Origin of the sequence: Nesterenkonia sp. (assembly GCF_029265375.1) — a bacterium.
Classification (GTDB): domain Bacteria; phylum Actinomycetota; class Actinomycetes; order Actinomycetales; family Micrococcaceae; genus Nesterenkonia.
This window is the reverse complement of the sequence record NZ_JAJUJJ010000012.1, coordinates 1-87,072: the sequence shown is the minus strand read 5'-3', so window position 1 is coordinate 87,072 and position 87,072 is coordinate 1. Positions and strand designations below refer to the sequence as shown.

The 87,072-nt window shown below is 67.1% G+C and carries 73 protein-coding genes, 1 tRNA gene and 2 pseudogenes; 44 read left to right on the top strand and 32 right to left on the bottom strand.

The window, feature by feature from the left end; genetic code table 11:
* A partial coding sequence (locus Q1K09_RS06910; RefSeq protein ID WP_300344201.1) for a phosphotransferase occupies positions 1-866 on the bottom strand: 866 nt, incomplete at its 3' end.
* Positions 867-1,112: 246 nt separating this feature from the next.
* Here Q1K09_RS06910 and Q1K09_RS06905 point away from each other — a divergent pair.
* Positions 1,113-1,592, top strand: coding sequence for a GNAT family N-acetyltransferase (locus Q1K09_RS06905; protein ID WP_300344200.1), 480 nt, complete (start codon positions 1,113-1,115; stop codon positions 1,590-1,592).
* 80 nt (positions 1,593-1,672) lie between these two features.
* On the opposite strand, the gene Q1K09_RS06900 is transcribed toward Q1K09_RS06905, so the two are convergent.
* Positions 1,673-4,210 (bottom strand): FAD-dependent oxidoreductase, encoded by a 2,538-nt coding sequence (locus Q1K09_RS06900; RefSeq protein ID WP_300344199.1) that lies wholly within the window; start codon positions 4,208-4,210, stop codon positions 1,673-1,675.
* 135 nt (positions 4,211-4,345) lie between these two features.
* A complete protein-coding gene (locus Q1K09_RS06895) occupies positions 4,346-5,116 on the bottom strand; it encodes an IclR family transcriptional regulator (protein WP_300344198.1) in 771 nt (256 codons plus the stop codon).
* A 141-nt stretch (positions 5,117-5,257) separates the two neighbouring features.
* Here Q1K09_RS06895 and Q1K09_RS06890 point away from each other — a divergent pair, with 141 nt between their 5' ends.
* From Q1K09_RS06890 to purU, 4 genes are read left to right on the top strand one after another with little or no spacing between them, the layout of a single operon-like run.
* Positions 5,258-5,602, top strand: a complete 345-nt coding sequence (locus Q1K09_RS06890; protein ID WP_300344197.1) for a bifunctional 3-phenylpropionate/cinnamic acid dioxygenase ferredoxin subunit — start codon at positions 5,258-5,260, stop codon at positions 5,600-5,602.
* Entirely contained in the window at positions 5,599-6,876 is a 1,278-nt protein-coding gene (locus Q1K09_RS06885; RefSeq protein ID WP_300344196.1) for an FAD/NAD(P)-binding oxidoreductase, read from the top strand. Before Q1K09_RS06890 ends, Q1K09_RS06885 begins: the two co-directional genes overlap by 4 nt.
* 11 nt (positions 6,877-6,887) lie before the next feature.
* The gene (locus Q1K09_RS06880; RefSeq protein WP_300344195.1) at positions 6,888-8,087 is read left to right on the top strand and encodes an aromatic ring-hydroxylating dioxygenase subunit alpha; all 1,200 of its coding nucleotides are present in this window, start codon (positions 6,888-6,890) and stop codon (positions 8,085-8,087) included.
* 10 nt (positions 8,088-8,097) lie between these two features.
* A complete protein-coding gene (gene purU, locus Q1K09_RS06875) occupies positions 8,098-9,015 on the top strand; it encodes a formyltetrahydrofolate deformylase (protein ID WP_300344193.1) in 918 nt (305 codons plus the stop codon).
* A gap of 53 nt (positions 9,016-9,068) precedes the next feature.
* Here the strand turns inward: purU and Q1K09_RS06870 are convergent, their stop codons facing one another.
* The 6 genes from Q1K09_RS06870 to glyA are packed head-to-tail and all read right to left on the bottom strand — an operon-like array spanning position 9,069 to position 16,788.
* Positions 9,069-10,466, bottom strand: a complete 1,398-nt coding sequence (locus Q1K09_RS06870) for an L-serine ammonia-lyase (protein WP_300344192.1) — start codon at positions 10,464-10,466, stop codon at positions 9,069-9,071.
* A 4-nt stretch (positions 10,467-10,470) separates the two neighbouring features.
* Complete coding sequence (locus Q1K09_RS06865; protein ID WP_300344191.1) at positions 10,471-11,082, bottom strand: sarcosine oxidase subunit gamma family protein; 612 nt, start codon at positions 11,080-11,082, stop codon at positions 10,471-10,473.
* A complete protein-coding gene (locus Q1K09_RS06860; protein ID WP_300344189.1) occupies positions 11,075-13,996 on the bottom strand; it encodes a sarcosine oxidase subunit alpha family protein in 2,922 nt (973 codons plus the stop codon). The genes Q1K09_RS06865 and Q1K09_RS06860 overlap by 8 nt, the downstream gene beginning before the upstream one ends.
* The gene (locus Q1K09_RS06855) at positions 13,993-14,262 is read right to left on the bottom strand and encodes a sarcosine oxidase subunit delta (RefSeq protein WP_300344188.1); all 270 of its coding nucleotides are present in this window, start codon (positions 14,260-14,262) and stop codon (positions 13,993-13,995) included. Before Q1K09_RS06855 ends, Q1K09_RS06860 begins: the two co-directional genes overlap by 4 nt.
* A 16-nt stretch (positions 14,263-14,278) precedes the next feature.
* Entirely contained in the window at positions 14,279-15,496 is a 1,218-nt protein-coding gene (locus Q1K09_RS06850) for a sarcosine oxidase subunit beta family protein (RefSeq protein ID WP_300344187.1), read from the bottom strand.
* Complete coding sequence (gene glyA, locus Q1K09_RS06845; protein WP_300344186.1) at positions 15,496-16,788, bottom strand: serine hydroxymethyltransferase; 1,293 nt, start codon at positions 16,786-16,788, stop codon at positions 15,496-15,498. Before glyA ends, Q1K09_RS06850 begins: the two co-directional genes overlap by 1 nt.
* Positions 16,789-16,991: 203 nt before the next feature.
* Here glyA and Q1K09_RS06840 point away from each other — a divergent pair, with 203 nt between their 5' ends.
* Both Q1K09_RS06840 and Q1K09_RS06835 read left to right on the top strand, forming a co-directional pair.
* Complete coding sequence (locus Q1K09_RS06840) at positions 16,992-18,143, top strand: hypothetical protein (protein WP_300344185.1); 1,152 nt, start codon at positions 16,992-16,994, stop codon at positions 18,141-18,143.
* A gap of 71 nt (positions 18,144-18,214) precedes the next feature.
* Positions 18,215-18,886, top strand: coding sequence for a GntR family transcriptional regulator (locus Q1K09_RS06835; RefSeq protein WP_300344184.1), 672 nt, complete (start codon positions 18,215-18,217; stop codon positions 18,884-18,886).
* Between the two features lie 38 nt (positions 18,887-18,924).
* On the opposite strand, the gene Q1K09_RS06830 is transcribed toward Q1K09_RS06835, so the two are convergent.
* Together Q1K09_RS06830 and Q1K09_RS06825 are read right to left on the bottom strand one after the other, a co-directional pair.
* Entirely contained in the window at positions 18,925-19,560 is a 636-nt protein-coding gene (locus Q1K09_RS06830) for an MBL fold metallo-hydrolase (protein ID WP_300344183.1), read from the bottom strand.
* A 33-nt stretch (positions 19,561-19,593) separates the two neighbouring features.
* On the bottom strand, positions 19,594-20,691 hold the full coding sequence (locus Q1K09_RS06825) for an S-(hydroxymethyl)mycothiol dehydrogenase (protein WP_300344182.1): 1,098 nt from the start codon (positions 20,689-20,691) through the stop codon (positions 19,594-19,596).
* Positions 20,692-20,848: 157 nt separating this feature from the next.
* Here Q1K09_RS06825 and Q1K09_RS06820 point away from each other — a divergent pair, with 157 nt between their 5' ends.
* The 12 genes from Q1K09_RS06820 to Q1K09_RS06765 all read left to right on the top strand — a co-directional run bounded on the left by Q1K09_RS06820 (position 20,849) and on the right by Q1K09_RS06765 (position 30,945).
* Positions 20,849-21,127 carry a hypothetical protein gene (locus Q1K09_RS06820; protein ID WP_300344181.1) on the top strand — a complete coding sequence of 93 codons (279 nt, stop codon included), beginning with the start codon at positions 20,849-20,851 and terminating at the stop codon, positions 21,125-21,127.
* Positions 21,124-21,582, top strand: a complete 459-nt coding sequence (locus tag Q1K09_RS06815) for a MaoC family dehydratase N-terminal domain-containing protein (RefSeq protein WP_300344180.1) — start codon at positions 21,124-21,126, stop codon at positions 21,580-21,582. The genes Q1K09_RS06820 and Q1K09_RS06815 overlap by 4 nt, the downstream gene beginning before the upstream one ends.
* Positions 21,582-22,040: a MaoC family dehydratase gene (locus Q1K09_RS06810; protein ID WP_300344179.1), complete on the top strand. Its 459-nt coding sequence runs from the start codon at positions 21,582-21,584 to the stop codon at positions 22,038-22,040. Before Q1K09_RS06815 ends, Q1K09_RS06810 begins: the two co-directional genes overlap by 1 nt.
* Before the next feature lie 99 nt (positions 22,041-22,139).
* Positions 22,140-23,033, top strand: a complete 894-nt coding sequence (locus tag Q1K09_RS06805) for an ABC transporter substrate-binding protein (protein ID WP_300344178.1) — start codon at positions 22,140-22,142, stop codon at positions 23,031-23,033.
* Between the two features lie 11 nt (positions 23,034-23,044).
* Complete coding sequence (locus Q1K09_RS06800; RefSeq protein ID WP_300344177.1) at positions 23,045-23,857, top strand: amino acid ABC transporter permease; 813 nt, start codon at positions 23,045-23,047, stop codon at positions 23,855-23,857.
* A complete protein-coding gene (locus tag Q1K09_RS06795) occupies positions 23,854-24,612 on the top strand; it encodes an amino acid ABC transporter ATP-binding protein (RefSeq protein ID WP_300344176.1) in 759 nt (252 codons plus the stop codon). The genes Q1K09_RS06800 and Q1K09_RS06795 overlap by 4 nt, the downstream gene beginning before the upstream one ends.
* A 393-nt stretch (positions 24,613-25,005) precedes the next feature.
* Positions 25,006-25,899, top strand: a complete 894-nt coding sequence (locus tag Q1K09_RS06790; protein ID WP_300344175.1) for a MetQ/NlpA family ABC transporter substrate-binding protein — start codon at positions 25,006-25,008, stop codon at positions 25,897-25,899.
* 64 nt (positions 25,900-25,963) lie between these two features.
* Positions 25,964-27,028: a methionine ABC transporter ATP-binding protein gene (locus Q1K09_RS06785; protein ID WP_300344174.1), complete on the top strand. Its 1,065-nt coding sequence runs from the start codon at positions 25,964-25,966 to the stop codon at positions 27,026-27,028.
* A complete protein-coding gene (locus Q1K09_RS06780; protein ID WP_300344172.1) occupies positions 27,025-27,702 on the top strand; it encodes a methionine ABC transporter permease in 678 nt (225 codons plus the stop codon). The genes Q1K09_RS06785 and Q1K09_RS06780 overlap by 4 nt, the downstream gene beginning before the upstream one ends.
* A gap of 44 nt (positions 27,703-27,746) precedes the next feature.
* Entirely contained in the window at positions 27,747-28,895 is a 1,149-nt protein-coding gene (locus Q1K09_RS06775) for a UDP-N-acetylmuramate dehydrogenase (RefSeq protein WP_300344171.1), read from the top strand.
* A 107-nt stretch (positions 28,896-29,002) separates the two neighbouring features.
* Positions 29,003-29,827 (top strand): fumarylacetoacetate hydrolase family protein, encoded by an 825-nt coding sequence (locus tag Q1K09_RS06770; RefSeq protein WP_300344170.1) that lies wholly within the window; start codon positions 29,003-29,005, stop codon positions 29,825-29,827.
* A 440-nt stretch (positions 29,828-30,267) separates the two neighbouring features.
* On the top strand, positions 30,268-30,945 hold the full coding sequence (locus tag Q1K09_RS06765; RefSeq protein WP_300344169.1) for a hypothetical protein: 678 nt from the start codon (positions 30,268-30,270) through the stop codon (positions 30,943-30,945).
* 4 nt (positions 30,946-30,949) lie between these two features.
* Here the strand turns inward: Q1K09_RS06765 and Q1K09_RS06760 are convergent, their stop codons facing one another.
* From Q1K09_RS06760 to Q1K09_RS06725, 8 genes are all read right to left on the bottom strand, one after another.
* Positions 30,950-31,792: a sulfurtransferase gene (locus tag Q1K09_RS06760; RefSeq protein ID WP_300344168.1), complete on the bottom strand. Its 843-nt coding sequence runs from the start codon at positions 31,790-31,792 to the stop codon at positions 30,950-30,952.
* 33 nt (positions 31,793-31,825) lie between these two features.
* The gene (asd, locus tag Q1K09_RS06755) at positions 31,826-33,028 is read right to left on the bottom strand and encodes an aspartate-semialdehyde dehydrogenase (protein ID WP_300344167.1); all 1,203 of its coding nucleotides are present in this window, start codon (positions 33,026-33,028) and stop codon (positions 31,826-31,828) included.
* Positions 33,029-33,091: 63 nt separating this feature from the next.
* Positions 33,092-33,646, bottom strand: coding sequence for a dihydrofolate reductase (locus tag Q1K09_RS06750; protein ID WP_300344166.1), 555 nt, complete (start codon positions 33,644-33,646; stop codon positions 33,092-33,094).
* Between the two features lie 93 nt (positions 33,647-33,739).
* Positions 33,740-34,549, bottom strand: coding sequence for a thymidylate synthase (locus tag Q1K09_RS06745; RefSeq protein WP_300344165.1), 810 nt, complete (start codon positions 34,547-34,549; stop codon positions 33,740-33,742).
* 65 nt (positions 34,550-34,614) lie between these two features.
* On the bottom strand, positions 34,615-34,950 hold the full coding sequence (locus Q1K09_RS06740; protein ID WP_300344164.1) for a GNAT family N-acetyltransferase: 336 nt from the start codon (positions 34,948-34,950) through the stop codon (positions 34,615-34,617).
* Positions 34,951-35,007: 57 nt separating this feature from the next.
* Positions 35,008-36,024, bottom strand: a complete 1,017-nt coding sequence (locus Q1K09_RS06735) for an NUDIX hydrolase (protein ID WP_366909117.1) — start codon at positions 36,022-36,024, stop codon at positions 35,008-35,010.
* Between the two features lie 56 nt (positions 36,025-36,080).
* Positions 36,081-37,172: a mycothiol synthase gene (gene mshD / locus Q1K09_RS06730; protein ID WP_300344163.1), complete on the bottom strand. Its 1,092-nt coding sequence runs from the start codon at positions 37,170-37,172 to the stop codon at positions 36,081-36,083.
* Between the two features lie 188 nt (positions 37,173-37,360).
* Positions 37,361-38,068, bottom strand: coding sequence for a response regulator transcription factor (locus Q1K09_RS06725; RefSeq protein ID WP_300344205.1), 708 nt, complete (start codon positions 38,066-38,068; stop codon positions 37,361-37,363).
* Positions 38,069-38,152: 84 nt separating this feature from the next.
* Between Q1K09_RS06725 and Q1K09_RS06720 the strand changes: the two genes are divergently transcribed.
* The 3 genes from Q1K09_RS06720 to Q1K09_RS06710 are packed head-to-tail and all read left to right on the top strand — an operon-like array spanning position 38,153 to position 40,352.
* Entirely contained in the window at positions 38,153-38,995 is an 843-nt protein-coding gene (locus tag Q1K09_RS06720) for a hypothetical protein (RefSeq protein WP_300344161.1), read from the top strand.
* Between the two features lie 30 nt (positions 38,996-39,025).
* Complete coding sequence (locus Q1K09_RS06715; protein ID WP_300344160.1) at positions 39,026-39,148, top strand: hypothetical protein; 123 nt, start codon at positions 39,026-39,028, stop codon at positions 39,146-39,148.
* 13 nt (positions 39,149-39,161) lie between these two features.
* Positions 39,162-40,352: a glycine cleavage T C-terminal barrel domain-containing protein gene (locus tag Q1K09_RS06710; RefSeq protein ID WP_300344159.1), complete on the top strand. Its 1,191-nt coding sequence runs from the start codon at positions 39,162-39,164 to the stop codon at positions 40,350-40,352.
* Between the two features lie 34 nt (positions 40,353-40,386).
* Here Q1K09_RS06710 and Q1K09_RS06705 read toward each other — a convergent pair whose 3' ends face one another.
* The 6 genes and pseudogenes from Q1K09_RS06705 to fdhA form a co-directional block, all read right to left on the bottom strand.
* Positions 40,387-41,103: a GNAT family N-acetyltransferase gene (locus Q1K09_RS06705; RefSeq protein ID WP_300344158.1), complete on the bottom strand. Its 717-nt coding sequence runs from the start codon at positions 41,101-41,103 to the stop codon at positions 40,387-40,389.
* A gap of 25 nt (positions 41,104-41,128) precedes the next feature.
* The gene (locus tag Q1K09_RS06700; protein WP_300344157.1) at positions 41,129-42,160 is read right to left on the bottom strand and encodes a 6-phosphofructokinase; all 1,032 of its coding nucleotides are present in this window, start codon (positions 42,158-42,160) and stop codon (positions 41,129-41,131) included.
* A 115-nt stretch (positions 42,161-42,275) separates the two neighbouring features.
* A complete protein-coding gene (locus Q1K09_RS06695) occupies positions 42,276-43,487 on the bottom strand; it encodes a pyridoxal phosphate-dependent aminotransferase (protein ID WP_300344156.1) in 1,212 nt (403 codons plus the stop codon).
* 61 nt (positions 43,488-43,548) lie between these two features.
* Entirely contained in the window at positions 43,549-45,093 is a 1,545-nt protein-coding gene (gene glpK, locus Q1K09_RS06690; RefSeq protein WP_300344155.1) for a glycerol kinase GlpK, read from the bottom strand.
* Positions 45,094-45,114: 21 nt separating this feature from the next.
* Positions 45,115-45,849: pseudogene (locus Q1K09_RS06685) on the bottom strand (MIP/aquaporin family protein).
* Between the two features lie 38 nt (positions 45,850-45,887).
* Positions 45,888-47,104: pseudogene (gene fdhA, locus Q1K09_RS06680) on the bottom strand (formaldehyde dehydrogenase, glutathione-independent).
* A 262-nt stretch (positions 47,105-47,366) separates the two neighbouring features.
* Between fdhA and Q1K09_RS06675 the strand changes: the two are divergent.
* The 7 genes from Q1K09_RS06675 to Q1K09_RS06645 all read left to right on the top strand — a co-directional run bounded on the left by Q1K09_RS06675 (position 47,367) and on the right by Q1K09_RS06645 (position 53,266).
* A tRNA-Trp gene (locus Q1K09_RS06675) sits at positions 47,367-47,439 on the top strand.
* A gap of 115 nt (positions 47,440-47,554) precedes the next feature.
* The gene (gene secE / locus Q1K09_RS06670; RefSeq protein ID WP_300344154.1) at positions 47,555-47,818 is read left to right on the top strand and encodes a preprotein translocase subunit SecE; all 264 of its coding nucleotides are present in this window, start codon (positions 47,555-47,557) and stop codon (positions 47,816-47,818) included.
* A gap of 84 nt (positions 47,819-47,902) precedes the next feature.
* Positions 47,903-48,571: a transcription termination/antitermination protein NusG gene (locus Q1K09_RS06665; RefSeq protein WP_300344203.1), complete on the top strand. Its 669-nt coding sequence runs from the start codon at positions 47,903-47,905 to the stop codon at positions 48,569-48,571.
* A gap of 178 nt (positions 48,572-48,749) precedes the next feature.
* A complete protein-coding gene (rplK, locus tag Q1K09_RS06660) occupies positions 48,750-49,181 on the top strand; it encodes a 50S ribosomal protein L11 (protein WP_300344152.1) in 432 nt (143 codons plus the stop codon).
* A gap of 132 nt (positions 49,182-49,313) precedes the next feature.
* A complete protein-coding gene (gene rplA, locus Q1K09_RS06655) occupies positions 49,314-50,021 on the top strand; it encodes a 50S ribosomal protein L1 (protein WP_300344151.1) in 708 nt (235 codons plus the stop codon).
* Positions 50,022-50,351: 330 nt separating this feature from the next.
* A complete protein-coding gene (locus Q1K09_RS06650; RefSeq protein WP_300344150.1) occupies positions 50,352-52,124 on the top strand; it encodes a hypothetical protein in 1,773 nt (590 codons plus the stop codon).
* A 155-nt stretch (positions 52,125-52,279) separates the two neighbouring features.
* Complete coding sequence (locus tag Q1K09_RS06645; protein ID WP_300344148.1) at positions 52,280-53,266, top strand: hypothetical protein; 987 nt, start codon at positions 52,280-52,282, stop codon at positions 53,264-53,266.
* A 6-nt stretch (positions 53,267-53,272) separates the two neighbouring features.
* On the opposite strand, the gene Q1K09_RS06640 is transcribed toward Q1K09_RS06645, so the two are convergent.
* On the bottom strand, positions 53,273-55,081 hold the full coding sequence (locus Q1K09_RS06640; protein WP_300344147.1) for an alpha/beta fold hydrolase: 1,809 nt from the start codon (positions 55,079-55,081) through the stop codon (positions 53,273-53,275).
* Positions 55,082-55,528: 447 nt separating this feature from the next.
* On the opposite strand from Q1K09_RS06640, the gene rplJ reads away from it, so the two are divergent.
* Positions 55,529-56,050, top strand: a complete 522-nt coding sequence (gene rplJ / locus Q1K09_RS06635) for a 50S ribosomal protein L10 (protein WP_300344146.1) — start codon at positions 55,529-55,531, stop codon at positions 56,048-56,050.
* Between the two features lie 105 nt (positions 56,051-56,155).
* Positions 56,156-56,548, top strand: coding sequence for a 50S ribosomal protein L7/L12 (gene rplL / locus Q1K09_RS06630; protein WP_300344145.1), 393 nt, complete (start codon positions 56,156-56,158; stop codon positions 56,546-56,548).
* Positions 56,549-56,635: 87 nt separating this feature from the next.
* Here the strand turns inward: rplL and Q1K09_RS06625 are convergent, their stop codons facing one another.
* Complete coding sequence (locus Q1K09_RS06625; protein WP_300344144.1) at positions 56,636-57,067, bottom strand: hypothetical protein; 432 nt, start codon at positions 57,065-57,067, stop codon at positions 56,636-56,638.
* A complete protein-coding gene (locus Q1K09_RS06620; RefSeq protein ID WP_300344143.1) occupies positions 57,064-58,578 on the bottom strand; it encodes a PspC domain-containing protein in 1,515 nt (504 codons plus the stop codon). The genes Q1K09_RS06625 and Q1K09_RS06620 overlap by 4 nt, the downstream gene beginning before the upstream one ends.
* A gap of 208 nt (positions 58,579-58,786) precedes the next feature.
* Here Q1K09_RS06620 and Q1K09_RS06615 point away from each other — a divergent pair, with 208 nt between their 5' ends.
* A complete protein-coding gene (locus tag Q1K09_RS06615; RefSeq protein ID WP_300344142.1) occupies positions 58,787-60,124 on the top strand; it encodes a PspC domain-containing protein in 1,338 nt (445 codons plus the stop codon).
* A gap of 13 nt (positions 60,125-60,137) precedes the next feature.
* A complete protein-coding gene (locus Q1K09_RS06610; protein ID WP_300344141.1) occupies positions 60,138-60,815 on the top strand; it encodes a response regulator transcription factor in 678 nt (225 codons plus the stop codon).
* A gap of 61 nt (positions 60,816-60,876) precedes the next feature.
* Here Q1K09_RS06610 and Q1K09_RS06605 read toward each other — a convergent pair whose 3' ends face one another.
* A complete protein-coding gene (locus Q1K09_RS06605) occupies positions 60,877-61,932 on the bottom strand; it encodes a LacI family DNA-binding transcriptional regulator (RefSeq protein ID WP_300344139.1) in 1,056 nt (351 codons plus the stop codon).
* 215 nt (positions 61,933-62,147) lie between these two features.
* Here Q1K09_RS06605 and Q1K09_RS06600 point away from each other — a divergent pair, with 215 nt between their 5' ends.
* From Q1K09_RS06600 to Q1K09_RS06575, 6 genes are all read left to right on the top strand, one after another.
* Positions 62,148-62,873 (top strand): DUF4129 domain-containing protein, encoded by a 726-nt coding sequence (locus Q1K09_RS06600; protein WP_300344137.1) that lies wholly within the window; start codon positions 62,148-62,150, stop codon positions 62,871-62,873.
* On the top strand, positions 62,870-63,373 hold the full coding sequence (locus tag Q1K09_RS06595; protein ID WP_300344135.1) for a hypothetical protein: 504 nt from the start codon (positions 62,870-62,872) through the stop codon (positions 63,371-63,373). Before Q1K09_RS06600 ends, Q1K09_RS06595 begins: the two co-directional genes overlap by 4 nt.
* A gap of 23 nt (positions 63,374-63,396) precedes the next feature.
* Positions 63,397-64,362 carry a MoxR family ATPase gene (locus tag Q1K09_RS06590; RefSeq protein WP_300344202.1) on the top strand — a complete coding sequence of 322 codons (966 nt, stop codon included), beginning with the start codon at positions 63,397-63,399 and terminating at the stop codon, positions 64,360-64,362.
* An 8-nt stretch (positions 64,363-64,370) separates the two neighbouring features.
* The gene (locus Q1K09_RS06585) at positions 64,371-65,723 is read left to right on the top strand and encodes a DUF58 domain-containing protein (protein WP_300344133.1); all 1,353 of its coding nucleotides are present in this window, start codon (positions 64,371-64,373) and stop codon (positions 65,721-65,723) included.
* Positions 65,720-66,256, top strand: a complete 537-nt coding sequence (locus tag Q1K09_RS06580) for a hypothetical protein (protein WP_300344131.1) — start codon at positions 65,720-65,722, stop codon at positions 66,254-66,256. The genes Q1K09_RS06585 and Q1K09_RS06580 overlap by 4 nt, the downstream gene beginning before the upstream one ends.
* Before the next feature lie 173 nt (positions 66,257-66,429).
* Positions 66,430-68,181, top strand: coding sequence for an HAD-IA family hydrolase (locus Q1K09_RS06575; RefSeq protein WP_300344129.1), 1,752 nt, complete (start codon positions 66,430-66,432; stop codon positions 68,179-68,181).
* Between the two features lie 4 nt (positions 68,182-68,185).
* Here the strand turns inward: Q1K09_RS06575 and Q1K09_RS06570 are convergent, their stop codons facing one another.
* Genes Q1K09_RS06570 through Q1K09_RS06560 form a run of 3 tightly spaced genes read right to left on the bottom strand, consistent with a single transcriptional unit; the run spans position 68,186 to position 71,767 of the window.
* Positions 68,186-69,028, bottom strand: a complete 843-nt coding sequence (locus Q1K09_RS06570; RefSeq protein ID WP_300344127.1) for an energy-coupling factor transporter transmembrane protein EcfT — start codon at positions 69,026-69,028, stop codon at positions 68,186-68,188.
* A 1-nt stretch (position 69,029) separates the two neighbouring features.
* Positions 69,030-70,820, bottom strand: coding sequence for an ABC transporter ATP-binding protein (locus tag Q1K09_RS06565; RefSeq protein ID WP_300344126.1), 1,791 nt, complete (start codon positions 70,818-70,820; stop codon positions 69,030-69,032).
* Positions 70,820-71,767 (bottom strand): cell division protein FtsQ, encoded by a 948-nt coding sequence (locus Q1K09_RS06560; RefSeq protein ID WP_300344125.1) that lies wholly within the window; start codon positions 71,765-71,767, stop codon positions 70,820-70,822. The genes Q1K09_RS06565 and Q1K09_RS06560 overlap by 1 nt, the downstream gene beginning before the upstream one ends.
* A gap of 498 nt (positions 71,768-72,265) precedes the next feature.
* Between Q1K09_RS06560 and Q1K09_RS06555 the strand changes: the two genes are divergently transcribed.
* From Q1K09_RS06555 to Q1K09_RS06535, 5 genes are all read left to right on the top strand, one after another.
* Positions 72,266-75,787 (top strand): DNA-directed RNA polymerase subunit beta, encoded by a 3,522-nt coding sequence (locus Q1K09_RS06555; RefSeq protein WP_300344124.1) that lies wholly within the window; start codon positions 72,266-72,268, stop codon positions 75,785-75,787.
* A 62-nt stretch (positions 75,788-75,849) separates the two neighbouring features.
* The gene (gene rpoC, locus Q1K09_RS06550) at positions 75,850-79,836 is read left to right on the top strand and encodes a DNA-directed RNA polymerase subunit beta' (protein ID WP_300344123.1); all 3,987 of its coding nucleotides are present in this window, start codon (positions 75,850-75,852) and stop codon (positions 79,834-79,836) included.
* 190 nt (positions 79,837-80,026) lie between these two features.
* Positions 80,027-80,941: a DUF4349 domain-containing protein gene (locus Q1K09_RS06545; RefSeq protein ID WP_300344122.1), complete on the top strand. Its 915-nt coding sequence runs from the start codon at positions 80,027-80,029 to the stop codon at positions 80,939-80,941.
* A gap of 11 nt (positions 80,942-80,952) precedes the next feature.
* A complete protein-coding gene (locus Q1K09_RS06540; RefSeq protein ID WP_300344120.1) occupies positions 80,953-83,793 on the top strand; it encodes a helicase-related protein in 2,841 nt (946 codons plus the stop codon).
* Positions 83,793-87,072, top strand: a 3,280-nt coding sequence (locus Q1K09_RS06535) for a DNA methyltransferase (RefSeq protein WP_300344119.1), incomplete at its 3' end; no start/stop codon positions are given. The genes Q1K09_RS06540 and Q1K09_RS06535, both read left to right, overlap by 1 nt.

The following is an 87,072-nucleotide window of genomic DNA, read 5'->3' as shown; positions in this document are numbered from 1 at the left end:
GATAATGTGCTTCTTCCGAGGCGGGCCATGGTTGGGTTCGACCTCTCGTAATACCAGACCAGTCCCATGGCCTGCTGGAACGCCCACGCGGCACCGCGGTGCCACTCAACATCACTGCTCCGGAGTTCAGTTCTGACAACCTCTCGGCGCGTGCCATCGAAGAGGTGCCAGGCTGCGATGAGGTCCAATGCAGGGTCAGCGGGACCGTAGGTGCCACCGTCGATGACTCCAGCAAGTCGACCATCTGAAATCAGGATGTTCTGCGGGATCAGGTCGCCGTGATTCATCACGTCTTGATCGTCTCGGGGAAGCTGGCGGAACTGAGACCGTAGTTTCCGAAGAGACTCGGTGTCCAACAGCTCTGCGCTCTGATCGAAGCAGGTCTCCATCCACTCGTCGTGATCGGGCAGGTGCCCACCTCGGCCTTTCCCTGAGAAGGTCCTGCCGTATGTGTCTGCTCGCCGGAGCTCGCGGAGAAGTGCCGCGAGATCTTGAGCAGCGGCGTCGGAGGTTGACACCGATGCTGGCGCGGCGATATCGCCAGGAATCCAGGTGCAAACGATCCAAGGCAACGGATAACCGCGACCAGGCTCACCTAACGCTACGGGTTCGGGGCTGGGGTGGGTTATCGCAGCGGCCAATCTTTCAAGGGCCTCAGCCTCGTGTCGGAGAGTTTCAAGAATTCTGTCGGGGTCCCCGGAGTGTAGGGGAAACCGTGCAGCCAGCTGATCACCTATCGTGAAGATCGCATGGACTGTCCCGGTCTGGGGTAGGGCATTAAGAGAATGATGGGTCCAGTGCGGGAACTGGTCGCGAATCAGCTGGCTGACAGTTGCAGCTGTCACGTGCAACTGGTCTGCATGCACGTCTTCACTCTATAGCTCAGGCTGCACTGTGTAGTGAGATGACGTGGCAGCGCATGTGTGGGAGCTGACCACGTGGACTGCGAGAGCTCGGGTCTGCAGGCGAGGAGGAGGCTCCTCGGCCGCTTACAAGGCGCTGCGATTCGGATCGTGTATCGCAGCTTCGCGAAGAGTGGTTCGATTGATTCTCCTCGACGCCGCTGTGCTCATCGGAGTCCTCTGGTCTGAGGGCGGTGCCACAATGGAGGCATGATCAGCATTCGCCCTGCGCACTCACATGATGCCGAAGATATGGTCGAGGTGCTGAATGCGATCTACCGTGCTGGGCTGCGCTCAAGCCCTGCTGATACTGAGCTGGTGCGAGAGCGATACCTCGATACGCCTCACCTCATTGCCTGCACTGTCGCAGACCAGGAAAGCAGGGTAGTCGGTTTTCAGGCGCTCTTGCGGGCGTGGCTCCGCAACCCCTACGACGTCGCCGAGGGGTGGGGGATCATCGGCACACACATTCATCCCGAGGCAGGGCGGAGTGGGCTTGGGCGCCGCCTCTTCGCTGTGAGCTCGGAGGCAGCGAGGACTGCAGGCCTGCTGCACATAGATGCCACGATCGGAGCCGAGAACGCGCCAGCGTTGGCCTACTACTCGGCGATGGGCTTCACCCCGTACCGGCATGTCGGCGACGCCATCGGTCACCGCTTCGACGTCGCCGAAGATGCCAGCGGCGCATAGCCCTTCCGATGAGCGCTGCTTCACCCCTGCTGCTGATCAGAGATCTCCAGCCACAGTCGCTCTCGCTGCAAACGCTGCGATCAGCTGCGCATCCGCGAAGCTGAGGGATCGAACAGCGGTTCCTCGCTGACCCGGGCTCGGTAACGCTCGCCGAAGTATTCCACCTCCAGAGCAGTGCCGGTCTCCGCGAACTCAGAAGGCACCCAGGCGTAGGCGATGGATGCTCCGATGGTGTAGCCCTGGTCGGCACTGGTGACGTAGCCGATCGGCTCGGTCGCATTCGGGTCGTAGACGGGTTCGTGGCCCATCAGCACTCTGGACGGGTCCTCGAGCGTTAAACAGGTCAGTCGCCTGGTCGGAGTGTCTGCGCCGAGGGCGGAGAGCTTCTCGGCCGCCGGCCCCCGGACCGCGAATTCGAGACCTGCTTCGGCCGGGGTGTGCTCGCGTGTCATATCTGCTCCCCAGAGTCGGAATCCCTTTTCCAGCCGGAGGCTCTCGAACGCTCTGCGGCCCACCGGAAGGATCTGGTCCTCGCGGCCGGCGGCCATGAGCTCGTCCCAGAGGCAGCGGCCGAACTCCGCCGGCGCGTAGAGCTCCCAGCCCAGCTCGCCCACGTAGCTCAGTCGCAGCGCCAGCACCGGAACGCCTGCCACGGCGAGCCGCCGGCTGCGGTAGAACCGGAAGCTCTCATGGGAGATGTCCTCCTCCACCAGTCGGGAGAGCACGTCCCGGGCACGCGGGCCCCAGAGCCCCAGCCCGCAGGACCCGGACGAGACGTCGCTCAGATGCAGCGACACATTGTGTTCGCGCATCTTCTGCTGCAGCCAGGCGGCGTCCTGGTTGCCGTTGACCCCCAGGTGGTAGGTCTCCTCTCCGGTTCGTGCGATGGTCACGTCAGAGAGGATCCCGCCCTGCTCAGTGAGCATCAGCACATATGCGATGCTGCCGATGGTCTTTCCGACCGGCCGGCTGAGCGCCCCCTCCTCACTGAGCTGGTTGAGGAAATCAGTGGCCCCGGAGCCGGAAAGCTCCAGACGCGGCAGGGAGGACATATCCACCAGGCCGACCGATTCACGCAGACGCTGCGCCTCTACGGCGACGATCGGGTTCCAGTACTGTGCAGCCCACCGGTCACGGGCCGGCAGCGGTTCCTCGCCCAGCATCGGCACAGCCGGCGTTCCGTCAGGCAGGGCGGCATTCGAGTGATACCACAGAGGACGTTCCCAGCCGCTGGCCACACTGAAGGCAGCACCCAGGCCGCGCTGGCGCTCGTAGAACGGGGAAGTCCGCAGTCCGCGCATGCGCAGCGTGGTGGCCTTGGGATGGACGATGTCATAGACCTCGTCATAGGACTCCTCACCCTGCTCCCGCGACCACCGCTTGGAGACCAGCGCCGGATCGAAGCGGTTGAGGTCCAGGCCGTGGGTGTCGATCCCGGGATCGCCGCTGACCAGCCAATCCGCCATGATCTGACCGACTCCAGCCGACTGGGTGACCCACACGGCCTGAGCCATCCACAGGCCCTCTGTGGCTGGAACCGGGCCCAGGAGAGGGCCGCCGTCGGGAGTGAAGGAGAAGATGCCGTTGAAGCACGTCTCCTCGTCCAGCTCGGCCTGACGCAGTGCAGGAAGCAGCTTCTGGGTCTCCTCCCATGTGGATTGGAAGTCCTCCCGGGTGAACGGGTGCACCGAGGGCTCCACCCCGGTCCGCAGGGCCTCCTCAGGCTCGGCGATCTGATCGTGCTCGACCGGCAGGGGGCGGTGCTCATAGGCGCCTATGGCGATCCGATCGCCCCATTCGCGGAAGTACATGGCATGGTCCTGGTGGCGCAGCATGGGCTTGACCACCTCGGTCTTCGCATCGAGGGCGGTCAGCGCCGGAACGGGCCTGCTGAGTCCGAAGCCGTGCTCCACCGGCAGCATGGGGATCTCCATCCCCAGCAGGTCCCGGGCCATGCCTGGGCCCCACAGGCCTGCGCAGCAGACGACGACGTCGGCCGGGATCACCTCCGGCTCCTGATCGCTGCCGACGGCTGCCACTTCGACTCCGGTGACCTTTCCGTCCTTCCGGCGAATGGCAGTGACCTTGGTGCTGCCGAGGATGGTGGCCCCGCCTGCTTCAGCCCTGCGAGCCTGGAACTCGACGGCGCGCACTCCCTTGACCACAGCGTCGGTGGGAGTGTACAGCCCGCCCAGCACGGCGGAAGTGTCGAGGCCCGGCCACAGCCTGCCGACCTCCTCCGGGGAGATCAGCTCAGCGGGTACGCCCCAGGACTCCGCAAAGCCGAAGCGGCGGCGCAGCTCATTGAGCCGCTCCTCGGTGGTGGCGAGTTCGATGCCGCCCACCCGCTTCATCACCCAGTCGCCGTTGACCTGGGCGTCGTCGAGCTTGTTCAGAGTCCGCTGGGCAAGCTCGCACAGAGCCTTGCTCGGCGCGTTCTGGAAGACGAAGCCCGGAGCGTGCGAACTGGACCCGCCGGTGGCGTACAGCGGGCCCTGCTCGACGACGGTGACGTTCGTCCAGCCGCGCATCACAAGCTCATCCACCAGCGACGCGCCCACAACTCCCAAGCCGATGATGACCACTCGGGGACCGCGGGAAGGATCAAAGTGCGACATACGCCCTCCATGTGTTGCGATAGCAGCAACATAGGTTACTGAGTGCAACCACCATAGAAAGAAAACGAATACTTACACAAGAGGTAAAGACTGAAAAAATGCTGAGACGAGTCCCGCCGCGCTGCGGGGCGAGGCTCAGTCGCCGAAGTATCCGAGTCGTTCCTCCAAAGCGGACGCTTCCGCAGTGAGAATCTCAGCCAGCTCAGCGAAATGCGACTCAGGCAGCCGGAAGGACGGGGCGGTCACCGACAGGGCCGCCACCACACCGCCGTCGGCATCGCGCACCGGCACAGCCAGGGCATTGATGCCGCGCTCCCATTCGGCAACCGCCGAGGCCCACCCCCTGCGCCGGACGGCTTCCAGCTCTGTGCGCAGGACATCGGGGTCGGTGATGGTCATGCCGGTGAAGCTCTCCATGCCGCGGTCCACCAGACGGTCGAACTGGTCGTCCCCGGCATGGGCCAGCAATATTTTGCCGGTGGAGGTGGCATGCAGCGGTCCGCGCTGACCTACGTACTGCTTGGTCACGCCCACCATCTGATCACCCTGGGCCTGAGTGATGGTCACTGCGAACCCTTCGTCCAGGATGGCGGCGTTCACCGTCTCGTTGAGGCGGTCGGCCAAGTGATCGCAGCTCGACTGGGCATCTTTCGCGAAGTCGATCTGGTTCCGCACTGCGCTGGCCAGTCGCAGCAGGCCGAAGCCCAGCCGGTAGGAGCCTCTGCCGCTCTGCTCGACGAGGTCGTACGCCTCCAGCGTGGCCAGGACCCGCAGGACGGTGGAGCGGTGGACTTCCAGGCGGCGGGAGATCTCGCTCATGCTCACCGCAGGGTCCTCTCGGAGCAGCTCCAGAATCTGGATGGCGCGCTCCACGGACTGCACGGGGCTTGCTTTTGAGGAACTCATCGGTGTGAATCTCGTTTCTTACGTTGCGAACTCTTGACACGGCTCGAGACCCTACTGCGATACTTGTCACACTACGTGTTGCGTAGACAAGTTCACGTTGCGATACACGCAACATTAGTCTCCAGTTGGTGGTGAATGCAAGTGAGCTTCAGAGCATGTTCCCTACAGGACCTCACCCCGGGTGAGGGACTCCGCATCGATTCAGTCAGCCCGCCCATCGCTGTCTTCCTCACTGAGGAAGGCACTGTCCATGCCATAGATGACACCTGCACCCACCAGGACGCCTCCCTGGCCGCCGGGTGGGTGGAGGACTGCAGGGTGGAGTGCCCCCTGCACGAAAGCACCTTCTCCCTGACCACCGGCGAGGTGGATCAGCCCCCCGCGAAGAAGCGCGTCCGTGTCCACAGCGTCCAAGTCCAGGGCGACGACGTCATGGTCGAGCTCTCTCAGGAAGCGCCCAACCTGCCCCCAGGAGTGAAAGCATGATGTACGAACAGCGCAGCGGTGCGCCTCTGCCCCCTGAGGGCCACGTGCTCATCGTCGGCGCCGGCCTGGCCGGCTACCACACCGCCCGCGGAGTCCGGGCGAACGGGCACACCGGCCCGATCACCATATTCGGCGAGGAGAACCGGCCCGCCTATGACCGGCCCGCTCTGAGCAAGGCCTATCTGACCGGGGCGGCAGCGGAGGAGGATCTGCTGCTGGACGACCCCGAGGACCCGCTCGATGTCACCTGGGTCAGCGGAGTCGGCGTCGTGCGTCTCTCAGGCAGCGCAGACGGCACAGAGCCGCTGGGCGTCCACACCCACGACGGCGCCTTCCATCCCGGCGATGCCGTGGTGATCACCACCGGCGCCTATGCGATGAGCCTGCCGGCGGCCTCCTCCGAGGAAGGCCTCGGGGCGCGCCCGTACGTGCTGCGCAATATGGAGGACGCCCTGGCGCTGCGCGACACCACTCTTGAGGGCTTGGACGTTGCCGTGGTGGGCGGAGGATTCCTCGCCCTGGAGGCGGCGGCCACCTGCACCGAGCGCGGTGCCGGTTCGGTCACTGTGGCCGCGGGGGAGGAGCACCCGGGCGCTCGCAGACTCGGCAGGCCGGTGGGGGAGGCCATCCGGGCTGCCCATGAGGCCCATGGTGTCCGTTTCGCCTCTGCATCCCGGGCTCAGGCAGTGCGCAGCTGCCACCGCGGGCACGAAGTCATCCTCGCAGATGGTGAGACCATCACCGCCGACATCGTCATCTGCGCCATCGGCGCCCGACCGCGCACCGAATGGCTTCTGGGCTCTGAAGTCACACTCACCAGCGACACCGGCGCTGTGGCCTGCGACGACACCGGCGCCACTGCTGTCCCCGGGGTCTACGCCGCCGGGGACTGCGCCCAATGGGCCTCGCACTCCAGCGGACTGCGGCCGGTGGGGCACTGGCAGGAAGCCGTCGAGGAGGCCGCCGTCGTCGCCGCCGCACTGACGGGTGCTGATCCGGTTCCCCTGCAGGAGCCCTACTTCTGGTCGGATCAGTTCGACCTGCGCATCCAGGGCGCGGGCCGTATCCATCTGGCCAATGAGGTCACAGTGGCCGAGGGCTCCCCGGCGGAGGGCAATCTGCTGGTCCACTACGCCCGGGACGGCCAGAACGTCGGCATCCTGGGCATCAACCGACTCAAAGACGTCACCCGCTGGCGCAAGCAGCGCCGCATCCGCAGAACACCTGCTTCAGCCGCTGTGCACGCGGCCGAGAATGCACCCTTTTCCGCCTAAGGAGGACCGCCATGATCATCGACCATCTCGACGAACCGCTGCCGGGCTCGTCCCTGCTGCCGACACCCACCGGGGATGCCTACACCGACCCGGACATCTTCGAGAAGGAGCAGGCCGAGATCTTCGAGAAGATGTGGAACTGCGTCCTGCGCTCCGACTCCCTCCCCAGCCCCGGGCACTGGAAGACGGTCACCGTGGGACGGGAGGAGATCATTGTGGTGCGCAGCCGAAGAGAAGGCATCAAAGCCTATTTCAACGTCTGCGCACACCGCGGCATGCGCGTCTGCACCGCCGGGGAGGGGAAGAACAAGACGCTGCAGTGCGGCTACCATGCCTGGACCTACGCCCTGGAGGGTGACCTCGTGGCCGCCCCCAATCTGACCTCGATGCCGGACGTGGACCGGAAGCAGTACGGTCTGAAGCCGGTTCATGTGCGTGAATGGCTGGGCTATGTGTGGGTCTGCCTGGCCGAGGAGCCTCCGAACTTCGAGCGGGAGGTCCTCGGTGAGGTGCGCACCCGATTCGGCGAGGTCGAGTCCATCGACAACTACGGCATCGAACACCTCAGGCTCGGGGATACCAAGACCTACGATGTGGCAGCCAACTGGAAGCTGATCATCGAGAACTTCATGGAGTGCTACCACTGTGCGACGATCCACCCTGAGCTGACCGAGGTCATCCCCGAGTTCGCCGACGGTCTGGCCTCCCAGCGCAAGAACGGTGAGGTTCATGGCTCCAGCTTCGGCGAGGAGATTCAGGGGTTCACCGTGGACGGTTCGGCCTCCGGCGTCCACCAGCTGCCGGCGATCGCCCCTGACCAGGACCGGAAGTACTATGCGATCACCGTCAAGCCGCAGGTGTTCATCAACACTGTGCCGGACCACGTGATCATCCACCGCATGTTCCCGGTCTCTGAATCCCGAACGATCGTGGAGTGCGACTGGCTGTTCCTGCCGGAGGTGGTGGACAAGATCACCTCCGGTGAGCTGGATGTCTCCAAGTCTGTGGAGCTCTTCCACCGCGTGAATCTGCAGGACTTCAACGCCTGCGAACTGACCCAGCCGTCTATGAGGTCCAAGGCCTACAGCAGCGGCGGCGCCCTGGTGCCCAGCGAGCACCATATTCAGGAATTTCACGCCTGGTGGTACCGCACCTTAGGCTTCGAGCAGGTGGCAGCGGCCCAGCAGGAGACCGAGAAGGCCGCAGTTTAGGGGGGCATCTATGACAACAGCGACGCAGACTCAGACCACTGTGCGCACCTCCGCGCAGCCCCGCCGGGGGACCGCCGAGGGCCTCATCCTGACTCTCGACTGTCCCTCCACGCTGGGTATCGTCCATGCGGTCAGCGGGGTGCTGGTGGAGCACGGGTTCAACATCATGGAGCTCGACCAGTTCAACGACACCCGCTCGGAGCGGTTCTTCATGCGGGTCCACGCTGAGCCGGGCCGCCAGGAGTACTCCGCCCTGCCTCAGGTGCGCGAAGCCCTGGTCCCGGTGGCCGAGAGCTTCTCCATGCGTTGGAGTCTGAAATCGCCGGTGGAGCGGCTGCGGGTGCTGATCATGGTCTCGAAGACCGAGCACTGCCTCAACGATCTGCTCTTCCGCACCCGCAAGGGCGATCTGCCCATTGAGATCGTCGCTGTGGCCTCAAACCATCTGGACCACCAGCGGCTGGTGGAGTGGCACAGCATCCCCTTCTTCCACATCCCCATCACCAAGGAGACCAAACCGCAGGCGGAGGCCGAGCTGCTGGACCTGGTGGATCGACTGGACGTCGAGCTGGTGGTGCTGGCTCGGTATATGCAGGTCCTCAGCGACTCGCTGGCTGATCAGATGGCCGGCAGGATCATCAATATCCACCACTCATTCCTGCCCAGCTTCAAAGGGGCCCAGCCCTATCACCAGGCATTTGAGCGGGGAGTCAAGACTGTGGGAGCAACCGCCCACTACGTCAACAGCGAGCTGGACGAAGGCCCCATCATCGCCCAGCAGGTGATCGACGTCGACCACACCTACGGCCCGGAGGACCTGATTGCCGCTGGCCGCGACACGGAGGCCAAAGCGCTGTCCCAGGCCGTGCGCTGGCACGCCGAGGGCCGAGTCGTGCTCCACGGCAACAAGACGGTCGTGCTGCGCTGAGCGGCTGAACCGGTGTGCTGGGCTGAGCAGCTGAGCCTGCGGCAGCGCTCAGCTCAGCACTCGATGACGTTGACGGCCAGACCGCCGCGGGATGTTTCCTTGTACTTGGTCTTCATGTCATTGCCGGTGTCCCGCATGGTCTTGATCGCCTGATCCAGGGTGACCACATGGGTGCCGTCGCCGCGCATCGCCATCCGCGCGGCGTTGACAGCTTTCATGCTGGCCACCGCGTTTCGTTCGATGCAGGGGATCTGGACCAGTCCTCCCACCGGATCGCAGGTCAGCCCGAGATTATGCTCGATCCCGATCTCGGCGGCGTTCTCCACCTGCTCAGGTGTTCCGCCCAGCACCGCGCAGAGGCCGGCAGCGGCCATGGAGCAGGCCGACCCCACCTCTCCCTGGCAGCCCATCTCGGCCCCGGAGATCGAGGCGTTGACCTTGAACAGGATCCCTACCGCCGCGGAGGTGAGCAGAAAGTCCACCACGCCGTCGTCGTCCGCTCCCGGCACGAACCGGTCGTAGTAGTGCAGCACAGCAGGCACGATTCCTGCCGCTCCGTTGGTCGGCGCGGTGACGATCCGACCGCCTGAGGCATTCTCCTCATTGACCGCCAGGGCGAACAGATTGACCCACTCCATGGCGTGCAGCGGGTCCGGAGCGTCCTCGGAGGTCCGCGCCTGAGCCTCAGCCTCCAGGAGCTCATCACGCAGGGCGGGGGCGCGGCGCTTGACCTTCAGGCCGCCGGGCAGGATGGTCTCCCGCCGGGTGCAGCCATTCTCGACGCACTCGCGCATGACCTGCCAGATGTAGAGGAGTTCGCGGCGAACCTCCTCCTCGCTGCGCCAGGTCAGCTCATTGGCCAGCATGATCTGCGCAATGGAGGCCCCTTCGCGGCGGCAGTGCTGCAGCAGCTCCTCAGCAGTGGAGAAGGGGTAGGGCAGCCCCGGTGTGTCGTCGACCAGCGGGTCATCGGCCTCGGGCTCCCCCACGACGACGAATCCGCCGCCCACCGAGTAGTAGGTGCCCTCAGCGAGCACCTCTCCGGCGCCGTCGTAGGCGGTGAAGGTCATGCCGTTGGGATGGGCCGGCAGAGACTTTCGCCGGTGCAGCTTCACATCCTGGGAGCGGGAGAAGCTGATGGTCTGTTTGCCGGCGAAGAGCAGCTCTCCCTGCTCAGAGCACTGCTGGACCCGGTCGTCTGCAGTCTCAACGTCCAGGCTCTCGGGGTCCTCGCCCTGCAGTCCCAGAATGACTGCTTTGTCAGAGCCGTGGCCGACTCCGGTAGCGCCGAGGGAGCCGAAGAGCTCGGCCTTGACTCGGCTGATCTGGTCCAGCTGGTCGGCGTCGACCATCTGCTGGGCGAAGAGCCGCGCGGCTCGCATCGGCCCCACCGTATGGGAGGAGGAGGGGCCGATGCCGACTGAGAAGAGATCCAGGGCGCTCAGTGCCATCGGATCACCTCCGAGGCCGGTATTCTTCAGCTGCGTCCAGCAGCCAGCGGGCAGCATAGTCTGCGAAGGAGGACCGCACCAGGATGCGGAAGGTACTGTCCTCGGTGCGCCACAGCAGCACCGGCACCGGCCCCAGGGTGGTGGTGATCGCCCGGCCGACGGGGAACTCCCTGGGGTGCAGGTCGGCGGGGACCCCCTTCTCCAACGCGTCGCGGGCGCTTCCGCCGCTGAGCTCCACTGTGGTGCGGTTGGCCGAGAGGTCGACCACCTGTCCGGCAGCCTCGCCCAAGGCATGCTCCAGCCGCTGCAGCAGCTGGTGGTCCTGCCCGGACGCGACGACGAGGAACTCATCCGGCGCCAGCCACAGAGTGGCCACGCCGTCGGGGGTGCCGGTGGTCTCTCCCACTGCGGAGGGCAGGCCCTCCAGAACCTCGGCGAACCTCGTGTGGGCCTGAGAGCCGGGCTCTGCGCGCAGACCAAGCTGCGTGGTGAAGGCCACCTCCCGGATCTCCAAGCCCTGCGGGCCGGGGGCAGCGGCGGCCGCCAGCTGCCGGTGCAGATGCTGCAGCGGGGACACCCGCAGATCGGGGGGTCCTTGGGTCAGGGTCTCAGCCATCGCGGCGGCTCCCTTCCGGGTCGTAGAGGGCAGTGGGTCCGATCTCCACTTCGACGGGCCGGTCATCGACCACTGCGTGCAGGGTCTGACCGATGCGCTGCCGTCCGCTGGTGATCAGGGCAAGTCCGAAGGTGCGCTGCAGGGCTGCGGACCGGTAGGAGGAGGTGACCCATCCTTCCATCGGCACCGGGTGCTGGTCCGGGGCGGTCTCCGGGAGGATCAGCTGAGTGCCTTCGGGCAGCTTCAGAGTCTTGTCCTTCGGCAGCACCGAGACCAGCTGCTTGCGGTCGGTGCGCTGATTGTCGGGGCGCAGGTAGGAGCGTTTGCCGATGAAGTCCTTCTTCTTCGAAACCGCCCACTCCATCCCGGCGTCCTGCGGGGTGACCGTCCCGTCGGTGTCCTGACCGACGATGATGAACCCCTTCTCGGCACGCAGCACGTGCATGGTTTCTGTGCCGTAGGGGGTGATGTTGAACTCCGCTCCGGCATCGGCGATGTCCTCCCAGACCTTCAGCCCGTACCAGGCGGCCACATTGACCTCGAAGGCCAGTTCTCCGGAGAAGGAGATCCGGCAGACCCGTGCCGGGATCCCGGAGGCCAGCGTGGTCTCCCGGAAGGACATGAACTCGAAGCCCTCAGCGGAGACATCCAGATCCGGAGCGATCTTGGCGATCACCTCCCGGGACTTCGGTCCGACCACGGCCACGGTCGAGTACTGCTCGGTGACGGAGGTGCAGTACACGTCCAGCTCGGGCCATTCGGTCTGCAGCCACTCCTCCAGCCAGTCCAGCACTCCGGCCGCACCGGAGGTGGTGGTGGTCATCAGGTACCGGTCCTCGTCCAGCCGCAGGGTGACGCCGTCGTCGAAGATCATGCCGTCGGCGTGGCACATCACCCCGTAGCGGGCCTTGCCCGGAGCCAGCTTCTTAAAGGCGTTGGTGTAGATCCGGTTGAGGAACTCCCCGGCGTCTTTGCCGCGTATTTCGATCTTGCCCAGGGTGCTGACGTCCTGGAAGCCGACGGAGTCGCGGACCGCGGCGCATTCGCGCAGCACGGCGCTCTCCATGTCCTCCAGCTCGCCGGTGCTGGTGGGCTTCGGGTAGTACCAGGGCCGCTTCCACTGGCCGACATCCTCGAATTCGGCCCCCTGCTCCAGATGCCAGGGATGAATCGAGGTGATCCGGGCCGGGTCGAACAGCTCACCCCTGCGGGTCCCGGCCAGGGCGGCGAAGGACACCGGGGTGTAGGGCGGCCGGAAGGCGGTCAGGCCGATCTCGGCAGGGTTTCCGCGCCCCAGCAGCTGGGCGAGGGTGGCCACCAGGGCCGCGCTGGAGGTCTTGCCCTGGTCGTGGGCGGTGGAGATGGAGGTGTAGCGCTTCACGTGCTCCACCGATTCCATGCCCGCCCCTACCGCACGCATCACATCGGCGACGCTCTGGTCGCGCTGGAGGTCGACGAAGTGGTTGCGGTAGGCCTGGCGGTCGCTGCCCTGCGGAGCCGGCACCAGCCATACCGGCCGGGCCGGTGCCGGCTGGTGCTCCTCGGCCTGCGGGGCCTCGGCCGTGCGGCTGAATCCAGCGCCCGCCGCTGCCGCGGCTCCGGCTTCGGCCCCTTGCCGCAGCGCCGCAGCCAGGGTGAGCTGACCGTTGACAGCCCCCGCAGTGTGCTGGTCCTTCACCGGACCGGAGGGAATGTAGGAGGCCAGCTGGTCCTCCCAGGTGACCGCGCCCTGACGCTGGGTATGCAGGTGGATGACCGGGTTCCAGCCCCCGGAGACTGCCAGCAGGTCGGCCTCAAAGCGGCGCGGCTGAGCGGAGAGACTGCCGTCGGCCTCCAGCTGCGCCAGCTGTACGGAGTTCAGGCTGCCCTCGTCGTCGGCGCCGGTGTCCACCACCACAGAGCCGGGCAGCAGCTCCACGCCCCGGGCCTGGACCTGGAGTGCCCGCGGGGTGGGCTCCGGGCGGGAGTCGGCGACGGCGACTACCTCCGCCCCGGCGTCGAGGAGCTCCTCGACCAGATCGTAGACGGAGTCATTGGTGGTCGAGACGGCGACCTTTTCGCCGGCCAGCACGCAGTACCGGTTGAGATAGGTCCGCACGGCGGAGGCCAGCATGATGCCGGGCCGATCGTTGTTGGCGAAGATCAGGTGGCGCTCGTGGGCCCCGGTGGCCAGCACCACCTGCCGGGCCCGGATATGCCACACCCGCTGGCGGGACACGCCCTCCGGTGCCGGCTGGGAGAGGTGGGCGGTGCGCCGCTCGACGGCGACGATGTAGTTGGCGTCGTAGCTTCCGATGGCGGTGGTTCGCGGCAGGAAGCTGGCCTCTGGAAGGTCCTTGAGCTCTCCGCGGACCCCGTCGATCCAGCTGCTGGCAGGCTGCCCGTCGACGGTGGCTCCGGGGTCGGAGAGCAGGGAGCCGCCGGGGGTGGCCTGCTCGTCCAGCAGCATCACCCGCGCACCGGAGCGGGCGGCCTCCCGGGCTGCGGTCAGTCCGGCCGGACCGGCGCCGACCACCAGCACATCGGTGTGGACGTGTTTGTGGTCGTAGTAGGCCGAATCCTCCCGCGGGTCCAACTGGCCCAGACCGGAGAGCTGCCGGACGGCCAGGCCCTCGGTGACGTCCACGGTGGTGGCCGGCAGCATCGATTCCGCCGGCTGGTCATTGCGGGTGTCATCCACGGTGACCAGCGCATTGGGCTCCTCGACCCCGGCGGCGTAGATGCCCCGGGGACGGCCCAGGTAGATGGAGTCGCCGACGCGGCGCTGCCCGTTGGCCAGCAGAGCGCTGGCCAGGGTGTCGCCCTCAGCGGCGTTCAGGGTCCTGCCGTCCAGGGTGAAGCTGCGCGCTCGCTTCGGCTCCACCCGGCAGTAGGGGGCCAGGTTCGGTGAGACGCGTCGGGGCGCCGGGCTCATGAGGCTGCTCCTTGGATGGCTTCGGTGGAGAGGAATTCGTAGGTTCGGGTGTCACGCACCGCGTTGAACCATTTCCGGCAGCCCGCGGAGTGCACCCACCGCTCGGCGAATGGGCCCTTGGGGTTCTCCCGGTAGAAGAGGTAGCGGGCCCACTGCTCGTCGGTGAGCGCGTAGGGGTCCTCGGGGTAGGCCACATACGCCTGGCCGCCGTACTGGAACTCGGTTTCGTTGCGCGGCCCGCAGTGCGGGCAGGGGATCAGCATCATGGGACGGGGTCCTCCTTCAGTGCGCGACGGCGGCTGCGCCGTGTTCGTCGATCAGGAATCCGGTCTCGAAGCGCTCCAGTGAGAAGGCAGCGTTGAGCGGATGCGGTTCGTCGGTGGCGATGGTGTGGGCGAAGGTGTACCCGGAGGCCGGGGTGCCCTTGAACCCGCCGGTGCCCCAGCCGCAGTTGACGTAGAGCTGGTCGATCGGGGTCTTGGAGATGATCGGCGAGGCGTCAAAGGTGGTGTCTACGATGCCGCCCCAGGTGCGCAGCACATGCGCCCGGGCGAAGATGGGGAAGAGCTCGACGGCGGCGGCCATCTGGTCCTCGATGACGTGGAATGCGCCGCGCTGCCCGTAGCCGTTGTACTGGTCGATGCCGGCTCCCATGACCAGTTCGCCCTTATGAGCCTGGGAGACGTAGACGTGGACATGGTTGGACATCACCACTGTGGGGTGGACCGGTTCGAAGAGTTCGGAGACCAGTGCCTGCAGCGGATGGGACTGGATGGGCAGATCGAGTCCGGCGAGTTTGGCGACCACGGAGGAATGCCCGGCGGCGGCCAGTGCCACTTTGCCGGCGTGGATGGTTCCGCGGCTGGTCTCCACGCCGGTGACCCGGTCTCCCTCTGTGCGGAAGCCGGTGACCTCACAGTTCTGGATGAGGTCCACACCGAGCTCCTGGGCTTTGCGGGCCAGGGCCCAGGCGACGTGGTCATGCTTGGCGATCCCGGCACGCGGCTGATAGGTGGCGCCCATGATGGGGTAGCGGATGTTGTCCCCGGTGTTGATGATGGGGCAGACCTCTTTGACCTGTTCCGGCGTCAGCCACTCCGCGTCGACGCCGTTGAGCCGGTTGGCCTCCACCCGGCGGACCGACTCGCGGACATCGCCGAGCGTGTGGGCCAGGTTGAGCACGCCGCGCTGGGAGAACAGGAAGTCATACTCGAGCTCCTCGGGCAGCTGCTCCCAGAGCTTCAGCGAGTGCTCATACAGGTGGGCGCTTTCGTCCCACAGGTAGTTGGAGCGGATGATGGCGGTGTTGCGGGCCATGTTCCCGCCGGCCAGCCATCCGCGCTCCAGGACCGCGACATTGGTGATCCCGTGCCGGGAGGCGAGGAAGTAGGCAGTCGCTAAGCCATGGCCGCCTCCGCCGACGATGACGACGTCGTAGCTCTTCTTCGGCTCCGGATTGTTCCAGAGGAATTCCGGGTGCTCGGGCAGTTTCTCAGCCATCAGGCCCTCTCCTTCGCCGAGGCGGTCAGTTTCGGATAGAGCGGGAACTTCTCTGCCAGCTGCCTCACCCGCCCGCTGAGCAGCTCGGCGTCGTCGTCGGTGAACTGAGGGTTCAGGGCCCCGGCGATCACTTCGGCGACCTCACGGAACTCGCTGAGTCCGAAGCCGCGGGTGGCCAGCGCTGGTGTGCCGATGCGCAGCCCGGAGGAGATCATCGGGGGCCGCGGGTCGAAGGGCACCGCGTTGCGGTTGACGGTGATGCCGATGCGGTGCAGTCGGTCCTCAGCCTGCTTGCCGTCCAGATCCGAGTTCCGCAGGTCCACCAGCACCAGGTGCACATCTGTGCCGCGGCTGACCAGGCTGACTCCGGAGTCGGCGACGTCGGGCTCGCGCAGTCGGCGCGCGAGCGCGTGGGCACCGTCCAGGGTGCGTTCCTGCCGCTGACGGAACTCTGCGGATGCGGCGGCTCTGAAGGCCACGGCTTTGGCGGCGATGACGTGCTCCAGGGGTCCGCCCTGCTGGCCGGGGAAGACTGCGGAGTTGATCTTCTTCGCCAGCTGTTGGGTGGAGAGGATGACGCCGCCGCGGGGCCCGCCGAGTGTCTTATGCGTGGTGGTGGTCACCACATCCGCGTGGGGAACCGGGTTGGGGTGCAGCCCGGCGGCGACCAGGCCGGCGAAGTGGGCCATGTCCACCATCAGATATGCGCCCACCTCGTCGGCGATCTGGCGGAAGCGGGCGAAGTCCAGGTGGCGGGGGTAGGCGGACCATCCGGCGATGATCACTCCGGGCCGGTGCTCCAGGGCCAGACGCCGGACCTCATCCATATCGATCAGATGGTCCTGTTCGTCCACACCGTAGGAGACCACCTGGTAGAGCTTTCCGGAGAAGTTCAGCCGCATCCCGTGGGTCAGGTGCCCTCCGTGGGCCAGGTCCAGCCCCATGATGGTGTCGCCGGGGTTGAGCAGTGCGGCCAGGGCTGCGGCGTTGGCCTGGGCGCCGGAGTGGGGCTGCACATTGGCGTGCTCGGCGCCGAAGAGCTCGGTGACCCGCTGGATGGCCAGCTCCTCCACCTCATCGACGTGCTCGCAGCCTCCGTAGTAGCGCTTCCCGGGGTAGCCCTCGGCGTATTTGTTGGTCAGCACGGAGCCCTGAGCCTCCATCACCGCTGCGGAGGTGAAGTTCTCCGAGGCGATCATCTCCAGGGTGCTGCGCTGCCGCGCAAGCTCCGCGTCCACTGCGGCAGCGACCTGCGGGTCGGCCTCGGCCAAGGGGGTGGTCAAATCGGTCATGGGGACCTTCCACGGCTTGAAACAACGATTGATATATCAGTTGGCGCCTAGACTACGGGTCGCCTATGTGGCCGTCAAGACATCGTCGGAATCGAGTGTTGCGCAGATCACGTCGGAGCTCTAGAGTCTTGTCGAGCAATTGATATATCAATCGCCTGTCACAGGTGGAGTCTGGGGCGTTCGCCCTGTTGAGGAGGAGCTGCATGAGTGTACGGTCTCACCACTCGCTGGGCACCCGGGAAAAACGCCGGCCGCTGCGGGTGCTGACCTACGCGGGGGCGATCGTCGCCTTCCTGATAGGTTCCGGCTTCGCCACTGGACAGGAGATCCTGCAGTACTTCGCCTCCTACGGCTACTGGGGCATCCTGGGCACAGGAGGCCTTGTGCTGGCGCTGATGAGCTATGTGTGCGTGGAATTCTTCCGCGCCGGCCAGAAGCACCAGTTCGAGCGTCCCTCGCTTGTCTTTCGCCACTACTGCGGGAAGCATCTGGGCGCCTTCTTCGATGCCTTCTCCATCCTCTTCGTCTTCCTGAGCTTCACCGTCATGGTCAGCGGGGCAGGAGCAGTTGTGCAGGAGCACTATGGGCTCTCCCGCTACCTGGGGGGCGTGGGACTCGCCGTGGCCGTGGGTGCCACTGTGTGGTTCGGCCTGAAGAACCTGGTCGACGTCATCGGCAAGATCGGCCCGGTGATCGTAGTGGTCGCAGTGGTGCTGGGCATCGTGGGGCTGGTCAGGAGTCCGGAGAACCTCGCTGGGGTGCACGACCTTCTGCCCACCCTGGAGCTGACCCGCGCCTCGACCAACTGGTTCGCCGCCGGCCTGTCCTATGTCGGCTTCTGCATGCTGTGGCTGGCGGCATTCGTCACAGCACTGGGAAAGACTGCCACAAGCCAGAAGGAAGCAGCGGCCGGAGGCCTGCTCGGCGGAACAGCCTTCTCCCTTGCCTGCATCGTCGTCGGGCTGGGGCTGCTGGCCAATATCGAGCGAGTCGCCGGCACGGAGATCCCGATGCTGGTGCTGGCCCGGGATATCAGCCCGGCACTCGCCTCGATCATCTCGGTCATGATTCTGGTGGGCATCTACACGACGGCGATCCCGCTGCTGTGGACGGTCTCCTCCCGGTTCTTCGAAGACAGAACACCGGGATTCAGGTACTCGACGCTGGGCCTGGCGGCCGCCGGCATCGTGATCGGCCTGATCCTTCCCTTCTCCCAGATGGTCAACATCGTCTATGTGATCAACGGCTATGTCGGCGTTCTGCTGCTGGTGATGATGCTCATCTCCACCGGGCGGAGACTGTGGGCCCGCCGCAGCGGGGCCGAGGCCGCAGGCCGTCCGGCCGCTCAGACGTGACCCGGGGCCCCGGGCGCATGCCCGCGGCCCCGCACCGCGGCGTTCACCGGCGGAGGCTAGACTTCTGGGGTATGCCGACTGCGCCGATGGCCTCCAGCCTTGCCGATTACTGCTACACCGTCCTGCGGGATCGCCTGGTCATGCTGGACATCGCTCCCGGAGAGCCGATCCATGAAAGCTCACTGGCCGAGGAGCTGGAGGTCGGCCGCACACCTCTGCGCGAAGCGTTGAAGCGGCTGGAGACCGACCACCTGGTCGTCTTCTACTCCCGGCGCGGGACCTTCGCCGCTGCTGCCGATCTCAGCGACCTGCACCATCTCACAGAGATGCGCGCTATCCTCGAGCCGGCCGGTGCGCGGAAAGCGGCTGAACAGGCCAATGAGTCGCAGCGCGAGGAGCTGCGGACCCTGGCCGAGGAGATCAACAAGCTGATGGGCAGTCAGCCGGAGGCGCGGACCCTGATTGAGTATGACCTCGCCGCCCACCGGGCGATCTACCGGCTGATCAGCAACCCGCATATGCGGGAGACCCTTTTTCGGCTGGACAACCTGGCCACCCGCCTGTGGTGGTCAGTGATCCAGCGCGTCCCCTCGGTGGCTGACCACATCGCCGGCCACCGCGCCCTGCTGGAGGCAGTAGCAGACGGCGCGGCGGACCTTGCTGAGGAGCTCGCCCGGGAGCATGTCACCGAGTTCAACCGGAAGCTCCGGCAGGCCGTCGTCAGGGAGGACGTCGGCGGGTAGCCTCCGGACGCGCAGCCTGCCGGCGGTGCTGCCGGTTCTCAGTGGCCCCGCTGTATCCACTCCTCGAGCTTGGGGGATTCCTCGCCGATCGTGGTCGAGGGTCCGTGGCCGGTGTTGACCCGCGTCTCAGCCGGCAGATCGAACAGCTTGGTGCGGATGGACTCGATGATGGTGTCGAAGCTGCTGTAGGAGCGGCCGGTGGCCCCCGGCCCGCCCTGGAACAGGGTGTCTCCCGAGAACAGCACCGGCCCGCCCTCCAGGTTCTCGGCGAAGAAGCAGGTCGAACCCGGTGAGTGCCCTGGGGTGTGGATGGCCCGCAGCTGCGTGCCGGCCACGGTGAAGGTGTCTCCCTCAGCGATCTCCGCGTCCGGGGCGGCACTGTGGACCTGGTCCCACAGCATGCGGTCCTCGGGGTTGAGATGGGTCTGGCCACCGATGGCGTCCTGGACCTGAAGCACTTGACGAATGTGATCGTCGTGTCCGTGGGTCAGCAGGATCGCCGCCACCCTGCGCCCGCCCACTGCGGAGGTGACCGCATCGGCGTCGTGGGCGGGGTCGATGACGATGACCTCCTGGTCGTCGCCGACGATCCAGACATTGTTGTCCACCTGGTGGGTCTCGCCGTCGAGCGAGAACGTGCCTGAGGTCTCCAGATGCTCAATACGTGCAGCCATGCTTCTGTCTCCTTGGGTGGGGTAGTGGTCGGCTCAGGCGGAGAGTTCGACGACGGAGCGCAGAACGTCCCCGCGGTTCATGGTGTCAAAGGCCTCCTGCACCTGGTCCAGACGGATCCGCTCGGTGACGAAGGCATCCAGGTCCAGCCGGCCCTGCCGGTAGAGATCCACCAGCATGGGGAAGTCCCGGGAGGGCAGGCAGTCGCCGTACCAGGAGGACTTCAGGGCGCCGCCGCGGCCGAAGAGATCGATCATCGGCAGTTCGATGGTGAAAGCGGGATCCGGCACGCCGACCAGCACCACCCGGCCTGCCAGGTCCCGGGCGTAGAAGGCCTGCTTGTAGGTCTCCGGCCGGGCGACGGCGTCGATCACCACATCCGCGCCGAAACCGCCGGTGTGCTCCCGGATCGCCTCCACTGCGTCCTGCTCGGCGGAGTTCACCGTGTGGGTGGCGCCCAGCTCCTGAGCCTTGGCCAGCTTCCGCGGGTCGATGTCCACCGCGATGATGGTGGTGGCTCCGGCCAGCTTGGCCCCGGCGATGGCTGCAGTGCCGACTCCGCCGCAGCCGATGACGGCCACCGATTCGCCGCGGGCGACCTCTCCGGTGTTGATCGCAGCGCCGATGCCGGCCATCACACCGCAGCCCAGCAGACCCACCGCCGCGTTGGCGGAGTCGTCGACGTCCTCGATCACCGTGCACTGCCCGGCCGCGACGAGCGTCTTCTCAGCGAAGGAGCCGATGCCCAGGGCCGCCTCCAGCTCAGTGCCGTCGGTCAGGGTCATCTTCTGCTGGGCATTGTGGGTGTTGAAGCAGTACTTCAGCTGACCCTTCCGGCAGGCGCGGCACTCGCCGCAGACCGCCCGCCAGTTGAGGATCACCTTGTCGCCGACACGCACATTGGTCACGCCCTCTCCGACCTCGGCGACCCGGGCGGTGGCCTCGTGGCCGAGCAGGTAGGGGAAATTGTCTCCCACCTCGCCCTGCTGGAAGTGCTGGTCGGTCTGACACACGCCGCAGGTCAGGACGTCCACCACCACTTCCCCCGGGCCGGGATCGGGGACGACGATCTGGGTCACTTCGGCCGGTGCATTCTTCTCAGTGACGACGACGGCGTTGACGGTATGCGGCATGACGGGCTCCTCCGGTCACAAGTGCTTGAAGTGTCGATTCAGGTGATACATCCGAGTCTGGTCGAGACAGGGGCGCGGCACAAGAGCCGCGCCCGGACTGTCTGCACTGAGAGGTTGAGTCCGGGGCTTCAGGCACCGCGGGTAGGATGGTCTGCCGATGGCTGATCCCACGAATCCGCACGCTGGGCAGATGGACCCCTGGTCCACCGGTACGCCCGCATACCGCGCCGCGCTGCTCACCGGTATGGGCGGCACGCTGCTGGGCATCATCGCGGTGATCGCCGCCGCGTTCGCAGCCTCCGAATCTGCCGCCTCCACCATCCGGGTGACCGGCATGGCGCTCCTGGGAATCGGTCTGCTCAGCCACGTCATCGGCATCGGGCTGCGCAAGCGCCAAGCCGCTCAGATCATCCGGCAGAAGGGGCAGAGCTCATGAGCATCAGCACCGCGCGTCAGGGCCACACCTACCCGCCCGCGCCTCCGTACCAGGTCAGCCGCGAGACCATCCGTGAGTTCGCCGTCGCAGTCAAGGCCGACCACCCCGCGCACCAAGACCCGCAGGCCGCCCGCGAGCTGGGGCACCGGGACCTGATCGCCCCGCCGACCTTCGCGGTGGTGGCAGCCCAGCGCGCCGAGGCCGCCGTCGTCAACGACCCGGAAGCCGGCATCGACTTCTCCCGCGTCGTCCACGCCGAGGAGCGGTTCACCCACCATTCCCCGATCACCGCCGGGGACACCCTTTCGGCGCAGACCACCCTGGAGCGGATCCGCGTGATGGGTTCCGGGGCGATGGTCACCACCCGCACCGAGATCACCGCTGAGGACGGGGCGGCGCGAGCCACCGTGACCTCCTCGCTGCTGGTGCGCGCCGACGAGAGCGAGGAGAAGTGATGACCCAGCCGCATCGGTGGGACGAGTTGGAGAAAGGCCAGATCATCGGCACCCGTCGGATCGAACTCTCCCGCGCGGACCTGATCCGCTACGCAGCCGCCTCCGGGGACCACAATCCGATCCACTGGAATGAGCGCTTCGCCCGTGAGGTGGGACTCGACGGAGTGATCGCCCACGGCATGCTCACCATGGGCGCGGCCGTGGGGCTGGTCACCGACTGGGCGGGCGACCCGGCCGCCGTGGTCGACTATCAGACCCGCTTCACCTCTCCGGTCCCGGTGCCTGACGCCGCCAGCGGATCCCCCCAGGCCCCCACCGCTCTGCTGGAGATCACCGGGACTATCGGGAAGCTGGACCCGGACGCCTCCACAGTGCGCATCGACCTGAAGGTGGAGCTTCTCGCCGGCGAGGAGCGCACCCGCGTGATGGCCAAATCCCAAGCCCTGGTGCAGCTGTAATGACGTCGCCATCTGCCCGAAACAGCTCCCCGGCCTATAATCAGCTGATACTTTAATCAGCTGATACTTTCCAGCTCACCACCGAATGAGGAACCCAACATGCGCTACACCGCTCCCACCTCCGATAAGCCGTGGCTGACCGGACTCGCCCTGGCCTCAGCGGCTGCCCTGGCCCTGACCGCCTGCGGCGGCGACAACGACGACGAGGCCGGCAGCGAGGTGGACGCCGAAGCGCAGGTGGAGGCGGACGTCACCGTCGACGCCGACGTGACCACCATCAGCGCGGGCACCCTGCAGGTGTGCTCCGATGTGCCCTACCCGCCGTTCGAGTACTACAGCGACGAGGGCGAGGTGGTCGGCTTCGACATCGACGTTGCCGAAGCTATCGCCGACGCCCTGGACCTTGAGCTGGAGATCATCGAGTCCTCCTGGGACGGCATTGAGTCCGGTGTCGCACTCAATGCCCAGGACTGTGACCTGGCGATCTCCGGGATGACGATCACTGAAGAGCGCTCCGGCAATATGCTCTTCAGCGATCCCTACCTGGATGACAATCTGGGACTGCTGGCCACCGCTGAGTCCGGCATTGAGTCCACCGCAGACCTTGATGGAGCCACGGTCGGCGTGCAGACCGCCACCACGGGGGATGACTACGCCACCGAGGAAGGCATCGACGCAGTGGGATATGAGGACTCCGGCCTGATGCTGCAGGGTCTGGAGGCCGGGCAGGTGGACGCCCTGATCGGCAATATCTCCATCCTCGGCTACCAGGCCGGTGACTCCGATGAATACGTCTTCGTCGAAGAGATCGACACCGGCGAGCAGCTGGGCATTGCCGCTCAGCTGGAGAATCAGGAGCTCATCGACGCGGTCAACCAGGTGCTGGCCGAACTGGAGTCCACCGGCGCACTGGATGAGATCGAGCAGGTCTGGTTCGAGTCGGGCGAGACTCCCGAAGAGGCCGACGATGACGACGATGACGACGAGGACTGACCCGGCCGTCTATGGCGCTATCGAACCGTAAGCGGAGGCAGCTGAGCCTCGGCATCCAAGCAGCGGTGTTCGTCATCGCTGTGGCGGTGCTGACGGTGATCATCGACTGGGGAGCGGTCCAGCAGAGCTTCTTCAACCTAGAGCCTGTGGCCCCGATGTTCCCCGGGGTGATCACCACCGGACTGGTCAATACAATCCAGTACACCTTCTTCGGGTTCCTCTTCGGCCTGCTCGCCGGCACGCTGCTGGCGCTGATGCGCCTGGCCTCCTTCCCGGTCTACCGCTGGATCGCCACGGCGTATATCGAGTTCTTCCGCGGCATCCCGGCCATCCTGGTGTTCATCGCCTTGGGCTTCGGAGCCTCGCTGGCCTTCGGGCTGAACCTGAGCACGCTGCAGACCGCCGCCACTGCGCTGGCGATCGTGGGATCGGCCTATATCGCCGAGACCATCCGTGCCGGCCTGCAGGCGGTGCCCGCAGGTCAGGTGGAAGCCGCCCGGGCGCTGGGCATGCCGGCCTGGCGCGCCATGGTGAGCATCCAGATTCCCCAGGCCTTCCGCATTGTGCTGCCTCCGCTGACCAATGAGGCCATCCTGCTGACCAAGGATTCGTCGCTGATCTACGTGGTGGGCATGGCCGGCGCAGCCGCCGAGCTGACCAAGATGGGCCGCGACGGCATCACTATGTACCAGGCCGGCATGACTCCCCTGGTGGTGGCCGGGTTCTGCTACCTGATCATTACGGTGCCGCTGTCCCTGTTGGCCCGACGCCTGGAGGCACGCGGTCCGGCGAAGGCGTCGCGGAAGAAGAAGGTGAAAGCATGAGCGACGAGCAGGCAGCCGGCGTCGTCATCGAGGACCTCCACAAGTCCTTCGGCGACAATGAGGTCCTCAAGGGAATCAGCATGCGGGTTGACCCCGGCGAGGTGGTCTGCCTGATCGGTGCCTCCGGTTCCGGGAAGTCCACGCTGCTGCGCTGCGTGAACCGGCTGGAGGATCCCGATGCCGGCCGCATCACGGTCGGGCAGTTTGAGGCCACCGACCCGGATGTGAACCTGGACGCCATGCGACGCCGGATCGGCATGGTCTTCCAGCAGTTCAACCTCTTTCCGCATCTGAGCGTGCTGGAGAACTGCACCTTGACCCCGCGCCGGGTGCTGAAGCAGTCGGCATCCGAGGCGGAGGAGGAGGCGCTGCGCCAGCTGGACCAGGTGGGGCTGAAAGACCTGGCCGACCGCAGGCCCGCGCAGCTCTCAGGGGGGCAGCAGCAGCGGGTTGCCATCGCCCGGGCGCTGACCATGAAGCCGCAGCTGATGCTGTTCGACGAGCCGACCTCCGCGCTGGATCCGGAGACTGTCGGGGACGTGCTGACCAGTATGCGCAGCCTGGCCGAGGCCGGTATGACGATGATCGTGGTGACCCATGAGATGGGCTTCGCCCGCGAGGTCGCCGACCGCGTGGTCTTCATGGACCAGGGCGTGGTGGTGGAGGAGGGCCCGGCCCAGGAGGTCATCGGCGATCCCCAGCAGCCGCGCACCCAGGACTTCCTGCGCAGAGTGCTCAACCCGCTGGCTGAGTAGCGGCCCGGCGCCGTCGTGCCGGGCGCCCAACCGGATTGAACATAATATGACAGATTATGAAGTATGTTCACCGGTGCCGACGGTGGTCGTCCGGTAGGCTGAGCTGAGCATCGCGAGACGCGGTCGTCACGATCCTTATCGGGCCGCGCACCAACCCCATGTTCACGGGTGGTCAGGATCATGGATGCGGCCTGCTCCTGGCGCTGAGTGCGTCACTGCTCGGAGTGGGCAAGAGCAGCATCGAGAGGACACCGGAGCCGATGAGTCCCCCCGTGCCAAGGCGCTGACGCGCGCCGATTCGCGGTCCGACGGGACGGACCGCTCCTCACCTCGCCCCGAACCCATCTTTCAGTGCAGGCCGCCGTGCCTGCGCGCCCACTAGGAGGATTCCCTATGCCCGCACGCACCCGCGCAGCCGCCTCAGTCCTGGCAGTAGCCCTGCTTGCCGCCACCGCCTGCGGAGGCGGAGGTGAGACGCAAGCGCTCCAGGAGGACCAGACCTCGTTCACCATCGGGGTCGCCAACGAACATGAGGCCCACCGGGAGCTGGCCCGAATCGCCGAGGAGGAGCTCGGCTATGAGGTGGAGCTGGTCAACTTCACCGACTACAACCAGCCCAACCCGGCGCTGACCAATGGCGACCTCGACGCCAACTGGTTCCAGCACATCGCCTTCCTTGCCGAGCACAATGTCAGCTCCGGCGATAATCTGCAGCCCATCGCGCCCACTGAAATCGTTCCGCTGACGCTGTACTCCAATGAGTATGACGACGTCGAGGAGTTCTCCGACGGCGACGTCGTGGCCATCCCGAATGATCCGGTCAATCAGGGCCGGGCGATCAATGTGCTGGTCGCCGCCGGCCTGGTGGAGCTCGCCGAGGAGACTCCCCAGCCGGAACCGCGCCACGTGGATGAAGCTGCCTCCACCGTGGAGCTGCACCCGGTGGATGCTGCGCAGACTGTCAACGCCCTGCAGTCCGTGGAGGGCGCGGTCATCAACAACAACTTCGCGCAGGATGCCGAGCTGGATCCGCTGAATGATGGGATCTACGCCGACGACCCCTCCGATCCCTCGGCGTTTCCCTACATCAACGCCTTCGTGGTGCGCGAGGACGACGTGAATAACGAGGCGCTGGCTGAGATTGCCGCGCTCTATCACGATGAGCGGGTGCTGGAGATCATGGCCGAACGCTCCAACGGCACCTCCGTTGCGGTCGACGATGTCAGCGCGGAGGAGCTGCAGCAGTCCCTGACCGAGTACGAGGAGGCGCTTCAGGAGGGACAGTGAGGCGCTCGGCAGCTTCTGACACCTACGCATCCCCAGATACCGGCTTCCCGAAAGGAAACAGCCTGTGAGCGCATCGTTCGCCAGTGGTCCCCAGGCGCCGGGAGACCCGCTGATCGAACTCAGCGGCGTGACCCGCACCTTCCGCACCGGCAGGAGCAGCTCGGTCACCGCCGTCGACAATGTCTCCTTCACTGTGCGGACCGGGGAGGTGTACGGCGTCATCGGATTCTCCGGCGCTGGGAAATCGACGCTCATCCGCCTCATCAACGGGCTGGAGCGCCCCACCAGCGGTACTGTCCGAGTCCTGGGCCGGGACATCTCAGGGCTCTCCGAGTCACAGCTGCGTCACGTGCGGCGCCGGATCGGCATGGTCTTCCAGCAGTTCAACCTCTTCTCCTCCCGCACAGCGGCGGGGAATGTGGCCTACCCCTTGAAGGTGGCCGGATGGTCTCGCGCTGAGCGGGAGAAGCGGGTCGCAGAGCTGCTGGAATTTGTGGGCCTGTCGGATAAGGCCGACTCCTACCCCGAACAGCTCTCCGGCGGACAGAAGCAGCGGGTGGGGATCGCCCGGGCGCTGGCCGCCAAGCCGGACATTCTGCTGGCCGACGAATCCACATCCGCGCTGGACCCCTCCACCACGGGCGAGGTGCTGCGGCTGCTGCGCAGGGCCAATGAGGAGCTGGGTATCACCATCGTGGCCATCACCCATGAGATGGAGGTGATCCGGGCGATCGCCGATCGTGTGGCGGTGATGGATGCCGGCCGCATCACGGAGGAAGGGCTGGTCTACGACGTATTCTCCAGCGTGCGCGAAGAGCACCAGGGCAGCTTCGTAGGCTCCGCGCTGAAGGACCGTCCCACCGCTGAGGACCTGCAGCGGATTCGCGCCGGCACGTCCGGGCGTCTGGTGACGGTCTCGCTGAAGGATTCGTCAGCTGTCAGCGCGACTCTGGGGCGGGCCGGTCAGTTCGGTGTGACGTTTCAGATCGTGCACGGCGGAATGAGCACCACCAAGAATGCCTCCTACGGCTTGCTGACCATCGCCGTGGAAGGGCCCGACGAGGCGACGCAGGGGTTCATCGACCAGCTGGCCGCGGTCAGCCCTGTGGAGGAGGTGAAGGAGCAGTGATCGAGCAGTACCAGAACTTGGACTGGAGCTACTACGGGCCTGAGCTGTGGAGCGCCACCCAGGAGACGCTCTACATGGTGGCGTTTACGTTTGCCATCAGCGGCGGCATCGGGCTTGTCCTGGGGATGCTGCTCTACACGACCCGTCCCGGAGGGCTGCTGGCCAATGCAGGCGTCTATTGGACGCTGAACACCGTGGTCAACACCATCCGTCCCATCCCGTTCATCATCCTGCTGGCTGCGCTGCAGCCGATGGCGCTGCAGATCATCGGCACGGGGATCGGAAATGACGTAGTGATCCACGCGATGGTGTGGGCCTCCACCTTCGGCATCGCCCGCATTGTGGAGCAGAATCTGGTGAGCATCGATCCCGGGGTGATCGAGGCGGCGCGCGCCATGGGCGCGTCCAGACTGCGGATCATCCTGACTGTGATGCTCCCGGAGGCCTTCGGGCCGCTCATTCTGGGTTACACCTTCGTTGTCATCGCGTTGATCGACATGTCGGCGCTGGCGGGCATCGTCGGCGGCGGTGGACTGGGCAATTTCGCCATCACGGAGGGCTACCAGCGTTTCCGCCACGAAGTCACCTGGCTTGCAGTAGCAGTGGTGGTCGTGATGGTGCAGCTGCTTCAGATTGCCGGAAACCTTGCCGCTCGAAAGGTGCTGCGACGCTGAGCACTGCGCCGACCCGCGGGCTGCTGCGCCGGTAGGCTGGGGGAGTGACCACCGCAGATTTCCCCATCGTCGCCCCGGCCGCGCCGCGGCTGTTCAGCCAGCACACCACTGCCCGGGTGGGCGGTCCCGCCGGGGACTGGATCGTCGCTGAGAATGAGCACGATGCCCTGGATGTGCTGCAGGCCCATCCGCTGCCGGCTGACAGCGTCCGTGAGGCTGGCGAGGACACCCTGCTGGTCCTCGGCGGCGGGTCGAACCTCCTGGTGGCTGACGCCGGCTTCGGCGGCACTGTGCTGCAGCTGGCGTTCTCCGGGATCAGCGCAGAGCCGGTGGAGACCGAGGCGGTGGAGATCACCGTCGCCGCCGGCCATGACTGGGACGCCGTGGTGGCCTGGACGGTGGAGCGCGGCCTCACCGGCCTGGAGGCGCTCTCCGGGATCCCCGGGGCGGCCGGCGCCACCCCAGTGCAGAACGTCGGCGCCTACGGCGCAGAGGTCTCCCAGACCCTGGTGGACGCCCGCGTCTGGGACCGCGCAGAGGAAGAGCTGGTGGTCCTCTCCGCCGAACAGATGCAGTTCGGGTACCGGGACTCTGTGCTGAAGCGCACCACCGTGGCCGGCTCGCCGCGCTATGTGGTGCTCTCGGTGCGGTTCCGGCTGACCCACCGTGCAGGTGAAGCGCTCTCGGCTCCGGTGCGCTACGCCGAGTTGGCCCGAACCCTGGGCCTGGACCCGGAGGCGCCGGAGGATCAGCGGCGCGCGCCGCTGCAGAAGGTGCGGAACGCGGTGCTGCAGCTGCGCGCGGGCAAAGGCATGGTGCTCGATGAGCAGGACCATGACACCTGGTCCACCGGCTCCTTCTTCACCAACCCGATTGTTCCGGCGTCAGCTGCCGCGCAGCTGCCCCCGCAGGCCCCCCAGTTTCCAGCGGGAACGGACGACGACGGCGAACCACTGGTCAAGCTCTCCGCCGCCTGGCTGATCGACCGGGCAGGCTGCGGCCGCGGGTTCGGGGCCGACCTGGTGGACGGGCGCGCATCCCTGTCCACCAAGCACACCCTGGCGGTGACCAACCGGGGCGATGCCCGCACCGAGGACCTGCTCACCGTGGCCCGCGCCGCCCGAGACCGCGTGCGTCAGACGTTCGGCATCACCCTGCATCCGGAGCCGGTGCTGATCGGCTGCAGCCTCTGATCCGCCACGTGCCGGTCCGCGGAACAGGCCTGCTCCTTTCGGTTCGGCGACCAGCCGATCGTCGATAAGCTCAGTTGCCAGCGCACCTACACCGAAGGGGAGGATCCGTGAAGCTTGCTACTCTGCGCCGCGACGGCGCGACCGTTGCCGCTCGGCAGGAGGGTCAGGACTGGGTCGTCATCGACGGTGTCGCCTCCGTGGGCGAGCTGGTGAAGACTCAGGACTGGCAGGCCACCGCTGCAGCGGCCGACGGTGAGCGTCTCCCGGCCGCCGAGGCGCAGCTGGAGGCCGTGGTGCCGACCCCGGGCAAGGTCATCTGTGTGGGATTGAACTACCGCAGTCACATCCAGGAGATGGGCCGGGAGCTGCCAACGTACCCTACCCTGTTCGCCAAGTTCCCCGAGACCCTCACCGGGCCGTTCGACGACGTCGTCGCCGTTGAGGAGGATCCCGAACTGGACTGGGAGGGTGAGCTGGTTCTGGTGGTCGGCTCCGAGGTCTACCGCGCCACGGAGGAGGAAGCGGCCTCGGCTATCGCCGGCTACACCGCGGCCAATGACATCTCCATGCGCGGCTGGCAGTTCCGCTCCTCTGAATGGCTGCAGGGCAAGATCTGGGCCAAGTCCACCCCGCTGGGACCGGTGATGGTCACCGCCGACGACTTCGACTACCAGGCCTCGACCCTGCGCACCCGGGTGAACGGGGAGGTCATGCAGGAGCACTCCACCGGAGACCTGGTGTTCACCCCTGAGCAGCTGGTCGCCTACATCTCCACCATGCTGCCGCTGAAGCCCGGCGATGTGGTGCTCACCGGAACTCCCGGCGGTGTGGGCCGGGCCCGCGACCCGCAGGTCTACCTGAAGGCCGGCGACACTGTTGAGGTGGAGATTGAGGACATCGGTTCGATGAGCTCGCGTATGGTAGAGCCCTGAGCCGGCTGTGCCTATGTGTCACGAAACGTCATAGAGAAATGCCGCTGCGGCACGCATCGTTGTGCTCGCTATGGCACAGATGAGTCTTCCCGCAGCCGATACCCCCACGGTCTACATCATTCACGACAACCCCGAATGGATCCCGCCCTTCGCCGAGGCTCTGGAGGCCGAAGGGGTTCCGTTCTGCGAATGGCTGCTGCCTGAGACGATTCTGGACCTCTCCGCCGAGCCGCCGCAGGGGATCTTCTGGTCCCGCCTCTCCGCCTCCTCCCACACCCGCACCGACCCGCACGTCAAGGACTACGGGCGGGCCGTGATGGCCTGGCTGGAAGCCGCCGACCGGACGGTGCTCAACCGGAGCGGAGGTCTACGAGCTGGAGGTCTCCAAGATCCGTCAGCACCGCGAGCTCTCCCGCCGCGGATTCGACGTTCCCCGCACTGTGGCGGTCTTCGGCCATCAGCAGCTCGCCCAGGCTGCGGAGACCTTCACCCCGCCGTTCATCACCAAGCACAACCAGGGCGGCAAGGGCCTGGGTGTGCGGCGCTTCGACTCTCACCAGGAACTCGCTGCCGCCGTGAAGGACTTCGCCCCCGGGGGCGAGAATGAGTCGATTGACGGGATCATCCTGCTGCAGGAGTACGTCCAGCCTGCCGAGCCATTCATCACCCGCTCTGAGTTCATCGGCGGGCAGTTCCACTATGCGGTGAAGGTCGATGTCTCCGGCGGGTCCTTCGAGCTGTGCCCGGCGGACGCCTGCCAGGTGGGGCAGCCGGGAATCGCCGCAGCCGTCTGCTCGGTGCCCGAACATGACCACACCGACGACGACGCCGCAGCCGCCGCGCCGCAGTTCCAGCGGCGCGAAGACATCACCGCACAGACCCCGCTGATCACCCGGCTGGCCGCTCTGCTGCAGGAGCACCAGATCCAGCTGGCCGGAGTGGAGATCATTGAGACCGCCGACGGCCGGCAGGTGGTCTACGACATCAATACCAACACCAACTACAACGCGGCAGTGGAAGAGGGCGAGCGTGAAGCGGGACGGCTGCCGGCCACCCGGGCGATCGCCCAGTTCATGGCCGCGCAGCTTCAGGCCGCCTACCAGACGGCCTTCGCCTGAACGGCTACGGGCTCTCCCCGGTTCGCACCGGGCGGTCGGGATCCCGCGACCATTCGCTGAAGGATCCTGGGTAGAGCACCGCGTCGAAGCCGGCCAGCTGAAGAGCCAGCAGGGCGTGGCAGGCATTGACGCCGGACCCGCAGTAGGCCGCCGTGGGCCGCTGCGGGTCCACCCCGTGTGACAGGAACCGCTCCCTGAGCTGCTCCGGGGCCAGGAAGCGTCCGGAATCATCAAGATTGCCCGCCGTCGGGATGCTGAGCGCCCCGGGGATATGCCCGGGCCGCGGGTCCAGAGGCTCCACCTCACCCCGATAGCGCTCAGCCGCGCGGGCGTCGATCAGGGTGCCGCGCTGCAGGAAGCTGGCGACGTCGTCGATGTCCAGCTGCTCCAGGTGGTCCCCGGTCAGCGTCACAGTGCCTTCAGCCGGCTCCACCGCCCCGGACTCGAGCTCGAACCCGGCTGCTTTCCAGCCCGCCAGAGCGCCGTCGAGCACCCGCACATCGGTCACCCCGGTGCTGCGCAGCAGCCACCAGGCCCGCGCGGCGGAGGTGTTGCCCGCTGCGTCATAGACCACCACGGTGTCGCCGTCGTGGATGCCCCAGCGGCGGGCGGCGGCCTGAAGCCGGGTCAGACTCGGCAGCGGATGGCGCCCCCGGGTCAGCGGCAGCCCCGGCTCGGAGAGCTCAGTGCCCAGGTCCACGTAGACCGCGCCCGGAATATGGCCGGCCCGGCAGTCCTCCCGGCCCTCAGGCTTGTCCAGCTGCCAGCGGACATCTAGGATGCGCAGCCCTGATGCGCCGTCGGCAATGCGTCGATGCAGTTCCTCAGGTGTGATCAGAGGGGTCATGCCACTGACTGTACAGTGCTGCCCGGGAACTGCTCAGAGCTGGCCGATAGTGATCATCAGCATGCGGCGCAGCGGCTCCGCAGCGCCCCAGAGCAGCTGGTCGCCCACAGTGAAGGCGGAGATGTACTCCGGGCCCATCTCCAGCTTCCGGATGCGGCCCACCGGGATGGTCAGCTCACCGGTGGCGGCCACCGGAGTCAGCTGATTCATGGTGGCGTCCTTCTCATTGGGCACCACGGAGGCCCATTCGGTGCCGGAGTCGATGATCTGCTCGATCTCCGAAACCGGGATGTCCTCGCGAAGCTTCAGGGTCAGCGCTTGGGAGTGGGAGCGCAGCGCGCCGATGCGCACGCACAGCGACTCGAACGGGATGCTCTCGCCGCGCCGGGTCACCCCGGGGGCCAGGTTCTCGCCGCGGCCGAGGATCTTGTTCGTCTCGACGCCGCCCTTCCACTCCTCCTTGGAGACGCCGTTGCCCAGGTCCGCGTCGATCCAGGGGATGAGCGAGCCCGCCAGAGGCACACCGAACTGGGAGGCGTCCAGCTCGCCGCGCTGGCTGGCCAGCACTTTGCGGTCGATCTCCAGGATGGCGCTGGCCGGATCACTGAGCTCGGCGGCGACGGTGCCGTGCAGATCGCCGAACTGGGTGAGCAGTTCGCGCATGTGCTTCGCGCCCCCGCCGGAGGCCGCCTGGTAGGTCATAGCGGTGCCCCACTCCACCAGGTCCTGCTTGAACAGTCCGCCCAGGCCCATCAGCATGCAGCTGACGGTGCAGTTGCCGCCGACGAACTCCTTGACTCCAGCTTTCAGTCCGGCGTCGATCACGTCCCGGTTGATCGGGTCCAGCACAATGATGGAGTTCTCCGACATCCGCAGTGCGGAGGCGGCGTCGATCCAGATGCCGTCCCATCCGGCGGCGCGCAGCTTCGGGTAGACCTCATTGGTGTAGTCCCCGCCCTGCATGGTGACGATGATCGGCAGCTTGGCCAGGGTGTCGATGTCGTAGGCGTCCTGCAGCGTGGTCTCCTCGGCGGAGACGCCGTCGAACTCAGGTGCGGCGCCGCCGGCGTTGGAGGTGGAGAAGAACACCGGGTTGATGTGGGCAAAGTCGCCCTCATCCAGCATGCGCTGCGTCAGCACGGAGCCGACCATGCCGCGCCAGCCGATGAGCCCCACCGACGGCGTCTGGCGCTCGCCGGTGGTCTGGGCAGAGGAGTCATCAAGCACAGAAGTCATAGTGCCCAGCGTAACGAACCTGGCGGTGAGCTATTCCCGGCGGTGCCGGGCTGCGGGCCGGACTCAGCGGCGGGCGTAGGTCTCGAACCGGTAGCCGATGCCGGACTCCGACTGCTGCCAGCCCTGCTCCGGAGCTGAGGAGATCAGCTGCCACTGCTCGGGGTCCAGCTCAGGCGCGTAGGTGTCGCCCTCGACCTGCAGGTCCAACTGGGTGATGGAGGCCACGCGCGCCAGGTTCTTCTCCAGGGCTTCGGCGTAGATAGAGCCTCCGCCCATGATCCACACTGCGGAGCTGGACTGGGTGTGGGCTGCGGCGGTGGCCACGGCCTCCTCCAGGGATTCGGCGGTCAGTGCGCCCTGGGCGCCCAGCTCGACGGCCCGCTCTGTGTTGGAGGTGACCACAATATTGGTCCGGCCCGGCAGCGGGCGGTAGGCCTCCGGCAGGGACTCCCAGGTGCGGCGCCCCATGATCATCGGGCATCCGTGGGTGACCTGCTTGAAGTAGGCCAGGTCCTCCGGCACATGCCAGGGCATGGTGCCCTCGGCGCCGATCACGCCGGAGGTGGTCTGGGCCCAGATGACTCCGACCACGGCAGAGGCGGGGGGCGTCGTCGTCATAGTTCTGTGCTCCTGAAGATCGAGGTCAGTGTCCAGCGGCGAGGGGGCGCAGGTTCTGTGGTGCGCGGTGGCGGCTCGATCCGTCTGGGCGGCTCAGACGGCGACTGGCGCCTTGATAGTGGGGTGGTGCTGGTAGTTGAGGACTTCGAAATCCTCATAGGCGTAGTCGAAGATCGACTCCGGCGTACGCTTCAGGCGCAGCTGAGGATAGGGGTAGGGGTCCCGGGAGAGCTGTTCGCGCACCTGGTCCACGTGGTTGTCGTAGATATGGCAGTCGCCGCCGGTCCAGATGAACTCTCCCGGCTGCAGGCCGGTCTGCTGGGCGAGCATGTGCGTCAGCAGGGAGTAGGAGGCGATGTTGAACGGCACGCCGAGGAACATGTCTGCGCTGCGCTGATAGAGCTGGCAGGACAGGGTCCCGTCGGCGACGTAGAACTGGAAGAGGATGTGGCAGGGAGGCAGCGCCATCTCCTCCAGCTGGCCGGGGTTCCATGCAGTCACCACATGACGGCGTGAGTCCGGCTGAGACGTCAGCTGCTCCACCAGCTGGCTGATCTGGTCGACGCTCCCGCCGCCGGGGGTGGGCCAGGAGCGCCACTGCACCCCGTAGATGGGGCCCAGGTCGCCGTCGTCGTCGGCCCATTCGTTCCAGATCCGCACTCCGCGCTCCTGCAGCCAGCGGGCATTGGAGTCCCCGCGCAGGAACCACAGCAGCTCCAGCGCCACGGCTTTGAAGTGCACCCGCTTGGTGGTGATCAGCGGGAAGGAGGAGGTGAGGTCGAAGCGGATCTGGCGGCCGAACACGCTGCGCGTGCCGACGCCGGTCCGGTCGGTCTTCGGACTGCCGTGCTCCAGCACATCGGCCAGCAGGTCCTCATACGGGGTGGGGATTGCGGAGCTCACAGCGTCATCCTACCGAGGCGCCGGCCCGGCCGCGCTGCGCCGTGCCGGGACCACCCGGTCTCCGCTCAGGCCAGCAGCGCCTGGTTCCTGCGGTACTCCGGATAGCGGGACAGGTAGTGGTCGATGTAGGTGCATTCGGAGGTGAACTGCTTGCCCTCCGATGCCAGCTTCTCCAGCAGCAGGGTGACCAGGGCCCGGGCGTAGCCCTGCCGGCCGAAGCGTTCGTTGACGATGGTATGCATCAGTCGCCACACCGGCTCGCCGCCGATGGTCTCCTCGGTGTAGCCGATGAAGCCGATGAACGTGCGCTGCCCGTCGATGGTGTCCCACAGCTCGGCGCGGCACCGGTCGGAATCGATGTGCAGCTCGGCGGTGGGGTGGACGTTCTTCTGCTGGCTCATGCATCCAGGCTATCGGCGCATGTGAGGTGTGTCACGGTTCCCGCGGTGCCGGGGGAGTCAGTCCTCGAAGGGGTTGTAGATCTCCAGGGACACGATCCGCCCGCCGAGGTCCATGGCCTGCTGGGCCACCACCACCCCGCCCGGGCTGAGATAGGGGTCCTTGTCAGGCAGGGTGGAGGCCAGCTCGGGCTCGCGAAGCCAGCGGGAGAGCTCCTCCAGGACGATGGGCAGCACGGGCCGGTGGGTGCACACCAGGGAGGGCTGGACCCATTCCAGGGACTTGCGCACCCGCGAGGCCGTCTTCCGCGGTGACTGCCGGGCGCGCTTCTCCGTCAGCGGCTTACGGTATTTGATCCGGTGGCGATGCTTCTTCACATACGGCGCGATGGTTTCCGCACAGCGCTTCCACGGGCTGCAGTGCAGCTGGCGGGGCCGCCAGGCCGTCAGCAGCCGCTCCACCGCTTTGGCCTGCCGCTTGCCGGTGGCCGCCAGCGGCCGCTCGGACTCAGCCTTGGACCAGGAGGAGCGCGGCTTGGCTTTGGCGTGGCGCAGCACAATGAACGGCACCGTGCGCAGCTGGTGCGCCTCGTGCAGCCGCTCCAGCTCGTCCAGGGGCGCGCAGTCTCCCTCATTGGTGAGCATCTCGCGAGCCTGCTGCGGAGTGACCCAGCGGACGTCGTCGGTCTCCTCGCCGTCGGGGCGGGGGCGGCCCTCCAGAATCTCGGCGGCCCAGTACCAGACTGCCTTGCTCCGGGCCTGCGTGCCCTGCCGGGTCTGTTTGGTCACCGAATACCGGGTGATCGGCAGCGGGACGCCCAGCCGCATCTTCAGCCCGATCTCCTCGCTCACCTCGCGGACGGCGCACTCCGGCAGCGTCTCTCCGGCGTCGAGCTTGCCCTTGGGGAAGGACCAGTCGTCATACCGGGGCCGGTGGATCAGCAGCACCTGCAGCTCGCCTTTGTGCAGTCGCCAGCACACTGCTCCGGCGGCCAGGATCTCTGCATCGATTCCGACGTCGTGCACAGTGGCGGTGCGGCGGCGGGGCACCTCGGCCAGAGCCTTCGATTCGGTCACGACTGCAAGATACCAGGCGCTCCCGGAGGGAACTCATTCAGGCTGTTCGGCGGCACTCACTCAGGCTGCTCAGCGTGCTTCGGTGTGACCTGATCGGCCGGGGCGTACTGCACGTCAGTGGTCCAAACGGTGAACCCCAGCTTCTGGTAGAGCCGAACCGCTGCGGTGTTCCCGGCATCCACGTAGAGCATCACCGCGTCGACCTGGCGGCTGCGCAGGTGCTCGATCCCCGCCAGGGTCAGCGCAGCCCCCAGCCCACGGCCCTGCGCCTGAGGCGAGATCCCCACCACATAGACCTCACCGAGGCGCTCGCCGGCCTCAGCGGGATGGATCTTGGTCCAGTGGAAGCCCAGCAGAGTCTGGCCCTCCCAGGCCAGCAGGAAACCGGCGGGGTCGAACCAGTCCTCAGCCATGCGGGCGGCGAGATCCTCCATGCCCAGCCGGCCCTGCTCGGGGTGGTCGGCGAAGGCCTGGGCGTTGACCCTCAGCCAGTCCTGCTCGTCGGCGCCTGGCCGGAAGCTGCGCAGCTGGACTCCCTCCGGAAGCGGGCGGTGCGGCAGCTCCACCGAGTTCTCCAGGCGCATGCGCCACAGCTCGCGCACCGGCGACCAGCCGAAGCGCTGCGCCAGCTGGGGCGCCCCGGGGTGGCCTCCATGGGCCCAGGCTCGGTGCTGGGCCGCGGCCGACTCCGGCAGCACGGTGTCGCTCAAGGAGGCGGCCAGCTGGGCACCGATGCCGGAACCCCGGTGATCGGGGTGGACGGCCAGTTCGGTGAGCAGCTCGCCGCCGGCGTCGGGATGCTCGGGCTGTTCATCCACGACGACGGCAGCGCCGAGCAGCTGCCGGGCCGGCTCGCTGGCGCCCTCGGGGCCCCAGACGCACAGAAGCTTCAGCTGCTTCGGCCCCGCGTGCTCCGACCCAGCGTGCACCGACCCAGCTCCGGCGCGGCTGCGCCGGAGCTGCAGCAGGGTCTCCTCGGAGAACGGCGGAGCGCCGTCGGCCGTCTGCGCGGCCTCAGCCAGGGCCTCCACCGCCGCGGCTGTGCCGGGCTCCACTGGGCCGGTGAGTACCTCCACGTCCCAGGAGGCGTCGGAGGGTGATCCTGCGGCGGGGGATCCGGCAGACGGAGGCTGGGCCTGGTTGCTCATATCCCTACCGTATCGGCCACGCCCCCGAGCTCCCCGGGAACTTACGTGTCGGATGGGCCCAAACTCGGCCGCAGAAGGGGGCAGTTTGGGCCCATCCGACACGTTGAACGGGGTGGGTGGCTGAAAGTGGGGTGGGGCCCGAAAGCTGGGCAGCCGGGGAGGTGCGTGGGTGCGGCAGCCGGGGCGGGTCAGGAACCGCCGGGGGCCGCACCGGGATCGGTCTCCGTCGGCGCATGCTGCGCCGGGCCCTCCGCCATCAGCCGGTAGCCCACATTGCGCACGGTGCCGATGAGTGATTCGTGCTCCGGCCCCAGCTTGGAGCGCAGCCGCCGAATATGAACATCCACCGTGCGGGTGCCGCCGAAGTAGTCGTATCCCCATACATCGTGCAGCAGCTGGTCCCGGGTGAAGACCTGGCCAGGATGCAGGGCCAGGTGCTTGAGCAGCTCGAACTCCTTATAGGTCAGGTTCAGCAGCTTGCCGTGGATGGTGGCCATATAGGTGGTCTCGTCGATCACGATCGCCCCGGCCCGGATCTCGCCGGTCGGGCTCTCCTCTTCGGCCTCCACCGAGGCCAGGCGGATGCGCGCGTCCACCTCGCCGGGACTGGCGCCGGTGAGCACAAAGTCATCGGCCTGCCACGTCTCGTTCAGCGTGGGCAGACCAGCCTCAGAGACCACCAGGATCACCGGTGCTGCGGTGGCGGATTTCACCAGCTGGCACAGCGAGCGGGCGTGGGCCAGCTGAGTGCGAGCGTCGATCAGGGTCAACTCTGCCTGCGGGGCCCGGACGATCGAGGAGGCCTCCGCCGGAAAGCTCCGCACCCGGTGGTTGAGCAGCTCCAGGGACGGCAGAGCATCCTCCGGGGAGTCCGAGAGCAGAAGCACCTGAGCCATCGGTCTGCCCTCCGGAGTCCCTGTCATCGGTCGTCCCTGAGTATAGCCCGCTGACCGGGGGTCGCCTCTGGCAGGATGGGTCAGGTGAAGTATGCCCCTGTCGCCCTGGCCGCACTCAGCGGTGCAGCCGCGCTCGCCGTCGCCGCCTGGCTCGGTGTCGCCGCGCTGACCGTGGTGGTCTGCGCGCTGTGCGCAGTGGTGGCCGTGGGCTGGCCGCAGCTGATGGGGGTCACCGCTCGGCGCTCCCTCTCGGCGGTGATCTTCAGCGCCGGTGTGGTCGCCGCAGTGGGCGCAGCCATTGTGAGCCGGGTCGACACCCTGTTCTTCTGGTCCTCAGTGGCGCTGGCCTTCGGAATCATGGTGGTCTTCCTCATCCAGGTGCTGCGCGGCACCGGACAGCCCCACCGGTTGGAGTCCACCCTCGGCGCCTGCGGGGGAGTGGTGGTGACCACCACTGCGGCCGGTTGGGTGGCCGGGCTGCGCTATCCGGCCGGGATGGCCGGGGCCGACGGCGACGTCGGCCTGGGACTGCTGCAGGTGCGCGGCCTCTTCCCCTACGAGGAATGGGGATTCCTAGGGGTCACCGGCCCGGGAGGAGAGCTCTCAGTGGTGACCCTGGCCGCTCTGGCGCTGCTGGCGGGATCGGCGGCCGCCTGCCTGCCGCTGCGCGATGCCGTGGCCCTGCCGGCCACGGTGGCGGCCTCCTTCGCCGCAGCGCTGTGCACCACCCTGCTGTGGGGAGAGCTGACCCTGCTGTTCTCCGCCGCGCTGGGCCTCGCATCCGGGGCGCTGCTGGCCAGCTTCCGCCGCTTTCTGGTGCTGCAGGGCCCCCCGTCCGGGCTGGCCTCCCAGCTGGCGGTCGGGGCAGCGCCCATCGCCGCCACCGGGGCGCTGGTCTACTTCACCGAGCGTCTTCTCTTCGCCTGAGCCCGCCGCCGCTCAGGTAGACTTCCGGCCATGACAGACGCACAGATTCTCGCGCTGGAAGTCTTCTTCATCGGGCTGCTGGTGCTCTCAGTGGTGACCATCAGCTGGATCGCCTGGGTTGTCCTCTCACGGCTCTACAAGGGTCAGCGCTGATCCATTGACTGCCGTGCCCTACCAGTCACCGCTGCTGCAGACGCCCGGCGCCGTCGCCGCCGCGGGGGCCGACGCTCCCGTCGCCGGCCACTATGGGCAGCCGGTGCCGGAGCAGCGCGCGCTCGAGGCCGGCCGTGCGGTGGTGGACCTCTCCCACCGGGCGGTGGTGACCGTCACCGGCGAGGACCGGCTCTCCTGGCTGACCACCCTGTCCTCCCAGGAGGTCTCCGCACTGGCTCCCGGGGAGGCGACGGAGCTGCTGCTGCTGGATATCTCCGGGCGGATCGAGCACGACGCCGCCGTCGTCGACGACGGTGAGACCGCCTGGCTCATCACCGAAGCTGAGCACGGACCGGTGCTCGCCCAGTGGCTGGAGTCGATGAAGTTCATGCTGCGGGTGGAGGTCACCGAGCGCACCGGCGATGTGGCCCTGCTCGGCTCCACCGCCGCGCTGCCGGAGGACCTGCCCGGACTGCTGCCGGTGGTGTGGGAGGACCCGTGGCCGCGCCTGGGCCCCGGGGCGGAGAGCTACGCCGCAGTGGAGGAGTCCGACCACCCCGCGGCCGACTACAGCTGGAGGCTCACCCTAGTGGAGCGGGCGCAGCTGGTGCACACCGTGGAGACCCTCCAGGAGCGGGACTGGCAGCTGGCCGGCGTGCACGCCGCAGAGGCGCTGCGCATCGCCGCCTGGCGGCCGCGCCTGGCCCGCGAGGTGGACGAAAAGACAATCCCGCACGAACTGGACCTCATCCGCACCGCCGTTCACCTGTCCAAGGGCTGCTACCGCGGTCAGGAGACGGTGGCCCGCGTGCATAATCTGGGCCATCCGCCCCGCCGGCTGGTGTTCCTCCACCTGGACGGCAGCGAGCATACGCTTCCCCGCGAAGGTGCGGAGGTGCTGGCTCCGGCCGAGGGAACGACGGCGACTCCCGAGTCCCTGGCGGGGGAACGGGCGGTGGGCACTGTGACCTCCGTGGCCCGCCACCATGAGATGGGTCCGATCGCCCTGGCGCTGGTCAAACGCCGCGTGGATCCGTCTGCACAGCTGGTGGTCCGCGACGCCGCCGGCACAGAGGACGCCGCATCCCAGGAGCAGGAGCCCCAGTTCAGCTTCTACGCCGCGGCCCAGGAGGTCATCGTCCGGCCTGATGCCGGCAAGACCGTCGGCCGGCCCCAGGGCGACTTCCTCCGCGGACGCCCCTGACCAGCGCGCCGGCCCGCATGCGCCGCGGTCGGACTCACTGCAGCAGCACGGTGGTCTGGGTTCCGGCCTGGGTGAAGCCCAGGCGCAGCGCGGCTCGGCGTGAGGCAGGAGACTCACCGGCGGCCCGCCACTGCGGAACCAGGCCGTCCATGAACGCCTCCTCCACCGCCACCGAGGCGATGAATTCCCCATAGCCGCGGCCCCGGTGGCCCGGGGCGGTGAGCACTCCCAGGTGGCCCAGCATCTTCTGCCACACCTGGCGGCCGGCGGCAGCGAGCACCTGCTCACCGGCGCCCTCCTGCAGCAGCGCGGCCGCCCAGGAGGCATCCACCAGACCCGATGCCGTGACGTCATCGGCCGGGGAGTCTGCCATCACCGCGGCGATATGCTCCGGATCGAAGCTCACCGCCACATCGGTGCGCGGCTGAAGCTGCGGCGGCTCCTCGCAGTAGAGCAGATGGCCCGCCCCCAGAATCCGTGCGCCGGGGTGGTGCATCCGGGTGGTCTGCAGCAGGGTGCGCTCAGAGCGCAGCTGCTCGGCGCTGAGCTCGCGGGCTGAAGCCACCACCGGCTCGGGGCCGGAGAGGATGCTGCGGTCGAAGAGCTGGATGAAGGAGACCGCGGCGGTGTCGTCGTTGATCACCTCGATCCGGTGGGCGGGATCTCCCGTCTCCAGGGCGTCGTCGAGCTGTCCCAGCATCCGCGCCCAGGCGAGATTGACGATCCGTCGGGTCTGCTCGGTCAGCGCCATGCCTCGACTCTACGCCGACACCAGCTCAGCGGCCGAAGAGGATCTTGGCCTCCTGGTACCGCTCGGCCGGAACCTCCTTGAGACCCTCCAGGGCGGCGCTGAGGTCCACCTTCATGATCTCGGTTCCCCGCAGGGCGGCCATATGGCCCCAGGCGCCCTCATGAACCAGGTCCAGGGCCTTGATGCCGAACCGGGTGGCCAGCACCCGGTCATATCCGGTGGGGTTCCCGCCGCGCTGGATATGGCCCAGAGTCGTATTGCGGGTCTCGATGCCGGTGCGGGACTCGATCTCTGCGGTGACCCATTCGCCGATGCCGCCCAGCCGCGGGCGGCCGTCGGCCTCCTGGCCCTTGCCGGCCAGTGCCTCATCGGCGCCTTCGGGGATGAACCCCTCGGCCACCACCACCAGCGGGGAGCGGCCGCGGGAGTGCACCTGCTCCACCCATTCGCAGACCTGGTCCATGCTCACCTGCTGCTCGGGGATGAGGATCGCATGCGCGCCGGCGGCCATGCCTGAGTGCAGGGCGATCCAGCCGACGTGGCGGCCCATGACCTCGGCCACCATGCAGCGGTGGTGGGATTCGCCGGTGGTGCGCAGCCGGTCCATCGCGTCGGTGGCGATCGAAATAGCGGTGTCGAAGCCGAAGGTGTAGTCGGTGGCGCGCAGGTCATTGTCAATGGTCTTCGGCACTCCCACCACAGGGATGCCGTCATCGGCCAGACGCTTGGCTCCGGCCAGCGTGCCCTCGCCGCCGATGGCGATGATCCCGTCGATGTCGTGGCGTTTCAGCTGGCGGGTAATTCCCTCCGGCCCGCCGCCGGGGTGGTTGTACGGGTGGGTCCGGGAGGTGCCCAGGATGGTGCCGCCCACTCGGGCCAGGCCGCGCACGTCCTGGCGGGAGAGCTCCACGTAGTCGGCTTCGATCACGCCCTTCCAACCGGACTTGAAGCCGACGAACTCGTCTCCGTAGGACTTGATTCCGTGCAGCACCGCGGAGCGGATCACTGCGTTCAGGCCGGGGCAGTCTCCTCCGGAGGTCAGCAGTCCGATGCGCATAGGTCACATTCCCTTCTACTCGCGTTCGCGAAACCGGTCACGTCCTGACGCCTTCGGCAGGGAATCTGATGCCAGTCTATGGGTGCAGCGCCGCCGGTCTGAAGGGCAACGGCGATCACTGCTGCTTGGTGCCCAGCAGGTCCTCGATCCGCTGGATGCCCTGGGCAAGGTCCTCATCGCCCAGCGCATAGGACAGCCGCAGATAGCCGGAGGGGCCGAAGGCCTCACCGGGGACGACGGCGACCTTGGCATGCTCCAGGATCAGCTCGGCCAGCTGCGCGGAGGTGGTGGGCGTGGAACCGGCCACCGGGCGGCCCAGAGCCTCCCGGACGTCCACATAGGCGTAGAAGGCCCCCTGCGGCACCGGGGTTTGGAACCCTGCCACCCGGTTCAGCCGCTCCACAATGTCTCTGCGCCGGCGGTCGAAGGCCTCCCGCATGGCCTCCACGGGTTCGGTGGGGCCGGTCAGCGCGGCCAGGGCGGCGCGCTGGCAGACATTGGCCACATTGGAGGTCAGGTGGGTCTGCAGCGTGGTGGCGGCCTTGACCACATCGGCAGGTCCCACCATCCAGCCGACGCGCCATCCGGTCATCGCGAAGGACTTCGCCACTCCGGAGAGGATCACTACCTGCTCGGCCAGCTCCTTCACCGAGGCGATGGAGGTGAACGGCACGTCGTCGTAGGTGAGCTTCTCGTAGATCTCGTCGGTGATGACCCACAGGCCCTGCTCGGCTGCCCAGCGTCCGATGGCCTGGGTCTCCTCCGGGGAGTAGACGGCTCCGGTGGGGTTCGACGGTGAGACGAACACCAGCACCTTGGTCTTCTCTGTCCTGGTGGCCTCCAGCTGCTCCACGGTGACCTTGTAGCCCTGCTCCGGGCCGGCGAAGACCTCACGGGTGATGCCTCCGGCCAGTTTGATCGCCTCCGGGTAGGTGGTCCAGTAGGGGGCCGGAACCAGCACTTCATCGCCGGGGTCCAGCAGTGTGGCGAAGGCGGTGTAGACGGCCTGCTTGCCGCCGTTGGTGACCAGCACCTGGGAGGCCTCGGCCTGGTAGTGGGAGTCTCGGGCGGTCTTCTCAGCGATCGCCTCGCGCAGCTCCGGCAGGCCGGCGGCCGGGGTGTACTTGTGGTTCTTCGGATCAGCTGCCGCTTCGGCGGCTGCGGCCACGATGTGCTCGGGCGTGGGGAAGTCCGGCTCCCCCGCCCCGAAGCCGACCACGTCCTCGCCGGCCGCCTTGAGTGCTTTGGCCTTGGCGTCCACCGCCATGGTGGCCGACTCGGCGATGGATCCGATGCGCTGTGAGACTCGTGAGGCAGGCAAAGTCATAGTCTCACCCTATACGGAGCCTTTCCGGCCTGAAACCTCCCCCGGCTGCTGCGGCCTGAGCTCAGTCGTCGTCCTCAGCCCAGTCGAAGGAGCGGGTCACCGCCTTCTTCCACCTGCCCAGCAGCTTCTTCCGCTCGGCGTCGTCGATCTGCGGGCTCCAGCGCTTGTCCTCAGTCCAGTTGGCCACCACATCCTCGGTGGACTCCCAGAACCCGACCGCCAGTCCGGCCGCATAGGCCGCACCCAGGGCGGTGGTCTCGATGACCTTGGGGCGGACCACATCGACGCCGAGCACATCGGCTTGGAACTGCATGAGGGTCTCGTTGACCACCATGCCGCCGTCGACTTTCAGCTCCACCAGAGCCTCCCCGGCGTCAGCGGCCATGGCTTCCACGACTTCAGCCGACTGGTACGCCGTGGACTCCAGGGCCGCCCGGCAGATGTGGTGCTGGTTGATGTAGCGGGTCAGGCCCACGATCACGCCGCGGGCGTCCGACTTCCAGTACGGGGCGAACAGTCCGGAGAACGCCGGGACGATGTAGGCCCCGCCGTTGTCCTCGACCTGCTTGGCCTTGGTCTCCACCTCCGGGGCCGAGGAGATGATCCCCAGATTGTCCCGCAGCCACTGCACCAGGGACCCGGTCACAGCGATGGAGCCCTCCAGCGCGTAGACGGGGGCTTCGTCGCCCAGCCGGTAGGCCAGGGTCGTCAGCAGCCCGTTCTCCGAGCGGACGATCTCCTCCCCGGTGTTCATCAGCATGAAGTTGCCGGTGCCGTAGGTGTTCTTTCCCTGACCCGGAGTGAAGCATGCCTGCCCGAAGGTGGCGGCCTGCTGGTCGCCGAGGATCCCGGTGATCGGGGTGTCGATGAGCAGGGACTCCTTCCGGCCGTGGCCGTAGACCTCCGAGGAGGAGCGGATCTCCGGCAGCATGGAGACCGGGATCCTCATCTCCGCGGCGATCTCCTCGTTCCAGTCCAGAGTGTCGATGTTCATCAGCAGGGTGCGGGAGGCATTGGTCACATCGGTGATGTGGATCCCGCCGTTCGACCCGCCGGTGAGGTTCCAGACCAGCCAGGAGTCGGTGGTGCCGAAGAGCAGGTCCCCGGCCTCGGCACGCTCGCGCGCCCCGCCCACCTTGTCCAGGATCCAGCGGATCTTCGGCCCGGCGAAGTAGGTGGCCAGCGGCAGCCCCACTCGGTCCTTGTACCTGTCCGGCCCCTGATCGCCGGCCAGTTCGTCGCAGATCCGCTGGGTGCGGGTGTCCTGCCAGACGATCGCGTTGTAGACCGGCTCCCCGGTGCGCTTGTCCCACACCACGGTGGTCTCACGCTGATTGGTGATCCCCACCGCGGCCAGGCTGTGCCGGTTGATATCCGCTTCAGCCAGCGCCACGCCGATCACTTCCCGGGTATTGCGCCAGATCTCGACCGGGTCGTGCTCCACCCACCCAGCCTGGGGGAAGATCTGCCGGTGCTCCCGCTGGCCGGAAGCCACCAGATTCCCGCTGTGATCGAAGACCACAGCACGTGTCGACGTCGTGCCCTGGTCGATGGCCAAGACGTAGGTGCCCTGCGTGTTCCCGCCGGGGGAGGGGGTCTGCGACATGGGTAGATCCTTTCAGTGGGTTCAGCTGAGCAGGGGAGGGAATGCCAGAACGGTGCCGCCGGCCAGGGCCGCGCCGATCAGCGGGCCGACGATCGGCACCCACGCATACGCCCAGTCGCTGGAGCCCTTATTGGGGATGGGCAGCAGGGTGTGGGCGATGCGCGGGCCCAGATCGCGTGCGGGGTTGATGGCGTAGCCGGTGGGGCCGCCGAGGCTGGCGCCGATGCCGACCACCAGCATGGCGACCGCCAGCGGGCCGAGTTCGGAGGGCGTCTTTCCCAGCAGCAGCACCACTATGACCAGCACATAGGTTCCCACCACCTCGGTGACGGTGTTCCAACCTTAGCTGCGCTTCTCCGGGCCGGTGGAGAATGTGCCCAGGATGGTGGGCGGGTCGGTCTCGTCGTCGTAGTGCTTCTTGTACGCCGCCCAGGCGATCACCGCACCGAGGAAGGCCCCGATGACCTGGGCGGTGAAGTAGGCCAGCGTATTGGCCAAGGTGACAGCGACGCCGGGGGGATACTCCTCCGCCCCGGAGACCAGCAGTCCGGTGGTCACCGCTGGATTGATGTGGGCACCTGAGCCCCAGGCCAGGTAGACACCGGCAAAGACGCCCAGCCCCCAACCGAAGTTGATCAGGAGCCAGCCGCCGCCGTGACCCTTGGTGCCGGTCAGGATCACATTGGCGACGACGCCGACACCCATCAGCAGCAGGGTGGCGGTTCCCAGAATCTCAAAGAGGAATATGGTCCCCATCGGGCGGCTCCTTATGCCGGTGTCAGGTGAGGGTGCCCTCAGGCCGAGGGCACCATGCCGTGCGGATCGATGACGAACTTCTGAGCAGCTCCCTTGTCGAACTGCTGGTAGCCGTCTGCGGCCTGATCCAGCGAGATCGTGGTGGCGTTGACGGCCTTGGCGATCGGGGCGCGGTCGTGCAGGATCAGGTTCATCAGCTGACGGTTGTACTGCTTCACCGGGCACTGGCCGGTCACGAAGCGATGGGACTTCGTCCAGCCCAGGCCCAGCCGCACGCCCAGGGTGCCCTCTTTGGCGGCGTCGTCGACGGCGCCGGGGTCGCCGGTGACGTACAGCCCGGGAATGCCGATGCCCGCGCCGGCCCGGGCGATGCCCATGCAGTCATTGAGCACGGTGGCAGGAGCCTCGCCGGCGTCCTTGCCGTGGCCGCGGGCCTCGAAGCCGACGGCGTCCACCGCGGCGTCGACCTCAGGTTCGCCGGTGACCGCGGCGATCTTCTCCTCCAGGGTTCCGTCGGTGGTCAGATCGATGCCCACGCAGCCGAAGCTCTCCGCCTGCTTGAGCCGGTCGGGGTTCGTATCGCCGACCATCACCACGGAGGCCCCGAGCAGCTGGGCGGAGAGGGCCGCGGCCAGGCCGACCGGGCCTGCTCCGGCCACGTACACGGTGGAGCCGGTGGTGACTCCGGCGCTGTAGGCCCCGTGATAGCCGGTGGGGAAGATGTCCGAGAGCATGGTCAGGTCCAGGATCTTCTCCAGGGCCTGGTCCCGGTCGGGGAAGGGCAGCAGGTTGAAGTCGGCGTAGGGCACCATCACGTACTCGGCCTGGCCGCCGATTCACCCGCCCATGTCCACGTAGCCGTAGGCGGCTCCGGCGCGGGCGGGATTGACGTTGAGGCAGATGCCGGTCTTTCCTCCGTTGCACATGCGGCAGCGGCCGCAGGCGATGTTGAAGGGCACGGAGCAGATATCGCCCTCTTTGACGAAGAGGACATCCTCGCGGCCTCGACGACTTCACCGGTGATCTCATGCCCCAGGGTCTGGCCCACCGGGGCGGTGGTGCGTCCGCGGACCATATGCTGATCGGAGCCGCAGATATTGGTGGTGACCACCTTCAGGATTGCGGCGTGCGGCGCCTTCCGGGAGATGTTGAAGTGGTCGGCCACCTCCTGGGGAACTTCCAGGCGGGGATAGTCGATCGGGGCGACTTCCACTTCACCGGGACTCTTGTAGACGACTACTCGGTTCGACGACATGGCGGACTCCTTCGTCTCTGGTTTCAGCGCACTCTGCGCACTGCGCGCTCTGCGAGATGTGATCTGCATCTCATTTCTGAGCCTACGGGCGCCGCGTCGCCGGGACAATGGTCATTCGTGGGGCATCACGGCGTCACGTTTCGCTGCCGGGGTGAATTGGAGTCTGGGGCTGCAGCCGCGTAGACTGGTCATTCGGTGTCTTCGGATACCTCTGCTGAGCATGCCTTCGCGCAAGCGATCTGGACACAGCGTGCAGGCTCAGAGGGCAGTGGCGCAATTGGTAGCGCAACGGTCTCCAAAACCGTAGGTTGCAGGTTCGAGTCCTGTCTGCCCTGCGTCTGACGGTGCGCCCCTGAAAAGGGGCAAGCCGCCGAATGACACAGGATCTTCAGCCATGGAGACCTGGAGAGACAAGCAGCATCGAGCCGAAGCGAAACAGATGGAGTCCCCGTGTCCCACACGCCCCAAGCAGATGTGACGGGCCCCGCCGGAGACGGCCGTGGACCGCGCGGGCCTTTCGGGAAGATGTGGCTGTTCCTTCGCCAGGTGTTCGATGAGCTGAGGAAGGTCATCGTTCCCACCCGGCGGGAACTGGTGAACTACACGATCGTGGTCATGGTCTTCGTGCTCATCGTGATCCTGGTCGTCTCCGGGCTGGACTGGGTGTTCAACCAGGCGGCTGAGCTCATCTTCGGCGGCGGCGCTGCAGAGTGAGCCGAGCACGACGACGCCGGACGAACAACGCATCACTGACCGAGGAGAAACGTGTCTGATCAGGAAACTCAGCAGGACGAGGCCATCGAGGCTGCACCCGCTGCTGACGAGGAGAAGACCTACGAGGAGCGCGCAGCCGAGCTGAAGGCAAAGCTGCGCCGCGGCCTCGGCGAGTGGTATGTGGTGCACACCTACGCCGGCTATGAGAAGCGCGTGAAGTCCAATCTGGAAACTCGTATCCAGACCCAGGACATGGAAGACCTCATCTATGAGATCGACGTCCCCATGGAGGAGGTCGTCGAGATCAAGAACACTCAGCGCAAGGTCGTCAACCGTGTCCGCATCCCCAGCTACGTGCTGGTGCGCATGGAGATGACCGACGAGTCCTGGGGCGTGGTGCGCAACACCCCCGGCGTGACCGGATTCGTCGGCAATGCTCACGACCCCCAGCCGCTGAGCGCCGATGAGGTCTTCGAGATGCTCGCTGAGCACCGGCTCGGCAAGCCCGACGCGCAGAAGAAGGTCGAGGTCGTCGACGGCGAGGAGACCCCCGCTGCCGCCCCGGCTGACGATGTGAAGGTCGACTTCGAGGTCGGCGAGTCCGTCACAGTCACCGATGGCCCCTTCGCCACCCTGCCGGCCACCATCTCGGAGATCCACGCGGACTCCCGGCAGCTGGTGGTGCTGGTCTCCATCTTCGAGCGTGAGACCCCGGTGACGCTGAACTTCAACCAGGTGGAGAAGATCTACTGAACCGGACTCGACGGCGGCGCCTGAGGCGTCGTCGCGGTCCACAACTGAAACAGACTTCGTCGGCGTGCCCCGCGCTTTGGGGGAACACCGACGACCTGAGCGGCCCGGCCAGGTCCGCTCACCCCGCAGCCTTCGCTCCTGAGGGCGGCGGACGCACGACACTAGCAAAGGACAGATTATGGCCCCGAAGAAAAAGGTCGCCGGTCTGATCAAGCTGCAGATCCAGGCAGGTGCGGCCAACCCCGCACCGCCGATCGGCCCGGCTCTCGGTCAGCACGGCGTCAACATCATGGAGTTCTGCAAGGCCTACAACGCCGCCACGGAGAACCAGCGCGGCAATGTGGTGCCTGTGGAGATCACGGTCTACGAAGACCGCTCCTTCACCTTCATCACCAAGACCCCGCCGGCCGCTGAGCTGATCAAGAAGGCAGCCGGCGTGTCCAAGGGGTCCGGCGTGCCGCACACCGAGAAGGTCGGCAAGCTCTCCCAGGCCCAGGTCGAGGAGATCGCTCAGACCAAGATGGAGGACCTCAACGCCAACGACCTCGCCGCGGCAACGAAGATCGTCGCCGGCACCGCCCGCTCCATGGGCATCGACGTCGAAAGCTGATCACCCCGGTGATCCTCCTCAGGCCCGCAGCGGTCTGAGACAGAACAGCACAAGGCCCGCAGAAGACGGGCTCCAGATGTGGGAAGGGTCGAGCGCGGCCCGTCTACCACAACTGCTAAGGAGATAACGCAGATGGCAAAGCGCAGCAAAGCATACAAGGCAGCAGCCGAGAAGATCAGCGAGGAGGTCTACTCCCCGGCAGCGGCGATCGCCCTGGCGAAGGAGACCAACCCCTCCAAGACCGATGCCACCGTGGAGGTCGCACTGCGACTGTCGGTGGATCCCCGCAAGGCTGACCAGATGGTCCGCGGCACCGTGAACCTGCCCCACGGCACCGGAAAGACCGCCCGCGTGGTGGTCTTCACGCAGGGCGACAACGTGGCCAAGGCCGAGGAGGCCGGTGCAGACCATGTCGGCGGCGATGAGCTCATCGCCAAGGTCGCCGAGGGGTGGACCGACTTCGACGCCGCAGTGGCCACTCCGGACATGATGGGCAAGGTCGGCCGGCTCGGCAAGGTTCTGGGCCCCCGCAACCTGATGCCGAACCCGAAGACCGGCACCGTGACCCCGGATGTGGCCAAGGCCGTGGCCGATATCAAGGGCGGCAAGATCGACTTCCGTGTGGATAAGCACTCCAATCTGCACTTCATCATCGGCAAGACCAGCTTCTCCGCGCAGCAGCTGGCGGAGAACTACGCCGCCGCCCTGGACGAGGTCCTTCGTCTGAAGCCCAGCTCCTCCAAGGGCCGCTACATTCAGCGGGCCACCGTCTCCACCACCTTCGGCCCCGGTATCCCGGTGGACCCGAACGTGACCAAGGTGGTCATCGACGCAGCCTGAGGCGCGTCACCGACACTCATGCGAGAGCCTCTGCCCCGTACGGGGCGGGGGCTCTCGTCGTGCTCGGGCCGAATTGTTACGCCAGGCTGATCGAGCTGCGGGTGAGGACGGTCGGAAAGTTCAAATATGAAATACGCATTCTGACCAGGACGGATTCCCTCCAGCGGTGAGGCCGAAGCGTTCTGCGGGAAAGCCGCCGGAGCGCCGCGTGTCACTTATCACACAGTGTCCTTGAAGTCTGTGTTCAGTTCTCCTTAAGCTCCCAGTGGCGGTCTGCGCCCGTGCGCGGCCGCGCAATCTGCCATGACTAACCGGGAGCAGGATCCATCCATGACTGAAGAATTCACTCGCCGCAGCCGCCTGGCTGCAGCCCTGATCGCCGGCCCCGCCATTACCGTCGGCATGCTCGGCGCCGGAGCGTCCTCAGCTTTGGCGAACACTGAGACTGAAGGCCCTGACGCAAATGTCAGTGAGGGAGAGCTTGATCCGGACCTGCCGGTGATCACCGTCGGTTCGCGAGATGTGGCCGGCGAGGAGGACGACTATCTCATCGTCACGGCTGACCCTGCTCCCATCTATGTGCAGGGAGAGAACTACGACGAGTATGAGCTGGTCGGCTATGTGGAGCAGGGCGGAGTGCTGGGCACCTACTCGGATGCCGATGGCCCTGCGGGATCCTACGTGCCGACCTATGACGCCATTTTCGAGGAGTACTTCGGCATTACTACCGTGTACTTCAAGGCCGAAGATGTTGAGAATGTGACCGCGCAGACGCAGCAGCCGGAGGGTGAGGAGACCTCGGTCCCGGACTACGAGGATCTGCCCCTGCTGGAGTTCCCGCCGCGCGATGCGACCGACTACCAGGATGAGGTCGTTCTGGTGGTCACCGAGCGAGCACCCGTCTACGACCCGGTATTTGACGAGGACGCTCAAGCCTACAACCCGGTGGCCTACGTGGCTGAGGGCTCCATCATCCGCTCCTACTCCGCGGACTCCGCCTCGGATGTCGGGGAGTTCATGTATCTCAGCGATGACCTGTTCGGGCGCGAGCTGGGGCTGGACTCGGTCATCATTCGCACCGATCATGTGGAGGAGGTCACCGAGGAGACAGCCGTCTCAGACGGCCCGCGGCCTACAGCTCCCGAGTCGGATGCTCCCCACGTGGAGCTGGCTGACCCCGAGTACGACGACGACCTGTGGAACCTGGCAGTGGTGACCGATGACGCTCCGGTCTACGGCTCCTTCACCGAAGGCCAGAATGAGGAGATCCTCGCATACGTGCCCGCCGGCACCCTGATCCGCTGGGGACGCTACGAGTCCCCGGAGGATATCGATGAGGATGTCCGCCAGCCGGATAGCGTCGGTGTGCGTGCGCTGGTGGAGAGCCCTGAGCTGGCCGCCGCGCTGGACTCCACCGATTTCTCCCTGTTCTACATCCCCACCGACTTCCTCAGGAACGCCAACGACGAGGACATCGAGATCTTCTACTCGGATGAGGATGATGACGAGGAGTCCGAGGACCAGGAGGACTCGGATGAAAACCGGTCCGAGGATGACGATGACGACCAGGGTGCAGCGGAACAGAACGGCTCCAGCGACGAGGATGACAACCAGGAGGCCGCTGGCCAGGATGACGAGGGCGAGGACGGCTCCGAGGAGCAGGCCGCTGAGCTGACCCTCGATGCCGACGAGGTCGCACCGGGTGATGAGCTCACTGTGGTGGGCGAGGGCTTCGAGGCAGGCGAGGATGTCACCTTCGAAGTCAACCCTGAGCTGGGCACCTTCGCCGCTGATGAGAACGGCACCGTCACTGCCGTGGTCACCATCCCGGAGGACCTGGATCCGGGTGAGTACACGCTGACCGCCACCGGTGAGAGCAGCGGAATCTCCGGCTCTGTCACCCTGACCGTGGTCGAACCCGCCGCCGCCCCGGCCGGTGAAGGCCCTGCGGGCGACGGCCCGGATGAGCAGGCTGAGGTCGAGCTGGCCGCCACCGGCGTCACCAGTCGGGAGGCGAGCATCGGCGCCGGTCTGCTCCTGCTGCTCGGCGGCGCGCTGACAGCGGTCGGGTACCGGAACCGGCTGGGTCGTCAGGAGGGCTGATCCGCCCAGCAGATCCTGCCGATTCACTGTGCGGGGCCGTCAGACGGGGCATGATCCCGTCGGGCGGCCCCGCCGTCGTGTCCGGACAAAGCCGCCAGCCGAGGAATCGGTGCCGTAGGGGAACCGAGCTGGAAGCGCTGAGAGGGGGATCGGCAATGGAGCCTTCCGACCTGCAGAGCCTGGGACTGTCCCAGTCTGCTGCACGCGCCTATCTTCAGCTGCTGCAGGCCGGCAAGCACCGAGCAGAGCTGCCCGCCCAGCTCGCGGAGGAGCTGCAGCGCCACGGACTGCTCGGCGACCTGGACGGCCACGGGAGAGCCCCGGTGAACGACCCGCGCGGGGTGCTGCGCGCCCGTGCGCGGCACCACCGGCAGCAGGCTGATGCGGTCATGCACCTGGAACACCAGCTGGGTTCCATATGGGAGCGGCCAGGGGCCGCAGGCACGGAGATTGTGGAAGTGATCCACGGTCGGGCTGCCGTTCGCCAGGTCGCCGATGCCTCCCAACGGGCAGTGGTGGCTGAAGTGCGTTCCCTGGACCGTGGTCCCTACTCACCGTCCACCGCGGGGCAGATGTGCAGCGTCCAGCAGGAGATGCTTCCGCGCGGCATCCGGTACCGCACCGTCTACGCCGAGGATGCGGTTGCGGATCCGGTGATCCGCCAGGCGGTCAATGACTCGGTCGCCTTGGGGGAGGAAGCCCGGGTCCACGCCTCAGTGCCTATGCGACTGCGCCTGATGGACGACTCACTGGGTCTGATCGTGCTCATCGAGGGCGAGCAGGTCACCGGGATGCTGGTGCACCCCTCGCCGATGTTGGACGCCCTCACCGAGCTGTTCGACTCGATCTGGTCGGCCTCCGTGCCGCTGGTGGTCTCCGCCGAAGACTTCGACGCCGGAGCGGACGGGGAGGAGCACCGGCACCTGCTGGCGCTGATGCCTCCGGCGTCACCGATGAACAGATGGCGCGGCAGCTGGGAATCTCCCGCCGGACGCTCTCGCGCCGGGTGCAGACGCTGCTGGAGCGGACAGGCTGCCGCACCCGCTTTCAGCTCGGCGTTCAAGCCTCACGACGCGGCTGGTTGGTGTGACCGGACGCCAGGAGGGGAGGTGTCGATCTCGGCCCCTCCCCTCCTGCGATGACCAGCTCTACTGGTCGTGCACCTCGTCCAGCTGCATATGCCGGACCATCCGGTTGGCCTCCTTCACCGCATCGGTGCGCATCTTGATCTGCACGTTCTGCTGAGCCTGGTGGATATCGCCTCCGACCTGGTAGGCGACGTCCTCGCCTGGCAGGGGCAGCGCCCCGCAGACGATGTTTCCGGGGAGGGGCCCGTGGCGGAAGTAGTTCTCCACCGCATCGTCCACACACGTGGTTCCGTAGGGGAAGACGCCGTGGGTGCCTTCGTTGTTGACCGTGATCAGTGAGGTGTTCGGCTGCAGGCGGGCGGAACGCTGACCAGCCTCATACGGGGTGGTCGCGTCGAACTCCGGCTGCAGGATCAGGGTGTCGGGGTGGGTGCGCTGGTGCGGTGCCGACTTCTCCGTCACCGCGGGCCAGTGAGCGCAGATTGGTGCGGACATCAGCGGGCCGATGAACGGCGCCTTGCTGTTCAGGTCCGCCACCCACGCGTCCCAGTGGCCGCGCGAGTGATTCCACGCGCCGTCCTGGCAGCGGATGGCCTCGAAGGTGCCGCTGAAGGTGACGGTGGTCCCCTCGGCTGCGGCCTGCTCCCGCTCGACGCGCTCGGCGGCCTCTTCCCGGACCAGGGCGTGCGGCTGCTGCTGGGTCATCCTGGCATCCAGGTTCTCCTCGGGGTCCTCCAGTGAGACCTCCCGGGTGGCTTCCAGGAGGGTCTCCAGCTGGGCCTGCAGCTCCTCGGCGTTCTGCGCCTCAGGCAGGTCCAGTGCGATGAACGCGGTGATCAGCTCCGCCGCGGCCGGATAGCCGCCGGTGGTGTACATGGCCGGGATGATCGTCTCAATGGTGATCAGCTGGCCCAGCGGGTCCCGTGTTCCCCCGGCCTCTTCCCAGGCCTGGCGGATCGCCATCGGGTCCTCACCCAGGCCGTAGGTCTCATGCTGACGCGCAATATAGGGAAGCATCATGTCCTGGAACTGGCGGTCGCGGCTGCGCGGCTGCAGATCCCAGGTCTCCTGCAGAGACTTGCGGGTCAGATCAGTGGCCGAGTCCAGAACGAATCGGTGCGAATGCTCCGGGAACTCCGCCTGGTACCAGTTGCCCAGCCAGGTGCCGTAGGAGTAGCCGATGTAGCTGATCTGCTCCTCACCCAGCAGGGCGCGGACGAAGTCCATGTCATAGACGGTCTGCTCAGTGTTGATATAGGGGGTCAGGGGGTTGTTCAGGCACCCCTGGACGGCAGAGGCGCCATCCTCCCAGAGGTCATCGGGCACGGGATGGTACTCGCAGATCAAGGGGGTGGATTCGCCCACTCCGCGAGGGTCGAACCCGATGAAGTTGAACTGCTCAGCCAGCTCCGGGGAGCGGTGCGCCATCGCAGCTCCCCACGGCAGGCCGTTGCCGCCGGGGCCTCCGGGGTTCACCAGGGCAATGCCCTGGTACTGATCCGGATCAGCAGTGTCGGTCACGGAGATGCGGACTGTCAGAGTTTCTCCGTCGTCGGGATTGTGCCAGTCGCGGGGCACGGTGATGTCGGCGCAGGAAACCGGGATCTCCCGCAGCCAGGCCGCAGTGTCGGCGTCCACCGAGGGGAATGCGCAGTCCTCCCATACGATCTCCTGCTCCAGCAGCTCGCCGGCGATCACTCCGGCGTCGGGATGAGCGGCATGTCCACGCCCATTGGAGGCAGGGACTGCCTCCACCGGGTCAGCGGCGGCCGGCGAGGCCGGGACCAAGCCGACAGCCAGGGCGCCGACTGCGGCCACGGCCGTCAGGCGCGCGGCGCGGCTGCTTCTCTTCTTGGGTGCAATATTCACAGTGTGCTTTCCTGGTCGGGTGACAGGTGCCCCTCATAGTTGTTGACAATCTGTGCGTGGCCAAGACTTACGTGGTGGCGGTTCTGCGCCATGTCCCGAAGCCGCCACGGCCGCTGAGGCCCGGCCGGCGGGCGCGATTTGGCGGTGCAGGCTGCGGACGGGTAGAGTAGTCAACTGACCAAAGACCGCCGGTCGTTGATGCTGTGCGGCACCAGTTGGCGCTGGGGCCGCGGTCGCCAGGGCAGGACCCTGGAAGGCAGCACAACTGTAAAGACCCTCCCGGGCGACCTGCGCAGGTGCAGCCACAGTTGACATATTCCAGGTCCGGCCTGGATGCCGCTCACACGCGGCAGATGAATGCCCTCTGTGCCCTGTGCTCTGCGCACGGGGCTTTTCTTATGCCCTGACTCCCGGGACTCTGGCCGGCCCATGACCGGAAGGAGTGCCATGGCGAACCCTGAGAAGGCAGCCGCGGTTGATGAGCTCAAGGAGCTCTTCAACAACTCAACCGCTGCTGTGCTCACGGAATACCGCGGCCTCTCCGTCGGACAGCTGCAGACTCTGCGGCGCTCCGTGCGGGAGAACGCGAACTACGCCGTGGTGAAGAACACGCTGACCGAGATTGCGGCCAAGGAAGTCGGCATCGACGCCTTCGAGGGCAAGATGACCGGACCTTCTGCGATCGCCTTCGTGCACGGTGATCCCGTGGACGTGGCCAAGGCTCTGCGTGACTTTGCCAAGGACAACCCTCAGCTCATCGTCAAGGGCGGCTACATGGATGGCAAGCCCCTGGATGAGACTGAGGTGAAGAAGCTCGCGGATCTTGAATCCCGTGAGGTTCTGCTCGGCAAGCTGGCTGGCGCCTTCATCGGTGCCCAGTCCAAGGCTGCTTCCACCTTCCAGGCCCCGATCTCCAAGATCGCACGCACCGTCGAGGCGCTGCGGGCCAAGCAGGAAGAAGCTGCCTGAGGCTCATCCAGCCGAGCCCCCGACGGGTCACCTGCGCAGGCGTAGCGCAGTCCGTCACCCCGCTGAAAACAAGATCCGCATCAACAGATTGAAGGAGCCACTGACATGGCTAAGCTGAGCCACGACGAACTGATCGAGCAGTTCAAGGAGATGTCGCTGATCGAGCTCTCCGAGTTCGTGAAGCTGTTCGAGGAGACTTTCGACGTCACCGCAGCCGCCCCGGTTGCTGTGGCCGGTGGAGCTCCGGCTGCCGGCGGCGGCGACGCCGGCGGCGCTGCCGAGGAGCAGACCGAGTTCGACGTCATCCTGGAGTCCGCCGGTGACAAGAAGATCGGCGTCATCAAGGAGGTGCGCGGCCTGACCTCCCTCGGCCTGAAGGAGGCCAAGGAGCTGGTCGACGGCGCACCCAAGGCCGTCCTGGAGGGCGTGGACAAGGAAGCTGCCGACAAGGCCAAGGAGGCCCTGGAGGGCGCCGGCGCCACCGTCACCCTCAAGTGACATCTCGCTGACTTTCAGCGCATACTAAAGAACTCCCGGGAGCCTATGGTTCCCGGGAGTTCTTCTGTATTCAGTGGGGCGAGCAGATCAGATCCGCGTTCCGGGCCGAGGTCGCAGCCCGGCAGCCACCAGCGTCAGCCCAGCCAGGGTGCACAGCACCAGGCCGACCACCAGCGGGTCCACCGCCACGCCGAAGACCACGGAGGCGATCACCCAGGCAGCCAGCGCCAGGGCGACCAGGGCGAAGATGACCGAGCCGAACCGTACCTGCTCTCGCTCGCGGCTTCGTGATGCGCTCGGGGCCACTTCGGCGCTGGGCCGGGCGGCCACGCTGGAGTGCTGGCGCTCCGCACGCTCCCACCAGCGCGGCCGGCGCTCCGGCTCCTTCCACGTGAAGTCCCGCTCAGACTGGGCTTTCAGCGACTCGGCCAGCAGCGCGTCCACGTCCTCGGGCTCTGGCGGCAGGCTGGAGGCGCTGCGCGGCTGCTGTGCTGTGGAATCAAAATCTCTGCTGCTCATCGGTCCTCCTGCATTGTGTCGGTGTCCTGGGCTCCGGCACCTGCCCCGGCGCCCGCGCCAGCTCCAGCCCCAGCTCCTGCGCCGGGGGCGTCCGGATCATCGACCGGCGCCCGGTCCTCCCGGTGGGCCTCGTAGGTGGTGGCATCAAAGATGGTGACCTGGCCGAAGGCCGCATTGAGCTGCAGCTCCATAATGCCCTGGGCGGCGTCGGGGTCTGCAGGCAGGATGACGACGTCCTCGCCGCTGATCCCGGACTCAGTCTGCTCCAATCCTTGGGTGCGGATGGAGAGGTTTCCGAACGCCTGGCCGTTGTTGATGACCACCTCTGTGTCGTCGGGAATGATCACCGTGGTGTTGGAGAAGGCAGTATTGATCTCCGGGGTGACCCGCACGTCACCGTCCTGCAGCTGGTCGGCGTAGCCGCGCAGGTCCACGGTGGTCTGGGAGAAGGCCGAGTTCACCTCCTGGCTGGTGGTGGTGTAGTTGCCGAAGACGTGGTTCGACCCGCCGGTGGGGCCGGCGAGGAAGACCAGCATCATCAGGGTGGTGAACACCGCCAGCAGGCCGGCGCGGCCCTTTCTGCCGCGCAGCGCAGATGTCAGGTGCATCAGGGCCAGCAGCACGACGACGGCGGCCAGTCCCAGCAGCACTGCGCTGGAGGTGGCCAGGCCCACCGCCGTGGCGATCCAGACGGCGGCCCCCACTGCGGGGATCGCCAGCAGCAGCAGGCCGAAGGTCACCATGCGGCGCCGCCGGCGCTCCTCGCGCTCGGCGGGGGACTCGGCCTCCTCCTCCGCAGAGGCGTCCCACCGCGGGGAGGTTCCGGAGGCGGCGGCCGCATAGGGAGCCTCAGCAGCTTCCTGGGGGTCAGCGCCGGCACCGCCGGCCGGTCCGCTCTGCGGCTGCGCGGACTCCTTGGGGAACCAGGCGGGCTTGCCGTCCTCCCGGACCGGCGCTGAGGCGGTCCGCTCCTCCGCAGCAGTCTCAGCCGAGCGGCTGTATGCTGCGGAGGTCTGTGCTTTTGGGGAGGAGCCGGCCTCGCCGGTGTGTGCCGAAGACTCTTCGCGGCGCCGGTGGTGGCTGCGGACCAGCACCCACACCAGCCAGGCCACCACGCCGATGATGACCAGGTTCAGCAGCACCGCGAAGGGGCCCACCACATTGGGGGTGAAGACATTGACCGCGCCGAGCACCGTCACAATGGCAGCACCCCACAGGCCGGAGGGGTAGGAGCCGCGCAGCGCCTCCTGGGCGTGGATCCGGCCCCGGGAATCAGGCAGAAACAGCCAGCCCAGCCCGTAGAGGAGCAGCGTGGGGGAGGCGAAGAGGATCAGGGAGACGACGCCGAGTCCGCGCACCAGGGCGGTATCCCAGCGCAGCCGCTGGGCGGCGGCAGCGAGCACGCCGCCGACCCAGGCGCCGTCGGGACGGGTGATCCCGGTGGAGCGGACCCACTCGAAGACCTGGTGACCGGCCTCGGGGCCGGAGGTGGATGAGGATGAGGTGTTCATGACATCTATGCTCCGACGGCGCAGGCTGCACGCGCTATGAGGGAATGCCCTGATTCAACCCTGATCGGCCCCTGAAGTCCCCGATTCTGCGGGTCTGAGGCGTGTGCTGCGTGACAGTATGGTGGCAGGACAGCACCCGGGGGTCACCGGTGGGTGACGCCGTCGTGATGAAAACCCGGCACAGCCGTGGGAAGGACGTGAGCTGCGCATGAGCACCGCCGACGAGCGGCCGCCGCTGCGGCGGGCCCAGCACACTCCGGTGGCGGGGGTGTGCCTGGGGCTGGCCAGGCATCTGGGCCTCTCCGTGCCGGTGGTGCGGATCACTATGATCGTGCTCGCCCTCTGCGGCGGGGTGGGACTGGTGCTCTATCTGTGGCTGTGGATCTTTGTGCCCAGTGAGCAGGAACCGGTTCCCGGCGCCGCCGAGCGCGGACTCAGCGGGCCCGCGGTCCAGCAGCCGCCGGATGACACCGCTGAGACCGACGGCGGAGCCCCGACCGCGGTGCGCCGAGCAGTGGATGCTCTGACCTCATCCCCGGAGGTGTTGGTCGGAGGGCTGCTGCTGGGCGCCAGTCTGCTGATGGTCATGCAGCTGTTCGGCCTGCAGCTGGACTGGCGGACGATTCTGCCGCCGGCGGTGATCATCGCCGGCGTCGTGCTGGCCTGGTCCCAGCTGGACCACTCACCCAGCGGACCGGGCATCCGCCATGCGGCGCTGTGGCAGGTCGGTGCCGGGGCCTTCCTGGTGCTGATCGCCATGCTGGTGATCGCCGGTGGGCTCACCGGGCCGGGCGAGCTGATCGTCGGCATCATTGTGGCCGCCATGCTGCTGGCGGGGCTGGCACTGGTGGTGGCCCCCTGGCTCATCAAGCTCTACCGCACCTCCCAGGTGGAGCGGGCCCGCGCCGCGGCCGAGGCCGAGCGGGCCGATATCGCTGCCCATCTGCACGACTCGGTGCTGCAGACCCTGGCCATGATCCAGAAGCAGAAGGCCGACCCGGCCGCGGTGGAGCGGCTGGCCCGGCGCCAGGAGCGGCAGCTGCGCACCTGGCTCTACCGGCAGTCCGCGGCGCAGACCGGCAGCCTGAAGGACCAGCTGCTGGCAGTGGCCGCCGAGCTGGAGGAGATGCACTCCACCCCGGTGGAAGTCGTCGCCGTCGGTGAGTCCCGCCGCCAGCACCACGATGCCCTGGTCGCGGCCGCCCGGGAGGCCATGCTCAACGCGCTGCGGCACGCCGGCCCGGCCTCGGTCTACATCGAGTCCACTGAGGACGAGGACGCCGTGTTCATCCGGGACCGGGGCGACGGTTTCGACCTCGACGCCATCGGTGAGGACCGGCTGGGGGTGCGGGAGTCCATCATCGGCCGGATGCGCCGCGCCGGCGGAGAGGCGCGCATCCGCTCCTCAGAGCGCGGCACCGAGGTGCAGCTGTTCATGCCAGTGCAGGCCCGCCCGGCGCCCAACGGCTCCGGCACCGGCCCGGTCCCCGCGCCCGGCCCGCAGTCCGAAGCTCAGCCGCAGTCCGGCGAAACCACTGAGAGATGAAGGAGACCCTGCAGTGACCAGCCCCGCAGCCACCGGCTCCGCGCCGCGCCGAGTCGTCATCGTTGATGACCACGCCATCTTCCGCGCCGGCCTGAAGTCTGAGATCGGCGAGGCGGTGAACGTCGTCGCCGAAGCCCATGATGTGGATTCGGCGGCTGCCGCGGTGCGGGAGCACACCCCGGAGGTGGTGCTGCTGGATGTGCACCTGCCCGGAGGGACCGGCGGCGGTGGTGCCGAAGTGGTCCGGCTCTGCCGCGATCTGCTGGAGCAGACCCGGTTCCTGGCGATCAGCGTCTCCGACCAGGCCGAGGACGTGGTCTCGGTGATTCGGGCCGGCGCCCGCGGATATGTGACCAAGACGATCAGCACCGCCGAACTCGTCGACGCCATAGAGGCGGTGGCAGACGGCGACGCCGTGTTCTCCCCGAGACTGGCGGGGTTTGTGCTGGACGCCTTCGGAACCTCCGGCGTGGCCCAGGACGTCCGCGACGAGGAGCTGGATCTGCTCTCAGCCCGCGAGGTGGAGGTGATGCGGCTCATCGCCCGCGGCTACACCTACCGGGAGATCGCCTCCGAGCTGTTCATCTCGATCAAGACCGTGGAGACCCACGTCTCCAAAGTGCTGCGCAAGCTGCAGCTGAGCTCCCGGCACGAGCTGACCCGCTGGGCCGAGCAGCGCAGGATCGTCTGAGGGCATCAGCCGGCCCGGCCGGCAGTCTCTGCCGGGCGCGTGAGCACCTGCTGAGGCCGAATCAGCCCCGCGGCGCAGCGGTGGAGGACCGCACCACCAGTTCCGGGGCCACGGTGACATGCCGGTCCTCGGTGCGGCCGCCGATGCGTTCGGCCAGCATATCCAGAGCCATCCGCCCCATCTGGGCGCGCGGCTGGTCCACACTGGTCAGCTGCGGACGCAGCATGCGGCAGAGGCTGGAATTGTCATATCCGACGATGCTCAGCTGCTCGGGAAGCCGCACCCCAGCATCCAGGCAGGCGCCCACCAGATCCGCCGCCACCCGGTCATTCTGCGTGAAAACCGCCGTGGGGCCGGATGTCTCCTGCTGCACCTGAAAGACCAGGTAGCGGATAGCGGCCTCCAGCTGCTCCGGTCCCTCCACCTGCGGGTCGACTCCCGGAAGCAGGCTGCGCATCATCTCGCAGAAGGCTGCGCGGCGGTGCATCGCCGCCGGACGCGCCGACCCGGTCAGGTGCGCAATGCGGGTGTGCCCCAGCTCCACCAGATGCTCCACGGCCTGGCGGGCTCCCAGCTCATCACGGTTGGCCACCGAGTCGACGCCGGGCACCTGCCCGGGCAGCCGCCCCACCACCACCAGCGGAACCCGGCGGCCCACCCGCTCCAGGTACTGCGGAGGCACCCAGGAGGAGACGATGACCACGCCTTCGACTCCCAGGGCCAGCAGAGAATCCAGCTCCGCCTGCAGGCGGGCAGCGTCACGGCGGCCGTGGCCGATCACCAGGCGCAGATCCAGCTCTGCGGCCGCGTCCTCCACCCCTGCGGTCACGTCCCGGTGGTAGCTGTTGCCCAGATCCTGCAGCAGGATCCCCACCAGGCCGGTGCGTCCCTGCACCAGCGACCGCGCCCACACATTGGACCGGTAGCCCAGCTGCTGGGCCACCTGAAGAATATGCTCCCGGGTCGCCTCAGAGACCCCGCGCTGGTTCCGGATCGCCAGCGACACCGCCGATTTGGAGACGCCGGCGGCCTTGGCCACATCATGGATCGTCGGCTGCCGCCCGGAACGGCGGCTGCGGCCGGTCTGGGACGCGGCCGGCGGCGGGGCAGTGGTCATCTCCGGCTCCAGTCATTCAGGCGCCGGCAGCGGCGGCGCGAAGCGGGTGCAGAGCCCAGAGTAGGACCTCGGAACGAACGAAAAATGCCGGATCAGTCCGTTCCAGCCAGATGTCGTGGAACGTTCCATCACTGTTCACCTGGCGTCTTCCCGCCGGTCACCTGAGGTTCGCGTGCAGCCCGGCGCCGCACCGTCTGTGCGGTAAGTTGTGGCAGATGGGCCGGAAAAACGTGAGCTGGGTCTCAGGGCTGACTCTGCTCGGGCTGCTGGTGATGCTCTGGGCAGCCTCGGCGCCGGTCCCGCGGTTCGACGGCGACCTGCCGCTGCCCCAGGCTCCGGCGGAGAAGGGCCCGGAGGCTGAGGAGGTCGAGATCCTCGACCTGGGCGCCGAGCAGGAGGCTGAGCACCCTCTGGCGGAGCTGCGCGAGTCGGTCGAACCTATCGACTTCTCCTTCCTGAACGGGCTGCTGCAGCTGGCCGGACTGGCCGCCGCCGCGGCAGTGCTGTACTGGTTGCTCCTGCGGCTGCGCCGCTGGTGGGCAGGGCGCACCACCGACGGCAGCAGCCCGGTGGACGCTGCCGCAGAGGACCTGGACGCAGCAGCCGAAGCCACCGGCTCCCAGGCGCGCCGGCGCGCCCTGGCCTCAGGCAGCCCGCGCAATGCGGTGGTGGCCTGCTGGGCCGCCCTGGAAGATGCCGCCGCGGCCGCCGGGCTGGACCATGACCCTGCTGAAACCTCCGCCGAGTTCACCCAGCGGGTGCTCTCCCGTTGGAACGTGGACGCTCCCACAATCGCTGAGCTGGCCGAGCTCTACCGCATCGCACGGTTCTCCCGCACCGAACCGGACGAGCAGGACCGGCGCCGCGCGGTGGATGCCCTGGACCGGGTCCACCGCGCCATCGAGGCCCACCGCACAGCGCTGAGCGGAGGCCCGCCGTGAGACGAATCCTCCTCCGGGCGCTGCTGGTGCTGCTGGGCGCAGCCGTGCTGCATCTGCTGCTGTGGTCCGCAGGACTCGCCGCGGCCCCCTGGGACCTCGGAGTCGCCGTCGCCGTCGTGGCAGCAGGGGCGCTCGCCGTCGTCGTCTCCCTGCTGCTGAATGTCCGTGACCGGGTGGCCGAGGTGGAATGGTTCAGTCCGCAGCAGCGCCGGCCGCGGATCATCGGCACCGCCTCAGACCCGCGGTTCAACCGGCTCCGGACGCTGGTGCGCTATGCGCTGGAGGGTGAGCCCCGGGGCGCTGAGCTGCACAGCGAGCTCCGCCGGCTGGCTCACGCCCGGCTGCAGCGCCGCGGCGTGGACCCCGAGCGTGACCCGCAGGCGGCCCAGCAGATGCTCGGCGAACCCCTGGCGGACTTTCTCTCCACGCCCCCGGCGGCGGGAGCCGGAATCGACCCAGAGACCCTGAACCGAACAATTGCGCGAATCGAGGAGCTGTGAGCAGAGACGAACCAGCCGAGACGTTGAGCCCCCAGGAGGTCGGCCGCCGCGCAGACCAGGTGCTGCAGCAGGTGGGCGGAGCGGTGGTGGGAAACCGGGAGCCGCTGACGCTGACCCTGGCTGCGGTGCTCGCCGGCGGCCACGTGCTGCTGGAGGATCTGCCGGGACTGGGCAAGACACTGACAGCCCGGTCCTTCGCCCAGGCTCTGGGCCTGGACTTCACCCGGGCCCAGTTCACCCCGGACCTGCTGCCGGCAGACCTCACCGGCGCCTACGTCTATGACCAGAGCAGCGGCCGGTTCGAATTCCGCTCCGGCCCGCTGTTCACCGGACTGCTGCTGGCCGATGAGATCAACCGGACCCCGCCCAAGACCCAGTCGGCACTGCTGGAGGCCATGGCAGAGAAGCAGGTCACCGTGGAGGGACGAACCTTCGAGCTGCCGCGGCCCTTCCACGTGCTGGCCACCTCCAATCCGGTGGAGTATGAGGGAACCTATCCGCTGCCCGAGGCGCAGCTGGACCGCTTTCTGGTCCGACTGGCCTTCGGCTACCCCACCGGTGATCAGGAAGCAGAGGTGCTGCGCCGCAGGCTGGCGCGCCGGCAGGAGGAGATCGCCTTGGAGCCGGTCACCGATGCGGCCGGGCTGCTGGCCATGCAGCGGGCCGTGGAGGCGGTTCCGGTGTCTGAGGAGATCGCCGCCTACTGCGTCCAGCTGGCCGCCGCGACCCGGACCAACAACGCCGTCCAGGTCGGGGCCTCCCCGCGCGGATCCCTGGCCCTGGTGCTCACCGCCCGCGCCTATGCGGTGATCGCCGGCCGTGACTATCTGCTGCCCGAGGACGTCAAAGCGGTGGCCCACGCGGTGCTGGACCACCGGATAGTGCTCAAGCCGGAACTGTGGATGTCCGATGTGACGGCCCAGCGCGTGGTTGAGGCCGCACTGAGTGAGGTGCCGGTCCCGGCTGCCCGCGCCGACGCCGACCGGTGACAATGCCGATGGAGCACACCCGCGAGCAGAGCCGAAGCGCCGGGGAGGGTGCCCAGGTCCGCTGGCGCATCACCCACGCACATCTGCGGGCGGTCGTTCTGGCTGGACTCGGGCCCTTGGCCGGGCTGCTGCTGGGCCGGCCCGATCTGCTGGTGATCATCGCCCCGCTGGCGCTGATCGCCGCAGTCTCCGCCGCCGGGCGGCCCACCGGGTCACCCCGGGCGCGCTTCAACGCCGGCGCGGCCACCCTCACCGAAGGGGCTGAGCACACTGCCGCAGTGGACATGACCGGGCTGCAGGGAGCAGAGACCGCATCCGCCACCCTGGCATCGACCCCCTGGATCGCCCGTCGGCCGCTCCACGGGGCCCGCACTGTGCGGGCGGACAGCCGCCCCGAGGCCGGCGAGGGGACCCGGCCGCTGCGCCTGAGCCTGGGGGCCAGTCCCACCCGATGGGGCCGGCGCACCATCGGGCCGGTGCGCGCCGCCGCTGCATCTGCGTGGGGAGCCCATGTGTGGGGCCCGGTCACCCTGCCGGACCGGCAGCGTCTGGTGCTGCCCGCCGGCGGGGCCTTCGACACCTCCGCGGCCGCACCGCATCCGCGCGGACTGGTCGGTCAGCACCGCTCGGCCCGCCCCGGAGAAGGCAGCGAGTTCAGCTCGCTGCGCGCCTTCCAATGGGGAGACCGGCTCAAGCGCATCCACTGGCCGCGCTCCACGCGCAGCTCCCAGCTGCATGTGACCGCCACCTACGCCGACCAGGACACCCACGTGGCGCTGATCCTGGATGCCCAAGCCGAACTCGGCATCCCCGACGGCGTCGGAGCAGGCGCCTCGAGCCTGGACCATGCGGTCCGGGCCGGCGCCGCCATCGCCGAACATTTCACCCGCCAAGGTGACCGGGTGAGTCTGCACACGGTCTCCGGAGCGCAGACGCGCAGGCTGCCCGCCGGCACCGGACGGCGGCACGCCGGGCGGATCCTGCAGCTGCTGGCCCAGACGGAGTCGGCCGCCGAACACCGGGTGGATCCCGAGCGGATGCGGCTCCTCCTGCCGCCGGGGACCCTGGTGGTCATGCTCTCCCCGCTGGTCTCGGCCGGGATGCTCACCCGCGCGGCGATGTTGGCCCGCCGCGGGCTCAGCGTCATCGCCGTCGATGTGCTCACCGAGGATGTGCAGGCCGCCGAGGAGCCGGACCCGGTGGCTGAGGCGGCCTGGAGGATCCGCCTGCTGGAGCGCGAGGATGAGCTGATTCAGCTGCAGCGCCACGGCGTGGCAGTGGTGCCCTGGCGCGGGCCGGGAAGCCTGGATGCGGTGCTGCGCCAGATGGCCCGGCGCGGGAGGCCGGGGGTGCAGCGATGATCAGCGAACTCAGACACGCCTCCGCCGAGCAGCTGGGCCTGCGGATAGCCGTGCTGGCGGCGTTCCTGGGCTGGGCCGGGCTGGCGGCCGCTGTCAGCGGGCGCGGGCCCACCGACATCTGGGCGGTGGGCATACCGCTGGTGATGGGCCTGCTGGCTGCGCTGAAGCCCGGCGGTCTGCTACCGCTGGCCGGGTTGGGCTACCTGATTCTGGGCTGGCCGGTGCTCAGCCCCGATCCTGCCTCGGCCGCCGCCCTGGTGGTGGCGGGGCTGGTGCTGATCGCCCATACCTGCTGTGCGTTGGCCGCCGTCTTTCCCGTGGCCGCGGCGCTGCCTGCAGGCCTGCTGCGCCACTACGGGATCCGTGCCGCCGTCGTCTTCGCAGCTGCCGGTCTGCTCTGGTGCCTGGTGAGGCTGTTCCAGGCCGCGCCGCCTCCTGGTGGGGCCGCGCTGCTGCTTCTGGCGGTGCTGATGGTGCTGGCCGGGCTGCTGCTGCACCACAGGTGGATCCGCCGGCCCGCTGCGGCGCAGTAGCAGCGCGGCGGGCCCGCTCCGCGCCGGCTCGGTCGCCATCTGACGCCTGGAACGTTCCAGAGATGGGGAGTGGAACGTTCCATCGGCGTTTACCGAAAGTCTGCCGCGGCGTCATCGTGGAACCGTACCCTCGCATCATTGTCCTGCCGGCAGCGTCATAGTGAAGGGGTCCCATGTCAGAACTGCAGGTGGCCGATGCCGCGACGCGGCCGTCCGGATCAGAAGCCGAACCGCTGATGCGCCGTCCACAGGCGCTGCTGCTGGACTTCGGCGGAGTGATCATCTCTACGGCCAAGCGCCCGGCTGGGCGGCGTGAATTCGCCCAGCAGCTGCACACCCGCCTCGCCCAGGCGCGGGTGCAGGTGCCGGCCGAGGAGCTGGAGGCCTGTCTTGCGGCCGGATCCCTGGCCCTGAAGCATTGGAAGCATGCCTCGTCGCGGCGCCTGCAGCCCAGGGAGCTCAGCGTGGAGGAGATCCTGGGCGACTTCTACTTCGCGGATCTTCCTCAGCAGGCACGGGCGCTGCTGGTCGGCGACGGTGCTGAACTGCTGGACCAGATGGCCACGGCCCTGACCGACCACATCATTCGCCCCGGGGTGGAGGAGCTGATCCAGTACGCCGCAGACCACGGCATCGCCACCGGCATCGTCTCCAATGCGCACTCCGGCCGCAGCCACCGCCGCATCCTGGCCGGCCTCGGCCTCCAGGATTCCTTCGGCGTGCAGATCTATTCCGATGAAGCAGGCATCCGCAAGCCGCATCCGCACATGCTGCTGCGGGCGGCGGAGGCGCTCGGCGCCGCGCCGCAGGACTGCTGGTACGTCGGCGACACCCTGGACCGCGACCTGGTGGCCGGGCGCAGGGCCGGGGCCGGGGCCGTAGTGCTCACCCGGTCTCAGCACACCGATGAGCCGCCGTTCCTGATCCGGGACGTGCCAGAAGCCATCGTGGAGGACCCCGCCGAGCTGCTGCAGCTGCTGCGCCGGGCCGTGGAAGGCTCCGCGGAACCCGCCGGGCAGCGTGGGGCGGCGAATGGGACAGTGCCGCTGACCCTTTCCAGCAGCACATCCGGCTCCAACGGCACCTCCGCAGCCCAGGGGCAGGGGGACTCCCTGCGCCGCGGGCAGCTGCAGGCAGACCAGGGGGCCGGCGCCGCCGCCGGGGCCCCGGTCCGAGCAGTGCTGCTGGACCACGGCGGGGTCATCTCCTCCACCCTCAAGCCCGCCTCGCCCTTCGCTGAAGCCGCCGACGCGGTGGAGACCGCGCTGCGGCGAGCCGGATGCCCCGTCGCCCCGGGGGAGGGCCTGGAGATCGTTCAGGCCGCGCACCGGGCCTACGGCGCCTACAAGAAGTCAGAGGAGCACCAGGAGAGCTTCCGCGAGATCACCGCTCGCACATACTGGGGCGAGTTCACCTCCGAACGGACCACCGACCGTCAGCGTGCAGTGCTGCTCAGCGAAGCTGAAACGCTGCAGCAGGCGCTGTACCGCTCCAAGTCCGTCAAAACCGAGAGGGCCGGCATTCGTGAGCTGCTGCAGCACTGCCGGCAGGCCGATATACCGGTGGTCATCGTCTCCAACACGGTCTGCGGGACCGGTGTGCGAAGTGTGCTGCGCGGCTACGGATTCGAAAGCTTCATCAGTGGATGGGTCTGCTCCGACGAGTTCGGGTGGAAGAAGCCGCACCCGGAGATCTTCCGCCGCGCACTGACCATGGCGGGCGTCAGCCCGCAGGAGGCTGCCATGGTCGGCGACAAGCCGTACAACGATGCCTTCGGAGCCCAGCAGGCAGGCATCGCCACCCGCATCATCACCCGGGGAGGATCCGGCACCGAATCGCAGATCGCAGCCGGACTTCAGTCCGGGTGGATCACCCACGTGGTGGACACCCCCGGCCAGATCCCCGCCCTGCTGGGGACGCCGTAGGCGCTCAGCCGGACATGAAGTCCCTGCGCATCAGCGGCCACTGGTCACCGGCCAGATAGGCCAGCAGCACCAGCACAGCCGTAGTGGCGACCACGCAGATGTCCAAGGCGGTCACCTTCAAGTACCCCAGGCGGATATCGCGTCCGCGCTGATCCACTGTGGCATAGGTGAAGCCCCGCGTCTCCAGGGACTCCACTGTGGTGCGGACCGACTGCGCAGTGTTGAGGAAGATCGGGTAGAAGGACAGCACCGCCATCTTCACCCAGTGGACAAGCGTGCGAATGCCGAGGAACCCGTGCCGGGCAGGCGGGGCGGAGCGGATCCGGTAGTTGTCGAAGACAGTGTTGAACTCCTCCACCAGAATCGGCAGCATCCGGTAGCCGTAGCTGACGGCGAAGGCGAGCAGCGCCGGAGCCCGCAGCGAGAGCAGGGCATCCGAAAGCTTCTCCGGGTCCAGGGAGACGAAGGCCGCCATCGAGGCGGTGGAGACTGCCCCCAGCTTCAGCGTCAGCTCCAGCAGAGCCACAGCCGTCTCCGCGTTGCCGCCGAACAGCAGGGCCACCGCCAGGATATAGATGGTCTCCAGCCCCAGGCCCACAATGAACAGCAGAAGCAGCAGCGGCCCGACTCTGGCCAGCGCCACTGAGACCGCTCCCAGAGCAAACAGCCCTGCCAGCACCGTGATGTTGTGGGTCAGCCACGGAGCCGCTGCCATGATGACGTACCACAGCAGCACCATGCGAGGGTCCATCCGGGAGAACAGGCCGCCGCGGGTGGCATAGGCCGCGCGGATCAGCTCCAGCTTCACCCATTCCACACTGACGACGTCACGTTGACGGCGTGCCATGTCAACTCCTCTCCGTCTCCACCAGGTCGCCGCCCAGGGGCTGCTCCTGCCGGAATCTCTGGACGAACTCATCCACCGTCAGCGGGGCGGGACTCATCCCTATCTGCTGCCCCAGCTGCGTGATCTGCGGCGGAACAAGATGGGCCCGGCGCAGCAGCTCGGGCTGGTCGAACAGTTCGCGAGGGCTCAGATCAGCAGCGATCCTGCCTGCGTCCAGCACAATCACTCTGTTGGCCCACTCGCTGACCAATGTCATGTCATGGGTGGCCACCACAGAGCAGGCGATGCTGCCGGAGAGCTGCTCCAGCATGGCGATCACGCTGTCGCGGCTGGCGATGTCCAGAGAGGCGGTCGGCTCATCCAGCAGCAGCACGGAAGGCCGCATGGCCAGCCCGATCGCCAACGTCGCGCGGCGCTGCTGGCCCCCGGAGAGCGTCCGGCCATCAGCATCGGCGAACTCCGCCAGCCGCACCTGGTGCAGGATGTCCTCCACCAGCGAGTCCACATTCTTCTCGCCGCGTCCGGCGGGGAACAGCCTGACATCCCCGCGGATGGACTCTTTGAGGAACATCTGCTGCGGCTGCTGCCAGATGTAGGCGACGTGGTCGGCCAACCGTCCTGCGGAGCGGGAACGGGTGCTGACGCCGTCGACCACCACCTCGCCGCTGCGGGGAACACTGATCCCGGCCAGCAGCTTCAGCAGTGTGGTCTTGCCCGAACCGTTGGAGCCCAGCAGTGCGAGCCGGTCTCCGCGGCGGACCTCCAGGTCGACGTCATGCAGCACCATGCGGAGGTCATTCTTCACCGTCTTATAGCCGTGGCTGACGCTCTGCACAGCCGCGACGGGGGTTTCCTCCCGGTGGGCTGCCGGCCCGGAGCTCTCCGGCCCGGGGGACGGGCGGCTGCCGTTCTGCTCGCCGTCCGGAGGCGTCGTCGTGCTCGACGTCGGCACGGCCGGGGCAGCGGCGCCCAGAGCCGTGACAGCCGAGTCGACGGTGCGAGGGGTGTCCTGCAGGCCCAGGCGCTGAGCCGCCTGGACTATCTGTGGCGCCGGGATGCCGTGGTCCTCCAGCTCCGCCGACCGGTAAACGGCCTCATCCACCGGCAGGTGCCACACCTGAGAGCCCTGACTCATCAGCACCACCGAGGAGGCGAACTGCGCGATGAACTCCGCGTGATGCTCGATGCTGACCACCGTGAGGCCGAACTCCCGGTTGAGCAGCTCCAGCCGCTGGTAGATCTCCAGGGCGCGGGCAGGGTCAAGCTCGGCCACCGGCTCATCGACCACCACGATCTCCGGACGCATCGCCAGCACCGAGGCCAGGGCGGTCAGATGCGCTTGGCCGCCGGAGAGCTGCCACACGAAGCGGTCGGACAGCTCCGTGATGCGCAGCATCTCCAGCGCCTCGGCAGTGCGCTCGGCGTGATCGGCCAGCCCGAAGTTCACCGGACCAAAGGAGACCTCATCCCGCACGGTGGGCCGCACCAGCTGGTTCATGAAGTCCTGGTAGACATACCCGACGCGGCTGGAGAGCTCCGCCACCGAGGAGGTGAACGTGTCGATCCCGCAGACCCGCGCGACTCCGGAGAAGTCACCGGACCAGTAGTGCGGCACCAGGCCGTTGAAGGTCTTGCACAGTGTGGTCTTGGCAGAGCCGTTGCCCCCGACCACGGTGGTGAAGTCTCCCGCCTCGATCTGCAGGTTCACATTGCGCAGCGTGTCTTCGGCGGCCCCTGGGTAGCGGAAGGACACATCCTGCAGATCGATGATGGGGGAGGTCGATGAGCCCATCAGCCGACGTGCTCCTCTTCCGCCGCGGCGCGGTCCGGCTCAGCCGGTGCGACGGGCCGGGCCTGGGCGCGGCGGAACAGGAGGATGGAGGCGCCCAGCAGCACCACGATGGCGGCCACTGAGATCCACAGGAACCAGGTGCCGTACTGCTCCAGGTACTCCGGTTCGAATGCTCCGATGCTGACATCCCAGGCTTCGAGGAACGCGAAGAAGAAGGAGGCCAGCGAGAGCATCAGGGCTGCTCCGACGAACCAGCCCGAGGCCGCGGCCTGGCCCGGAATCGGCTCACCGGGCACGCGCGGACGCATGCCCAGCAGCGGTTCGATGCGGCCGTGCAGGGCAGGAACCAGCCAGAGTGCGGGCAGCACGCCGAAGAGGACCCCGGAGATGATGATGTCGATGCCGAAGCCGACTCCCTCCAGAACCAGCATCGATTCGGGCAGACCCTCTACGTACTCGGCATCCTCGACGCCGACCCACACCTTGGTCAGGTCCACTGCGGCGGAGAGCAGCTTGTCGATGAAGACCACCAAAACGGCACCGACGGCGATCTGCGCGCGGTTGCGGGGGTTACGGATCACCGAGCCGGCGATGAAGATGGCCAAGAACATCTGCAGGAAGCCTTCGACCTCGGCCAGACCGGAGAAATCGCCCATCAGCAGGTCAGTGAAGATGATCTCTCCCAGCGGCGCTCCGAGGGCCACCCAGAAGGGGCTCAGCAGGGCAGCCAGCGTCAGCGGGACGAAGACGAAGTAGGACACCGAGAGGTCGAAGGGACCGATGGTGAGATCGGGGATGATCTCCAGCAGGATGTTCGAGAGTCCGAACATAGACATCGACAGGACAAAGATCATCAGTTTCTGCGGCGGGGTGAGATCCAGGGGCCTGCGGCCCTGGTCGTCAGTGCCGCGCAGGGCGCCAGCGCGGCGGTAGGCAATCTCAGTCATGGGTGTCTCCTCAGGGCAAGAGGCGTGCGGCGGCGGCGCAGCGCAGGGTGCTTCCAAACCAATGGCGAGCAGACGGAGCAGGCGTTCGAACGCGCAGGCTCCATGGGCTGCGGGACGGAGTGGACCGTTCCAGCAGTCAGGCTAGAGAGGCTGGGTTACTCCGGGTTGAACGCTGAGCTGACATTGGGATAAATGGCGCGGCCAAACCGCTGGAACGCTCCAGCACCGGCTGACACGCCCGTCGGGCCCTCGAATGAGCAGCGGGTAGGTGGATGCTATGGTGGACGCCATCGCGCCGCTTGCAGGCGGTTCTTTCAGCGTGCACTTGCGCGCGTGCCCCTTCGGTGTGTATCCTGAAACTTCGCGTTTCCCGTACCTTTTTCATGCCTTCATATAGCGGTGGGCATAAGTGTGGACGGCGCTGCTGGCGCAGCGGCGCCGCTCAAAAGTGGAAGCGATCCCGAACGCACGATACGAAGGTCTGTGGAAGGATCCCTCTTGGTCGCCTCGAGCACCTCTACTCAAACCGCTGCCTCGGCCCGCACCGCTGAATATGCCGGCCGACCCTCATTCGCAAAGATCCACGAACCCCTCGACGTTCCTGAGCTGCTGGCTCTGCAGATCGAGTCCTTCGACCGCCTGGTCGGAAACGAGGCTTGGGCCGCCCGTGTGGCTGAAGCCAAGGAGAAGGGCATCAAGGGTGTCTCCGACACCTCCGGTCTGGCCGACATCTTCGAAGAGATGTCCCCCATCGAGGATTTCCAGGGCACTATGTCCTTGAGCTTCTCCGACCCGGAGTTCGCCGACCCGAAGATGTCGGTGGAGGAGTGCAAGGACCACGACACCACCTACTCGGCCCCGCTGTACGTCAAGGCCGAGTTTATGAACCACAACACCGGCGAGATCAAGCAGCAGACCGTGTTCATGGGCGACTTCCCGCTCATGACCGATCGCGGCACCTTCATCATCAACGGCACCGAGCGTGTGGTGGTCTCCCAGCTGGTCCGCTCCCCGGGCGCCTACTTCGAGACCTCGCAGGACAAGACCAGCGATAAGGACATCTACACCGCCAAGGTCATCCCCTCCCGCGGTGCGTGGTTCGAGCTCGAGATCGACAAGCGGGACCAGGTCGGCGTGCGGCTGGACCGCAAGCGCAAGCAGCCGGTCACCGCCCTGCTGAAGGCCCTGGGCTGGACCGAATCCCGGATTGTGGAGGAGTTCGGCGGATACGACTCCATCCGCGCCACCCTGGAGAAGGACACCTTCGAGACCCAGGACGAGGCGCTGCTGGACATCTACCGCAAGCTGCGCCCGGGCGAGCCGCCCACGGTGGAGGCCGGCCGCTCCCTGCTGGAGGGCCTGTACTTCACCCCGAAGCGCTACGACCTGGCCAAGGTGGGCCGCTACAAGCTCAACCGCAAGCTGGGCGTGGACAAGGACTTCGCGGACCCGGATTCCTCGGTGCTGACCGAGGCCGACATCACCGCGATGATCCACTACCTGTGCGCGCTGCACGCCGGCGAGGGCTCCATCAAGGGCATTCGCGACGGCGAGGAGGTCGACATCCCGGTCACCCTGGATGACATCGACCACTTCGGCAACCGCCGCATCCGCGCCGTCGGAGAGCTCATCGAGAATCAGGTCCGCACCGGCCTGTCCCGCATGGAGCGCGTGGTCCGCGAGCGGATGACCACCCAGGACGTGGAAGCCATCACTCCGCAGACGCTGATCAACATCCGTCCGGTGGTGGCCTCCATCAAGGAGTTCTTCGGAACCTCCCAGTTGAGCCAGTTCATGGACCAGAACAACCCGCTGGCCGGGCTGACGCATAAGCGGCGTCTCTCCGCGCTGGGCCCGGGCGGTCTGAGCCGTGACCGTGCCGGCATGGAGGTCCGTGACGTCCACCCGTCGCACTACGGCCGCATGTGCCCCATCGAGACCCCCGAAGGCCCGAACATCGGCCTGATCGGCTCGCTGGCGACCTATGGCCGGATCAACAACTTCGGCTTCATCGAGACCCCCTACCGCAAGGTGGTCGACGGCAAGGTCACCGATGAGATCGAGTACCTCACCGCTGATGACGAGCTGCTGGCCAATATCGCTCAGGCCAATGCCCCGCTGAACGAGGATGGAACCTTCACTGAGGAGTCCGTGCTCTGCCGCGGCCGCGTGGGCGCCTCCGGCGGCGAGCCGGGCGAGCCGAGCCTGGTGGCTCCTGCCGACATCGACTACATGGACGTCTCCCCGCGTCAGATGGTCTCGGTGGCCACCGCCCTGATTCCGTTCCTGGAGCACGACGACGCCAACCGCGCTCTGATGGGCGCGAACATGCAGCGTCAGGCAGTGCCGCTGCTGGAGAGCGAGTCCCCGCTGGTGGGCACCGGTATGGAGAAGTACGCGGCCGTCGACGCCGGCGACTCGGTCATTGCGACCAAGCCCGGTGTGGTCACTAAGGTCGCCGCCGATCTGGTCATCGTCCAGAACGACGACGGCTCCTACACCAACTACCCGATCATGAAGTTCCAGCGCTCCAACCAGGGCAACGCATACAACCAGCAGGTGCGCGTGGCCGAGGGCGACCGGGTCGAGCGCCAGTCGATCATCGCCGACGGCCCCTCCACCGAGCACGGTGAGCTGGCCCTGGGCAAGAACCTGCTGGTGGCCTTCATGTCCTGGGAGGGGCACAACTTCGAGGACGCCATCATTCTGTCCCAGCGCCTGGTGCAGGACGATGTGCTCACCTCCATCCACATTGAGGAGCACGAGGTCGACGCCCGCGACACCAAGCTCGGTGCCGAGGAGATCACCCGTGACATCCCCAATGTCTCCGAGGAGATGCTGGCCCAGCTGGACGAGCGCGGCATCATCCACGTCGGTGCCGAGGTGGAGTCCGGCGACATCCTGGTCGGCCGTGTCACGCCCAAGGGTGAGACCGAGCTGACTCCGGAGGAGCGCCTGCTGCGGGCGATCTTCGGTGAAAAGTCCCGCGAAGTGCGCGACACCTCCCTGAAGGTGCCCCACGGTGAGGCCGGCACGGTCATCGGTGTGCGAATCCTCGACGCCGAGGAGACCGAGCTGCCCCCGGGTGTGAACCAGGTGGTCCGGGTCTACGTGGCCCAGAAGCGCAAGATCACCGACGGCGACAAGCTCGCCGGCCGCCACGGCAACAAGGGTGTGATCTCCAAGATCCTGCCGGTCGAAGATATGCCCTTCCTGCCTGACGGCACCCCGGTCGACGTCGTGCTCAACCCGATGGGTGTGCCCGGCCGTATGAACATCGGCCAGGTCATGGAGCTGCACCTGGGCTGGGCCGCTGCCAACGGCTGGAACATCGAGGGTGACCCCGAGTGGCTGAAGTCGCTGCCGAACCTGCCGAAGCAGACCGGCCCGACCAAGGTCGCCACCCCGGTCTTCGACGGCGCCGAGCTGGACGAGCTGCGCGGCATCCTGGAGGCCACCAACCCCTCCCGCGACGGCGAGCAGCTGGTCAGCGCCGACGGCAAGGCAGTGCTGTTCGACGGCCGCTCCGGCGAGCCGTTCCCGGACCCGGTCTCCGTGGGCTACATGTACATCCTGAAGCTCCACCACCTGGTGGACGAAAAGATCCATGCCCGCTCCACCGGCCCGTACTCGATGATTACGCAGCAGCCGCTGGGCGGTAAGGCCCAGTTCGGCGGCCAGCGCTTCGGTGAGATGGAGGTCTGGGCCCTGGAGGCCTACGGCTCCGCCTACACCCTGCAGGAGCTGCTGACCATCAAGTCCGATGACATCCATGGCCGCGTCAAGGTCTACGAGGCCATCGTCAAGGGCGAGGACATCCCCGAACCCGGCGTGCCTGAGTCCTTCAAGGTGCTCATCAAGGAGATGCAGTCGCTGTGCCTGAACGTCGAGGTGCTCAACGAGCACGGAGACGCCTTCCAGATGCGCGACGCCGACTCCGATGACTCCGGATTCAGCGCCGCCGAGGAGCTCGGCATCGACCTGAGCCGCGCAGAGCCCAGCTCGGTCGAAGAAGTCTGACCGGCTTCTTCCTCACCACGCTTGACGAATCTTCACAGAGCAGAAAAGAGAGATAACGGACTATGTCCACTGAATCCTCATTCGACACAATGCGCATCGGGCTGGCGACCACCGACGACATCCTGCGCTGGTCCCACGGCGAGGTCAAGAAGCCCGAGACCATCAACTACCGCACCCTGAAGCCGGAGAAGGACGGGCTGTTCTGCGAGAAGATCTTCGGACCTTCCCGCGACTGGGAGTGCTACTGCGGCAAGTACAAGCGCGTGCGCTTCAAGGGCATCACCTGTGAGCGCTGCGGTGTGGAGGTCACCCGCTCCAAGGTCCGCCGCGAGCGGATGGGCCACATTGAGCTGGCCGCACCGGTGACCCACATCTGGTACTTCAAGGGTGTGCCCTCCCGCCTGGGCTACCTGCTGGACCTGGCGCCGAAGGACCTGGAGAAGGTCATCTACTTCGCCGCCTATATGATCACCCACGTGGACGAGGATCGGCGCCACGAAGACCTGCCCAACCTGCAGGCCGAAGTGGACCAGGAGGTCAACCACCTCACCTCCCAGCGCGATGCCGACATCGCTGCGATCTCCAAGGAGCTCGAGGACGGACTGGCGGAGCTGGAGTCCGAGGGCGCCAAGGCCGCGGAGAAGAAGAAGTTCCGCGAGACCAAGGAGAAGCAGATGGCCCAGCTGCGCAAGCGCGCAGATGCGGAGATCGAGCAGATCCAGAACGTCTGGGAGCGGTTCAAGAACATCTCCGTGGGCGACCTCGAAGGTGATGAGACCCTCTTCCGCGAGATGCGCGCCAAGTACGGGGAGTACTTCGAGGGCTTCATGGGCGCCGAGGCCATCCGCCGCCGCCTGCAGACCTTCGACATGGAGGCCGAGGCGGAGGCGCTGCGCGAGACCATCGCCACCGGCAAGGGTCAGCGCAAGACTCGCGCGCTGAAGCGGCTGAAGGTCCTCAACGCCTTCCTGGTCAACGGCAACTCGCCCACCGGCATGGTGCTCGAGGCCGTTCCGGTGATTCCGCCGGAGATCCGCCCGATGGTGCAGCTGGACGGCGGACGCTTCGCCACCAGCGACCTCAACGATCTCTACCGCCGCGTGATCAACCGCAACAACCGCCTGAAGCGGCTGCTGGATCTGGGCGCCCCGGAGATCATCATCAACAATGAGAAGCGCATGCTTCAGGAGTCGGTCGACAACCTGTTCGACAACGGCCGCCGCGGCCGTCCGGTCACCGGACCGGGCAACCGCCCCCTGAAGTCGCTCTCCGACATGCTCAAGGGCAAGCAGGGCCGGTTCCGCCAGAACCTGCTGGGCAAGCGTGTGGACTACTCGGGCCGTTCGGTCATCGTGGTGGGTCCGCAGCTGAAGCTGCACGAGTGCGGCCTGCCCAAGCAGATGGCTCTGGAGCTGTTCAAGCCGTTCGTGATGAAGCGGCTGGTGGACCTCAACCACGCACAGAACATCAAGTCCGCCAAGCGGATGGTGGAGCGCCAGCGCTCCGCTGTGTGGGACGTGCTCGAAGAGGTCATCACCGAGCACCCGGTGCTGCTGAACCGTGCACCCACCCTGCACCGTCTGGGCATCCAGGCCTTCGAGCCGCAGCTGGTGGAGGGCAAGGCCCTGCAGCTGCACCCGCTGGTCTGCGCGGCCTTCAACGCCGACTTCGACGGTGACCAGATGGCAGTCCACCTGCCGCTGGGACCGGAGGCGCAGGCCGAGGCGCGCATCCTGATGCTGTCCTCGAACAACATCCTCAAGCCCTCCGACGGCCGTCCGGTGGCCCTGCCGGCCCAGGACATGGTCATCGGCCTGCACCACCTGACCACGGTGCGCGAGGACGAGGCCGGCGCAGGCCGCGCCTTCTCCTCGGTGGGTGAGGCGCAGATGGCCTTCGATCTGAAGCAGCTGCACCTCAACGCCCCGGTGAAGATCACCGTGGACGGATTCGTGCCCTCGGCTGAGGTGCCGGCTCCGGAGGGATGGGAGGCCGGCCAGCCGGCCACCATCGAGACCACGCTGGGCAAGGTGCTGTTCAACGAGCTGCTGCCGGCCGACTACCCCTGGCAGGACAAGCTGGCCGACAAGAAGCAGCTCGGTGTGCTGATCAACGACATCTCCGAGCGGTACTCCACCGTGGAGGTCGCCCAGACCCTGGACAACCTCAAGGACGCCGGGTTCTACTGGTCGACCCGCTCGGGTGTCACCGTGGCCATCTCGGACATCACCTCCGACTTCGACAAGGCCTCCATCATGGAGAAGTACGAGGCCCAGGTCGCCAAGGTGGAGGAGGAGTTCGGGCTCGGCTTCATCGGCAAGGAGAACCGCACCCAGGAGCTGCAGGAGATCTGGTCCAAGGCCACCAGTGAGATCGAGCAGGCGATGATGGAGGGGATGGACTCCCTGAGCAACATCAACCGCACGGTCACCTCCGGTGCACGAGGCAACTGGAACCAGATCCGCCAGATCGCCGGTATCCGTGGCCTGGTGACCAACCCCAAGGGTGACATCATCCCGCGGCCCATCAAGTCCTCCTACCGCGAGGGCCTGACCGTTCTGGAGTACTTCATCGCCACCCACGGCGCCCGCAAGGGTCTGGCCGACACCGCGCTGAAGACCGCGAACTCCGGATACCTGACCCGTCGTCTGGTGGACGTCTCCCAGGACGTCATCGTCCGTGAAGAGGACTGCGGCACCACCCGCGGCCTCACCGTGCCGATCGCCCAGCCGAAGTACTACGCCCACGACGACGACCTGCGCCCCGACGGCGTGCTGGTCAAGTCCGGACGCAAGTACATCAGCGAGGACATCGACGACGACGCCGAGGTGGAGCTGCACAAGATGGTGGAGACCTCCGCCTACTCGCGCACGCTGGCCGAGGCCGTGGCGGATGCGAACGGCGAGGTGCTGGCCGAGGCCGGCACCGAGGTGGGCGATGTGCTCATCGACAAGCTGTTCAAGGCCGGGGTGAAGTCCATCAAGGTGCGCTCGGTGCTGACCTGTGAGTCGCCGGTGGGCACCTGCGCCACCTGCTACGGACGCTCCATGGCAGCCGGCCACCGGGTCGACGTCGGCGAGGCTGTGGGCATCATCGCCGCACAGTCCATCGGCGAGCCCGGCACCCAGCTGACCATGCGTACCTTCCACTCCGGCGGTGTCGCCTCCGCGGATGACATCACCCAGGGTCTGCCCCGTATCCAGGAGCTCTTCGAGGCCCGCACCCCGAAGGGTGTGGCACCCATCGCCGAGTCCTCCGGCCGGGTCCGCTACGAGGAGGATGAGAAGCAGGCTCGCCTGGTGCTCACTCCCGACGACGGCTCCGAGGAGCAGGTCTACCCGATCCTGCGCCGCGCCCGCCTGCTGGTGGACCTGGGCGAGGACCTCTCCGGCACCGCGCATGTGGAGGTCGGCACCCAGCTGATCCGCGGCCACGTGGATCCCAAGCAGGTGCTGCGTGTGCTCGGCCCGCGGGCCGCCCAGAAGTTCCTGGTGGCCGAGGTGCAGGAGGTGTACCAGTCCCAGGGTGTGGGCATCCACGACAAGCACGTGGAGGTCATCGTCCGTCAGATGCTGCGCCGGATCACCGTCATCGAATCCGGTGACACCGATCTGCTGCCCGGTGAGCTGTCCGACCGGTTCCGCTTCCAGCAGGCCAATAAGGCGGCGTTCGAGCAGGGCAAGCGCCCGGCCTCGGGCCGTGACGAGCTGATGGGCATCACCAAGGCCTCGCTGGCCACCGACTCCTGGCTCTCGGCGGCCTCCTTCCAGGAGACCACCCGGGTGCTCACCCAGGCCGCAATGGAGGGCAAGTCCGATCCTCTGCTGGGCCTGAAGGAGAACGTGATCATTGGTAAGCTCATCCCGGCCGGCACCGGCCTGGACCGCTACACCCAGACAGAGGTGGAGCCCACCGAGGACGCCAAGGCGAACCTCTTCACCGGCCCCAGCCTGTATGGGTCCAGCTTCGACTACGCCGGAGCTGATACCGACAGCGAGTTCCACGCGATCCCGCTGGAGGACTACAACACCGACGTCGACTTCCGGTGAGTGATCACTAGGTAACGACGCCGCCGGCTCCGCGCCGGCAATCACCGAAGGCCCGGGCCGGGTACCCCGAGAGGGACCCCGCCCGGGCCTTCGTGCGTCCAGACGCGGGTCCAGGCACGCGCATCACGGTATGGTGACGATGCCGCCGTCAGCCTTGACCGGCCTCACGGGCGTTCGTACTGTCCTGACTATGAGTGCATTCCTCCGGCTGCTGGCTGCCGCTGCAGCAGTATGCCTGCTGCTGGCCGGCTGCGGCTCCGGAGCCGACGAGTCCCGGTCTGACTCGGCCGCCGGTGATATGGCCGCCCCGGAAGTTGCCGATGAGGCTGCCGCCGAGCAGGAATCCGCCGACCTGGCGGGGGAGGGGGAGCCGGCCGCTGATCGCCAGGTGATCACCAATGCCTACGCCGAGGTGGAAGTCCGCGAGGCATCCGAGGCCGCCGAGGAGGTGCTCAGCTGGACGGACCAAGCCTCAGGCTATGTGGAGTCCCGGCGGGAACGCACAGACGACGACGGCCGCACCACCCACGCCTCGCTGACCCTGCGTGTGCCGGCTGACTCTCTGGCCGGGCTGCTGGAGGACCTGGACGAACTCGGCGAGGTCACCGAACTGAGCGAAACCGCCCGGGACGTCACCTCCGCGGTGCGGGACCTGGACGCCCGGATCGAAGCACTGGAGACATCGGTGGACCGTCTTCTGGAGATCATGGAGGAATCCGGATCGGCCGAGGAGCTGCTGCAGGTGGAGACCACTCTCAGTGAGCGGCAGGCCGATCTGGAGGCTCTGGTGGCTGAGCGCGACTCGCTCACCGACAGGGTGGATATGTCCACCCTGGAGCTGGAACTGGTCACCGCGGACTACACCGCAGTCCAGGCCGGAGGATTCCTCGGCGGACTGCAGCAGGGATGGAACGCTCTGATCAGCACCGCCAATGTACTGCTGGTCGCCCTCGGGGCCGCGCTGCCGTGGCTGGCAGTTCTGGCGGTACCGGCCGTCGTCGTGCTGCTGCTGATCCGCCGCCGCCTGCGCCGCCGCACCGCCGAGCGTCCGGCACCACCGGAGCAGGACACCGCAGGTTCCACACCATCCTCCGAGGTTGTGTAGGCTCATGATGCATGGGGGATGGACGCACTGCGACGCTCAATGTCGCGCCCGGATCAGTGATCAGTGTCCGGGACGAAGAATGGCTGGTCACTGCCGCTGAAGACTCCGCCCAGGGGACCCTGGTCCATGTACGGGGACTCAGCGAGCTGGTTCGTGATACGCAGGCCTCGTTCTACTCCGGCCTGGACGAGATCACGGTGGTCGATCCGCGCCACGCCCGGGTGGTTGCTGACACCAGCCCCGGCTACCGGCTCTCGAAACTCCATCTGGAAACGACGCTGCGGAAGACCCCGCACCCCACCACCGAAGCCCGGCTGACGGTCTCCACACGGACGCTGGCGGATCCCTTGCGCTATCAGCAGCTGGCTGCGGCAAAAGCCTTAGACCCGGAGAGCATTCGTCCGCGCATTCTGCTGGCGGATGCGGTCGGACTGGGCAAGACCTTCGAGATCGGGATGATCCTCGCTGAATTGGCCGCCCGTGGTCGGGCTGAGCGGATCCTCATCGTGACGCCGCGGCACGTACTTGAGCAGTTCCAGCAGGAGATGTGGGCACACTTCGCGCTGCCCTTCGTTCGGCTGGACTCGGCTGGCATCCAGAAGGTCAGGCAGAAGCTGCCGGCCTCGCGCAATCCGTTCACCTACTTCAAACGTGCCATCATCAGCATCGATACGCTCAAGTCGGCCCAGTACCGGGCTCACTTGGAGAAGATGCGGTTCGATGCAGTGGTCATCGACGAATCCCACAATCTGTCCAACAGCCAAACTCTGAACAATCAGCTGGCGCGGCTGCTGGCGCCGCGAACCGATGCACTGATCCTGGCTTCGGCCACCCCGCACAACGGGAACCAGGCCTCTTTCGCCGAGCTGATCCGGCTGCTGGACCCCACAGCAGTCTCCCCGGAGGGTGAGATTGATGAGGCCGCCGCGTCCCGGCTGATCATCCGCCGCCACCGGTACAGCCCGGAGGTGGCCGAAGAGGTCGGCCAGGACTGGGCAGAGCGCCCCGAGCCGAAGAACCTCCTGGTGGAGGCCACCGATGCGGAGAACGCCTTGGCCGCAGAGATCGCCGAAACCTGGCTGTACCCGTCCACCGGTACTGCGCCCTCGGCCTCAGGAAACCGCCTGTTCGGCTGGACTCTGGCCAAAGCTTTCCTCTCCTCACCGGCAGCCCTGATGGAGACGATCACCGAGCGGCTCAAGCGCCTGGAGGCTCAGACCTCTGAGGACGTACGCCGCGAACGAGACGCACTGACCCGCCTGAGGGAGCTGACCGAGGCAGCCCTGGCAGAACCCGGTGCCAAACTCACCCGGCTCGCAGAGGAGCTCAAAGCCATAGGCGTCGGCCCCCGGTCAGACCGCCGGGCAGTGGTCTTCGCCGAACGGGTAGCGACCCTTCACCACCTGGCAGACCAGCTCGCAACCCAGTTGAAGCTGCCGGACAAGGCGGTGCAGGTGCTCCACGGGGGGCTCTCAGACGTGGAGCAGCAGCGGATCGTGGACGAGTTCAAACGCGGCTCGGCGGATGTGCGCTTGCTGATCACCGGAGATATGGCCTCCGAGGGTGTGAATCTGCATGCCCAGTGCCACCACCTGTTCCATTACGACATTCCGTGGTCGCTGATCCGGCTGGAGCAGCGCAACGGACGCATCGATCGCTACGGCCAGCAGCACCCGCCGCAGATCAGCACTCTGCTGCTGACCCCGGACCATGACCAGTTCCGCGGAGACCTGCGCGTCTTCACCGCCCTGATCGAGAAGGAGCATGCCGCTCACCGCGTACTGCACGATGTCGCCTCCCTGATGGGCAAGGGCACTGCTGCAGCTGAGGAGAAAGCCATTATGGAAGCGCTGGCTGCCCAGCAGCCGGTGGAGGTTGATGAGCTGGTTCCCGACGTCGAGGATCTCGACGACGACGGCGGCTGGGGAGAGATAGAAGCGATGCTGGCCTCTGCCGGTTCCACCGAAGAGACCGCCTACCCGGCTGAGACCGTCCGCAGATCGCCGCATGTCTCGCTCTACGGCTCGGAGGTCGAATACCTGGAGCAGGCCCTGCAGCAGGCGTTCGAGGACCCGCATTCCAAGCTCGGTTGGACCAATCACCAGCCCGACTCGGCGATCGCCGAATTCGAGGTCACCGCAGAGATCTCGGACCTGCGGCGTCGTCTGGAGAATCTGCCGCAGGACTATCTGAGCGAGCGGCGCGTCTTTGAGCGCATCCGGCTGGCCACTTCTAAGGAGCAGGGGCGCCAGCAGCTGCACCGGGCCCGGGCCCAGGAGACCATCACCTGGCCCGAGGCCCACTATCTGGGGCCCCTGCATCCGGTGACCGACTGGGCGGCTGACCGAGCTCTGGCGGAACTGAGCCGCAATGAGGTGCTGGCGCTGCGTGCTCGAGTGGAGATGCCCACGTTCCTGATGCTCGGCACCGTCAGCAACCGTCGTGGTCATCTGCTCTCGCGGGTGTGGATGGCGGTCAACGCTTATTACGCAGAGCCCCTGAGCGACCTGGCGGAGTGGTTGGACCGCACGGGCCTCAACGGACGCCTGCGCAATCCAGGCTCGCTGGATCCGACCCCGCTGCAGGACCTGCTGCCGGACGCGGTGATGAAGGCGCAGGCAAGTCTCAGCCAAGCTTCGGCGGCTGCTCGCCAGGACGCGCAACGCCGCTTGGAGGAATGGCTGGGCCGGGCTCGCAGCTGGGAGCAGCAGGCCAATGCGCTGACCAGCCGTGCCGAACTGCGCTCCCGTCGGGAGCGCATCCACCAGGAGAAGCAGCTGGCCGAAGACCTGCGCCCGGCTCAGGAGCTGGTGCGTCCTCTGCTGGCGGTGCTTCCGGAAGGAGATGCCTGATGCCGCAGTTCGAATCCCTCACCAATGTGCGGGAGTTCCTCAGCGACCACTATTTCACCAGCGACGACGCCAAAGGGAGCTTCCTCAAAGAGGTCAAGGACCTGCGCAAGGAGTGGAACAAGGCAGCCAAGGAAGGCCACGCCACCACACACTCCCGCTTCACCGCTGCCCGGGCGGACCTGGTGCGCCGTCTGGCAGTACTCGCGCCAGACACCTCCACTCAGGTGGTGGCAGAGACCGCAGCTCTGCTGCGCGAGACCCTCGGCTACCCAGGTGAGACGAACACATGGACCACCGAGCGGTCCGGACAGCCGCTGCAGATCGCCAAACTGTGGGCCGAGCGGACGGAAAGCTCCTCAGCGGCACCCCGGGTGCTGTGGATCGACGCGACCCCAGCAGAGTCGCTTGACGACGCGGTGGCCACCTCCGTCCCCCTGACAGAGGTCCTGGAAGCCGACAAGCCGGCCCGCAAACCGTTGGGCAAACTGATCTCCGATGTGTTCCTCAGCGAGGACGCGCCCGCCTATATCATCGCCTCCGCCGGCCGGTTCTTGCTGCTGGCCGAGAAGGAGCGCTGGCCGGAGGGACGGTATCTGGCCGCCGACGTGCAGCTGGTCGCCGAACGGAACGAAACCAAGAACGGCGGGGAGATCGACTACCTGCTGGCCGTCTTCGGACGCGACTCCGTACGCCCGGCAGCTGACGGCAGCATCTGGTGGAACCGCGTCCTGGAGGAGTCGGTCAGCCACGCGGTGGCGGTCTCGAAAGACCTGCGTGAGGGGGTGCGCCGCAGCATCGAAGTCATCGCTAATGATGTGCTGCTGCGCCGCTCCCGCCAGGGCCTGGACAACTCGCGGGTCGACGGTCAGGAGCTCGCCCGCCAGTCCCTGCGGTACCTCTACCGGATCCTGTTCCTCCTCTTCGCCGAGGCCACCCCCGAGCTGGAGGTGTTGCCAGTCGGAGCCGGTGAGTACGACGCCGGCTACGGGTTGGAACGGCTGCGTGAACTCATCACCCATGAGCTGACCACCCCGCAGGCCCGCGGAGGCACCCACTTCTATGAGTCACTGGATCTGCTGTTCCGCCTCATCAACGGCACCCACCCCTCTCAGCAGGGCTCGGGAGAGGAGGACGAAGCCGACCGAGGGGATGAGGCCGCGGACTACCGGGCCGGCTTGAGCTTCCAGCCGTTGAAGGCTGACCTGTTCGACCCAAACCGGACAGCTCTGATCGACCAGGTCCAGCTGTCGAATGAGGCCCTGCAGAACGTGTTGGCACGGCTGCTGCTGACCAGTGAGAAGAAGGGCGCCCAGCGCGGCTTCGTCTCCTACGCGACCCTGGGCATCAACCAGCTCGGCGCAGTCTATGAGGGCCTGATGTCCTATACCGGCTTCATCGCCCCCGAAGACCTCTACGAAGTTGCCCCGCACGGCAACTCGGAGAAGGGCTCGTGGGTCGTGCCGGTCTCCCGGTGGGACGAGGAGCTGCAGCCGCATCTGGTGAAGACGGTCGACGAGGACACCGGCACGGAAACTCCCGTACTGCACAAGGCAGGCTCGTTTGTCTATCGATTGGCCGGCCGGGAGCGGCAGCAGTCCGCCAGCTACTACACCCCGGAGGTGCTCACGCGGTTCGTGGTCCAGCAGGCCCTTGCTGAGCTGCTGGACCAGCAGGAGCGTACGACCACGGCTGAAGAGATCCTCCAGCTGAGCATCTGCGAGCCGGCACTGGGGTCGGGGGCCTTCGCCATCGAGGCAGTCAACCAGCTGGCCGAGGAGTATCTGACCCGTCGCCAGACCGAGCTCGGTGTGAAGATCCCGGCAGAGGACTATGCGCTTGAGCTGCAGAAGGTGAAGGCGCAGATCGCCCTGCACCAGGTGCACGGTGTGGACCTCAACGCCACCGCCGTGGAGCTGGCTGAGGTCTCCTTGTGGCTGGCCACCATGAGCAGGGGGCTGCGGGCACCCTGGTTCGGTCTGCGACTGAAGCGCGGCAATTCACTTATCGGCGCTCGCCGCGCCACCTACTCCACCGACGCCGTGGAGCGAAAAGACTACTTCAGCGAGGCGCCCGCGGCACACCCGCTGACCGGAATGGTGCAGGCCATGGACCACGGCGGGGTCGACCCCCAGGTGGCGGGTCGCATCTTCCACTTCCTGCTTCCCGGGGAGGAGTGGGGCGCCGCAGTAGGGGCCAAGGAGGCCAAGTCGCTCGCCCCGGAGAACCAGAAGCTGCTCAAAGCCTGGCAGCGGGAGATCCGGAAGAAGCTGACCAAAGCACAGGTGAAGCGCCTGGTGGCTCTGACCGAACAGGCAGAAGCTTTGTGGCCCATCGCGTTGTGCCGGTTGCAGGTGGCGGAGTCAGAGGCTCGCCGAGAGATCAACTATTTCGGAAAGCAGGACGAGCCGCTGGGTGCACCGGCCGTCACCCGTGAAGAGATCGAGCGCAAGCTCGGCGACCCCGACGGTGTCTTCCAGCGCCTGAAGCGGGTGATGGATGCGTGGAATGCATTGTGGTTCTGGCCGGTCCGTCCGGACGGCGATGAACAGCCCCTGCCGCCGGATATTGACGAGTGGATCCGTGGGGTGGAAGCGGTCCTGGGTGCTCCGGTGGCAGCAGGTCGGGGCCGGTACGCCCCGGGACAGGGCCAGCAGAGTTTCCTCTCCACGGCAGACTGGAATGATCTGGACGCGGCCGAGTCGTTCCAACGGTCGATCTCCGGCATGAAGGACATTGACTCTGCTCTGCGGGATCACCCCTGGCTCAAGACGTGTGAGGAGATCGCCCAAGACCAGGGCTTCTTCCACTGGGAGCTGGAGTTCGCCACGGTCTTCGCCCGCGGAGGATTTGATCTTCAGGTCGGCAACCCGCCCTGGGTCAGACCTCGCTCGGATGTTAATGCCCTGCTTGCCGAGGGCGACCCGTGGTGGCAGCTGAAGAGCAAGTCCACTGCCCAAGAGGACAAAGCCCGCCGGGAGAAAGCTCTGGCACTGCCCGGCGTCTCGGAGCTGGTGCTGGAGGGCACTGCAGAGGTTGCTGTCATCGCGTCCTATGTGGGTTCACCGACGCTCTATCCGCATTTGGCAGGTCTGCAGCCCGATCTGTACCGCTGCTTCATGGAACAGACCTGGCGGCACACACGAGCCGCAGAATCACAGGACGAACCAACAGGTTCAGTGGCTCTGATCCATCCGGAGAGTCACTTCACCGACGAGAAGGCCGGCAATCTTCGTGCTGCCACCTACCGGCGACTCCGTCGGCACTGGCAGTTCATGAACG

Coding starts and splice junctions, on each gene's coding strand:
- Q1K09_RS06715 (WP_300344160.1), top strand. CDS start 39,026: ATGACAGACGCACAGATTCTCGCGCTGGAAGTCTTCTTCATCGGGCTG.
- Q1K09_RS06840 (WP_300344185.1), top strand. CDS start 16,992: ATGAGTGTACGGTCTCACCACTCGCTGGGCACCCGGGAAAAACGCCGG.
- Q1K09_RS06560 (WP_300344125.1), bottom strand. CDS start 71,767: ATGACTGAGATTGCCTACCGCCGCGCTGGCGCCCTGCGCGGCACTGAC.
- Q1K09_RS06605 (WP_300344139.1), bottom strand. CDS start 61,932: ATGACCACTGCCCCGCCGCCGGCCGCGTCCCAGACCGGCCGCAGCCGC.
- Q1K09_RS06870 (WP_300344192.1), bottom strand. CDS start 10,466: ATGGCACTGAGCGCCCTGGATCTCTTCTCAGTCGGCATCGGCCCCTCC.
- Q1K09_RS06585 (WP_300344133.1), top strand. CDS start 64,371: ATGGAGCACACCCGCGAGCAGAGCCGAAGCGCCGGGGAGGGTGCCCAG.
- Q1K09_RS06895 (WP_300344198.1), bottom strand. CDS start 5,116: ATGAGTTCCTCAAAAGCAAGCCCCGTGCAGTCCGTGGAGCGCGCCATC.
- Q1K09_RS06645 (WP_300344148.1), top strand. CDS start 52,280: ATGGAGCCTTCCGACCTGCAGAGCCTGGGACTGTCCCAGTCTGCTGCA.
- Q1K09_RS06725 (WP_300344205.1), bottom strand. CDS start 38,068: ATGGCTCAGGTGCTTCTGCTCTCGGACTCCCCGGAGGATGCTCTGCCG.
- Q1K09_RS06540 (WP_300344120.1), top strand. CDS start 80,953: ATGGGGGATGGACGCACTGCGACGCTCAATGTCGCGCCCGGATCAGTG.
- purU (WP_300344193.1), top strand. CDS start 8,098: ATGACAACAGCGACGCAGACTCAGACCACTGTGCGCACCTCCGCGCAG.
- Q1K09_RS06800 (WP_300344177.1), top strand. CDS start 23,045: ATGGCGCTATCGAACCGTAAGCGGAGGCAGCTGAGCCTCGGCATCCAA.
- Q1K09_RS06700 (WP_300344157.1), bottom strand. CDS start 42,160: ATGCGCATCGGACTGCTGACCTCCGGAGGAGACTGCCCCGGCCTGAAC.
- Q1K09_RS06790 (WP_300344175.1), top strand. CDS start 25,006: ATGCCCGCACGCACCCGCGCAGCCGCCTCAGTCCTGGCAGTAGCCCTG.
- rplJ (WP_300344146.1), top strand. CDS start 55,529: ATGGCGAACCCTGAGAAGGCAGCCGCGGTTGATGAGCTCAAGGAGCTC.
- Q1K09_RS06810 (WP_300344179.1), top strand. CDS start 21,582: ATGACCCAGCCGCATCGGTGGGACGAGTTGGAGAAAGGCCAGATCATC.
- Q1K09_RS06905 (WP_300344200.1), top strand. CDS start 1,113: ATGATCAGCATTCGCCCTGCGCACTCACATGATGCCGAAGATATGGTC.
- Q1K09_RS06760 (WP_300344168.1), bottom strand. CDS start 31,792: ATGACCCCTCTGATCACACCTGAGGAACTGCATCGACGCATTGCCGAC.
- rplA (WP_300344151.1), top strand. CDS start 49,314: ATGGCAAAGCGCAGCAAAGCATACAAGGCAGCAGCCGAGAAGATCAGC.
- rpoC (WP_300344123.1), top strand. CDS start 75,850: ATGTCCACTGAATCCTCATTCGACACAATGCGCATCGGGCTGGCGACC.
- Q1K09_RS06850 (WP_300344187.1), bottom strand. CDS start 15,496: ATGGCTGAGAAACTGCCCGAGCACCCGGAATTCCTCTGGAACAATCCG.
- Q1K09_RS06820 (WP_300344181.1), top strand. CDS start 20,849: ATGGCTGATCCCACGAATCCGCACGCTGGGCAGATGGACCCCTGGTCC.
- Q1K09_RS06880 (WP_300344195.1), top strand. CDS start 6,888: ATGATCATCGACCATCTCGACGAACCGCTGCCGGGCTCGTCCCTGCTG.
- Q1K09_RS06565 (WP_300344126.1), bottom strand. CDS start 70,820: ATGGGCTCATCGACCTCCCCCATCATCGATCTGCAGGATGTGTCCTTC.
- Q1K09_RS06860 (WP_300344189.1), bottom strand. CDS start 13,996: ATGAGCCCGGCGCCCCGACGCGTCTCACCGAACCTGGCCCCCTACTGC.
- Q1K09_RS06750 (WP_300344166.1), bottom strand. CDS start 33,646: ATGACGACGACGCCCCCCGCCTCTGCCGTGGTCGGAGTCATCTGGGCC.
- Q1K09_RS06705 (WP_300344158.1), bottom strand. CDS start 41,103: ATGGCGCTGACCGAGCAGACCCGACGGATCGTCAATCTCGCCTGGGCG.
- rplK (WP_300344152.1), top strand. CDS start 48,750: ATGGCCCCGAAGAAAAAGGTCGCCGGTCTGATCAAGCTGCAGATCCAG.
- glyA (WP_300344186.1), bottom strand. CDS start 16,788: ATGACCGATTTGACCACCCCCTTGGCCGAGGCCGACCCGCAGGTCGCT.
- mshD (WP_300344163.1), bottom strand. CDS start 37,172: ATGAGCAACCAGGCCCAGCCTCCGTCTGCCGGATCCCCCGCCGCAGGA.
- Q1K09_RS06650 (WP_300344150.1), top strand. CDS start 50,352: ATGACTGAAGAATTCACTCGCCGCAGCCGCCTGGCTGCAGCCCTGATC.
- Q1K09_RS06580 (WP_300344131.1), top strand. CDS start 65,720: ATGATCAGCGAACTCAGACACGCCTCCGCCGAGCAGCTGGGCCTGCGG.
- Q1K09_RS06830 (WP_300344183.1), bottom strand. CDS start 19,560: ATGGCTGCACGTATTGAGCATCTGGAGACCTCAGGCACGTTCTCGCTC.
- Q1K09_RS06740 (WP_300344164.1), bottom strand. CDS start 34,950: ATGAGCCAGCAGAAGAACGTCCACCCCACCGCCGAGCTGCACATCGAT.
- Q1K09_RS06900 (WP_300344199.1), bottom strand. CDS start 4,210: ATGTCGCACTTTGATCCTTCCCGCGGTCCCCGAGTGGTCATCATCGGC.
- Q1K09_RS06865 (WP_300344191.1), bottom strand. CDS start 11,082: ATGGCTGAGACCCTGACCCAAGGACCCCCCGATCTGCGGGTGTCCCCG.
- Q1K09_RS06570 (WP_300344127.1), bottom strand. CDS start 69,028: ATGGCACGCCGTCAACGTGACGTCGTCAGTGTGGAATGGGTGAAGCTG.
- Q1K09_RS06885 (WP_300344196.1), top strand. CDS start 5,599: ATGATGTACGAACAGCGCAGCGGTGCGCCTCTGCCCCCTGAGGGCCAC.
- Q1K09_RS06600 (WP_300344137.1), top strand. CDS start 62,148: ATGGGCCGGAAAAACGTGAGCTGGGTCTCAGGGCTGACTCTGCTCGGG.
- Q1K09_RS06615 (WP_300344142.1), top strand. CDS start 58,787: ATGAGCACCGCCGACGAGCGGCCGCCGCTGCGGCGGGCCCAGCACACT.
- Q1K09_RS06545 (WP_300344122.1), top strand. CDS start 80,027: ATGAGTGCATTCCTCCGGCTGCTGGCTGCCGCTGCAGCAGTATGCCTG.
- rplL (WP_300344145.1), top strand. CDS start 56,156: ATGGCTAAGCTGAGCCACGACGAACTGATCGAGCAGTTCAAGGAGATG.
- Q1K09_RS06695 (WP_300344156.1), bottom strand. CDS start 43,487: ATGACTTTGCCTGCCTCACGAGTCTCACAGCGCATCGGATCCATCGCC.
- Q1K09_RS06795 (WP_300344176.1), top strand. CDS start 23,854: ATGAGCGACGAGCAGGCAGCCGGCGTCGTCATCGAGGACCTCCACAAG.
- Q1K09_RS06835 (WP_300344184.1), top strand. CDS start 18,215: ATGCCGACTGCGCCGATGGCCTCCAGCCTTGCCGATTACTGCTACACC.
- Q1K09_RS06815 (WP_300344180.1), top strand. CDS start 21,124: ATGAGCATCAGCACCGCGCGTCAGGGCCACACCTACCCGCCCGCGCCT.
- Q1K09_RS06620 (WP_300344143.1), bottom strand. CDS start 58,578: ATGAACACCTCATCCTCATCCACCTCCGGCCCCGAGGCCGGTCACCAG.
- Q1K09_RS06575 (WP_300344129.1), top strand. CDS start 66,430: ATGTCAGAACTGCAGGTGGCCGATGCCGCGACGCGGCCGTCCGGATCA.
- Q1K09_RS06625 (WP_300344144.1), bottom strand. CDS start 57,067: ATGAGCAGCAGAGATTTTGATTCCACAGCACAGCAGCCGCGCAGCGCC.
- Q1K09_RS06825 (WP_300344182.1), bottom strand. CDS start 20,691: ATGCCGCATACCGTCAACGCCGTCGTCGTCACTGAGAAGAATGCACCG.
- glpK (WP_300344155.1), bottom strand. CDS start 45,093: ATGTCGCAGACCCCCTCCCCCGGCGGGAACACGCAGGGCACCTACGTC.
- Q1K09_RS06805 (WP_300344178.1), top strand. CDS start 22,140: ATGCGCTACACCGCTCCCACCTCCGATAAGCCGTGGCTGACCGGACTC.
- asd (WP_300344167.1), bottom strand. CDS start 33,028: ATGACTTCTGTGCTTGATGACTCCTCTGCCCAGACCACCGGCGAGCGC.
- Q1K09_RS06855 (WP_300344188.1), bottom strand. CDS start 14,262: ATGATGCTGATCCCCTGCCCGCACTGCGGGCCGCGCAACGAAACCGAG.